At 70.3% G+C, this 115,343-nt stretch carries 95 protein-coding genes, 6 tRNA genes and 5 pseudogenes (2 of these 106 only partly in view); 68 read left to right on the top strand and 38 right to left on the bottom strand.

Annotation, left to right across the window (positions count from 1 at the left end):
- Both CFK39_RS14805 and zapE read left to right on the top strand, forming a co-directional pair.
- Positions 1 to 352, top strand: partial view of an alpha/beta hydrolase family protein gene (locus CFK39_RS14805; protein WP_245822711.1) — the 3' portion only. It extends 830 nt beyond the left edge of the window; 352 of the gene's 1,182 nt are visible here — the last part of the coding sequence; its start codon lies off the left edge, out of view; it ends in the stop codon at positions 350 to 352.
- A gap of 123 nt (positions 353 to 475) precedes the next feature.
- Positions 476 to 1,534 (top strand): cell division protein ZapE, encoded by a 1,059-nt coding sequence (gene zapE, locus CFK39_RS14810; RefSeq protein ID WP_089066103.1) that lies wholly within the window; start codon positions 476 to 478, stop codon positions 1,532 to 1,534.
- A 72-nt stretch (positions 1,535 to 1,606) separates the two neighbouring features.
- Here zapE and treZ read toward each other — a convergent pair whose 3' ends face one another.
- The 11 genes from treZ to CFK39_RS14865 form a co-directional block, all read right to left on the bottom strand.
- Positions 1,607 to 3,397: a malto-oligosyltrehalose trehalohydrolase gene (gene treZ, locus CFK39_RS14815; protein ID WP_089066104.1), complete on the bottom strand. Its 1,791-nt coding sequence runs from the start codon at positions 3,395 to 3,397 to the stop codon at positions 1,607 to 1,609.
- A complete protein-coding gene (treY, locus tag CFK39_RS14820; protein WP_089066105.1) occupies positions 3,394 to 5,973 on the bottom strand; it encodes a malto-oligosyltrehalose synthase in 2,580 nt (859 codons plus the stop codon). Before treY ends, treZ begins: the two co-directional genes overlap by 4 nt.
- 77 nt (positions 5,974 to 6,050) lie before the next feature.
- Positions 6,051 to 8,216, bottom strand: a complete 2,166-nt coding sequence (gene glgX, locus CFK39_RS14825; RefSeq protein WP_089066106.1) for a glycogen debranching protein GlgX — start codon at positions 8,214 to 8,216, stop codon at positions 6,051 to 6,053.
- A gap of 71 nt (positions 8,217 to 8,287) precedes the next feature.
- On the bottom strand, positions 8,288 to 10,855 hold the full coding sequence (locus CFK39_RS14830; RefSeq protein WP_157697187.1) for a CHAT domain-containing protein: 2,568 nt from the start codon (positions 10,853 to 10,855) through the stop codon (positions 8,288 to 8,290).
- Positions 10,856 to 10,958: 103 nt separating this feature from the next.
- A complete protein-coding gene (locus CFK39_RS14835) occupies positions 10,959 to 11,483 on the bottom strand; it encodes a hypothetical protein (protein WP_089066108.1) in 525 nt (174 codons plus the stop codon).
- A complete protein-coding gene (locus CFK39_RS14840) occupies positions 11,480 to 12,136 on the bottom strand; it encodes an RNA polymerase sigma factor (protein ID WP_089066109.1) in 657 nt (218 codons plus the stop codon). The genes CFK39_RS14835 and CFK39_RS14840 overlap by 4 nt, the downstream gene beginning before the upstream one ends.
- Entirely contained in the window at positions 12,133 to 13,857 is a 1,725-nt protein-coding gene (locus CFK39_RS14845) for a S8/S53 family peptidase (RefSeq protein ID WP_089066110.1), read from the bottom strand. The genes CFK39_RS14840 and CFK39_RS14845 overlap by 4 nt, the downstream gene beginning before the upstream one ends.
- A gap of 99 nt (positions 13,858 to 13,956) precedes the next feature.
- Positions 13,957 to 15,225, bottom strand: coding sequence for a DUF6895 family protein (locus CFK39_RS14850; RefSeq protein ID WP_089066111.1), 1,269 nt, complete (start codon positions 15,223 to 15,225; stop codon positions 13,957 to 13,959).
- A 4-nt stretch (positions 15,226 to 15,229) separates the two neighbouring features.
- Entirely contained in the window at positions 15,230 to 15,505 is a 276-nt protein-coding gene (locus CFK39_RS14855; RefSeq protein ID WP_089066112.1) for a hypothetical protein, read from the bottom strand.
- Positions 15,506 to 15,767: 262 nt separating this feature from the next.
- A tRNA-Val gene (locus CFK39_RS14860) sits at positions 15,768 to 15,839 on the bottom strand.
- A 27-nt stretch (positions 15,840 to 15,866) separates the two neighbouring features.
- Positions 15,867 to 15,942: transfer RNA gene (locus tag CFK39_RS14865), tRNA-Gly, on the bottom strand.
- Between the two features lie 344 nt (positions 15,943 to 16,286).
- Here CFK39_RS14865 and CFK39_RS14870 point away from each other — a divergent pair.
- From CFK39_RS14870 to CFK39_RS14945, 17 genes and pseudogenes are all read left to right on the top strand, one after another.
- Positions 16,287 to 16,358: transfer RNA gene (locus tag CFK39_RS14870), tRNA-Val, on the top strand.
- Positions 16,359 to 16,384: 26 nt separating this feature from the next.
- Positions 16,385 to 16,457: transfer RNA gene (locus tag CFK39_RS14875), tRNA-Gly, on the top strand.
- A gap of 65 nt (positions 16,458 to 16,522) precedes the next feature.
- Positions 16,523 to 16,593, top strand: a tRNA-Cys gene (locus CFK39_RS14880).
- A 27-nt stretch (positions 16,594 to 16,620) separates the two neighbouring features.
- Positions 16,621 to 16,695, top strand: a tRNA-Val gene (locus CFK39_RS14885).
- Between the two features lie 153 nt (positions 16,696 to 16,848).
- On the top strand, positions 16,849 to 18,849 hold the full coding sequence (gene thrS, locus CFK39_RS14890) for a threonine--tRNA ligase (protein ID WP_089066113.1): 2,001 nt from the start codon (positions 16,849 to 16,851) through the stop codon (positions 18,847 to 18,849).
- The gene (locus CFK39_RS14895; protein ID WP_089066114.1) at positions 18,846 to 19,436 is read left to right on the top strand and encodes an HIT family protein; all 591 of its coding nucleotides are present in this window, start codon (positions 18,846 to 18,848) and stop codon (positions 19,434 to 19,436) included. The genes thrS and CFK39_RS14895 overlap by 4 nt, the downstream gene beginning before the upstream one ends.
- 82 nt (positions 19,437 to 19,518) lie before the next feature.
- On the top strand, positions 19,519 to 20,844 hold the full coding sequence (locus CFK39_RS14900; RefSeq protein WP_245822713.1) for a PrsW family intramembrane metalloprotease: 1,326 nt from the start codon (positions 19,519 to 19,521) through the stop codon (positions 20,842 to 20,844).
- A gap of 122 nt (positions 20,845 to 20,966) precedes the next feature.
- A complete protein-coding gene (locus CFK39_RS14905) occupies positions 20,967 to 21,725 on the top strand; it encodes a YebC/PmpR family DNA-binding transcriptional regulator (protein WP_089066116.1) in 759 nt (252 codons plus the stop codon).
- Between the two features lie 70 nt (positions 21,726 to 21,795).
- Positions 21,796 to 22,389, top strand: coding sequence for a crossover junction endodeoxyribonuclease RuvC (gene ruvC / locus CFK39_RS14910; protein WP_089066117.1), 594 nt, complete (start codon positions 21,796 to 21,798; stop codon positions 22,387 to 22,389).
- A gap of 26 nt (positions 22,390 to 22,415) precedes the next feature.
- Positions 22,416 to 23,023: pseudogene (ruvA, locus tag CFK39_RS14915) on the top strand (Holliday junction branch migration protein RuvA).
- The gene (ruvB, locus tag CFK39_RS14920; protein WP_089066118.1) at positions 23,020 to 24,066 is read left to right on the top strand and encodes a Holliday junction branch migration DNA helicase RuvB; all 1,047 of its coding nucleotides are present in this window, start codon (positions 23,020 to 23,022) and stop codon (positions 24,064 to 24,066) included. Before ruvA ends, ruvB begins: the two are co-directional and overlap by 4 nt.
- A gap of 224 nt (positions 24,067 to 24,290) precedes the next feature.
- Positions 24,291 to 24,668 (top strand): preprotein translocase subunit YajC, encoded by a 378-nt coding sequence (gene yajC, locus CFK39_RS14925; RefSeq protein ID WP_245822715.1) that lies wholly within the window; start codon positions 24,291 to 24,293, stop codon positions 24,666 to 24,668.
- Positions 24,669 to 24,755: 87 nt separating this feature from the next.
- A complete protein-coding gene (locus CFK39_RS17080; protein WP_245822717.1) occupies positions 24,756 to 25,382 on the top strand; it encodes a preprotein translocase subunit SecD family protein in 627 nt (208 codons plus the stop codon).
- Positions 25,292 to 26,689, top strand: a complete 1,398-nt coding sequence (gene secD, locus CFK39_RS14930) for a protein translocase subunit SecD (protein WP_245822718.1) — start codon at positions 25,292 to 25,294, stop codon at positions 26,687 to 26,689. Before CFK39_RS17080 ends, secD begins: the two co-directional genes overlap by 91 nt.
- Complete coding sequence (gene secF / locus CFK39_RS14935) at positions 26,686 to 27,870, top strand: protein translocase subunit SecF (RefSeq protein WP_089066119.1); 1,185 nt, start codon at positions 26,686 to 26,688, stop codon at positions 27,868 to 27,870. The genes secD and secF overlap by 4 nt, the downstream gene beginning before the upstream one ends.
- Positions 27,867 to 28,433, top strand: coding sequence for an adenine phosphoribosyltransferase (locus tag CFK39_RS14940; RefSeq protein WP_089066120.1), 567 nt, complete (start codon positions 27,867 to 27,869; stop codon positions 28,431 to 28,433). Before secF ends, CFK39_RS14940 begins: the two co-directional genes overlap by 4 nt.
- Positions 28,434 to 28,538: 105 nt before the next feature.
- Positions 28,539 to 30,949 (top strand): annotated as a pseudogene (locus tag CFK39_RS14945) (RelA/SpoT family protein).
- Here CFK39_RS14945 and CFK39_RS14950 read toward each other — a convergent pair.
- Together CFK39_RS14950 and CFK39_RS14955 are read right to left on the bottom strand one after the other, a co-directional pair.
- Entirely contained in the window at positions 30,889 to 31,626 is a 738-nt protein-coding gene (locus CFK39_RS14950) for a hypothetical protein (protein WP_177349010.1), read from the bottom strand. The pseudogene CFK39_RS14945 and the gene CFK39_RS14950 sit on opposite strands and share 61 nt — an antisense overlap.
- 109 nt (positions 31,627 to 31,735) lie before the next feature.
- Complete coding sequence (locus CFK39_RS14955) at positions 31,736 to 33,511, bottom strand: DUF349 domain-containing protein (protein ID WP_089066121.1); 1,776 nt, start codon at positions 33,509 to 33,511, stop codon at positions 31,736 to 31,738.
- Positions 33,512 to 33,734: 223 nt separating this feature from the next.
- On the opposite strand from CFK39_RS14955, the gene hisS reads away from it, so the two are divergent.
- Both hisS and trxA read left to right on the top strand, forming a co-directional pair.
- Complete coding sequence (gene hisS, locus CFK39_RS14960; RefSeq protein ID WP_089066122.1) at positions 33,735 to 35,111, top strand: histidine--tRNA ligase; 1,377 nt, start codon at positions 33,735 to 33,737, stop codon at positions 35,109 to 35,111.
- Positions 35,112 to 35,226: 115 nt separating this feature from the next.
- Positions 35,227 to 35,598 carry a thioredoxin gene (gene trxA / locus CFK39_RS14965; protein WP_089066123.1) on the top strand — a complete coding sequence of 124 codons (372 nt, stop codon included), beginning with the start codon at positions 35,227 to 35,229 and terminating at the stop codon, positions 35,596 to 35,598.
- Positions 35,599 to 35,682: 84 nt separating this feature from the next.
- Here the strand turns inward: trxA and CFK39_RS14970 are convergent, their stop codons facing one another.
- Positions 35,683 to 37,602: a DEAD/DEAH box helicase gene (locus CFK39_RS14970; RefSeq protein WP_089066124.1), complete on the bottom strand. Its 1,920-nt coding sequence runs from the start codon at positions 37,600 to 37,602 to the stop codon at positions 35,683 to 35,685.
- Positions 37,603 to 37,939: 337 nt separating this feature from the next.
- Between CFK39_RS14970 and aspS the strand changes: the two genes are divergently transcribed.
- The gene (gene aspS, locus CFK39_RS14975; protein ID WP_089066125.1) at positions 37,940 to 39,745 is read left to right on the top strand and encodes an aspartate--tRNA ligase; all 1,806 of its coding nucleotides are present in this window, start codon (positions 37,940 to 37,942) and stop codon (positions 39,743 to 39,745) included.
- Between the two features lie 109 nt (positions 39,746 to 39,854).
- Here aspS and CFK39_RS14980 read toward each other — a convergent pair whose 3' ends face one another.
- Complete coding sequence (locus CFK39_RS14980) at positions 39,855 to 40,448, bottom strand: DUF3043 domain-containing protein (protein WP_089066126.1); 594 nt, start codon at positions 40,446 to 40,448, stop codon at positions 39,855 to 39,857.
- 102 nt (positions 40,449 to 40,550) lie between these two features.
- Between CFK39_RS14980 and CFK39_RS14985 the strand changes: the two genes are divergently transcribed.
- The 7 genes from CFK39_RS14985 (at position 40,551) to CFK39_RS15015 (ending at position 46,807) form a co-directional block, all read left to right on the top strand.
- Positions 40,551 to 41,963 carry a dipeptidase gene (locus tag CFK39_RS14985; protein ID WP_089066127.1) on the top strand — a complete coding sequence of 471 codons (1,413 nt, stop codon included), beginning with the start codon at positions 40,551 to 40,553 and terminating at the stop codon, positions 41,961 to 41,963.
- Positions 41,960 to 42,250 carry a hypothetical protein gene (locus CFK39_RS14990; RefSeq protein WP_089066128.1) on the top strand — a complete coding sequence of 97 codons (291 nt, stop codon included), beginning with the start codon at positions 41,960 to 41,962 and terminating at the stop codon, positions 42,248 to 42,250. Before CFK39_RS14985 ends, CFK39_RS14990 begins: the two co-directional genes overlap by 4 nt.
- A gap of 112 nt (positions 42,251 to 42,362) precedes the next feature.
- Positions 42,363 to 42,722: a HesB/IscA family protein gene (locus CFK39_RS14995; protein ID WP_089066129.1), complete on the top strand. Its 360-nt coding sequence runs from the start codon at positions 42,363 to 42,365 to the stop codon at positions 42,720 to 42,722.
- A 385-nt stretch (positions 42,723 to 43,107) separates the two neighbouring features.
- Entirely contained in the window at positions 43,108 to 44,046 is a 939-nt protein-coding gene (ctaC, locus tag CFK39_RS15000; RefSeq protein WP_089066130.1) for an aa3-type cytochrome oxidase subunit II, read from the top strand.
- Complete coding sequence (ctaD, locus tag CFK39_RS15005) at positions 44,043 to 45,755, top strand: aa3-type cytochrome oxidase subunit I (protein ID WP_089066131.1); 1,713 nt, start codon at positions 44,043 to 44,045, stop codon at positions 45,753 to 45,755. The genes ctaC and ctaD overlap by 4 nt, the downstream gene beginning before the upstream one ends.
- Before the next feature lies 1 nt (position 45,756).
- Positions 45,757 to 46,173 carry a cytochrome c oxidase subunit 4 gene (locus tag CFK39_RS15010; protein ID WP_089066132.1) on the top strand — a complete coding sequence of 139 codons (417 nt, stop codon included), beginning with the start codon at positions 45,757 to 45,759 and terminating at the stop codon, positions 46,171 to 46,173.
- 358 nt (positions 46,174 to 46,531) lie between these two features.
- Positions 46,532 to 46,807 carry a hypothetical protein gene (locus CFK39_RS15015; RefSeq protein WP_089066133.1) on the top strand — a complete coding sequence of 92 codons (276 nt, stop codon included), beginning with the start codon at positions 46,532 to 46,534 and terminating at the stop codon, positions 46,805 to 46,807.
- Positions 46,808 to 47,087: 280 nt separating this feature from the next.
- Here CFK39_RS15015 and qcrB read toward each other — a convergent pair whose 3' ends face one another.
- From qcrB to ctaE, 4 genes and pseudogenes are all read right to left on the bottom strand, one after another.
- Entirely contained in the window at positions 47,088 to 48,767 is a 1,680-nt protein-coding gene (gene qcrB / locus CFK39_RS15020; RefSeq protein WP_089066134.1) for a cytochrome bc1 complex cytochrome b subunit, read from the bottom strand.
- Between the two features lie 4 nt (positions 48,768 to 48,771).
- A pseudogene (qcrA, locus tag CFK39_RS15025) lies at positions 48,772 to 49,835 on the bottom strand (cytochrome bc1 complex Rieske iron-sulfur subunit).
- A gap of 8 nt (positions 49,836 to 49,843) precedes the next feature.
- Entirely contained in the window at positions 49,844 to 50,644 is an 801-nt protein-coding gene (gene qcrC / locus CFK39_RS15030; protein WP_089066135.1) for a cytochrome bc1 complex diheme cytochrome c subunit, read from the bottom strand.
- An 88-nt stretch (positions 50,645 to 50,732) separates the two neighbouring features.
- Complete coding sequence (ctaE, locus tag CFK39_RS15035; RefSeq protein WP_089066136.1) at positions 50,733 to 51,467, bottom strand: aa3-type cytochrome oxidase subunit III; 735 nt, start codon at positions 51,465 to 51,467, stop codon at positions 50,733 to 50,735.
- A gap of 235 nt (positions 51,468 to 51,702) precedes the next feature.
- Here ctaE and trpD point away from each other — a divergent pair, with 235 nt between their 5' ends.
- The gene (gene trpD, locus CFK39_RS15040; RefSeq protein WP_089066137.1) at positions 51,703 to 52,785 is read left to right on the top strand and encodes an anthranilate phosphoribosyltransferase; all 1,083 of its coding nucleotides are present in this window, start codon (positions 51,703 to 51,705) and stop codon (positions 52,783 to 52,785) included.
- 77 nt (positions 52,786 to 52,862) lie between these two features.
- Here trpD and CFK39_RS15045 read toward each other — a convergent pair whose 3' ends face one another.
- From CFK39_RS15045 to CFK39_RS15055, 3 genes and pseudogenes are all read right to left on the bottom strand, one after another.
- Entirely contained in the window at positions 52,863 to 53,144 is a 282-nt protein-coding gene (locus CFK39_RS15045; protein ID WP_089066138.1) for an Lrp/AsnC family transcriptional regulator, read from the bottom strand.
- A gap of 49 nt (positions 53,145 to 53,193) precedes the next feature.
- Complete coding sequence (locus CFK39_RS15050; RefSeq protein ID WP_089066139.1) at positions 53,194 to 54,852, bottom strand: DEDD exonuclease domain-containing protein; 1,659 nt, start codon at positions 54,850 to 54,852, stop codon at positions 53,194 to 53,196.
- An 85-nt stretch (positions 54,853 to 54,937) separates the two neighbouring features.
- Positions 54,938 to 56,745 (bottom strand): annotated as a pseudogene (locus CFK39_RS15055) (AMP-dependent synthetase/ligase).
- Positions 56,746 to 56,929: 184 nt separating this feature from the next.
- On the opposite strand from CFK39_RS15055, the gene CFK39_RS15060 reads away from it, so the two are divergent.
- Complete coding sequence (locus CFK39_RS15060) at positions 56,930 to 57,865, top strand: ROK family glucokinase (RefSeq protein ID WP_089066140.1); 936 nt, start codon at positions 56,930 to 56,932, stop codon at positions 57,863 to 57,865.
- Between the two features lie 4 nt (positions 57,866 to 57,869).
- Here CFK39_RS15060 and CFK39_RS15065 read toward each other — a convergent pair whose 3' ends face one another.
- Together CFK39_RS15065 and CFK39_RS15070 are read right to left on the bottom strand one after the other, a co-directional pair.
- Positions 57,870 to 58,448: a hypothetical protein gene (locus CFK39_RS15065; protein WP_089066141.1), complete on the bottom strand. Its 579-nt coding sequence runs from the start codon at positions 58,446 to 58,448 to the stop codon at positions 57,870 to 57,872.
- On the bottom strand, positions 58,448 to 59,155 hold the full coding sequence (locus CFK39_RS15070) for an alpha/beta hydrolase (protein WP_245822720.1): 708 nt from the start codon (positions 59,153 to 59,155) through the stop codon (positions 58,448 to 58,450). Before CFK39_RS15070 ends, CFK39_RS15065 begins: the two co-directional genes overlap by 1 nt.
- A 143-nt stretch (positions 59,156 to 59,298) precedes the next feature.
- On the opposite strand from CFK39_RS15070, the gene CFK39_RS15075 reads away from it, so the two are divergent.
- Together CFK39_RS15075 and CFK39_RS15080 are read left to right on the top strand one after the other, a co-directional pair.
- Positions 59,299 to 60,033 (top strand): lysophospholipid acyltransferase family protein, encoded by a 735-nt coding sequence (locus CFK39_RS15075; protein WP_089066143.1) that lies wholly within the window; start codon positions 59,299 to 59,301, stop codon positions 60,031 to 60,033.
- Positions 60,034 to 60,091: 58 nt separating this feature from the next.
- Positions 60,092 to 61,486 carry a class II 3-deoxy-7-phosphoheptulonate synthase gene (locus tag CFK39_RS15080; RefSeq protein WP_172805677.1) on the top strand — a complete coding sequence of 465 codons (1,395 nt, stop codon included), beginning with the start codon at positions 60,092 to 60,094 and terminating at the stop codon, positions 61,484 to 61,486.
- 115 nt (positions 61,487 to 61,601) lie between these two features.
- On the opposite strand, the gene pknB is transcribed toward CFK39_RS15080, so the two are convergent.
- The gene (gene pknB / locus CFK39_RS15085; protein WP_089066145.1) at positions 61,602 to 63,740 is read right to left on the bottom strand and encodes a Stk1 family PASTA domain-containing Ser/Thr kinase; all 2,139 of its coding nucleotides are present in this window, start codon (positions 63,738 to 63,740) and stop codon (positions 61,602 to 61,604) included.
- A gap of 133 nt (positions 63,741 to 63,873) precedes the next feature.
- Here pknB and CFK39_RS15090 point away from each other — a divergent pair, with 133 nt between their 5' ends.
- A complete protein-coding gene (locus CFK39_RS15090; protein ID WP_089066146.1) occupies positions 63,874 to 64,227 on the top strand; it encodes an Rv2175c family DNA-binding protein in 354 nt (117 codons plus the stop codon).
- A 44-nt stretch (positions 64,228 to 64,271) separates the two neighbouring features.
- On the opposite strand, the gene CFK39_RS15095 is transcribed toward CFK39_RS15090, so the two are convergent.
- Positions 64,272 to 65,408 (bottom strand): polyprenyl synthetase family protein, encoded by a 1,137-nt coding sequence (locus CFK39_RS15095; protein WP_089066147.1) that lies wholly within the window; start codon positions 65,406 to 65,408, stop codon positions 64,272 to 64,274.
- A 151-nt stretch (positions 65,409 to 65,559) separates the two neighbouring features.
- Between CFK39_RS15095 and CFK39_RS15100 the strand changes: the two genes are divergently transcribed.
- The 5 genes from CFK39_RS15100 (at position 65,560) to CFK39_RS15120 (ending at position 70,702) form a co-directional block, all read left to right on the top strand.
- Complete coding sequence (locus tag CFK39_RS15100; protein ID WP_089066148.1) at positions 65,560 to 66,720, top strand: hypothetical protein; 1,161 nt, start codon at positions 65,560 to 65,562, stop codon at positions 66,718 to 66,720.
- Between the two features lie 50 nt (positions 66,721 to 66,770).
- The gene (metX, locus tag CFK39_RS15105; RefSeq protein ID WP_089066149.1) at positions 66,771 to 67,970 is read left to right on the top strand and encodes a homoserine O-acetyltransferase MetX; all 1,200 of its coding nucleotides are present in this window, start codon (positions 66,771 to 66,773) and stop codon (positions 67,968 to 67,970) included.
- Positions 67,971 to 68,049: 79 nt separating this feature from the next.
- Positions 68,050 to 68,466 (top strand): universal stress protein, encoded by a 417-nt coding sequence (locus tag CFK39_RS15110; RefSeq protein ID WP_089066150.1) that lies wholly within the window; start codon positions 68,050 to 68,052, stop codon positions 68,464 to 68,466.
- A 156-nt stretch (positions 68,467 to 68,622) separates the two neighbouring features.
- Positions 68,623 to 70,008, top strand: coding sequence for an RNA polymerase sigma factor (locus tag CFK39_RS15115; RefSeq protein ID WP_089066151.1), 1,386 nt, complete (start codon positions 68,623 to 68,625; stop codon positions 70,006 to 70,008).
- 118 nt (positions 70,009 to 70,126) lie between these two features.
- Positions 70,127 to 70,702, top strand: a complete 576-nt coding sequence (locus CFK39_RS15120; protein ID WP_089066152.1) for a GNAT family N-acetyltransferase — start codon at positions 70,127 to 70,129, stop codon at positions 70,700 to 70,702.
- A 191-nt stretch (positions 70,703 to 70,893) separates the two neighbouring features.
- Here the strand turns inward: CFK39_RS15120 and CFK39_RS15125 are convergent, their stop codons facing one another.
- The gene (locus CFK39_RS15125) at positions 70,894 to 71,112 is read right to left on the bottom strand and encodes a DUF7455 domain-containing protein (protein WP_089066153.1); all 219 of its coding nucleotides are present in this window, start codon (positions 71,110 to 71,112) and stop codon (positions 70,894 to 70,896) included.
- Between the two features lie 173 nt (positions 71,113 to 71,285).
- On the opposite strand from CFK39_RS15125, the gene CFK39_RS15130 reads away from it, so the two are divergent.
- From CFK39_RS15130 to CFK39_RS15155, 6 genes are all read left to right on the top strand, one after another.
- Positions 71,286 to 73,403: a DNA gyrase/topoisomerase IV subunit B gene (locus CFK39_RS15130; protein ID WP_089066154.1), complete on the top strand. Its 2,118-nt coding sequence runs from the start codon at positions 71,286 to 71,288 to the stop codon at positions 73,401 to 73,403.
- Positions 73,400 to 74,185, top strand: coding sequence for an imidazole glycerol phosphate synthase subunit HisF (hisF, locus tag CFK39_RS15135; protein WP_089066155.1), 786 nt, complete (start codon positions 73,400 to 73,402; stop codon positions 74,183 to 74,185). The genes CFK39_RS15130 and hisF overlap by 4 nt, the downstream gene beginning before the upstream one ends.
- Positions 74,186 to 74,300: 115 nt before the next feature.
- The gene (locus CFK39_RS15140; RefSeq protein ID WP_089066156.1) at positions 74,301 to 74,864 is read left to right on the top strand and encodes a PadR family transcriptional regulator; all 564 of its coding nucleotides are present in this window, start codon (positions 74,301 to 74,303) and stop codon (positions 74,862 to 74,864) included.
- A complete protein-coding gene (locus CFK39_RS15145; protein WP_089066157.1) occupies positions 74,861 to 75,571 on the top strand; it encodes an ABC transporter ATP-binding protein in 711 nt (236 codons plus the stop codon). Before CFK39_RS15140 ends, CFK39_RS15145 begins: the two co-directional genes overlap by 4 nt.
- A 1-nt stretch (position 75,572) precedes the next feature.
- Positions 75,573 to 75,764, top strand: coding sequence for a hypothetical protein (locus CFK39_RS15150; protein ID WP_089066158.1), 192 nt, complete (start codon positions 75,573 to 75,575; stop codon positions 75,762 to 75,764).
- On the top strand, positions 75,761 to 77,500 hold the full coding sequence (locus tag CFK39_RS15155; protein ID WP_089066159.1) for a hypothetical protein: 1,740 nt from the start codon (positions 75,761 to 75,763) through the stop codon (positions 77,498 to 77,500). The genes CFK39_RS15150 and CFK39_RS15155 overlap by 4 nt, the downstream gene beginning before the upstream one ends.
- Positions 77,501 to 77,585: 85 nt before the next feature.
- On the opposite strand, the gene CFK39_RS15160 is transcribed toward CFK39_RS15155, so the two are convergent.
- The 4 genes from CFK39_RS15160 to CFK39_RS15175 all read right to left on the bottom strand — a co-directional run bounded on the left by CFK39_RS15160 (position 77,586) and on the right by CFK39_RS15175 (position 82,914).
- Positions 77,586 to 77,858, bottom strand: coding sequence for a hypothetical protein (locus CFK39_RS15160; RefSeq protein WP_089066160.1), 273 nt, complete (start codon positions 77,856 to 77,858; stop codon positions 77,586 to 77,588).
- Positions 77,859 to 78,379: 521 nt separating this feature from the next.
- Positions 78,380 to 79,261 (bottom strand): D-hexose-6-phosphate mutarotase, encoded by an 882-nt coding sequence (locus CFK39_RS15165; RefSeq protein WP_089066161.1) that lies wholly within the window; start codon positions 79,259 to 79,261, stop codon positions 78,380 to 78,382.
- Between the two features lie 41 nt (positions 79,262 to 79,302).
- The gene (locus CFK39_RS15170; RefSeq protein WP_245822722.1) at positions 79,303 to 80,337 is read right to left on the bottom strand and encodes a hypothetical protein; all 1,035 of its coding nucleotides are present in this window, start codon (positions 80,335 to 80,337) and stop codon (positions 79,303 to 79,305) included.
- A 120-nt stretch (positions 80,338 to 80,457) separates the two neighbouring features.
- Positions 80,458 to 82,914, bottom strand: coding sequence for a DNA gyrase/topoisomerase IV subunit A (locus CFK39_RS15175; RefSeq protein WP_157697188.1), 2,457 nt, complete (start codon positions 82,912 to 82,914; stop codon positions 80,458 to 80,460).
- 102 nt (positions 82,915 to 83,016) lie between these two features.
- Between CFK39_RS15175 and CFK39_RS15180 the strand changes: the two genes are divergently transcribed.
- Genes CFK39_RS15180 through CFK39_RS15190 form a run of 3 tightly spaced genes read left to right on the top strand, consistent with a single transcriptional unit; the run spans position 83,017 to position 87,548 of the window.
- Complete coding sequence (locus CFK39_RS15180) at positions 83,017 to 85,731, top strand: bifunctional acetate--CoA ligase family protein/GNAT family N-acetyltransferase (protein WP_089066163.1); 2,715 nt, start codon at positions 83,017 to 83,019, stop codon at positions 85,729 to 85,731.
- A 60-nt stretch (positions 85,732 to 85,791) separates the two neighbouring features.
- Positions 85,792 to 86,376: a DUF5998 family protein gene (locus tag CFK39_RS15185; RefSeq protein ID WP_089066164.1), complete on the top strand. Its 585-nt coding sequence runs from the start codon at positions 85,792 to 85,794 to the stop codon at positions 86,374 to 86,376.
- Between the two features lie 35 nt (positions 86,377 to 86,411).
- Positions 86,412 to 87,548, top strand: a complete 1,137-nt coding sequence (locus CFK39_RS15190; RefSeq protein WP_089066165.1) for an alkaline phosphatase family protein — start codon at positions 86,412 to 86,414, stop codon at positions 87,546 to 87,548.
- A gap of 41 nt (positions 87,549 to 87,589) precedes the next feature.
- Here the strand turns inward: CFK39_RS15190 and sepH are convergent, their stop codons facing one another.
- The gene (sepH, locus tag CFK39_RS15195; RefSeq protein ID WP_089066166.1) at positions 87,590 to 88,927 is read right to left on the bottom strand and encodes a septation protein SepH; all 1,338 of its coding nucleotides are present in this window, start codon (positions 88,925 to 88,927) and stop codon (positions 87,590 to 87,592) included.
- Positions 88,928 to 89,231: 304 nt separating this feature from the next.
- Between sepH and CFK39_RS15200 the strand changes: the two genes are divergently transcribed.
- The gene (locus CFK39_RS15200) at positions 89,232 to 89,534 is read left to right on the top strand and encodes a DUF4193 domain-containing protein (protein WP_089066167.1); all 303 of its coding nucleotides are present in this window, start codon (positions 89,232 to 89,234) and stop codon (positions 89,532 to 89,534) included.
- 95 nt (positions 89,535 to 89,629) lie between these two features.
- Here the strand turns inward: CFK39_RS15200 and CFK39_RS15205 are convergent, their stop codons facing one another.
- Positions 89,630 to 90,160, bottom strand: a complete 531-nt coding sequence (locus tag CFK39_RS15205) for a DUF3093 domain-containing protein (protein ID WP_089066168.1) — start codon at positions 90,158 to 90,160, stop codon at positions 89,630 to 89,632.
- 107 nt (positions 90,161 to 90,267) lie between these two features.
- On the opposite strand from CFK39_RS15205, the gene dut reads away from it, so the two are divergent.
- The 6 genes from dut (at position 90,268) to CFK39_RS15235 (ending at position 99,084) form a co-directional block, all read left to right on the top strand.
- Positions 90,268 to 90,807, top strand: coding sequence for a dUTP diphosphatase (gene dut, locus CFK39_RS15210; RefSeq protein WP_089066169.1), 540 nt, complete (start codon positions 90,268 to 90,270; stop codon positions 90,805 to 90,807).
- Complete coding sequence (locus CFK39_RS15215) at positions 90,804 to 91,604, top strand: DUF3710 domain-containing protein (protein WP_245822724.1); 801 nt, start codon at positions 90,804 to 90,806, stop codon at positions 91,602 to 91,604. The genes dut and CFK39_RS15215 overlap by 4 nt, the downstream gene beginning before the upstream one ends.
- A gap of 277 nt (positions 91,605 to 91,881) precedes the next feature.
- Positions 91,882 to 92,403 (top strand): DUF3159 domain-containing protein, encoded by a 522-nt coding sequence (locus CFK39_RS15220; RefSeq protein ID WP_245822726.1) that lies wholly within the window; start codon positions 91,882 to 91,884, stop codon positions 92,401 to 92,403.
- A gap of 165 nt (positions 92,404 to 92,568) precedes the next feature.
- The gene (locus tag CFK39_RS15225) at positions 92,569 to 93,891 is read left to right on the top strand and encodes a class I SAM-dependent RNA methyltransferase (RefSeq protein WP_089066172.1); all 1,323 of its coding nucleotides are present in this window, start codon (positions 92,569 to 92,571) and stop codon (positions 93,889 to 93,891) included.
- A gap of 238 nt (positions 93,892 to 94,129) precedes the next feature.
- Entirely contained in the window at positions 94,130 to 96,934 is a 2,805-nt protein-coding gene (acnA, locus tag CFK39_RS15230) for an aconitate hydratase AcnA (protein WP_089066173.1), read from the top strand.
- Between the two features lie 278 nt (positions 96,935 to 97,212).
- Entirely contained in the window at positions 97,213 to 99,084 is a 1,872-nt protein-coding gene (locus tag CFK39_RS15235; protein ID WP_245822727.1) for a 1-deoxy-D-xylulose-5-phosphate synthase, read from the top strand.
- Positions 99,085 to 99,135: 51 nt separating this feature from the next.
- Here the strand turns inward: CFK39_RS15235 and map are convergent, their stop codons facing one another.
- The 5 genes from map to CFK39_RS15260 all read right to left on the bottom strand — a co-directional run bounded on the left by map (position 99,136) and on the right by CFK39_RS15260 (position 103,985).
- The gene (gene map / locus CFK39_RS15240; RefSeq protein ID WP_089066174.1) at positions 99,136 to 99,957 is read right to left on the bottom strand and encodes a type I methionyl aminopeptidase; all 822 of its coding nucleotides are present in this window, start codon (positions 99,955 to 99,957) and stop codon (positions 99,136 to 99,138) included.
- The gene (locus tag CFK39_RS15245; protein ID WP_245822729.1) at positions 99,954 to 100,838 is read right to left on the bottom strand and encodes a COX15/CtaA family protein; all 885 of its coding nucleotides are present in this window, start codon (positions 100,836 to 100,838) and stop codon (positions 99,954 to 99,956) included. Before CFK39_RS15245 ends, map begins: the two co-directional genes overlap by 4 nt.
- 259 nt (positions 100,839 to 101,097) lie before the next feature.
- Complete coding sequence (locus tag CFK39_RS15250; protein ID WP_089066175.1) at positions 101,098 to 101,904, bottom strand: ABC transporter permease; 807 nt, start codon at positions 101,902 to 101,904, stop codon at positions 101,098 to 101,100.
- Positions 101,901 to 102,830, bottom strand: coding sequence for an ABC transporter ATP-binding protein (locus CFK39_RS15255; RefSeq protein ID WP_245822730.1), 930 nt, complete (start codon positions 102,828 to 102,830; stop codon positions 101,901 to 101,903). Before CFK39_RS15255 ends, CFK39_RS15250 begins: the two co-directional genes overlap by 4 nt.
- A gap of 105 nt (positions 102,831 to 102,935) precedes the next feature.
- Positions 102,936 to 103,985, bottom strand: a complete 1,050-nt coding sequence (locus CFK39_RS15260) for a glutathione S-transferase family protein (protein ID WP_089066176.1) — start codon at positions 103,983 to 103,985, stop codon at positions 102,936 to 102,938.
- 223 nt (positions 103,986 to 104,208) lie between these two features.
- Here CFK39_RS15260 and CFK39_RS15265 point away from each other — a divergent pair, with 223 nt between their 5' ends.
- The 13 genes and pseudogenes from CFK39_RS15265 to CFK39_RS15325 all read left to right on the top strand — a co-directional run.
- The gene (locus tag CFK39_RS15265; protein ID WP_089066177.1) at positions 104,209 to 104,946 is read left to right on the top strand and encodes a helix-turn-helix transcriptional regulator; all 738 of its coding nucleotides are present in this window, start codon (positions 104,209 to 104,211) and stop codon (positions 104,944 to 104,946) included.
- The gene (gene sufB, locus CFK39_RS15270; RefSeq protein WP_089066178.1) at positions 104,943 to 106,370 is read left to right on the top strand and encodes a Fe-S cluster assembly protein SufB; all 1,428 of its coding nucleotides are present in this window, start codon (positions 104,943 to 104,945) and stop codon (positions 106,368 to 106,370) included. The genes CFK39_RS15265 and sufB overlap by 4 nt, the downstream gene beginning before the upstream one ends.
- The gene (gene sufD / locus CFK39_RS15275) at positions 106,370 to 107,689 is read left to right on the top strand and encodes a Fe-S cluster assembly protein SufD (RefSeq protein ID WP_089066179.1); all 1,320 of its coding nucleotides are present in this window, start codon (positions 106,370 to 106,372) and stop codon (positions 107,687 to 107,689) included. The genes sufB and sufD overlap by 1 nt, the downstream gene beginning before the upstream one ends.
- Complete coding sequence (locus CFK39_RS15280; protein WP_089066180.1) at positions 107,689 to 108,027, top strand: non-heme iron oxygenase ferredoxin subunit; 339 nt, start codon at positions 107,689 to 107,691, stop codon at positions 108,025 to 108,027. Before sufD ends, CFK39_RS15280 begins: the two co-directional genes overlap by 1 nt.
- 75 nt (positions 108,028 to 108,102) lie before the next feature.
- Positions 108,103 to 108,858, top strand: a complete 756-nt coding sequence (gene sufC, locus CFK39_RS15285; protein WP_089066181.1) for a Fe-S cluster assembly ATPase SufC — start codon at positions 108,103 to 108,105, stop codon at positions 108,856 to 108,858.
- Between the two features lie 101 nt (positions 108,859 to 108,959).
- On the top strand, positions 108,960 to 109,292 hold the full coding sequence (locus CFK39_RS15290) for a metal-sulfur cluster assembly factor (RefSeq protein WP_089066182.1): 333 nt from the start codon (positions 108,960 to 108,962) through the stop codon (positions 109,290 to 109,292).
- A gap of 287 nt (positions 109,293 to 109,579) precedes the next feature.
- On the top strand, positions 109,580 to 111,184 hold the full coding sequence (locus CFK39_RS15295; protein ID WP_089066183.1) for an ABC-F family ATP-binding cassette domain-containing protein: 1,605 nt from the start codon (positions 109,580 to 109,582) through the stop codon (positions 111,182 to 111,184).
- Between the two features lie 92 nt (positions 111,185 to 111,276).
- The gene (locus tag CFK39_RS15300; RefSeq protein WP_089066184.1) at positions 111,277 to 111,894 is read left to right on the top strand and encodes a MarR family transcriptional regulator; all 618 of its coding nucleotides are present in this window, start codon (positions 111,277 to 111,279) and stop codon (positions 111,892 to 111,894) included.
- Positions 111,895 to 111,969: 75 nt separating this feature from the next.
- Entirely contained in the window at positions 111,970 to 112,530 is a 561-nt protein-coding gene (gene efp, locus CFK39_RS15305) for an elongation factor P (protein WP_089066185.1), read from the top strand.
- Positions 112,527 to 113,081 carry a transcription antitermination factor NusB gene (gene nusB / locus CFK39_RS15310; RefSeq protein WP_089066186.1) on the top strand — a complete coding sequence of 185 codons (555 nt, stop codon included), beginning with the start codon at positions 112,527 to 112,529 and terminating at the stop codon, positions 113,079 to 113,081. The genes efp and nusB overlap by 4 nt, the downstream gene beginning before the upstream one ends.
- 129 nt (positions 113,082 to 113,210) lie before the next feature.
- Entirely contained in the window at positions 113,211 to 113,837 is a 627-nt protein-coding gene (pyrR, locus tag CFK39_RS15315) for a bifunctional pyr operon transcriptional regulator/uracil phosphoribosyltransferase PyrR (RefSeq protein ID WP_089066187.1), read from the top strand.
- Positions 113,834 to 114,795, top strand: a pseudogene (locus tag CFK39_RS15320) (aspartate carbamoyltransferase catalytic subunit). Before pyrR ends, CFK39_RS15320 begins: the two are co-directional and overlap by 4 nt.
- On the top strand, positions 114,785 to 115,343 hold the 5' portion of the coding sequence (locus tag CFK39_RS15325) for a dihydroorotase (RefSeq protein ID WP_089066188.1). The gene runs 785 nt beyond the window's last position; the window shows 559 of its 1,344 coding nt (coding positions 1-559); the start codon lies at positions 114,785 to 114,787; its stop codon lies off the right edge, out of view. The pseudogene CFK39_RS15320 and the gene CFK39_RS15325 overlap by 11 nt, the downstream one beginning before the upstream one ends.

Here is a 115,343-nt window from a genome sequence, read left to right on the forward strand (position 1 = left end):
GCGGATGGTGCGGCTGCGGGAGCCGCTGGCCCTGGCCGAGATGACCCCGGCGTACTACGCGGAGCACCTGACCCACCCCACCCTGCTGTTCCATGCCCTGGACGACGAGACGGTCCCGCCCGAGCCCAGCCGTCAGCTGGCCGCGCTGCGTCCGGATCTCATCGAGTTCGTCCCGGTCGCCGGGGCCTCGCACACTCGTGAGTGGAACACCGACCCGGTGCGCTACGAGCGCGAGCTCGCGGAGTACCTGGTGGGGGAGCTCGGCCTGGAGATCCCCGGCGGGGAGATCCAGGTGCCGGTACGGGATCCCGCCGTCCCCGCCCTCGAGGGCTCCATCGGGCTGCGGCTCTGAGCAGGAGTCGGTGCACGAGTGCCGGACAGAGCGCTCCCGTTCGCTGACTGCGACGCCAGGAGCATCGAGCAGTGCCGCAGCGCGCGTCCGGGACCGTGGGGCCCGGCCCCTACACTGAATCCCGTGACCGAAGCTCTCTGCGACCGCCGGCCGAACCCGTCCCTGGAGCGTCTGCTCGCGGATCTGGTGCCCCCGCCGAGATTCGCGCAGGCGCGGCTGGACAACTACGTCCCCGACCCGGCCTATCCGTCCCAGGAGGAGGCGAAGCAGCGGGTGACCGCCTTCGCCGCCGACCTCGCCACCCCGCGCGGCGGCTTCCTGACGAGACTGCGGCGGAAGAAGCCGGAACCCGCGCGCGGGATCTACCTCGACGGCGGATTCGGCGTCGGCAAGACGCACCTGCTGACCTCCCTGTTCCATGCCGTGAGCGGAGACCGGGTGTACGGCACCTTCGTGGAGTACACCGACCTGGTCGGCGCGCTCGGTTTCCAGAAGGCCGTCGAGCTGCTCGGCGAATCCGTCCTAGTGTGCATCGATGAGTTCGAGCTCGACGATCCCGGCGACACACTGCTGATGACCCGGCTGATCCGTGAGCTCTCCGACCGGGGAGTCGCGATCGTGGCGACCTCGAACACCCTGCCCGACGCGCTCGGGGAGGGGCGTTTCGCGGCGCAGGACTTCCTGCGCGAGATCCAGGCCATGGCCGAGCGCTTCGACGTGCTGCGGATCGACGGCGAGGACTACCGGCGGCGCGATGGCGTCACCGAGATCGCCACCCTGCCCGCACCGGAGGTGGTCCGGAGCGGACAGTCGATGGACGGTGCCACGCTCGACGAGTTCGATCCGCTGCTGACCCACCTGACGAAGGTCCACCCCTCCCGCTACGGGGCGATGATCGACGAGGTCTCCGCCGCGCACCTCACCGGGATGCACGGGCTGACCCACCACCACGACGCGCTGCGCTTCGTAGTGCTCGTGGATCGGCTCTACGACCGCGAGGTGCCGGTGCTGATCTCCCTGGCCGGCGGCTCCGGCTCCGGCATCCTCGAGGATCTCTTCTCTGCCGAGCTGCTGCGCAGCGGGTATCGCAAGAAGTATCTGCGGGCCCTCTCCCGCATCGCCACGCTGACCAATGACGGGGGAGCGCTGCTGCGCCCCGGCGCGGCCGATACCGCGTCCTGAGCCGCGCTCCCGAGGGCACGGCAACAGCCGCTGCCGTCGGAGCAGGACGGTGGGCCCGGTGCCGGTCCTGCCTCAGCCCTCGGCCGCGGGGACCGGGCGGAGCGCCACGGCCCCCGCCCCGGCCATGATGATCGTCCCATCGGCACGGAGCGATACCTCGCCGAAGGAGGCCAGCACCTCTGCGGCGCGCGGTCCGGCAGTGAGCTCGCCGGGTCCGCGATGGGCGAGCACGGCCAGTCCGCCGCGATGCAGCAGCACCGTCTCCTCCGCGAGCACCTGGACGGCGGTGGCGGCCAGGGAGGGGTCGTGCAGCTCCGCCTGCTCACGGCGCAGTGCGATGAGGGTGCGGTACCAGTCCAGCATCGTGGCGTGCCCCGCCTGCCCACGTTCCTGCCAGCGCAGGATCGAGGCGGCGAAGGTCGAGCGCAGCTGCGGGTCGGGGACCTGCTCGGCCCAGCCCATGGCAGCGAACTCCTCCCTCCGCCCGGCGCTCACCAGGGCTCCCAGCTCCGCCTCGTGGTCGGTGAAGTAGGTGAACGGGGTCGATGCCGCCCACTCCTCGCCCTGGAACAGCATCGGGGTGCCCGGGCCCAGCAGGATCAGGGCGCTCGCCGCCGCCTGCGCGCCGGGCTCGATCCCGTGATGTATCCGGTCCCCGGCAGCACGGTTGCCCACCTGGTCGTGGTCCTGGAGGAAGGTCACGAAGGAATGGGCATCGTAGTCGGGGCTGTGGGGGTCCACCGGCGCGCCCCACACCTCCTGGCGGAAGCTGGACCAGGTGCCGGCGTGGAGGAAGACCCTCTCCAGCACGGCGACCAGCGCGTCGGTGCTGCCGAAATCGCTGTAGTAGCCGGAGCGCTCGCCGGTGATCCAGGCGTGGACGCCGTGGTGGACGTCGTCGGCCCACTGCATGTCCATGCCGAGGCCGCCGTGGGAGGTGGGGGTGACGGTGGCGGGCTGATTGCGATCGGACTCCGCGATCAGCGTCAGCGGCCGACCGGCCTCCTGCTCCCAGGCGGCCACCGCGTCGGCCAGCTCGGCGAGGAAATGGCGGTCGGAGTCGTCGCACAGCTCGTGGACGGCATCGAGCCGCAGCCCGTCCAGGCCGACGTCCACCAGCCAGTGCCGGGCGCTGCCCAGCAGGAAGTCCCGCACCTGCCGGGAGCCGGGCGCATCGAGGTTGATCGCCGAGCCCCACGGAGTCTCGTGCCGGTCGGTGAAGTAGGGGCCGAACCTGCCCAGATAGTTGCCGGAGGGGCCGAGATGGTTGTGCACCACGTCGAGCACCACGGCGAGTCCCCGCCGCTGGGCGGCGGCGACGAAGCGGGCCAGTCCGGCCGGTCCTCCATAGACGGCATGGACCCCGTACAGGCCGACCCCGTCGTAGCCCCAGCCCCGATCCCCGGGAAAGGGCGCCACGGGCATCAGCTCCACCGCATCGATACCGAGATCCACCAGCTCGTCGAGCCGCTCGATCGCGGAGTCGAGGGTGCCGCCGCGCCCGTCGGGGCCCGGGGTGAAGGTGCCCACGTGCAGTTCGTACAGGACCCGCCCGCGCAGGCTGCGGCCCTGCCAGGAGGTCTCCTGGCGCAGCAGCTCGGGGTCGACGACCTCGCTGTCGGCGTGGACTCCCTCCGGCTGGGCCAGCGATCGCGGATCCGGCAGCCACAGCTCAGAGGCATCGAGGCGGAAGGCGTACCGGGCGCCGGGCACGGCAGGCACCCCCGGCAGCGCGAACCAGCCGTCGCCGGCGGGCTGCATCGGCTGCTCGGCCCCGTCGATCCGGACGGTCACCTGCTGTGCATGCGGTGCCCACACCCGGTAGGCACCGTAGTCACGAGGGGCGACGGGGACGGTGCTCATCGGGCGTCCTCCCGTCCACCGACGCGCACCAGGAGCGCGACCGGCCACTCGTCCAGCAGTGCATCGAGAGCAGGCTGCCCGCCCACGACCTCCTTGCCGCTGAGGGTGTCGCGCCATCGCCCCGCGGGCAGCGCGATCCAGGCATCGCCCCAGCCGCCGCGCTGGGAGAGGCCATGGGCGAGTCGGGTCACCACGGTGACCGCCTCGATCGGACCCTCGCCCACGGCTCGGCCGAAGGCGACGGCGTGCCCGGTCGTGGTGGGCAGCGGGCGGTAGGAGGCGTCGCGGCCCTGGAAGAGGTCCGGACGCTCACGGCGCAGCACCAGGGCGCGGTGGGTCAGCCACAGCTTCTCGTCGGCGATCCCGTCAGGGCCGGCACCCTCGATCATCCGCGTCAGCCGTGCCCGGTGCGCTGCATGGTCGACCTCGCGACGGTTGTCCGGATCCACGAGCGAGAAGTCCACTGACTCGTTGCCCTGGTACACATCCGGCACGCCCGGCATCGTCAGCTGCACCAGCTTCTGGCCCAGGATCGCGCTTCGCTGGGCGGTGAAGGTGCGGCGCGTCCAGTCGACGAGGATCTCGTCGACCTCCGCGGACTCCAGGGCGGCCCGGCCCAGGGTCAGCACCTGCTGCTCGTACTCGCCGTCCTGCTCGGTCCAGGTGGTGTGGCTCTTCGCCTCCCGCATGGCCTTTATCAGATACTGGTCCAGCCGCTCGGCGGTCAGCGGCGCGGCGGCCGCCCCCGGCAGCTCCCAGCACGCGGCGAGGATCTGCCACAGCAGCAGCTCGATCGCCCCGTCGACCCGGTCCCCGCGCTGTTCTGCGGTCGCCCGTTCCAGGTCCTGCACCACCACCGCCCACTCCAGCGGCTGCTCGGTCAGCACGGCGAGGCGGGCGCGCACGTCCTCGCTGCGCTTGGTGTCGTGCGTGGACAGGGTGGTCATCGCATCGGGCCGGGTGAGGACCATCGAGGCGGCATGATCGTGCAGCTCGTCCGGGTCCACCCCGATCCGATCCGGATCCGATCCCACCTCGTTGACAGCGACGAAACGGGAGTACCGGTAGAAGGCGGTGTCCTCGAGCCCCTTGGCGTGGACCGGGCCGCAGGTCTGGGCGAAGCGCACCACCACCTCATCGCGCTCGGCGCTGCGGGTGCGTCCCGCGCTGCCCACCTCGTCGCCGCAGACCAGCGCCACCACGGTCTCCAGCGTCGCCACGATGTCCTCGTCCTCGCCGAGGCGCCGGTACGCCCGGGCGGCCGCCTGCTCGATCACCGCGCGCTCGGCGCCCGGGGCCGGTTCCCCCGGCACGATGTAGGCGCGGTAGCGGTCCATCGACGCCAGCAGCGCCACCACGACCTTCTGGATGTTCCGCCGCGTGGTGTCCCGCAACCGGATGTCCTCCTGGCAGATTCGGTGGATCAGGGTCGTCAGGCGCTCGATCTCCGCCCACAGGCTGGTCGAGACGATCAGGTCCGTGGACTCCTCGACGACCTCCTCGAAGGGCCGCAGGTCCCCGGTGCGACGCTGCCACAGATGGGTCAGGCCGATCGCGCCATGCGGATCATGGAACAGGCCACCCACCCGCCACAGGGCGTCGTAGCCGGTGGTGCCCGCGCAGGGGAAGTCCCCGGGCAGCTGCTCCTCACCGTGCAGGATCTTCTCCACCACGGTCCAGGCGCCGCCGGTCGCACGCTCGAGATCACGCAGATAGCCACGAGGATCGGCCAGACCGTCCGGATGGTCGATGCGGTAGCCGTCGATCACCCCCTCGCCCTGCAGGCGCAGCAGCGTCGCATGGGTCGCATCAAACACCGGCGGCAGCTCCACCCGGACGGCGGCGAGGGTGTCCACGTCGAAGAAGCGCCGATAGTTCAGCTCGTCGTCGGCGACCTTCCAGTACGCCAGGCGGTACCACTGCCGATCCAGCAGATCCACCAGGCCCAGATGCTCGGTGCCGGCGGCCACCGGCAGCACATGGTCGTAGTACCGCACCACGTGCTCCGTGCGCAGGGAACCATCGGCCTGCGGGATCTGCTCCTCGCCCACGGAGATCTCCTCATCGGCCAGGACGGCGCCGATGGGACGGCCCAGCACCGGGACCAGCAGCGAGCGCTCCCCGCTGAGCTCGACATCGAACCAGTCGGCGAAGGGGGACGCGGTCCCCTCGCGCAGCACCGACCACAGGGCCCGGTTGTGCCAGATCGGGGTGGGGATCGCCATGTGGTTGGGGACGACGTCGACGATCAGCCCCATCCCGTGCGCATGCGCCGCCTCAGCCAGCCGGCGCAGCGCCTCCTCCCCACCGATCTCCTCGCCGATGCGGGAGTGGTCGACCACGTCATAGCCATGGGTCGAGCCGGGTGCCGCCTGCAGCACGGGGGAGCAGAATACGTGCCCCACCCCGAGCCGTGCGAGGTACGGGACCACCTGGACCGCATCATCCGCAGTGAACCCGGCATGCAGCTGCAGGCGGTAGGTGGAGGTCGGGACGGGCCGGATGGCGGGCAGGGTGCCGGTCGTGGCGCCCTCGCGCCCATGCGGGAGGGGATGGCGGACGGGGTCGATGCTCACGGGGCGATGCTCTCCTTCGTCGCGCCCCGGGCGATGGTCCCGGCCGGGGCGGGCCGCTCGGTGCCGGAGGACCTGCCTCAGGCGCGGGCGGTACGGGTCTCGTCGTGCTCGGGAAGGTCGTCGTCGTGCTCCGTCATGGGCGGCCGCATGAGGATCAGCAGCGAGTGGCCGGGACGGGTGAGGGTGGTCTCGGCCGCGAGCGCGTCCCCGACGTCGATCGTGTCCCCGGTGCCCAGCTCGACGCGCCACTCACGGCCGTGGTCGGCCGGCGGCAGGGTGAAGTCCACGGGATTCCCGGAGGCGTTGAACATCACCAGCGCGGAGTCGTCGATGATCCGCTCGCCGCGCAGATTCGGCTCGGGGATCCCGGAACCGTTGAGGAACATCGTCAGGCACTTGTTCTGCGGGTTGTTCCAGTCCTCATCGGTCATCAGCGTGCCGTCGGTGCCGAGCCATTCGACGTCCGGGAGCGCCGAATCGGCTCCGTCCCGGGGCGTCCCCTGCAGGAAGCGTCGACGCCGGAAGATCGGATGGTCCCGGCGCAGCGCGATGACGCTCTGGGTGAACCAGAGCATGTCCATCTCGTACGAGTCCAGCTCCCAGTCCACCCAGGCCAGCTCGTTGTCCTGGCAGTAGGTGTTGTTGTTCCCGTCCTGGGTGCGTCCCATCTCGTCGCCGTGCAGGATCATCGGCACGCCTTGGCTGAGCAGCAGCGTGGCCATGAGGTTCTTCGCCCGGCGCAGGCGCAGATCGCGCACCCCCGTGTCGTCGGTCGGGCCCTCGACCCCGGAGTTCCAGGACCGGTTGTGGCTCTCGCCGTCCTTGCCGTCCTCACCGTTGGCGGCGTTGTGCCGGTCGTTGTAGGAGACCAGGTCCGAGAGCGTGAAACCGTCATGGGCGGTGACGAAGTTGATCGACGCGATCGGGGTGCGCCCGGTGTGCTGGTACAGATCTGAGCTGCCCGCCAGCCGCGAGGTGAAATCACCGATCTTGCCCGGCTGGGAGCGGTGGAAATCGCGCATCGTGTCGCGGTACTTCCCGTTCCATTCGGACCACAGCGGTGGGAAGCCGCCGACCTGGTAGCCCCCCTCGCCGAGATCCCAGGGCTCCGCGATGAGCTTGACCTGGGAGATCACCGGGTCCTGCTGGATGATGTCGAAGAACGCCGAGAGGCGATCCACCTCATGCAGCTCGCGGGCGAGGGTGGAGGCGAGGTCGAAGCGGAATCCGTCCACATGCATCTCGGTGACCCAGTAGCGCAGCGAGTCCATGATCAGCTGCAGCACGTGGGGGGTGCGCATCAGCAGGGAGTTCCCGGTGCCGGTGGTGTCGTAGTAGTGCGCCTCGTCCCCTTCGACCAGGCGGTAGTACGCGGCGTTGTCGATCCCGCGGAAGCAGAGGGTGGGCCCCAGCTGGTTGCCCTCGGCGGTGTGGTTGTAGACCACGTCGAGGATCACCTCGATGTCCGCCTCGTGGAGGTTCTTCACCATCTGCTTGAACTCCTGGACCTGCTGGCCCAGCTGCCCGGCATGGGAGTACTCGTTGTGGGGGGCGAAGAAGCCGATGGTGTTGTAGCCCCAGTAGTTGCGCATCCCCTTCTCGACCAGATGGCCGTCCTGGACGAACTGGTGGACGGGCATCAGCTCGACCGCGGTGACGCCCAGTTCCTGGAGGTGCTCGATGATCGCGGGATGCCCCATGGCGACATAGCTGCCGCGGATGTCCTCGTCGATGTCCGGATGGAGCATCGTCAGGCCCTTGATGTGGGCCTCGTAGATGACGGTGTCGTGGTACTCGTGGGCCGGTGGGTGGTCATTGCCCCAGTCGAAGAACGGGGAGACCACCACGGAATGCATGGTGTGCGCTGCGGAGTCATCGGTGTTGCGCTCCGCGTGGTTCTCGAAGTCGTAGCTGTACAGCGAGGGATGGTTGCTGGCCATCCCGGCGATCGCCTTCGCATACGGGTCCAGCAGCAGCTTCGAGGCATCGCAGCGGTGGCCGGCGGAGGGATCGTAGGGGCCGTGGACCCGGTAGCCGTAGCGCTGACCGGGCTGCACCGACGGCAGGTACACATGCCACACGTAAGCATCCACCTCCGTGATCTCGATGCGGCGCTCGGCGCCCGTCTCGTCGAGGAGGCACAGCTCGACCCGCTCGGCCACTTCGGAGAAGAGGGCGAAGTTGGTGCCCGAGCCATCGAAGGTGGCACCCAGGGGGTAGGCCTGTCCGGTCCAGATCTGCATGAGCCCACAGTAGACGCACCGTGCCTGAACGAGGCGCAGGGAGACCTGGTGCCGGGGCGATCCGGCCCCGGTCAGGTCATCGCGCGGACGCTGTGCTGATCCTGCGGGAGACGCCAGTCCCGTCCGTAGACGCAGAATCGGCGGGACTCGGGATGATCCTCGGCGATCGCCGCGAGGGCGGCCGCCGCGTCCCGCCCAGCGGCGATCTGTTGGTGATAGGCCGCCATCGCCGGGGCGGCCGTCGCGTCCCTGACCGGTGCGACGGCGGCGACCACTGAGTCGACACCGCTGGCCAGGAGCGCGGCGGTCAGCCCGAGGGGCTCATCGCCAGGCCGGACCACCGCACGACCGACATCACACATCGACAGCACGATGTGTTCTGCCCCGATGCTTCGTTGACCGAATTCATGTGCGACGAGTGGGCCGTCGTCGAGCAGGATCGAGGAGAACAGAGGATTCTGCTCGTGATGTGTGCCGTGCGCTGCGATGTGCACCACGGTGCAGCGCTCGAGGGCATCCTTCATCGTCGTCGCGGTCGCTTTGCGTTCGACGGTGCTCTGCTCCCGCGGCCAGGCTCGTGAGACGGACTCCACCTCTTCGACCGCTCGGTGAAGACCGGGGCCGGCCAGCGCGGCGATGCGCGGGCCGGGCCGCGGCGGGACCGGCCGCGGCGAGTTCGCCCAGAACGTCGCGGAGGGGCTGACGGTCACCACACGGTGGTGCAGATGCGGCAGTGCACGCCAGGGCAGCGAGGCGAGCAGGCGGGAGGGCAGCACGACGGTCCGGGCCGTAGCCGGCAACGCAGGTGCGAGCAGTACATCCAGAGCCGAAATGGCCCGGTCAGCGGCGCGTCGGATCACCTCGGCCAGCCGCGGGTCGGAGGCGCGGCCGAGATCGCGCAGCGCATCGGCGAGGCTCCGGACGAGGCGCGTCGTCTCGGAGACAGGGCCGAGGTCGCGGAGCCGTTCACCAGTGGATTCCACGGTGACCGCGCGGAGGCGGTCGCGATGGACGAAGTAGCTGACGAGACCGGTGCCCCCGTGCGCTGTCAGTCGGCGACGAAGCTCGGTGAGCTCGATCGCGGGCGGCAGGGGCGCTCGAGCGTCCTGGTCGGTCGCGCCGCTCCAGTCGCGACGTTGGATCTGCTGTTCCGCGAGGGCTATCCGCCGCCGGAGGTCCGCGGGCTCTCCGAGCTCCTCCTGCAGCGCCATCCTGGCCTGACGCAGCGCCGTCAGCTGGGTCGTCAGCACCGGGTCCTCGAACGGCGTCAGGGACGGCTGACGGTGGGAGAGGGCGCGCCAGCGTTCGCAGGCGTCGAAGATCTCCTCCGGGGGCCCGGTCCTCATCGCGAGATCGACGTCCAGCTGTTGCAGGCGTCGGCCATGGAGCGCCATCGCCGTGCGCGCATCGAGTCCGGAGCGTCGACCCTGCTCGCTGCCCAGTGCCACGGCTCCGGCCCGGAGGCTCCGCCGGACGGAGGAGGTGTCTCCGGTGCCGGCACTGATCGTGGCCAGCACGAGGTGGCGCTGGAGTCGGTCGGGCAGGCTGAGCTGGTCGTCGGGAATCGTGTCGAGCCGGGCCTGCGCATGGTCCAGGGCACCGAGCTTGGCCCCGACCTCAGCGGCCAGCAGCCGCGAGGTCGACAGGATGTCCCCGGCGGCCGCGGGTCCGTCGGCGAGCGCATCGGCACGTCGTGCGAGTCCCGGGGAGACCGTCCCCTCCGCGATCTCGGCCTCGAGGGCCAGCAGCTCCGCCCGGGTGGTCCAGGCGGGTTCCTGCTGTTCGGTGAAGAGCTCCGCGGCTTCGTGTGCGCGGGCCCGGGCGAGCGGGTACTCCTCCTGCAACAGGGCCAGGCGCGCGAATTCCAGGGTGAACTCGCCCAGATCGTGCATCAGGCGCTCCTGCGCGGCGGCTCTCCGGCCCGTCTCCAGCAGTGCGCCGGCGGCATCGAGCAGACCGGACTCGAGGAGGACTCGGGCCCGGTCGAGATTCGACTGGGAGGGGCGAACACCGGTCATCTCGCTGGCCCTGTCCATCAGGACCAGTGCTCGACCGAGGTGGCCGCGCATGAACTCCAGCCGTCCTCGATCGTGGAGCGACACGGCTGCCAGGTCGTCGATGCCGTGCTGTCGCGCCAGATGCTCGCCGTGCTCGAGGTCTGCGGCGCTGCCGTCCATGTCGCCGAGGAACTGGCGTGCGAGTCCTGAGTTGACCGCGAGAGCGACCGCGGCGCGCGGCCCCGCAGTCTCCGAGACGTCACCCAATGCCTGCATCGTGGTCAGCGCCGCGTCCCAATGGCCGAGGCGTGCCTCCAGTCCGGCTCGTTGGATCGCCGCCAGGACGCGAACGGTGCCCACTGCGGAACCGGAGACGCCGGAGACGAGAGCCTCGGCGTCATCCAGCAGCTGGAAGGCCTCCTGGCGCCGACCGGTCTCGAACCGGGTCAGGGCGAGCGTGACCCGAGCCCTTCCGGCGGCGGTGAGGAGCTCCTGGGGCACGAGCCCCGGGCCGATGCGGGTGAGCACCTGGTCGAGCAGCTCCTCGGCGCGTGTCGGTCGGCCGGCCGCATTCGCCGCCACGGCCTCGTCCACGAGCGCGAGCAGCTCGCAGGGTTCCGCTGCCGGCGAGATCGCGGGCATGATGCCGCGCTCCCCGGGGCGGTCGGGCACGCCCTGGTGCCGGCCGGAAGGGTCGTCCTGGATCGTCGGCTCCTGGTGAGTGGTGAGTGGTGAGCCTGCGGGCTCAGAGATCGAAGTACGGGGTCAGGATGGGTCCCTGAGGGTGGTGGAAGTGGAGCTGCGCCGGTCCCCTCGGGATCTCGTCGAGAGTGAAGCGGCCGTCGGGATCGGCACGGAGCTGCTGCCTCACGGCAGTCCGGGTCCGGTCCGGGGAGAGGACGTGGAGCTCGATCGAGCAGTCGGGCACTGTCACCCAGCCGTCGACCCGGACAGTGTCTGGTGCCGTGCCGTGCGGGGTGATGGTGATCATGCTGCTCAGCCGGTCACAGGAGAACGTCAGGGTGTCCGTGTGCATCGCGTGCTCACGGAAGGCGCCGGCTCCGAGCGGCTCGCTGCCCGCGAGGGATGGTGCGGTGGCCTCGAGACCGTTCTGCAGGTCGGCGACCTCTGCACGCAGCTCGCGCACTCCCAGCTGGAACCTGATCTCCAGGGTCAGATCCTCCGGCACCGGGTCGACCGTGGACCAGAGATCGGCGAGCTCGTCCAGGATCTGCAGATCGGTCTCGTCCAGCGGGTCGTCGGCGCTCATCGGAACTCCCCCCAGCTGGGATCGTCGTGCAGTGACGCGCGGAGCCGGGCGAGGCAGCGGCCGCGGGTCGGGCCGATGCTGCCCACCGGCATCTGCAGGGTCTCTGAGAGCGACGCGTAGTCGGGACGGTCGCTGAAGGCGATCACCCGCAACAGCTCCCGGCAGCGCGCCGAGAGGTGGGTGACATGCCGCCACAGGATGCTCCGCTCCTCGTCGAGCGCGACATGGTCAGCAGGTTCGGGGGCGGGATCCGGCACCGGGTCCTCGGGGTGCAGCTGCTCGGCGGCGGTGCGCTGGCTCTGTCGCCCCAGGCGCCAGGCCTCCCGGCGGGTGGTGGTCACCAGCCAGCCCAGCACCGCCAGGGGATCCTCGATGTGGTCGGCCTTCTCCACCACCCGGAGCCATGCCGTCTGAACCGCGTCGCGGGCAGTCTCTCGTTCGAGCCCCTGAGCTCGGGCGATGTGCCACAGCAGGGGAGTGGCCATCTCGACCAGCTCGTCCATGGCGCCCACTTCCCCGGACCGGTGCGCCGTGAACGCCGCGGCGGTCCGACGGGTCAGGCTCGGCCGGCCGGTCGCCGAGGAGCCCAGGTGATCGGACGCGACGGGGGCGGCACCGGGCGGGCCCGTCAGCTGCGGATCGTCGACAGTCATGGAGTGACCTCCTCGGCCTGCTCAGACCCGGCCTGCTCAGACCCGGCCTGCTCGGGTACCTGCAGCCCAGACTCCATCGGCCGACGCATCGGTCCCTCACTCTCAGACGTGATACGGGTTCCCCGGACGGCGAGCACGGCCTCTGCGGCCGCCCCGACTCCGCCGGGACGCGTCGTCCTCGCCGCAACCTCACCCGCGATCCAGGGTGCCGCGAAAGATGTGCCGCTCCAGAGCGCGAAGCCCGAGGAGTAGTCGTCGGGGTCGATAGTGCCGCGGGGCAGCGGATCATCACGATTCGCTTCCAGACTGCGCTGATGGCTGCCCTGGAGTGTGACCGGCACTGTGCTCACCACCGCTGCACCCGGTGCGAGAGCACCCACCCAGTCGCCGTGATTGGAAAACGCCGCGACAGCGCCGCCATCAGGGGTGAGGGCACCGACGCCGATCAGAGGCGGAGTCTCGGAGAGGTCCCGGCTCAGCGCCGCCGGGTAGAACGGGGTGGTGGTGGCATCATTGCCCGCCGCAGCCACGACCGCGACCCCAGCGGCGGCGAAGGACGTCAGGAGCAGGGCGAGCGGTGCGGCCGCCGTGGGGTCCTCGGGAGTCTCATGGTAATAACCCATCGACAGATTCACGACGTCCAGTCGCCCCGCGGGGGTGCCATCCGCGCTGCGCCCCGGGACCTCGTCCCGCCGGTGCAGACGCAGCAGCTCACCGAGGGCGAGCAGCACGTCGCTCTCGGCCACCGTGCCCTGCGCTCCCATGACCGGTACGTCCAGCAGATGCGCGTGCGCGCAGCGCTGCCGGATGATCCCCGCCACAAAGGTGCCATGACCAGCGAGGGCCTCGAGTCGGCCGTTGAGCGAATCGCCAGGTGCGGCGGCCGCCGACTCCGGGGCATCGAACAGTGCGACGGCCTGCGGGTCGGTGCCCGGACCCCGGAAGCGGGTGAAACCCTCCCCCTCCACGGCGAACCACGGGTGGGCGCCGATGCCCGAATCGAGCACGGCGATCACGGGGGTGTGTTTCGGGACGCGGCCCGCAGCAGAGGCGAGGCGGGGATCGGATGCGCTCCAGACCACCGGCATCCGTACTCCCAGGGCGTGGCCGGGAGCACCGAACCCGGTGCTGACCCCTGCCCACATCCCACCGACTCCAGCCCACATCCCGCCCACACCGGCCCACATCCCGCCTGCTCCGCCCCACGTCGGACCGGACTTCGAGCTGCCGGCCGCCATCAGGTGATCCAACGCGAGGCCGTCGGCGAGATCGCCGTCGCCGCCGAATTCGTGCCGGACCTGTTGGAGCAGGGTCCAGGCATCCGGTGGCGCGGCCGGCGCCTTGTGACTGGGCGTGATGTCGACGGCTGTGTGAAGGACCTCGTCGAGCAGTGCACGGTCGTCGGCGTCGTAGACCTTCGCCGCTGCTCTCCGGTGAGGCGCGATCGACCAGCGCAGCTCGAGCCCTCGAGCATCGCTCCACGCCTGGAGCCGCGTGACCGCGGCGTCGGCCGACCCCCCGGGCACGCCACGGACCAGCAATCGTCGGGAGAAGTAGACGGTGGGGTCGATGCGGGTTCCCGCTGGCCGCACCGCCGACGCCGGGTCGAGGACGCGAGTACCGAGGTGTGCGTGCACCCCGGGCGGGACGATCGGGAACGGCGCTGACGGCGGGGCGTGCCGGGGAGCGCCATCGAGGGGAGCACGGAACCGAACAACCATGGTCAGATCCTTCTGTCGCACGAAGCGGTAGTGGTGAGTGTAGGCGGTGGGAGTCCGCACCCGGCGTCTGCCGTCTCGGCGCCGAGCCGTCCGGCGGTGTCAGGCCGCCCGGACCGTCGACTCCGACAGACGGGTGAGCAGCTCGCCGGCCTGCCGGAGCATGGAGGTGGGTGCAAGGTCGGCCCTCACACAGGTCATCACGATCTGGTGAGCGCGGGCGTAGTCCCTGCCGAGGACCGCACGGCGCACCCCGATGTCGGCCAGGAGCGGTACCAGCGCTCCCTGTGCCTCCGCCCCGGTGGCGCGCAGGACCGCCTCCCAACGGGGTGCGGGATCCCGGGGCGGCAGCAGGCTGAAGAGCTCGTCGGCGAGGGGGGCGAGCCCGGGGACCGCGGGCGGCGTCCGTGGCGGGTCCTGCTCTGCACGCAGGATCGCGGCCTGGAGCATGCCCGAGACGTACACGGTGTGGTAGCTCTCCCAATAGAAGTATCCGGCCTGTGCAGACGGCGCGAGCTGTTCGAAGGCGCTGCTGTGCAACGTGATCGAGGGGAGGATCCCGTACTCGTCGTCGACCGCGTCGAGCACTTGGAGGGCGGCGAGCGCGGTTGACGACCAATCGACCCTCAGCATCGGCCAGGTCATCAGCACCTCGGCAGCGATATCGAAGTCGTCCTCGTCCAGGCAACGTGCCGTGATGCCGTCGATGTCTGCCAGCAGACTGCTCTCATCACGGGCCCACAGCGGAGCGCGGGTACCGAATCCCGTTGCGTAGAAGAGCCCGTGGGTGACCGCGTAGCACGCCTCGCGTGATGCACCGAGGACGTCCTGTCCCTGGTTGTAGGCCGTGCGCCGGGCCGCCGCCTCGAGATCCAGCGGCGGGAGCGGAGCACCGAGATCCCGGTGCCAGCCCGCCTCGAGGTCCTTCCATGCCAGGCGCTCGGCGGGACCCGTACTGGTGGTGGTCAGCGCCCGGCAGTACCGAGCATGGAATTCCGGGTCGGGGCGACCGAGGGCGGTCAGATAGAGGTGAGCTACTCCGAGCTCTGCCGCCTTCGTGGGCATCAGCCCCATCAGCATCGCCGTCTCCTCGCTGCGCGCGCTGGGGGTGATGGCGTCGGCGAGGGCATCGATGCGGGAGGTGAGAGCGGGCGGGGCGGAGGGGACGGCCGAGGCCAGGTGCAGCAGCAGCGCCGACTCGCACGTGATCTTCGCGCGTCGGGGAAAGCCGGGTCTCGAGGCATCGGCGGAATCGGTCCCCGGTCGGTGCAGGAGTTCGTCGGTGGCGCGGAGGGCGAAGTCCAACGTGGCGGCGAGACGAGCGATGCGCTCGTCCCGCCGTCCGTCGGCGCCCACGAGGGGCTGGTTCATGTTCTCAGCGTCCGGGACGATCGAAGCGGGTGGCGATATCGCGCAGCGAGTCGACCTCTTCCACCCTGAGCTGTTCGGCACCGATCTCCGAGACGTGCAGGACCGACTCATAGACTTTGATGACGTGGTCGGCGGCGACGCCTTCTGCCCCGAGGACGGTCTCCGGCAGCTGCTTGACGAGCTCGCCGATCTGGTCGAAGTCGACGGCACGGGTGCGTTGCATCTCCCTGACGAACTTCAACTTCTCCGCCTGGGCCTTGGTGGTCTTCTTCTCCGGCATGACAGCCTCCTTGCTGTGTCTGGATCCACGGGTGCGGATCTACTGACTAGGAGTGCCGCGGAGCTCTGGTGATACAACCGCGGCAGGAGAATCTCAGAATGGCGGGAGCGGGGCCCTTCGGAGTGGGGAGGCCTGTGGGCAGGCGGATGCATCAGCGCGGCATGGTGAGAGAGCGTCGGCACGCCTGCTGAGGCCGCTGCCGATCCCCGGCGTCCCCGACATGACGAAGGCCCCCTCGGTGTTCCGAGAGGGCCTTCCGGGGTGGGCGATACTGGGATCGAACCAGTGACCTCTTCCGTGTCAGGGAAGCGCGCTACCGCTGCGCCAATCGCCCGCTGCGTCCGGGGACGCGGGGGAGGGGTGGAGCGGACGACCGGATTCGAACCGGCGACCCTCACCTTGGCAAGGTGATGCTCTACCAACTGAGCTACGTCCGCACATCGGCTGAGCCGACGAAGGACGACGATATTCCGCTCCGTCGTGCTTCGCAAATGCTGGGGGCGCACAGTGTCCGAGGTCACCGCAGGTGCGGCGGTGGGGGCGATGCAGTGGGGGTGCCGCCCGATGCCCGGGCGGCGACATTCTCGGTCGGCGGTGGATCTGCGGCCGGCCTGCGGCGGTATCCATGACGGCGGCGCGGGTCGGGTCGGCGGGGTCCGGTGGCGTTCGCGATGCGGCCGCTGGGGGCACGGGATGGAGGTCACATCTGATCTGGCGCGGAGCATCGGGGAAACCGTGTAAGCTTCTTCGAGTCCACTCGAGAGGGTGGCCAGCACCTTCAGGGCGATTGGCGCAGGGGTAGCGCGCTTCCTTCACACGGAAGAGGTCACTGGTTCGATCCCAGTATCGCCCACGGCAGGATCTCCGGATCCCTGTCATGCGGACGTAGCTCAGTTGGTAGAGCATCACCTTGCCAAGGTGAGGGTCGCCGGTTCGAATCCGGTCGTCCGCTCCGAGGAGCGGCGCGCTCGACGACTCGTCGGGAGCGCCGTTTCACGTAGATGCGAGAGCATCTGTGGTGGGTTGGCCGAGAGGCGAGGCAACGGCCTGCAAAGCCGTGTACACGGGTTCGAATCCCGTACCCACCTCCGCCGGCACCGACACGGTGCCGTCACGGGCGATTGGCGCAGCGGTAGCGCGCTTCCCTGACACGGAAGAGGTCACTGGTTCGATCCCAGTATCGCCCACCAGCACAGAGGGGCCCCGGTCTGCGGACCGGGGCCCTTCTGCGTCCTCGGCCACTGTTGACCCAGGTCGACTCGTGGTGACCCTGTCAGGCGGATAGCATCGCCCGTGGAGCCGGCATCGTCGGCCGGCTCGACCCGACCTACAAGGAGCACTCCGTGGCCCAGATCGCCATCACCCTCGACGGTTCGTCCCAGCACCTCGAGGAGGGGACCACGGGCTCCGAGCTCTTCGCGGACACCGCCTCGGTCATCGCCCTGCGCATCGACGGGGAGCTGCGGGACCTGCACAGCGTCCTCGCCGCAGGCCAGGACATCGAGGGTGTCGACATCTCGTCCCCGGACGGTCTGTCGATCCTGCGCCACAGCGCCGCCCACGTGCTCGCCCAGGCGGTGCAGAAGACCAACCCCGACGCCAAGCTCGGCATCGGCCCGCCCATCACCGACGGTTTCTATTACGACTTCGACGTCGCCGAGCCGTTCACCCCCGAGTCCCTCAAGGCGCTGGAGAAGGAGATGAACCGGATCATCAAGTCCGGTCAACGCTTCGTGCGGCGCGAGGTCTCCGATGACGCCGCCCGCGCCGAGGAGTCGGCGGAGCCCTACAAGCTCGAGCTGATCGGCCTGAAGTCCAACGCCGATGATGCCGCCGAGGGCGCGAGCGTCGAGGTCGGCGAGGGTGGGCTGACCATGTACGACAACGTCGACAAGAAGGGCCAGACCGTCTGGACGGATCTGTGCCGTGGCCCGCACCTGCCCACCACCAAGCTCATCGGCAACGGCTTCGCGCTCACCCGCTCCGCGGCCGCCTACTGGCGCGGCAGCGAGAAGAACCCGATGCTGCAACGCGTCTACGGCACCGCCTGGCCCACCAAGGAGGAGCTGCGCGCCCACCAGGAGCGCATCGCCGAGGCCGAGCGTCGCGACCATCGCCGCCTCGGCAACGAGCTGGACCTGTTCTCCTTCCCGGACGAGATCGGCTCGGGACTGCCGGTGTTCCACCCCAAGGGCGCCATGATCAAGATGGAGATGGAGGACTACTCCCGCCGCCGCCACGTCGAGGCCGGGTATTCCTTCGTGTCCACCCCGCACATCACGAAGAAGAATCTCTTCGAGACCTCGAAGCATCTCGAGTGGTACGCCGAGGGCATGTATCCGCCGATGCATGTGGATGAGGAGGTGGATGCCGACGGCAACATCACCAAACAGGGCCAGGACTACTACCTCAAGCCCATGAACTGCCCGATGCACAACCTCATCTTCAGTTCCCGCGGCCGCTCCTATCGCGAGCTGCCCCTGCGGCTGTTCGAGTTCGGCAGCGTCTACCGCTACGAGAAGTCCGGTGTCGTGCACGGGCTGACCCGCGCCCGTGGCTTCACCCAGGACGATGCGCACATCTATACCACCCGCGAGCAGATGAAGGACGAGATCGCCGGCACCTTGGACTTCGTCCTGGACCTCCTGCGCGACTACGGCCTGGACGACTTCTACCTCGAGCTGTCCACCCGTGACCCCGAGAAGTCCGTGGGTGACGAATCCACCTGGGAGGAGGCCACCCGCACCCTCGAGGAGGTCGCCACCTCCTCCGGTCTCGAGCTGGTCCCCGATCCGGGCGGCGCCGCCTTCTACGGGCCGAAGATCTCCGTCCAGGCGAAGGACGCGATCGGTCGCACCTGGCAGCTGTCCACCATCCAACTGGATTTCTTCGAGCCCGAGCTGTTCGAGCTCGAGTACACCGCGCCGGACGGATCCCGGCAGCGTCCGGTGATGATCCACCGCGCGCTGTTCGGCTCGATCGAGCGGTTCTTCGGGGTGCTGCTGGAGCACTACGCCGGCGCGTTCCCGGTGTGGCTGGCGCCGGTGCAGGTCGTCGCCGTCCCGGTGGCGGCGGAGTATGTGCCCTACCTCGAGGAGGTCGCCGTGAAGCTCCGCGCCCGCGGGGTGCGGGTCGAGGTCGACTCCTCCGACGACCGGATGCAGAAGAAGATCCGCACCCACACCAAGGAGAAGGTGCCCTACCTGCTCATCGCCGGCGGCGAGGATCAGGACAAGGGCGCCGTGTCCTTCCGCATGCGCGACGGCAGCCAGGACAACGGCATCGCCGTCGACGCGGCGGTCGAGCGCATCGTCACCGCCATCGAGGACAAGGCGCAGGTGTGAGCTCGGAGCCCGAGACGCCCGACGGAACCGCCGGCCGGCCCGCCGTCGAGGACGCCCGCGACTTCGCGGGCGTCCCCGACGACACCCAGCGGCTCTGGACCCCGCACCGCATGGCGTACATCGGCGGAGAGAACAAGCCCGAGGATCCTCACGACGACGCGCAGTGCCCCTTCTGCGCTGCGCCGAAGCGCACCGATGAGGACGCGCTGATCGTCCACCGCGGGAAGAGCGCGTACGTGATCCTGAACCTGTACCCGTACAACGCCGGCCACCTGCTGGTGTGTCCGTACCGCCACGTCTCGGACTACACGGACCTCGACGAGGCAGAGGTGCTCGAGGTCGCCGAGCTCACCCGTACTGCGATGCGCGTGATCCGCGAGGTCTCCGCACCGGCGGGCTTCAACCTCGGCATGAACCAGGGCGAGGTCGCCGGGGCCGGCATCGCCGCGCACCTGCACCAGCACGTGGTGCCGCGCTGGCCGGGGGATGCGAACTTCCTGCCCGTCGTCGGCCGCACCAAGGCGATCCCGATCCTGCTCGCCGACACCCGTCGGCTGTATGCCGACGCGTGGCCTGAGCTAGCATGACCGAGGCCGTCCCGGCAGCGCTCCGCAGGCGGGGCGGACCCCGGGGCGGGTCGCACCGACCGGGGGAGAGGCAGGAGCGTCCGTGACGAGCACGACCGGGAGACCGCCGGCCCCTGCCCCGCAGTCGATGCCCGGGCCTGCCCCGCATCGCGCGACGAGCGGCGGCGAGGTCAGCTCCGACCCCTACGGCTACGACATCGAGCGGGTGGACCCGAACGCCCCCGCCCGGATCGGCGGCGGGCGCGCCCCGCGCCGCCGCCGGCGCCCCTGGGTGAGGTGGGCGCTGTTCGCGCTGTCCTTCCTGATGCTCGCAGCCTCCGCAGTGGCGCTGTACCTCTTCGTGATCCTTCCGCTCGGCTTCGGCACCTCCCTGGTGGCGTTCACGGCCGCGCTGGTGCCGGTCGCGATGATCTTCGCGGCGGTGTGGTGGCTGGACCGGTACACCCCGCAGCCACGGATGTCGCTGATCTACGCCTTCGCCTGGGGGGCGATCGGCTCGGTGCTGCTGGCGCTCTTCGTCGGCACCTTCTTCGACGCCTGGATCTCCCCGGCGGAGGAGACCCAGCTGGTCGACAGCTTCCTCGGCGCTGTCGTGCAGGCCCCGGTCATCGAGGAGACGATGAAGTCCGCGGGGCTGATCGGTCTGCTGGTCTGGGGCCGGCGCTATATCTCCGGACCGCTCGACGGCGTGGTCTACGCAGCGCTGATCGCCGGTGGTTTCGCCTTCACCGAGAACATCCTGTACTTCTCCCAGTCCTTCCATCAGGCCCAGGCCGCGGGTGAGATCGCCGTCTTCTGGCAGACCTTCTTCCTGCGCGGCATCCTCTCCCCCTTCGCGCACGTCTCCTTCACCGCGCTGTGCGGGCTGGGGCTGGGGATCGCCGCCGAGCGGCGCTCGCTGATGCTGTACTTCGGGCTCGGGACCGGCGGTCTCTCGCTGGGGATGGTGCTGCATGCACTGTGGAACGGTTCCACCTTCTTCCTCCCGGTGGATCCCGAAGCGCCCCTGGTCGGTTTCCTGCGCTACTACGCGAGCGTCCAGGTGCCGATCTTCCTGTTGCTGGTCGCCATCGTGCTCTTCCTGAGGCTGCGGGAGAAGCGCATCCTGCGCCGGCAGCTCTCGGAGTACGGCCGGGCCGGCTGGTTCTCCCCGGACGAGGTCGAGCTGCTGGTCTCGATGCGCCGGCGCCGTCGGGCCGAGGCCTGGGCGGCACGCCACGGCGCCGTGGCCCGGATCGGCATGCGCCATCTGATCAGCGCCGCGATCGCCCTGGGGATGGAGCGGCACAGCGTCCTGTTCGGACGGACGACGGCGAAGTCCCGTGCCCGTGAGCGCGAGCTGCTCGAGGAGATCACCGCTGACCGCCGCCTGCTCGGAGCGCTCACGGCGCCCGTCGTGCGCAGCTGAGCGGGACCTCCCGGCGCGCGCCGTGCGCTCCTGCGGCACGAGCATTCAGGGTGGGCTGCGACCTGGCCCTAGAATGGAGCGGCAATCCGCCGCCGGATGGCGGCAGAGTCGGGAGGAGAGAGATGGCAGGGCATTCCAAGTGGGCGACCACGAAGCACAAGAAGGCCGTCATCGATGCCAGGCGAGGCAAGCTGTTCGCCAAGCTGGTCAAGAACATCGAGGTCGCGGCCCGCATGGGTGGTCCTGACCCGGTCGGCAACCCGACCCTCTTCGACGCCATCCAGAAGGCGAAGAAGACCTCCGTCCCCAACGACAACATCGACCGCGCCGTCAAGCGCGGCGGCGGCCTGGACGGCGATGGGGTCGACTACGAGACGCTGATGTACGAGGGCTATGCCCCCGGCGGTGTCGCCGTGCTGGTCGAGTGCCTCACCGACAACAAGAACCGGGCAGTATCCGAGGTGCGTCTGGCCTTCAACCGGGGCGGCGGCAACATGGCCGATTCCGGCTCGGTGTCCTACCTCTTCGAGCGCAAGGGCGTCGTGGCGGTCCCCAAGGGGGAGCACAGCGAGGACGACCTGCTCGAGGTGGTGCTGGATTCCGGTGCCGAGGAGATCAACGACGAGGGTGAGACCTTCGAGATCATCTCCGAGGCCACGGACGTGGTCGCCGTGCGCACTGCGCTGCAGGAGGCGGATATCGACTACGACAGCGCAGAGGCGCAGTTCGTGCCGACCATGCGCACCCCCGTGGACCTCGACGGCGCCCAGAAGGCCCTGCGCCTGATCGAAGCTCTCGAGGACAGCGACGACGTGCAGAACGTCTACTCCAACCTCGACATCTCCGAGGACGTCGCCGCACAGCTCGCGGACGCGGAATGACCCTCGCGGACGGTGCGGCCGCCCCCGGCGGATCCGCACCGTCCGAGCCGTCCAGGTGCAGGAGCGGACGATGACCACGATGCGGGTGCTCGGGGTCGACCCCGGTCTGACCCGGTGCGGCATCGGCGTGGTCGACGCCCTCGGCGGGAGACGCGCCCGGCTGGTCCACGCCGGCGTGATCCGCTCCGAGAGCGAGGCACCGCTGGATCAGCGGCTGCTGACCATCGCGCGGGGCCTGCGGGCCGCGCTCGAGGAGTTCGCCCCGGACGCGGTCGCGGTCGAACGGGTCTTCAGCCAGAACAACATCTCCACGGTCATGGGCACCGCCCAGGTCTCCGGCATCGCCCTGCTCGAAGCGGCCGAGCGCGGGATCCCGACCGCCCTGCACACTCCCTCCGAGGTGAAGGCGGCGGTGACCGGCAGCGGCCGAGCCGACAAGAAGCAGATCCAGTCCATGCTGATCCGGCTGCTGAACCTGGACACCGCCCCGCAACCGGCCGACGCCTCCGACGCGGTGGCGATCGCGCTGACCCAGCTGTGGCGCGGTCCCGGCCCGGTGGCCCTGGACTCCACCGGGGCCGCCCGAACCAGCGCCCAGGCCGTCTGGGCCCGCGCCGAGCGGGAGGCGCGACGCGCCCGGGAGCGCTCCACCTCCCGCCACTGATCGAACAGGTGTTCTAGGCTGGTCCGGTGATCGCAACCCTGACCGGACGGGTCGCCCGCATCGACCTCGACTCCCTCGTGCTCGAGGTGGGAGGCATCGGCTACCTCCTCCGCACCACCCCACAGGCGCTCGGCGCCACCCGCCACGGTGCCGAGCTCACCCTGCACACCGAGCTGGTGGTCCGGGAGGACTCGCTGACCCTCTACGGCTTCCCGCACGCTGAGGAGGCCGAGACCTTCCGCATCGTCCAGTCGGTCTCCGGGATCGGGCCCCGCACCGCCCTCGCCGTGCTCGCAGTCCTGGATCCCGAGGAGCTGCGGCGGGCGGTCGCCGAGGAGGACACCAAGGCCCTCACCCGCACCCCCGGCATCGGCCCCAAGGTCGCCGGACGGATGCTGCTCGAGCTCGGCGGGAAGCTGCCCACGCCATCCACCCCTGTCCCGGGAGCATCGCCGGTCGCCGCCGCGCCCGCCGGGGCCCCGATGCCGACGTGGTCGAGGCGCTGGTGGGTCTGGGCTGGCCCGAGAAGGCCGCGCTGGGCGCGGTCGAATCGGTGCGGGCCGACGGCGGTGAGGACCTCGAAGCCGCCGAGCTGCTCCGCCGATCGCTGCGCGGCCTCGGAGGACATCGATGACCGACGCCGAGGATCCCTCGCTCACCAGCGCTGAGGCGGTGCCGCCGGAGCGCACGGCCGAGGCCGCGCTCCGCCCGCGCCACCTCGACGAGTTCGTCGGCCAGCAGGTGGTGCGCGATCAGCTGTCCCTGGTCCTGGATGCCGCCTCGGCGCGGGGACGCACTCCCGAGCACGTGCTCCTGTCCGGCCCGCCCGGGCTCGGCAAGACCACGCTGGCGATGATCATCGCCGCAGAGCTGACCGCCCCGCTGCGGATCACCTCGGGCCCGGCGATCCAGCATGCCGGCGACCTCGCCGCGATCCTCTCCTCCCTCGACGAGGGGGAGGTCCTGTTCATCGACGAGATCCATCGCCTGGCACGTCCCGCCGAGGAGATGCTCTACATCGCCATGGAGGACTTCCGGGTCGATGTCGTGGTCGGCAAGGGGGTGGGGGCCACTTCTATCCCGCTGGATCTGCCGCCGTTCACCGTGGTCGGCGCGACCACCAGGGCGGGCCTGCTGCCTGCTCCGCTGCGCGACCGCTTCGGCTTCATCGGTCACCTGGACTTCTACTCCCCGCAGGAGCTGAGAGAGGTGGTCCGCCGCTCCGCGGAGCGGCTGGAGGTCGCGCTGGAAGAGACGGCGTCGGTCGAGATCGCCTCCCGCTCGCGCGGCACCCCACGCATCGCCAACCGGCTGCTGCGCCGGGTCAGGGACTGGGCGCAGGTGCGGGGGAGCGGTCGGCTCGACCTGGCCGCCGCGAAGGAGGCGCTGCGCGTCTACGAGGTCGACGAACGTGGCCTGGACCGACTGGACCGGGCGGTGCTGTCTGCGCTGTGCGGGCGCTTCTCCGGAGGACCGGTGGGGCTGTCGACCCTCGCCGTCGCGGTGGGGGAGGAGACCGAGACGGTCGAGACCATGATCGAGCCCTATCTGGTGCGCGAGGGCTTCCTGCTGCGCACCCCCCGGGGCCGGGCGGCGGCGCCGGCGGCCTGGACCCATCTGGGGCTCGCCCCACCGGAGGGGCCAGAGGGGGTCGCGCCGATGCTCGGCCGCTTCTGAGCCGGGCCCGCACCGTCCTCGGCGAGGTCCGCGTTCGAGCTCCGACCGGGTCGCGCTGACGGTCCCGGACCCCTCCCGCCGATGCGCCGCCCGCGTACGGTTCCTCACGCCGACCCTGGGTGGGCGGCGGGGCTTCGGCGGGTACAGTGGGGCGGTCAGTCGCCCGCGGCGGCACCGCATCGTGCAGGAGCACCGTGCGCGCGCCGTCCGCCGAAAGGAACTCCGTGGAATCTCTCCTCCCCCTCCTGCTCATCTTCGCCGTGATGATGCTGCCCCTGATGTGGATGTCGAGCCGTCAGAAGAAGGCTCAGCAGAAGCAGCTCGAGCGTGTGCGCCAGCTCGGCGTGGGCGACGAGGTGCGCACCCACTCCGGCTTCTTCGGCCTGATCGTGGAGGCCTACGACGATGTCGTGGTCCTCGAGAGCGAGGACGGCTCCCAGAGCAAGTGGGCACGTCAGTCGATCGCCCAGCAGGTCAACCAGGAGGAGCTGCTGGAGGCCGAGACAGAGGACGAGGAGAGCTCCTCGCAGGACGCCATCCCCGGGGTCACCGTCTCCGACGACTCCGCCCGTGATGAGGACGTCCGGCGAGACCGCGACTGACCTCCCGGGCCGCACCGCCCCGCTGCGATCGTCCGCGGTCGTCGCATCTGAGCTTCGACCACCCGCCATCCTGAGGAACTTCGCATCATGCCTGCACGTCGAATCGCCCTGGCGGCCCTCGCGGTGCTGATCCTGCTGCTGGGCGGCGGAGTCGGTGCCGGTATCTGGAAGGGCGGCTGGGAGCCGGCCCCCAAGCTCGCGCTGGACCTCGAGGGCGGGACCCAGATCATCCTGCAGGCCCAGTCCCGCGACGGTGCCGAGATCGACGCCGACGCGATGGAGCAGGCGCGTCAGATCATGAGCCAGCGCGTCAACGCCATGGGCGTGGCGGAGACCGAGATCACCGTCCAGGGTGGGACCAACATCGTCATCGATGTTCCCGGGCAGCTCGACCAGGAGACCTCCGAGGCCGTCCGGCAGACGGCCGCCATGTCCTTCCGTCCCGTCCTGGGCGTCGTCGCTCCGGAGGGTGTGGACGAGGCGGCTCCCTCCGACGGCGGGGGGAGCTCCGACGGCGGCGGCGAGGCCTCCGCCGTCGGGGAGAGAGCACGCCGGAGTCCTCCGAGGCGCCGGCGGATCCTTCTCAGCACCTGTTCGACGGACTGCCCGGCACGGATCCCGCGATGGCGCCGCCCCCGGTCCCGGCCGACGGAGAACTGCCCTATCCGGCCTGGTCGATGGAATGGATCACCCCGGAGGTCCAGACCGAGCTGATGACGGCGGACTGCGTGGACCCCGGGGCCCAGCAGGAGAAGGTCACCGAAGCTCCCGCCGATGAGCCGGTGGTCGCCTGCGACCCGGACGCCACCGCGAAGTACCTGCTGGGTCCGGAAGTCGTCGCCGGCTCCGCGATCAAGGACTCCGGCGTCTCCTCCGACGTCACCCCGACCGGCCAGGCCACCGGGTACTACGTCGTGAACATGAGCTTCTCCGAGGAGGGTTCCCAGGGCTTCGCCGATCTGACCACGGCGCTCTACAACGGTGAGGGCGGAACGGACGCCTTCGGCATCGTGCTGGACGGTCTGGTGATCTCCGCCCCGCAGGTGCAGGAGCCCTCCACCGGCGGTGAGGCCCAGATCTCCGGGAACTTCTCGCAGGACGAGGCGAGCCAGCTCTCCGACCAGCTGCGCTTCGGTGCCCTGCCGCTCGAGTTCGAGGTGGCCTCGGAGCAGCAGATCTCGGCGACCCTGGGCGCCGACCAGCTCGAGATGGGGCTGATCGCCGGGCTCATCGGTCTGGCGCTGGTGGTCCTGTACGCCTTCGCGCAGTACCGCCTGCTCGCGATGGTGACCACCTCGAGCCTGCTGATCATGGGGCTGCTGACCTACGGCACGCTCACCACGCTCTCGAACATCCCCGAGATCGGCTACCGCCTCTCGCTGGCCGGTGTGGTGGGTCTGATCGTCGCGATCGCCTTCACCGCCGACTCGTTCATCGTCTACTTCGAGCGGGTCCGGGACGAGATCCGAGAAGGGCGCGGGATCGTCGCGGCAGTCGACCACGGCTGGGATCGGGCCAAGCGCACCATCCTCGCCTCCGACGCCGTCAACCTCCTCGCCGCGGTGGTGCTGTACGCGCTGTCCACGGGAGGGGTGCGCGGCTTCGCCTTCGTGCTCGGTCTCACCACCGTGCTCGATCTGGTGATCGTCTTCCTCTTCACCCACCCGCTGCTGCAGACGCTGGTGCGCAGCCGCTTCTTCGGCAAGGGCCACCCGTTCAGCGGTCTGGATCCGGCCCGTCTGGGGCGCCGGGTCCCCGCCTATGCCGGGCGCGGACGGGTGCGTCCGCTCACCGAGCGCGGCGAGCGCGGCAGCTCCGACGGCGGCGACGAGGTGCGTGAACCGATCGCCGTGCGGCGCGCCCGCCTGGAGCGTGAGGCCACGGAGCGAGCGGCGGCAGCGGAGGCCACCGCGGGCCAGGAACGAGACCGTGACGACCGTCCGTCCGATCCGGGATCCGCGAACGCCGAGGGCGGCGATGACACCGATGACCCGGATGACACCGAGGAGCAGAGCCGATGACCGCGACCTTCGCCCGTTTCGGCAATGATCTGCACGGCGGTCGCCGCACCGTCCCGATCATCACCCGACGTCGCACCTGGTACCTGTTCAGCCTCGTCCTGATCGTGCTCCTCGCGGTGTTCTCCGTGGTGCGGGGCCCGAACTTCGGCATCGAGTTCACCGGCGGCTCCGAGTTCCAGGTCGCGGGGGTCGCGGATACGGAGCAGACCTCAGCCCGCGAGGTCGTCCGCGATCATCTGCCGGAGAACGAACCGCGGATCACGGTGCTGGGCAGGGACACCCTGCGGGTCCAGACCGAGCAGCTGGACTCGGGCGAGACGGCCGCCGTCGCCGAGGACCTCGCCGTGGCCTACGGGGTCTCCTCCGACGCCGTCTCGAGCTCCTTCATCGGGCCGGTGTGGAGCGGAGACGTCACCCAGAAGATGCTGCGCGGCGTGATCGTTTTCCTGGCACTGGTCGCGGCGATGATGGCGCTGTACTTCCGCAACCTCAAGTCCTCCCTGGCCGCGATGGGCGCCCTGTCCCACGACATGCTGATCACGGTGGGCGTGTATCTGGTGGTCGGCTTCGAGATCACCCCGGGCACCGTGATCGGCTTCCTCACCGTGATGGGGTACTCGCTCTACGACACCATCGTCGTCTTCGACAAGGTGCGCGAGAACACCGCCGGCCTGGTCCGGCAGGACCGCACCACCTATGCCGACGAGGTGCAGCGCGCTGCGAACCAGACGCTGGTGCGCTCGATCAACACCTCGGTGGTGGCGCTGCTGCCCGTGGGGTCGATCCTGTTCATCGGTGCCTTCCTGCTCGGCGCCGGCACGCTCAAGGACATCTCCCTGGCCCTGTTCATCGGCATCATCGCCGGCACCTACTCATCGATCTTCCTGGCCCCGGGCTTCCTGGTGGACCTGCGCCGCGGCGAGCCGGAGATCTCCGCGCACACCACGAAGGTGCTGCGGGCACGACGCGGACAGGATCCCGAGCAGGCCGTGCCGGCCACAGGCCTCCAGGACGCGGATCCCTCGAGGATCGCGTCGCTGGAGCGCATCACCGCCGACCGCGGGACCGGCACCGGAGCCGCTTCCGGGCGGCCTGCGCGCTCCGCCGCCCCGGCCGCCCCGCGGCGCCAGCCCCGCCGCACCACCCGCCGCCGGCGCACCCACGAGGGAGGGGCCCGATGAGCGGAGCCGGCGGCCCCGGCGCGGATCACGGCGCTGCAGAGGTCGATGCGCTGCTGGCCTCCCACATCTCGGAGCATCCTGACTTCCCGATCCCCGGGGTGCTGTTCCGTGACATCACCCCGCTGCTGCGGGACCCCGTGGCACTGCGCACCGTGATCCAGCACTGGAGCACCCTGCTCCCCGAAGGCGTCGAGTACATCGTCGGCACCGAGGCGCGGGGCTTCGTGCTCGGTGCTCCGCTGGCGTACGAGATCGGGGCCGGTTTCATCCCGGTGCGCAAGGCCGGGAAGCTCCCGGGCGATCCCGCCGGGCTCACCTATGACCTCGAATACGGCAGCGCGAGGATCGAGATCCCGCAGGACTCCTTCTCGGCCGGCGCCCGAGTCCTGCTGGTAGACGACCTGCTGGCCACTGGCGGCACCGCGGCGGCGACGCTCGAACTGACTCGACGGTTCGATGTGGAGGTGCTCGGCGCCACGTTCCTCATCGAGCTCATGGGACTCGGGGGGCGCGACCGGCTGCCGGACACCGAGCTCTCGACCGTCTGGCAGATCGAGGACTGATCTCGTTCCCGGACCGGCGCACAGCCCGGGGCGGGACCTCCGGGGGCGAGGTTCGAAGCAGTGGTGACCCACGCGTAGACTGGGCCTCCCAGCCAGGAGGTGTGCATGCCGCAGGAGCCAGCATCCCCGCCCTCGAGGGCCTCCGTCCCGACGGGTGGTGACAGCGCCGCGCCCGCATCACCGGCCGCCTCGCCGCCCCGACCGCCGGGCGCGGCATCCCGCCGCAGCCGTTCACGGCTGTCCTTCTTCTCCTCCCGCGCCGGGTCGTCGGTCGATCCCCTCCTGGCCCCGCTGCTGGAGACCATGACGGCGGTCAGCCCGAAGGAGAACCCCGACCTCGTCCGCCGCGCCTACACCGTCGCAGAACAGGCACATCGCGGTCAGACCCGCAAGAGCGGCGACCCGTACATCACCCATCCGGTGTCGGTGGCGATGATCCTCGCGGAACTCGGCTCCCCGGCCGAGGTGATCGCCGCCGCGCTGCTGCACGATACGGTCGAGGACACCGACTATTCGCTGGAGCGGCTGCGCAGCGAGTTCGGCGAGGTGATCGCCGTGCTGGTCGATGGCGTCACGAAGCTCGACAAGGTCACCTACGGTGAGGCCGCGCAGGCGGAGACCGTCCGCAAGATGATCGTGGCGATGAGCCGGGATGTCCGGGTGCTGCTGATCAAGCTCGCGGACCGGCTGCACAACGCTCGCACCTGGAAGTACGTCCCGGCGGCCTCCGCGGAGCGGAAGCCGAAGGAGACGCTCGAGATCTACGCCCCGCTGGCGCACCGGCTGGGCCTGAACACGATGAAGTGGGAGCTCGAGGACCTCTCCTTCCAAGTGCTGTACCCGAAGGTGTATGAGGAGATCGTCTCCCTGGTCGCGCAGCACGCCCCGGCCCGGGAGCAGTACCTGACGACCGTCTCCACCCAGATCAACGAGGACCTGCGCAAGGCGAAGATCAAGGCAGAGGTCACGGGCAGGCCCAAGCACTACTACTCCATCTACCAGAAGATGATCGTGCGCGGCCGGGACTTCTCCGACATCTACGACCTGGTCGGGGTGCGCGTGCTGGTGGACACCGTCCGCGACTGCTATGGCGTGCTGGGCACCCTGCACGCCCGGTGGTCGCCGGTGCAGGGCAGGTTCAAGGACTACATCGCGCTGCCGAAGTTCAATCTCTACCAGTCGCTGCACACGACGGTGATCGGACCCACCGGCAAGCCCGTGGAGATCCAGATCCGGACCCGTGAGATGCACCGGCGGGCGGAGTACGGCGTCGCCGCGCACTGGAAGTACAAGGCGATGGCCGGTACCCAGGGCGCCGCAGACGCCTCCCCGGGGGCAGCGACGCGGCCTGGCTGCGGCAGCTCATGGATTGGCAGAAGGAGACCACGGACTCCGGTGAGTTCCTGGACTCGCTGCGCTTCGAGATCAACACGCAGGAGGTGTACGTCTTCACCCCGAAGGGGGATGTGCTGGCGCTCCCGCAGGGTGCCACGCCCGTCGATTTCGCCTATTCCGTGCATACCGAGGTGGGGCACCGCACCATCGGGGCGCGGGTCAACGGTCGCCTGGTCTCGCTCGAGTCGAGCCTGTCCACCGGCGACGTGGTCGAGGTCTTCACGTCGAAATCCCCCGACGCGGGCCCCAGCCGGGACTGGCTGGGCTTCGTGAAGTCGCCGCGCGCCCGGAGCAAGATCCGCCACTGGTTCTCCAAGGAGCGGCGCGAGGAGGCACTGGAGAAGGGCAAGGAGGAGCTCGCCAAGGCACTGCGTCGACAGGACCTGCCCATGCGGCGCCTGCTGACGCATGACACGCTCGCCACCGCCGCCGATGACCTGAACCTGCCCTCGGTCGATGCCCTTTACACCTCGATCGGGGAGGGGCACACCGGGGCCCAGCACGTGGTCGAGAAGCTGCGGGCATCGTTCGGTGGCACGGTCGGCGCGGAGGAGGACCTGGCCGAGATCACGCTCCCCTCCCGGGTGCGCTCACGGGCCGGGCGCGAGGAGCGGCACGCCGCGGAGACCGATCAGGGCGTCATCGTCGATGGCCACGCGGACCTCTGGGTCAAGCTCGCCAAATGCTGCGGCCCGGTGCCGGGAGACCCGATCGTCGGCTTCATCACCCGCGGCTCGGGAATCTCCGTCCACCACGAGACCTGCACCAACGCGATCCAGCTGCGAGAGCAGCAGCCCGATCGGATGGTCGAGGTCTCCTGGTCGGGCCGTCACAGCGCCGCCTATCTCGTGCACATCAAGATCGAGGCGCTGGACCGCCCGCGCCTGCTGACCGATATCGCTCTGGTCATCTCCGAGCAGCAGGTGAACCTGCACTCCGCCTCTGCGCAGTCCAACAGCGATCGGCTCGCCACCAGCTTCTTCTCCTTCGAACTGGCCGATCCCTCGCACCTGCAGTCCGTCCTCGCACATGTGCGGAGGATCGAGGGCGTCTACGACGTCTACCGGGTCACGGCCGATGGCAAGCCCGTGGGTGCGCCGTCCCAGCTCACCTCCCGCTGACCGCCCAGCACCTCCTCCAGCCGCTGCCGGGCGGACTGCACCCCCGGATGGCGGTGCATCTGCTGCAGCTGATGACGGACCTCGTGGGTCCGGAGGTGGCCGTGGGCGGCCAGCCCCTGCAGCAGGGGTGTGGCGACCGAGGCCGGGGTGAACCTGAGCAGATCCATCGCCGTGCGCACCGGGATCGTGATCGGGGTGCCGCCGATCGTCTCGACCTCCTCCGGCCGCAGCCGCGCAGTGCGCAGCACGACCCCTGCCAGCTCGCCCCGATGGGCCGAGGACAGCAGCTCCGCCGGGGCCGGGGGCTCCCCGCCCAGCAGCACCCAGGCCGCGGAGGGGCCGGCGATCACATGATGCGATTGCAGCTGGGAGCCGAGGGCACAGCCGAGGGCGAGAGCCCGCTGCACGGCGGTGCCCAGCAGATCCGGGGGGACGTACCGCCCGGGCAGCAGGCGCTTGAGGTAGCCCTCGGCGACCAGCACCCGGGTCGGCGGCGTCTCCTCCCAGCGCTGCAGGGCCGTGCCCATCGGGACAGCGAGCTCTGCCGCATGGCGGGACCAGGCCGCGCACAGGCCGATGGAGGAGAGACGATCCAGCTCGGCTCCGCCCGCGTCGGGGCTCAGCGGCTCAGCAGCTGTGGTCGACCCGGGACCGGCGGAGGAGAGGAACGGTTCCATGCACCGACTGTGGCCCAGTGATGCGCAGAGAGCAACGCCCCCGCCTGTCACTGTGGACGGGCGGGGGCGGTGGAGGAGCGGTCGCCGGTCGGGGCGAGCCGGCGAAGGCTCAGCCGAGATCGCGCGCCGAGCGCTCGATCACCGCGAGCCATTCCTTGCGTGCCTCGAGCGCGGCCTCGGCCTCGGCGATCTTCTTCGGGTCCCCGCCGGCCACGGCCCTGTCCAGGGTCTCCTGGTAGGACGCGATCGCAGAATGCAGCTGCGAGGAGGCGCCCTCCACCCGAGCCTTGGTGCGCGGATCGGTGCGCCGCCACTCATCCTGCTCGGCGTTCTGCACCGAGCGCTCGACCTTCCGCAGGCGGTCATCGATCCGCCTCATATCGCCACGGGGGACCTTGCCGGCCTCCTCCCAACGATCCTGCACCGAGCGCAGCTTCTTCTTCGCGGCCTCCAGATCCTTCGCAGGGTCGATGGCCTCTGCCTCGGACAGCAGCGACTCCTTGACGGTGAGGTTCTCGCGCTGCTCGGCCTCGGTCTCGTGGAGGTCGGCGTTGCGGGCCTGGAAGAAGGTGTCCTGCGCGGCCTTGAACCGCTTCCACTGCGCGTCGTCCTTCTTGCGGCTGCCGCGCGGGGCACGACGCCACTCGTCCATCAGGTCCTTGTAGGCCCGCACGGTGGGCCCCCAGTCCGTGGACTCCTGCATCGCCTCGGCACGGACGATCAGCTGCTCCTTGACCTGCGCGGCCTCAGCATGCTTCGCGTCCAGCTGGGAGAAGAACTGCTTGCGCATCCGGTCGAAGGTCGCACGGGCTGCGGAGAGCCGCTTCCAGAGCGCTTCCTCGGTGGGGCGGTCCAGGGAGACGTCATCCGTCTGCATCTGCTTCCAGGTGGAGACCATCTGGCGCATGGTCTCTCCGGCGTTCTTCCAGGAGATCTGCTCCGGATCCGTGGCCACCAGCGTCTCGATGGACTCGACGAACTCGGTGCGGCGCCGTACAGCCTCCGCACGGCCCTCAGCGCGCTTGGCCTCGAGCGCCCGGATCTTCTCCTTCGCCAGCTCCCGCAGCTCGTTCGCCCGCGTCCGCAGAGCCGGGATATCCCCGACGACCTGCGGCTCCTTCATGTTCTTGCGCAGGTTCTCGAGCAGCCTGTTCAACTCGTTCTGAGTGTGCTCGGGAGCATTGAGCGTGGTCTGGGTGAGGTCGAGGAAGGCGACCAGGTCGAGATATCCCCGGGCGAAGGGCTCCAAGGCCACCTGAGGGTCCGTCTCGGTGGTGGTCCCGACGGTCCGCACCTGGGTGCCGTCCTGGACCGTGATGGTCCCGTCCTCGGTGACCGTGCCGAACGCTGCGGCGGCAGTGATCTGCTCCGGGTCGTACTCGGTGACCGGCGGCGCGACCGGCAGCAGAGCGGCGCTGGGCTTCTTCGCGGCCAGTGCGGCCGGCGTGGGGGCGCTGGGGCGCGGGCCGCGCGCCATGGGCTTGGGTGCCGTCGGCGCGGGTGCCGACGAGCGCTCATCGGCCGCGGGCTGCGCCGCTTCCTCCGTCTGATCCGACGGCTCCGCCGGGGTCGCAGACGGCGTGTCCCGCACGGGCCCAGCGATCGGGTCCGCGGTCTCGGACTGCGTGGACGGTGCAGCCTGCTGGTCCTGCTCAGTCTGTTCAGACTGTTCAGCCTGCTGGGCCTGTTCAGTCTGTTCGGACTGTTCAGCCTGCTCGGCCGCTGCGGTCGCAGGACCGTCGGCGCCGGGTGCGGTGCCAGTGGCGGCCGGGGAGCCCGGCTCCGCCGGGGAGGGCGCGGGCTGACCAGAACCCTGATCGGCGCCGGAATCGGGGGTCTGCGCGGCGGGGGAGGACGCGGGGACGGGGGTCTCGGACTCGCTCACGATTGAGCTCCTTCGAAAGGATCCGCTGCAGGGCGGGACACTGCCGCCGGGATCGGCGGTCGGGCTGGCAGGCGGCCATCCCCGTCAGGGGGCGGACCGCCTCAGGGAACTCTACAGCGACGCGCACCTGAGGGAGGACTCGTCCGGCTGTCCGCCCCACCCCGCGCTATCGGGGATAATGGCGTTCGGCACTCAGCCCATGACCGAGAAGGAAGTGCACCGCATGGCGAAGATCGCCGCCCTGTCAGGATTCCCGGAATGGCTCCCCGCGGAGCGGCTCGTCGAGCAGCACGTGATCGACGTGTTCCGTGAGGTGGCCGAGCTGCATGGCTTCTCGGGCATCGAGACGCGCTCCGTCGAGCCGCTCGACCAGCTGCTGCGCAAGGGCGAGATCGACAAAGAGGTGTACGTCCTGCGCCGGCTGCACGCCGAGGAGGAGAGCGCCGAGCCGGACCGTGAGGACCGTTCGCGCACACTGGGCCTGCACTTCGACCTCACGGTCCCGCTGGCCCGCTACGTGCTCGAGCACCAGAACGACCTCGCCTTCCCGCTGCGACGGTTCCAGATCCAGAAGGTCTGGCGCGGCGAACGCCCCCAGGACGGTCGCTTCCGCGAGTTCTACCAGGCGGACCTCGACGTGATAGGGCAGGACACCCTCCCCGGGCACATCGAGGCCGAGGTCGCTGTGGTGATGGCCGAGATCCTCGATCGGCTCCCGACGCCCTCGTTCACGATCCATGCCAACACCCGGCGACTGTCCGAGGGCTTCTTCCGGTCGATCGGGCTCGAGGACCACACCGCTGTGCTGCGCGTCCTCGACAAGCTGCCGAAGGTCGGACAGGACGCGGTCCGGGACCTGCTGCTGGCCGAGACCGGTGCGAGCACGGAGCAGGCTCAGGCCTGCCTCGATTTCGCCTCCATCCGCACCCGGGACGGCTCCTTCGCCCAGCAGGTGCGGGACCTCGGCGGCAGTGGCGAGATGGTCGAGCAGGGGATCGCAGAGCTCACCGCGGTCCTCGAACGCGTCGAGGCGGCGGTGCCCGGGGTGATCCTGGCAGACCTCTCGATCGCACGCGGCCTGGACTATTACACGGGCACGGTCTTCGAGACCTTCGTGAGCGGGCACGAGTCCCTGGGCTCGATCTGCTCGGGTGGTCGCTATGACTCCCTGGCCTCCGACAACCGCCACACCTACCCCGGTGTCGGACTCTCGATCGGCCTGTCACGCCTGGTCTCCCGTCTTCTCTCGGCCGGTCTGGCCACCGCCTCCCGCTCGGTGCCCACCTGCGCGCTGGTCTCCGTCGCGGATGAGCAGCACCGCCACCTCAGCGATGCCGCCGCACGGGCGCTGCGCAGCCGTGGCATTCCCTGCGAGGTCGCTCCGAGCGCCGCGAAGTTCGGCAAGCAGATCCGGTACGCGGATCGTCGGGGGATCCCCTTCATCTGGTTCCCGGGGATCGACGGGGCCGCCGATCAGGTCAAGGACATCCGCAGCGGTGAGCAGACGGAGGCCGACGCCGCAGTCTGGGAGCCGCCGGTCGAGGACCGGACCGTGCGGGTCCTGCGTGCTGATGAGGGGCACCCCGCAGCACAGGCCTGAGGCCATGCGTCGGCCCTGAGCTCATCGGCGCGGCAGGAAGCCCTCCGTGCCGATGAGCTGAATCACATCTTCGCGGCACGGGAATGATCCCGGCCGCCGCAGCGTTCCACCGGTCATGGCTACGCTCACCCTGACCACCGAGAACCACGACAAGACCGTCGAGGACGGCATCGTCCTGATCGACTTCTGGGCGGGCTGGTGCGTGCCGTGCCAGCGCTTCGCACCGATCTTCGAGGAGGCCTCCGAGACCCACGAGGACGTCACCTTCGCGAAGGTCGACACGGAGGACCAGCAGGAGCTGGCGATGCGCTACGGCGTCACCTCGATCCCCACCCTGGTCGCCTACCGCGAGGGCATCCCGGTGTTCTCGCAGGCCGGTGCTCTCCCGCAGTCCGCTCTCGAGGATCTCGTCGGCCAGGTGAAGAACCTGGACATGGACGAGGTCCGCAAGGCCTATGCCGAGGCGCAGGAGCAGCAGGAGGGCTGAGACCCCGCCGCACCACGCGAGACGCCCCCGCCGCCGGAATCATCCGGTGACGGGGGCGTCGCTCATCCAGCAGGCGCTGGCCGTTCAGCCTTCGCTACGACGGAAGGGGCGACGCTTCGAATCGAAGCGGCCACCGCGGTCGTCGTGACGGGGACGGTCGTCGCGACGGAACGGACGCTCACCGTCCCGACGCGGGCCCTTGCCACCGCGCGGTCCGTGGTCGGGGCCGATCCGCAGCTCGCGGCCGCCGACCTTGGCGCGGGAGATCCGCTCCATCTGCTCCGCGGACAGGGAGCCGCGGATCTGGACCAGGGCGAAGGTCGGGAAGATCTGGATCTTGCCGATGTCCTTGCCGTGCAGGCCGCCCTCGCCGGTGATCGCGCCGACGATGCCGGGCGGCCGGGCGCCGTGGGTGTGGCCCACGCCGACCTTGTACGAGGTGTATCCGCGCTCGGTGCTCGGGGCATCGCCGCGCTGGCCGCGCTCCGCATGGCGGTCGTCACCGGAGAGCTTCGCCGTGAACTCCTGCTCCTCGGAGGCGGATCCGGGGCCGTCGTCACCCACGGACATCGCGCCGAGGGCGGCTGCGAGCTCCAGGGGATCGAGATCGTGCTCGGTGACGAACTCGCCGATCAGCTCGCGGTAGAGGTCCAGACGTCCGCGCTCGATCCGCTCGGGCAGCTTGGTCAGCTGCGCGGCCAGGCGATGCTTGGACACATCGCGCGGGGAGGGGATGTCCGCCTCGGCGAGCGTCTGCTTGGTCGCGCGCTCGATGTTCTTCAGGGCACGCCGCTCGTGGGGTCCGATGAAGGTCAGCGCTTCGCCGGAGCGGCCTGCACGGCCGGTGCGCCCGATGCGGTGCACATAGGACTCCGCCTCCTTGGGCACATCGAAGTTCACGACCAGACCGATCCGCTCGACGTCCAGGCCGCGGGCCGCGACATCGGTCGCGACCAGCACCTGCAGCGAGCCGTCGCGCAGTCGCTCGACGATCTTCTCGCGCTCCTTCTGCGGCACGTCGCCGCTGATCGACGCGGCGATCAGGCCGCGGGACAGCAGAGCGGTGCCGACCTCCTCGGCGGCGGCGCGGGTGCGCACGAACACGATCGCCGCCTCCGCCGGGGAGGTCTGCAGCACGCGGGCCAGCGCACCGGTGCGGTGCCGGAAGGGCACCACGGCGTAGGTCTGGGTCACGCTCTTGACCGTCGAGGACGCGGGAGAGACCCGCACGCGCACCGGGTCCTTCATATGGGTCTGGGCGACCCGCTGGATGGCGGAAGGCATGGTCGCGGAGAACAGGGCGACCTGACGGCTGGCGGGGGAGTGGGAGAGGATCTCCTCGACGTCCTCCGCGAAGCCCATCCGGAGCATCTCGTCGGCCTCGTCCAGGACGGCGAAGCGGATCGTGTCCAGGCGCAGATTCGTACGGCGCATGTGGTCCATCACACGGCCGGGGGTGCCGACGACCACCTGTGCGCCGCGGGCGAGGGCGCGCTCCTGTGGGCCGTAGGGAGAGCCACCGTAGAGCGCGACCACGTCGAGCCCGCCGATCGAGGTGGCGAAGGAGGAGATGGCGTCCGCCACCTGCATCGCCAGCTCGCGGGTCGGGGCGAGGACCAGGGCCTGCACCTCACGGCGCGAGGGGTCGATCGCGGCCAGCAGCGGCAGGCCGAAGGCGGCGGTCTTGCCGGTGCCGGTCTGGGCGACACCGATCACGTCGCGGCCCTCCAGCAGCGGCGGGATCGCCTGGGCCTGGATCGCCGAGGGGACGGTGAAGCCCAGCTCGTCGACCGCACGGCGCAGCGGCGCCGGCAGCGCGATGTCATCGAAGCTGGGGCCCGCAGGCGCCTCCGGCTCGACCGGTGCGGAGTCGGTGTCCGCCTGCACCGCCTCGGACGGTGCGGTCTCCGACGGTGCGGTCTGGGACGGTGCGGTCTCGGACGGTGCGGTCGAGTCGGGCTGCTCGGAGGCGGCAGGGGCGTGGGCAGGGGAAACGTCGGTCATGGTGTCCTTCGACAGTCAGGGGATGAACAAGCCCTAACGTGTCGCAGGGCGTGAGTGCCCGTTCAACGGGCGTGGGCGCCCATACATCTCGCGCAACGAGGATCATGCGGTGGCACGATGCGGCTCGGGCGATCTCGGGCGAAAACAGACCTGCTGTCTCGCAGGTCGGACCATGGTCGAGTCTACGGGCGGGATGGCCCGCGCAACAGTGCCGCGGTGGCGAGATCGCTCACGCTGAGCGGTAAGGTGGGCAGTCCACGCCATCGTGCGTGACGGCCGCCGGGCGCTGTGTTGCCGGGTGGGCCATGACCTGTCGAACCCATCAGAAGGACACCTCGTGCTGCGCACCCATACCGCCGGTGAGCTCCGCCAGGAGCACATCGGACAGACCGTCACCCTCACCGGCTGGATCGGCCGTCGCCGTGACCACGGCGGCGTGACGTTCCTCGATCTGCGCGACGCGAGCGGCGTCTCCCAGGTGGTGGTGCGCGAGGACGAGGCGATGCACCTGCGCAATGAGTACGTGCTGAAGGTCGTCGGCACCGTCGGGCGCCGCCCCGAGGGCAACGAGAACCCGCAGCTGCCCACCGGTGATGTCGAGGTCACCGCGAGCGAGGTCGAGGTGCTCAGCGCCTCGGCGCCGCTGCCCTTCCAGCTCGACGAGCACAGCGAGGTGGGGGAGGAGGCGCGCCTGCGCTACCGCTACCTGGACCTGCGCCGGCAGGGCCCGGCCGCCGCGATGCGCCTGCGCTCCGAGGTCAACCGCGCCGCCCGCGACACCCTGCTGGACCAGGACTTCATCGAGGTCGAGACCCCGACGCTGACCCGCTCCACCCCGGAGGGCGCCCGTGACTTCCTGGTCCCGGCACGCCTGGCCCCCGGCTCCTGGTATGCGCTGCCCCAGTCGCCGCAGCTGTTCAAGCAGTTGCTCATGGTGGGCGGCATCGAGAAGTACTTCCAGCTCGCCCGCTGCTACCGCGACGAGGACTTCCGCGCCGACCGCCAGCCCGAGTTCACCCAGCTCGACGTCGAGATGAGCTTCGTGGACCAGGAGGACGTGCTCGCCCTGGCCGAGCAGATCCTCACCGCTGTGTGGGCCAAGGGCGGCCACCAGATCACCACGCCGTTCCCGCGCCTCACCTACGCCGAGTCCATGCGTCGCTTCGGCTCCGACAAGCCCGATCTGCGCTTCGACCTCGAACTGGTCGAGATGACGGAGTACTTCCAGGACACCCCGTTCCGAGTGTTCCAGGCGCCCTACGTGGGAGCGGTGGTCATGGCCGGCGGCGCTTCGCAGCCGCGTCGCCAGCTCGATGCCTGGCAGGAATGGGCCAAGCAGCGCGGTGCGAAGGGCCTGGCCTACGTGCTGGTGCAGGAGGACGGCACCCTCACCGGGCCGGTCTCCAAGAACATCTCCGAGGCGGAGAAGGCGGGCCTGCTCGAAGCGAGCGGCGCCTCCACCGGTGACTGCATCTTCTTCGCGGCCGGCGAGGCGAAGGCCTCCCGCGCACTGCTCGGTGCGGCCCGGGGGGAGATCGCCGAGCGTCTCGGACTGATCGACCACGAGGCCTTCTCCTTCGTATGGGTCGTCGACGCACCGATGTTCGAGCCCGCGGCCGATGCGCGTGCCGCCGGTGACGTCGCCGTGGGCGGGGGTGCCTGGACCGCGGTGCATCATGCCTTCACCTCGCCGAAGCCCGAGTTCATGGACACCTTCGACACCGACCCCGGCGCGGCGCTGTCCTACGCCTACGACATCGTCTGCAACGGCAACGAGATCGGCGGCGGCTCGATCCGTATCCACGACCAGTCCGTGCAGCAGCGCGTCTTCCGCCTGATGGGCATCGGTGAGGAGGAGGCGCAGGAGAAGTTCGGCTTCCTGCTGGACGCCTTCCAGTACGGTGCGCCGCCCCACGGCGGCATCGCCTTCGGCTGGGACCGGATCGTGGCGCTGCTCGCCGGGCAGGACTCGATCCGCGAGGTCATCGCCTTCCCCAAGACGGGCAACGGCTTCGACCCGCTGACCGCCGCTCCGGCACCGATCACGCCGCAGCAGCGCAAGGAGGCGGGGGTCGATACCAAGCCCGCGCCGCGCGGCGAGCAGGAGAAGCCGGCCACCGGTGACGGGGCCCCGGCCGCCTGAGGGGCATTCGCCCAGACGAGAACGGCCGACGCGGAAGATCGCGTCGGCCGTTCTCGATATCGGTGCAGGCGCCGGCCCCGGGCGAGGGGGACATGCGCGCCGCGAGGGGTCAGCGCGGCGCCTGGCCGTGCTTGATCTGCACCCGGGGCAGGCGGAAGCGCCGGATCTGGATCGCCCGCATGATCCCGTAGCTGACCAGGCCGCGCTGGACCTCGCCGAAGCGCTCGGTGACCAGGTGTCGCAGGCGCTTGCGCAGCACCAGGCCGTCGATCACGCAGATCGCGATGCCGCCCCACAGCAGGATGATCATCCCGGTGGTCAGCACCGTGGTGAGCTGGGGACGGATCAGGGGGAGGAACAGCGAAAGGACCATGAACACCAGCGCGATCGGGAAGAAGAACTCCGCGATGTTCCAGCGGGAGTCGACCACGTCCCGCACGAAACTCCGTTCGGGGCCGCGGTGCTGCGCCGGCATCTTCTTCTCGTCGCCGGTCATCAGGGCCTGCTGGGACTCCTGACGCTCCCGACTGGCTCTCTCCCGGTCCCTGCGCCGAGCCTCCTTGCGGTCATCGACCACCAGGGGCCGACGGCGAGCGGCCTCGGCTTCCTTGCGGGTACGGGTAGGACGGCCCTTGGAGCCGGGGCGCGCGGGCTGCGGCTCGGGCTCGGAGCTCTGCGGGGTTCTGGACTTGCGGAAGATCACTGCAGCAGTCTAGGCGACGCCGGCGGCACCCTCCCCGTGCCCGGCACGTGATCTCGCCCGGGCCGGGCTCGGTGCTCGCACGGCGGCGGTAACGTGAGGGCCATGAGCACCCCTGATCCCGCACCCCGCACAGCTGTCACCGGTGATGCCGCGGAGGTCGAGGCGCTGCGGACGCGACTCGAGCCGCTGCTCCCGACCGCCATCGAGGACCTAAAGGACCTCGTGCGCATCCCGTCGATCGCCTTCTCCGGCTACGACCCCGAGCCGGTGCGCCGCAGCGCCGATGCGGTTGCGGAGCTGCTGCGGGGCGCCGGGATGGCCGAGGTGAGCATCGAGTCGGTCCAGGGCGGCAGTCCCGCAGTCATCGGGCGGAACCCGGCCGCCGCGGGCAGGCCCACGGTGCTGCTGTACGCCCATCACGACGTCCAGCCCACCGGTGCCGTCGAGGACTGGACGAGCGACCCCTTCGAGCCTGTCGAGCGGGACGGTCGGCTCTACGGCAGAGGTGCTGCGGACGACAAGGCCGGAGTGATGGCCCATGTCACCGCGCTGCGACTGGTCGGCGAGGAGCTCGCCGCCGATGGCATCGGCGTGACCGTATTCGTCGAGGGTGAGGAGGAGGCCGGATCGCCGACCTTCCGCCCCTTCATCGAGACCCATCGGGAACGTCTGGAGGCCGACCTCATCATCGTCGCGGACTCCGCGAACTGGGCGGTGGGCACTCCCGCCCTGACCACCAGCCTGCGCGGCGTGGTGGACCTCGTCGTCGAGGTGCGTGCGCTGGACCATGCCGTCCACTCCGGTCTCTTCGGCGGGCCGGTCCTGGACGCGCTGACGCAGCTGTCCCGGCTGCTGGCCACCCTGCACGACGAGAACGGCGAGGTGGCCGTCGACGGCCTGCTCCGTGCCGAGGACCCGACGGTCGAGATGGACGAGCTGGACTACCGCCGTGATGCCGGCGTGATCGACGGTGCCGAGCTCTCGGGCAGCGGCTCGTTGACCGCACGTCTGTGGACGCGGCCGGCGCTGTCCGTGATCGGCATCGATGCCCCCAGCGTGCGTGAGGCCTCCAACACCCTGGTGCCCGTCTCCCGGGCCAAGGTGTCCCTGCGGATCCCGCCCGGTGAGGACCCGGCCACCGCGATGGACGCGCTGGTCGCCCACCTGGAGCGGCACGCGCCGTCCACTGCACAGGTCACGATCCATCGCGGCGAGCAGGGCAAGCCCTACCGGGCGCAGCAGGAGGCACCGGCGATGGATCTCGCCCGGAAGTCCTTCGCACGGGCCTGGGGCGTGCCCGCGGTGGACACCGGCCTGGGCGGCTCCATCCCGTTCATCGCGGACCTGCTCGAGGTGTTCCCGCAGGCAGAGGTGCTCGTCACCGGCGTCGAGGACCCGGAATCCAGAGCTCATGGCATCGACGAATCGCTCCATCTGGGGGAGTTCGCGAAGGTGTGCCTGGCTGAGGCGCTGCTTCTGCGCGGTGCCGGGGCGCTCGAGGGAGCACGGGCGTGAATCATCCGCATCAGCGCACTGGTTCTTCGCAGAGTTCCGGAGGCGGCGGGAGCACGCCGGTCTCCCCCCTGCTGGTCCCGATGCTGCTCGTCGGCCTGGTGATCGGCTTCGTCGCCGGATACTTCTTGCTGTGGTGGGGCTTGATCGCGGTGGTGGCCGTGCTGGTGCTCGCCGCGTCCACGGTGCTGTCGGGCAGGAGCCGCGACGGCGCCACCGGGGCCGTGGTCGGCGTTCTGCTGGGATACGCCGGAATACTTCTGGTGGCGTTCTTCCGCGGAGTGGTGTGAGGGTCGGGCGCCCGGCTTCGCGGCAGGTCGATCCGGCTCGCCGGGACCTCCGCTGCCCGTTTTCGGCCGCTGAGGCGTATCCTGGCCGGACACGAGTTTCGAGGAGGACCTCATGACCACGCCCACCACTGAGCGCCCCGCCGCAGCGCATGGCGTCAACCTCACATCCGGCGCCGCCCAGAAGGTGACCACGCTGCTGGAGCAGGAGGGCCGCGACGATCTGCGCCTGCGCATCGCGGTGCAGCCCGGCGGCTGCTCCGGCCTGATCTACCAGCTGTACTTCGACGAGCGGATCATGGATAACGACCTGGTCGCAGATTTTGACGGTGTCGAGGTCGTCGTCGACAAGATGAGCAGCCCCTACCTCTCCGGTGCGGTGATCGATTTCGCCGACACCATCGAGAAGCAGGGCTTCACCATCGATAACCCGAACGCCGGAAGCTCCTGCGCCTGCGGCGACTCGTTCGGCTGAGCCGTCTCGACCGAGGTCCCCGCGCTGGTCGCGACGGTGGTCGGTCAAGCACTCAGGGCCCGGCCCGGTGACGATCACGTCACCTGGCCGGGCCCGTCTGCGTGTGATGCCGGCGACCTCGAGGTCACGGACCGGTCACGGACCCGGTGGGGCACGGATCGCGGCGAGTCGAGGTGGCCTCACCGCCTCCGAGAACCCGTATGATGACGATGTGCCGTCAAACGGCGGGCCGTCGGCCTGCCGAAGCCCTTCCTCTCCGGGAGGGCGCGGCGCTGTGGGCATGTCCCGCCCACATCAGTACCAGCTCCACATCGCGGAGCCGGCCGAGCCAGAGTGCTGGGCCCGGCGACGAGGTCTGGAGACGACGAGCGGAAGGTCATCCCCTGTGATCCCCCAGGTCCCCCAGCGCGCGCGACGCGGACGCCGCGCAGCGGCAGCAGGCCTCGCCCTGGCCACTTTGGTCCTCGCCGGCTGCACCCAGGCCCAGCAGCGCGGGTTCATGCCCGGTCCGGCTGATGGTCAGGAGGTCACCAACCAGACCGAGCGGATCACCGATCTCTGGGTCCATTCCTGGGCCGTGCTGGTCATCGTCGGTCTGATCATCTGGGGCCTGACGTTCTGGTGCGCGATCGCCTACCGTCGCCGCAAGCACGACACCGGCTTCCCGGTGCAGCTGCGCTACCACGTGCCGCTCGAGCTGATGTTCACGCTCGTGCCCGTGGTGATGGTGCTGACCTTCTTCTACTTCACCCAGCGCGACACGGCCGAGGTCGAGATGCACGTGGCGGAGCCGGACTACACCGTCAACGTGGTGGCCAAGCAGTGGAGCTGGGACATCAACTACGTCGACGACGACGTCCACGAGCCCGCCGGGGTGCAGTCCTTCGCCACCGGTGAGCCCGGTGCCGCGGAATCACTGCCGACCCTGTACCTGCCCGTCGACAAGAGTGTCGAGTTCCGCCTCGACTCCCGCGACGTCATCCATTCTTTCTGGGTCGTGGACTTCCTGTACAAGAAGGACATCTTCCCGGGGCACACCAACACCTTCCAGGTCACCCCGACCCGTGAGGGCACCTATATCGGCAAGTGCGCGGAGCTGTGCGGCGAGTACCACTCCGACATGCTGTTCAACGTGGTCGTCGTCTCCCAGGAGGAGTTCGATGAACACATGGAGGAGCTCCGCTCCCAGGGCAACGACGGCCAGCTCGGCGTCGACCTGAACCGTAACGACAAGGAGTGGAGCATGCGCGAGAAGCAGGACGACGCCGGTCCTCGCTACTCCGAGGAGAAGGCCACCGCCGGGACCGAGGGAGAGAACGAGTGAGCACCGAGACCACCGCCGCACCGAACACCTCGGTGCCGACGCGGTTCCAGGACGAGCGGCCGACGAATCTCGGCCGACAGTTCTTCAATCTTCTGACGACCACCGATCACAAGCTGATCGGCATGATGTACATGGGCATGGCGTTCATGTTCTTCGCGTTCGGCGGCCTGCTCGCGCTCGGCATCCGTGCCGAGCTCTGGGAAGCGGGACTGCAGGTCGTGGTCTCCAAGGACCAGTACAACCAGCTGTTCACGATGCACGGCACGATCATGCTGCTGATGTTCGGCACCCCGCTGTTCAACGGCTTCGCGAACTACCTGATCCCGCTCCAGATCGGCGCCGTGGACATGGCCTTCCCGCGCCTGAACATGTTCGCGTTCTGGATCACCGGCTTCGGCTCGCTGATCGTGGTCTCCGGCTTCCTCACTCCGCAGGGTGCGGCCTCCTTCGGCTGGTTCGCCTACGCGCCGCTGTCGGACGCCACGTTCTCACCAGGCCTGGGTGGTGATCTATGGGTCTTCGGCTTGGCCTTGCAGGGCTTCGGCACGATCCTGGGCTCGGTCAACTTCATCACGACCATCCTGTGTATGCGCATGCCGGGTATGACCATGTTCCGGATGCCGATCTTCACCTGGAACGCGCTGATCACCGCAGTGCTGGTGCTGATGGCATTCCCGCCGCTGGCCTCCGCGCTGCTGGCCCTGGGAGCTGATCGTCGCTTCGACGCGAACATCTTCGATGCGGCCAACGGCGGGCCGGTGCTGTGGCAGCACCTGTTCTGGTTCTTCGGCCACCCCGAGGTCTACATCCTCGCCCTGCCGTTCTTCGGCATCGCCACCGAGATCATCCCCGTGTTCTCGCGCAAGCCGATCTTCGGCTACAAGACGCTGGTCGGCGCGACGATCGCGATCGCGGCTCTCTCCGTCACCGTGTGGGCGCACCACATGTACTCCACCGGTGCGGTGATGCTGGACTTCTTCGCGTTCATGTCGATGACGATCGCGGTGCCCACGGGCGTGAAGTTCTTCAACTGGATCGGCACGATGTGGCGAGGCTCGGTGACCTTCGATACGCCGATGCTCTTCACCCTCGGCTTCCTCACCACCTTCATCTTCGGTGGCCTGACCGGCGTCATCCTCTCCTCGCCGATCCTCGACTTCATCGTCACGGACACGTACTTCGTGGTGGCCCACTTCCACTACGTCATGGCGGCGACCGTGATGTTCGAGATGTTCGCCGGATTCTACTTCTGGTGGCCGAAGATGTTCGGGTACAAGCTCAACGAGGGCCTCGGCAAGCTCCACTTCTGGCTCCTCGCCATCGGCTTCCACATGACCTTCCTGATCCAGCACTGGCTCGGTGTCGCCGGCGCCCCCCGCCGCTACGTGAACTACCTCGCGGAGGACGGCTACGACTGGATGAACCAGATCTCCACGATCGGCGCAGTCATCACCGGCATCTCTACTCTGCCGTTCCTGCTCAACGTGGTCCTGACCCACCTCAAGGGCAAGAAGATCGAGGTCGACGACCCGTGGGGCTATGGCGCATCCCTCGAGTGGGCGACCACCTGCCCGCCGCCCCGTCACAACTTCCATTCGCTGCCTCGCGTGCGATCCGAGCGTCCCGCCTTCGATCTCCACCACCCGGAGGTTGCGCTGCAGGACCACATGCTCGCGGAAGAGCCCGCCCTGAACCCTAGGACGAACTGACATGAGAACAAGCGCAAAGATCTTCTGGATCCTGGGAGTCTTCTTCCTGGTCGTGGCGATCGTCTACGGATTCCTCACCTATCGGTATGAGCCGCTCGGCATCGAGACCGTCGGCTTCCCCGCGGTCATCGCGCTGTCGGGCCTCGGCTTCATGATCGCGATGGCGCTGACCCTCGCGCTGCGCAAACACGATCAGGACGCCTCGGACGACCTGGAGGGCGAGGTCTCCGAATCCGCCGGTGTGCAGGGAAGCTTCGCCCCCTACAGCTGGGCACCGCTCTGGCTGGCTACCGGAGCCGCGCTGTGCTTCCTCGGCGTGGCCGCCGGGTGGTGGATCTTCGCCTTCGGCATCCTCTTCGCCATCTACGGTCTTCTCAGCTGGGTGCTGGAGTTCTCCACCGGTCAGCACGCGCACTGAGCTGACAGCACACGGGCGGCCTCCTCGGCCCTCCGTCGTACAGGCCCCGCATCGTTCATCGATGCGGGGCCTGTTGCTCTCTGCCCGTCGATGCTCCTCGAGCAGCTGCATGCCGTGACCAGATCCAGACTCGACGATGCACGTATGAAATGCGCTGTAAGGGCCGCTACAGCCGTCAGCTGTAGTTATGTCGACGAAGACTTGTGCGTTCACGCGTGCGGCGGAGGCGTCATCCCCGCTGGGCGGCCACGATCTTCGGCTGCTCGTCGGCGCAGTGCTAGCGTGAAGCTCCGCAACCGCAGCCCTGGTCATGCCCCGTCCAGCCATCCTGCGGCGATCGACTCGAGGGGAGACGTCCATGATCGGCAGCGCCAAGAGCCCGGTGGAGCGCGCCGAGAAGCAGCTGCTCCGCCTCTTCCCCGACGATCCGGATCTCCTCGTGGCTACGGCCTGGGCGACCGAGACGCTGCGCAGTCAGGAGCTGGACCCCTCCGCATCGCCGCTCCGCTCCCTGCGTGCGCTGCGACGCGCCGACCGCCGCCTCGGCGCGGCGGCAGCACGCTATCTGGTCGAGGCGGCCGCAGGGCGGCCCCCGGTGAGCCGGCGTCGTCCGGCACCGCCCACTGCGCAGTGATGCCGGGAAGGGTGCCGGCTGCGGATGCGCTCTCGCACCATGGGCGCTCCTGCACGGAGACTCCGAGGAAGGGAGCTCCCGGGACCCTTCTGGACCGGTGAGGGGGCTCCTGGGCGGCCGCGGCACCGCTATGGGCGGTGGGGAGTGGGGGAGTGGGCGTCGGCTCGCTGCACTGCGCGTCCGGAGCCGATGCGGCGGCAGACAGAAGAGGGACGGGCCCCGGGAGAGGAATCCTCTCCCGGGGCCCGTCCCCTGCGCGGTGGGTTCCGCGGCGGTCGACTCAGTGCATGGCCATCTCGTACGGCGTGCGGTGGTCCCCGCCGGTCGCCTCGTCGATGACATGCTTCTCGTGGCCGGAGTGCTCGAGAGCCGCGCGCAGCTCGGCCGGGGTGACCGGCTCGATACGGTCCTTGAAGAAGAAGCTGGTCGCCTTCGCCCGCAGCGTGGAGACGCCCTTGCCGGCAGCCAGCGGACGGTAGTCGTCGTGCTGCACCAGGACCCAACGGTCGTGGTCGCTGAGCGGAGCATGGATCTCCAGCATCTCGCCGGTCCCCGTCCGGACCACGCGCGAGGTCTCCTCACCGTGGAGCGCCTTCTCCCGCCGCTGCCGCTGGAGCGACAGGCACAGGCGTTTGGTGATGAAGAAGGCCAGTACCGGGACCACGAATATGCCGATGCGGAACGCCCATGTCAGGTCATTGATCGAGAGCTGCAGAGCGATGGCGATGAGGTCGTTCGTGGCCGCCAGCGCGAGGATCAGATAGACCATGAGCCAGGAGACGCCGAGGGCCGTGCGCACCGGGGCGTTGTACGGCAGATCGTTGAGGTGGTGCTCACGATCGTCGCCGGTGACCCAGGCCTCGATGAAGGGATACAGCGCCAGCGAGGCCAGCAGCAGTCCGTACACCGCGAACGGGATCAGCATGTTCAGCGAGATCACGTAGCCGAAGATCGTGAACTCCCAACCCGGGATGAGGCGGAGTCCGCCGTCGGTCCAGAGCATGTACCAGTCCGGCTGGGAGCCGGCCGAGACGGGGGAGGGATCGTAGGGGCCGTAGACCCACACGGCGTTGATCGAGGTCGTCGCGGAGATCAGCGTGATGATGCCGAAGACCAGGAAGAAGAAGCCGCCGGCCTTGGCTGCGTACACCGGGAACACCGGGAAGCCGACCACGTTGCGCTCGGTGCGACCGGGCCCGGGGTACTGGGTGTGCTTGTGCAGCACCAGCAGCACGAGGTGGATGCCGATCAGCCCGAGGATCATCGCGGGCACGAGCAGGATGTGGATCGTGAACAGGCGCGGGATGATGTCGGTGCCGGGGAACTCGCCGCCGAACAGGAGCATCGAGAGGTAGGTGCCGACGATAGGCATCGCCTTCATCAGTCCGTCGATGATCCGGACACCGTTGCCGGAGAGCACGTCGTCCGGGAGGGAGTAGCCGGAGAAGCCGGCGACCATGCCCAGGACCATGAGGGTGAAGCCGACGAGCCAGTTCAGCTCGCGCGGTTTGCGGAAGGCGCCGGTGAAGAACACTCGGAACATGTGCACGAAGATCGCGACCATGAACACCAGGCACGCCCAGTGGTGCATCTGGCGGAAGAGCAGCCCGCCGCGCAGCTCGAAGGAGATCTGGAGGACCGACTCGTAGGCCCTCGACATCGTCTCGCCCTGCAGCGCCTCGTACGGACCGCTGTACACGACCTCCTCCATGGAGGGGTCGAAGAACATGGTGAGGAAGGTGCCCGAGATCAGCAGGATCACGAAGCTGTAGAGCGCGACCTCGCCGAACATGAACGACCAGTGGTCGGGGAAGATCTTGCGGGCCATGAACTTGACAAGGCCGCCGCCGGAGACGCGCTGGTCGAGCCAGTCGCCGCCTACTGCGCCGAGCTTGTAGACGCGGGAGCTGTCCCCGTCGGCGGAAGCCTGCTTCCGGGTGCTGGGAGTCGTGGTCGTCATGGGATCACTTGTCCTTGTGGATATTCCAGAAGCTGGGCCCGATCGGTTCGGTGAAATCACCGGGGGCGATGAGGTAACCCTCGTCGTCCACCTCGATCGGCAGCTGGGGAGCGGGCGGTGTGCCGGGCCGAAGATCACCTTGGCGCCGTCGGTGACGTCGAAGGTGGACTGGTGGCACGGGCAGAGCATGTGGTGGGTCTGCTGTTCGTAGAGGGCCACCGGGCAGCCCACATGGGTGCAGATCTTCGAGAAGGCGAGCACGCCTTCGACGCCCATCGAGGCGCTGTCCTCGTTCTTGGAGAGCTTCGGATCGATGCGGACGATCACCGCTGCGGCCTTGGCGCGCTCCTCGAGGAGGTAGGGCGTCTCCTCGGTGAGGCCCTCGGGCATCACGTGGAAGATCGAGTTCATGGCGACATCGGAGAGCTTGATCGGCGTGCCGTCGTGGTCGCGGGCGAGGCGCTGGCCGGGGTTGTGGCCCCAGAACGTGTGGTGGAGCTTGTTGCCCGGCAGCGGGCCCAGCGTGGACAGCGGCGCGAGCACCGCGATCGGCAGGGCGGTGAGCGAAGCGACCATCGCGGTGACGATCAGGGGGCGGCGGCCGATGCCGGACTCCTCCAGACCGTCGGTGATGATGCCTGCGGCGACATCGCGGGTCTCGTCGGAGCTGCGGATGTCATGGCGCTCCTCGACCATCTCCTCATCGGGCATGAGGGTCTTGGCCCAGTGGACCGCCGCCGCTCCGATGAAGAAGACCGCGATCGCCAGTCCGAGACCGGTGATCAGGTTGGACCACCACAGAGCGCTGGAGGAGCCCTGCTCGGCGAAGATGTTCGCTCCGGTCGGGGTGACCAGGAAGTAGGCCGCGATGAAGATCACGGAGCCCACGACACTGAGGAGGAACATGGCGGCGACGACGCGCTCGGCGCGCTTCTCCGCCGGCTTGGAGAGATCCGCCTGGCGGTGGACGTGGGGAGGCAGGCCCGGGTTCGGGAAGCCGCCGCCCTCCTTCGGAGCGACCGTGCTGAGGCCGCGGGACGAGGAGCTGCTGTCGGGAGTCGTGTTCATGCTCGTATTCACTTGGCCTTCGCCCCCAGCCAGACTGCACAGCCCAGGAGCAGGGACAGGATGATGGTCCACGCGTACACGCCCTCGGTCACCGGGCCGAGCGACCCGAGCGAGATGCCGCCGGGGGAGCCGGTCTCCTCGAGGGTCTCGAGGTAGGTGATGACGTCACGCTTGTCGGAGGGAGAGAGGTTGTTGTCGTTGAAGACGGGCATGTTCTGCGGGCCGGTCTCCATCGCCTCGAAGACATGCCGGGGCTCGATCCCGATCACCGCAGGGGCGTACTTGCCGCGGGTCAGCGCACCGCCGGCACCGGCGGCGTTGTGGCACATGGCGCAGTTGATGCGGAAGATCTCGCCGCCCTTGGTGGCGTCTCCCTGGCTGGTGTCCAGCCACTCCTCGTCGGGAAGCGCGGGGCCGGGGCCCAGCGAGGCGACGTAGGCGGCCAGCTGCCGGGTCTGCTCGTCGGTCATCTGCGGGGGCTTGCGGGCCGCCTGCGCACCGGAGTGCTGCATCGGCATCCGGCCGGTGCCCACCTGGAAGTCGACGGCGGCGGCGCCGACACCGACCAGCGAGGGGCCGATCGTGCTGCCGTCGGCATCGGTGAGGCCTTCTGCATTGCGACCGTGGCAGGTCGCGCAGTTGGCGAGGAACAGAGCCTCACCGGAGTCGACATCGTCCTGCGTGTAGGCCTCGGCCTGTGCCGTCTGCGGCTGCAGGGCCGCGAACAGCCCGCCGGTCGCGACGAGCGCGAGCAACAGGATCACGAGTAGCGCCATCGGGTGATGGCGACGTGCGGCGAGAGCCTTCACGGTTCGGACCTCGATTCGTGGAGGGGGCGGGCGGGGGAGGGGGATGCTGGGGAGAGACCGGGTGCGCTGACCGGGCCGTCGGCGGGGATCAGAAGATGCTCCAGTCGAAGGTCACCTGGACCGCGTGGCCCGGGTCGCCGAGCGACATGATCGGGTCGAGCATGTACACGATGAAGAACAGCACGATCCAGACCACGTCGACGAAGTGCCAGTAGTAGGAGATGCAGATCGCGGAGACCTGTTCGTGCGAGGTGAAGTTCTCTGCCGCGTAGGCACGCAGCAGCACCATCAAGAAGGCGATCAACCCGCCGATCACGTGGATGCCGTGGAAGCCGGTGGAGAGGTAGAAGACCGAGCTGAACGGCGTGGACGACATCGTCACCCCGTGGTGGACGAGCTCGGTGTACTCGTAGGCCTGGCCCGAGACGAAGATCGCGCCGAGGATGAAGGTGAGGGTGTACCACTCGATCATCCCCCAGCCGCCGATGTTGAAGATCGAGCCCTCGCGCCGCTTCCGGGGCTGGAACGCGGGCCCCCAGGGGAACCGGCCCTCTGCCATGAAGACACCGATCTGGCAGGTGACCGAGCTGAACACCAGGATCGAGGTGTTCACCAGGGCATAGCCGTGCGTGAACTTGGCTTCACCATCTGCGAAGGTGTCCGGCGCCATGGAGCGCAGGGTGAAGAACATCGCGAACAGGCCACCGAAGAACATCAGCTCGCTCGCGAGCCAGACCAGTGTGCCGATCTGCGTCGGGTTCGGGCGGCCGACCGCTGGGGCGGCAGCGGCGGGGGGGCGCTCAGTCAGGGTCGCTGTAGTCACGTCACCATTATGTCGTGTCGTCAGATTCGGTGTGCCGGTACACGACGACCGAGCACATCGCGGGGCCTGCGCCCCGGGCGGACCGGATCAGCATATCCCTCCTGACGACGTGTCACGAACCAGGACACGCAACGGATCGTGCCAGGTGACCCGCACATGCGTGGCCGTGACCGTTCCGTGATCCGTTCCGTGAGCAGGTCGACGACTGAGGAGGCGGGGATGCGATGATTCGGTCATGAGCGAGAACACCCCGACCTGGTCACAGATCACGTCGCGCCTCGTGCGCGGCGAGGAGCTGGAAGCGCCCGCGGCGTCCTGGGCGATGGATGAGGTCATGGCCGGGGCGGCTACTCCTGTGCAGCTCGCCGGCTTCCTGGTCGCGCTGCAGGCCAAGGGGGTCACCAGCGGCGAGCTCGAGGCGCTGGCCGATTCGATGATCGTCCACGCCCTCGCCGTGGACGCGCCGCGACAGGCGGTCGATATCGTCGGCACCGGCGGTGATCTCGCCCAGACCGTCAACATCTCGACCATGGCGTCGATGGTCATCGCCTCCACCGGCCGGACGGTGGTCAAGCACGGGAACCGGGCCTCGACCTCGAAGTCCGGGTCTGCTGACGTGCTGGAAGCCCTGGGGGTGCGGCTGGACCTGCCGGTGAGCGACGTCGAGGAGCTGGTGGCCCGCATCGGCATGACCTTCCTCTTCGCGCAGGTGTTCCACCCCTCGATGAAGTTCGCGGCGGAGGCCCGCCGCGGCCTGGGCATCCCCACCGTGATGAACATCCTCGGCCCGATCACCAATCCCGCCCGGCCGTTGGCCAGTGCGGTCGGCGTCGCCGATCCCGTGATCGCGCCCACGGTCGCCGGGGTCTTCGCCTCCCGGGGCACCAGTGCCCTGGTATTCCGCGGTCAGGATGGTCTGGACGAGCTCACGGTCACCACGGTCTCGGATGTCTGGGAGGTCCGCGGCGGGCAGGTGCGCGTGCACGAACTGGACCCGGCGACGCTGCTGGGCGTGCCGCGCAGCGGCCACGACTGCCTGCAGGGCGGCAGTGCGGAGGAGAACGCTCAGGTGGCCCGCGACCTCTACGCCGGTATCCGCACCGGACGGATGGGAGCGATCCGGGATGCGGTCCTGCTGAACGCCGCCGCCGGTGTGGTCGCCTTCGACGGGATCGGCGAGGACGCCGCCGACGGCTTCGAGGGGCGCTTCGCGACCGCCTACGAAGAGGTCGGCGCCGCGCTGGACTCCGGCCGCCCGGCCGCGCTCGTGGAGGATTGGGCGGCGGCTTCGCAGGAGGCTCTCGCCCGCCGCGGATGAGCGGAGGCGAGATGCGGTGGCTCAGGCTCTGCTCTCCGCGCTGAGCCGCTGCTGCTGGCAGGCTCGCAGTACGCCGCTCAGCCGTCGATGCCGAGGTCGAAGGCGGCGTCGAGGTCCCGCTTCGAGTACGTCTTGAAGGCGATGTTCGTGGTGGTGTCCAGCACCCCGTCGACCCGGCTGAGCGCTCCGGCGATCACGGCGGCGAGGTCCTCGTGCGCCCGCACTCGGGCGACCGCGATCAGATCGACATCGCCGGTGACGGAGTACACCTGCTCGATACCCTCGATGTCCACGATCTCCTGGGCGACCTCGGGGATACGGCTGGGCTCGACGACGATCGAGACGATGGCGGTGATCATGGAATCTCCTTCGACGGGGCGCCGGGCACGGCGGGTGTTCCCTGCGAGCCTATGCCTGAACGCCCGCTGCGGTCCGTGCGAAGCGCCGGGCGAGATGCTCCTGATCGAATCTGGCCCGCGCCGGGATCTGCCAGGTGCCTTCGACCAGCACCGTGCGCACCCCGTCGCCCTCGAGCCAGGACAGCAGGATCTCCGCCTCCTGGTGGTAGCCCTGGCACAGGGGTGCGGCCAGCTCGGCCTCGCCGACCCCCGTCATCTCCAGGGACCGGGCGAAGGGCAGCGGATCCTTGCCGAACGGCACCAGGGTGGTGCCGGAGAAGCGGCCGTGGCGCACCGCGATCAGCTCCCAGCCGCGGCCGCCGATCACCGGCTCGGTGCTGGGTCGCGCCGCGATGAGCAGCGGCACCTCCGCCAGGGCGCGGAGCCGGGAGGCGCGCCGCGCCGCGGTGAGATAGCTGTGGGCGAGCCTGCGCAGCTTCTCGGCGTCCTCGTAGCGCCCCGCCTCCACGTGGGAGCGCAGCCGGGCGGCGACGTGGTCGAGCACCTCGGAGGGGTCCTCGAGGATCGCCCGTCGCAGCCGTGCGCGGTGTCCGCCCGAGCTGACCTCCCGGTGAGAGGAGCCGTCGAAGGCCGCGCCCCGCCCGAGGATCGCGTCAGTCAGCAGCCCGCGCAGCGGCTCGGCCTCGTGCCGGGAGGCCAGCGGCCCGAGCTGTGCCGAACCATCCGTCTCGGTCTTCGCCAGGCGGGCGGCGCGCAGGCCCTGGCCGGCGGGGCCCAGGCGCAGCCAGTGCGCCGTCTGGGGGTTCAGGCCATGCCGGTTCGAGGGCGGCTTCTCGCGGCCGATGATCCGCAGCTCCCGGATCCCGGCCTCGGTCGGGGTGGCACATTCGATGACCCGGATCGACTCCAGACGCGGGAGGATGTCCAGCACCTTGCGTCGGGTCTCCGCGGCGGTGAAGTAGGTGCGCACCCGGGAGCGCAGGTTGCGAGAGGTCCCGACATAGAGCACCCCGCCCTGGGCATCGAGGAACTGATAGACCCCTGGAACCGGGGGGACGTCGGCGGCGAGATGCTTCTTGCGCAGCTGAGCCGGCGTCGCCCTGCGGTGCGCGGTGCCCAGGTCCTCGAGGGTGGAGGCACCTGCCGCCCCGAGCCGCTCGATGATCGCATGCAGCACGTCCACGGTGGCCCGGGCATCGGAGAGGGCCCGGTGATCCGGCGTGATGCTCGCTCCGACGTGCCGCGCGAGGGTGGAGAGCTTGTGGTCGCGGACCTCGTCCCGGCGGAAGACGGTGCGGGCCAGCGCGAGGGTATCCAGCACACGGGGCCGGGGCCAGCTGACCCCGCACACAGCCGCCTGGGCGCTGAGGAAACCGATGTCGAAGCGGGCGTTGTGCGCTACCAGCGCCGCATCTCCGGCGAAGTCCAGGAACATCGGCAGCACGGTGCGGATGGAGGGTGCCTCGGCGACCGAGGCGTCGGTGATGCCGGTGAGCGCCGCGATGTAGGCGGGGATTGGCCGCTCGGGGTCCACGAAGGTGCGGAACTCCCCGAGCACCTCGCCGCCGCGGACCTTCACCGCCCCGATCTCGGTGATCGCGTCGGCCGCAGGATCGGTGCCGGTGGTCTCCAGGTCGACGACCACGAGCGTCGCCTCCGCCAGGGGGGTGCCGAGATCATCGAAGCTCAGCTGGCGGCGCGCGGACATGGTCGAAGCGTACGACGCGACCCCGACGGCGGAGCGGCACCGGTCGCGGTGCCGTCCCGCCCCCGGGGTCGCGGGGATGCCGGAGTCAGCTCGTCGGCTTCTTGCGCGAGTAGATGGACTCGATGATCGGTGCGAGATCCTTGACCACGACGTTGCGCTTCAGCTTCAGCGACGGGGTGAGGTAGCCGTTCTCCTCGGTGAAGTCGGAGTCGACGATCTCGAAGGCGCGGATGGACTCCGCGCGGGAGACGGTCTGGTTCGCGCGGTCGACCACCGTCTGCAGCTCTGCGCGAACCCTCTCGTCCTTCGCGGCCTCGGCGACGGTCATATCGGGCAGACCGTTGTTCTTCAGCCAGGTGCCCAGCATCTCCTCGTCCAGCGTGAGGATCGCCGCGACGAAGGGCTTCTGATCACCGATCACGACGCATTGGCTGACCAGCGGGTGGAAGCGCAGCTGGTCCTCCAGCTGGGCCGGGGAGATGTTCTTCCCCGCGGCGGTGACGATGACCTCCTTGGACCGGCCAGTGATGCTGAGGTTGCCGTCCTCGTCGAGCGATCCCAGGTCTCCGGTGTGGAACCAGCCGTCCCGGAGGGACTCCGCCGTGGCCTCGGGGTTGTTGTGGTAGCCGGCGAAGACCATCACACCCTTGACCAGGATCTCGCCGGTGTCGTCGATCGCGATGGTGCTGCCCGGCAGCGGCGGGCCGACGGTGCCGGGGCGCACGTCCCAGGGGAGGTTCACGCAGATCGGTGCGGTGGTCTCGGTGAGCCCGTATCCCTCGAGGATCGTCACGCCGATACCGCGGAAGAAGTGGGCCAGCCGCGCGCCGAGCGGCGCGCCGCCGGAGACCGCCCACTGGACATGGCCGCCCATCGCGTCGCGGAGCTTCCCGTACACCAGCTTCTCGAACAGCGCGTGCTTCGCCTTGAGCGTGAACGGGATCTTGCCCGCGGAGAGCGCGATCGAGTAGGCGGTCGCGGTCTCGGAGGCGGCGGCGAAGATCTTGCCCTTGCCCCCGGCGATCGCCTTGGCCTCGGCGCCGTTGTACACCTTTTCGAAGACTCGCGGCACGGCGAGCAGGAAGGTGGGCTGGAAGGCGGCGAGATCCTCCATCAGGTTCTTCGTGTCGGAGGTGAACGCGGTGGTGATCGGCCAAGAGACGGCGAGCACCGAGATCAGGCGGGCGAACACGTGTGCCAGCGGCAGGAACATCAGCAGCCGGCTGCCCGGGGGCAGCACCTGCTCGCCCAGCAGGTTCAGCGCGCTGCGGGTGGTGTCCACGAAGTTCGCATGGGTGAGCTCGGCGCCCTTGGGCCGACCGGTGGTCCCCGAGGTGAAGATGATGGTGGCGATGTCGCTCAGCCGCCGGGAGGTGCGCCGTGCCTCGAGGTCCTCGTCGCTCACCTCGGTGGCGCGCGCCTTCAGGGCCTCGAGGACCCCGTCGTCCAGCACCCCGATGTGCGCGAGCTCGGGGAGCTCGCCACGGACGGACTCGACGTCCTCCCGATGCCGGGTCGACTCCACCAGCACGTACTTCGCTGCGGAATCCGAGGCGATCCACTGGATCTGGCTGGGGGAGGAGGTCTCGTAGATCGGGACGCTGATGCCCCCGCCCACCAGATCGCCCAGTCCACGAGCGCCCACTCATAGCGGGTGCGGGAGAGGATCGCGACCACATCACCGGATTCGATGCCTGTGGCGATCAGCCCCTTCGCGACCTGCTTGACCTCCTCGATGAAGTCAGCGGTGCTCTGCGGCGTGTAGGTCCCATCGCCCTCGGCGAGCTCGAAGATGGGGACCGATGGATTCGCACGGAGCCTCCCGAGCAGGAGGTCGGTCGTGTTCTCGTCTGGGCGGCTCTCATGCTGCGGCGGCGAGGTGAACTGCTTCATCGAATCTCCTTCGATCCGGCCAGGTGTGCGCGGCAGGCACATCCGCGCCTGCCCGGAAGCGCTGGTGGGGTCACCACCAGCTTACGGCAGGTGACGCATACGATGGCGCATGACAGTCGGGCGTGCACAAGCCCTCACGACAGCTGTCCTCGCCGGCGCGAGGACCGGAACAGACAGGGGCGGCATGCTCTCCATCGGAGTGGACATCGGCGGGACCAAGATCGCGGCCGGGGTGGTGGACGAGGCGGGGGAGATCATCGCCGCGACCACCCGCAGCACTCCCGCGACCGACGCCGCGCTGATCGAGGCGGCCGTGGCGGACGCGGTCGCCGAGCTGCGGGCCGATCATGCCGTGGTCGGAGTCGGGGTGGGTGCCGCCGGGTTCGTGGGATCGGACCGGCGCACCGTGAACTTTGCTGCGAACCTCGCCTGGCGGCAGCACCCGCTGGCCGAGGAGCTCGAGCGCCTCACCGGCCTGCCCGTCGTGATCGAGAACGACGCCAACGCGGCCGGGTGGGCCGAGTACCGCTACGGGGCCGCGACCGAGGCCGCCCATATGCTCATGGTCACCGTGGGCACGGGTCTGGGTGGGGCGATCGTCCTGGACGGTCAGCTGGTGCGCGGCAACGCCGGGTTCGCGGGGGAGATCGCACATGTGAACGCCGTGCCGGACGGCCAGTGGTGCGGCTGCGGCCGACGCGGCTGCCTCGAGCAGTACACCGCCGGCACCGCCCTGGTGCGCACTGCGAAGCGACGGGCTGCCGCGGGGGATGCGCTGATGAGCCCGCTGCTGCAGGCCGCCGGGGGGAGCAAGCGCGGGATCGATGGCCCGCTGATCACCCGCCTCGCCCAGCAGGGTGATCCCGGGTCCCAGGAGCTGATCGCGGAGATCGGCACCTGGCTGGGGACCGGGCTGGCGTCGATCGCCTCGCTGCTGGACCCGGAGGTGTTCGTCATCGGCGGCGGTGTCGCAGCCGCAGGGGAGCTGTTGCTGGAACCGGCCCGGGCGGCCTATGCCAAGCACCTCACCGCGCGTGCGCACCGACCGCTGGCCCCGTTCGTCGTGGCGAGCATGGGCAACCGCGCGGGGATCGTCGGCGCCGCGGATCTGGCCCGCTGAGACGCTACAGCTCGGCCCCGTTCCCGTTGTCGCCCCGATCCTCGGGGTGCTCCCGGGGGGCGCGCAGCAGCAGGGAGATCACCCCGCCGAGCGTCGCGAGGCCGCCGAACCAGCCGAGCACGCTCGGCAGCGCCGGGGACACGGCGACGATGAGCATCAGCGTGAACCCGCCGAGCAGCGCGGTCCATGACCACAGCGCCGCGCTCGAGGGCGTGGGCAGGTCGGGATCGGGCTCCTCGAAGTCTCCGTAGATGATCTCGTCGTCGTCGAACTCGCGCGGCACGTCTGCGTCGCGGGGTCCCGCTGTGCGACCGGGCCCGGGAGCCGAGGGGTGGGCGGCCCGGGACCGGGCGACGGACTCCGGGCTGGGCGGCTCCGGCGGGGAGTCGGCGCTGAACGACCACAGCGGGTCGTCGGCGGACCCGGCGGTGTCCCCGCCGTCCCGCGTCTGCGGGGGGTCCGGTGCCGCCGGCTCCCGCGGGGCCTGCCCGGGGCGCAGCTGCAGCCCCTCGCCCTCGAGCATGCGGGCGAACTCCGCATCGACGTCCCGGGGCTCGGGGGACTGCCCGCGATCCGTGTTCATCAGCGGCCTCCCGGTGACGGCACGTGCTGGTCCAGGAATCGTGCCGAGGCCTCGAACAGCAGTTCGGCATCGTGGTCCATGGTCGCGAGATGGAAGCTGCGGGTCAGGGAGAGACGCTCGACGGGGCCGCGCACTCCAGCTGCGACGATGTCACTGTCGGTGGGAGGGACGGTGTGGTCCACACGTGAGGTGGCCAGCAGCAGGGGCACCTCCACCGCGCCGAGCCCGCGGCGCGTCCTGCGGAAGAGTCGGCGCAGCTGGGCGACGGCCCGCACGGGAAGGCGAGGGTAGGCCTCCTCCCGGGCGCCGCCGCGGGCGATGTCGGAACCGATCCCCGGCAGCGTGCGCACCACCGGTGCGATCAGCTCCGCCATGTTCGCGGCCGCCGGGAGGGTCATCCCCGGGTTCACGGCGACCACGGCGGCGATCCGGCCACGCAGCTCGGGGTCCTCGGCGAGGGCGAGGGCGAGGGCCCCGCCCATCGACAGCCCGCCCACGGCGATCGGGCCGTTCTCCCGCGCCAGGGCGAGCGCGGCATCGCGCACGCACTCGTACCAGTCCTGCCAGTGCGTCGCGGCGAGTTCGCGCTCGGAGGTGGCGTGACCGGGCAGGAGCGGCAGGTCGACCTCCCAGCCGCGAGCTGCGTGGTCTTCGGCCCAGGGCCGCATCGACTGCGGTGATCCGGTGAATCCGTGGCACAGGAGCAACCCACCGCGCGGGTTAGAGTGTCCCCGCGCGTGCCAGGGACGGGAGAGTTCGCTGAACGCCATGTGCCCATCGTCGCACTCGCAACGGCGGGGCACTACATCCCGCCTCGCGTTCGAGAGAGCTTCGACCCAGGAGTGCCCAGGTGCTGTACGAGATCGCCAAGCCCGTCGTGATGGCGGTGGTCAGGGTCCTGTGGAACCCCACGATCAGCGGGACCGAGCACATCCCTGACCGTGGAGCGGTGATCCTGGCCTCGAATCACCAGGCGTACTCGGACACTGTCTTCCTGCCGGGACAGGTGCGTCGCAGCGTGCACTTCCTCGGCAAGTCCGACATCTTCGAGGGGCGTTCGCCGCTGCACCGTCTCGGAGCCGCGATCATGCGTGGGATCCGGGTGATGCCGGTGGACCGCAGCGGGGGCAGCGCTTCCCGCTCCGCGATCCAGGCCGGACTCGCCGTGCTCGAGAGCGGTGGGGTGCTGGGGATCTATCCCGAGGGAACCCGCAGCCCCGACGGCCGGCTGCACCGCGGGAAGACCGGGGTGGCCCGCTTCGCCCTCGCCTCGGGTGCTCCGATCGTGCCGGTGGCGATGCTCGGCGCGCATGAGGCGCAGCGTGGTCGGCGTTGGTTCCCGCGACGTCGTCCTCGCATCCATGCCCTCGTCGGACCGCCTGTGGACGTGCAGACGGTGCTGGAGGAGTGCGCCGGCCTCGAAGAGGCGAAGGTGCTGCGGGCGGTCACCGACGCCGTGATGGACAGCATCCATGCCCTGTCCGGTCAGGAGCGGGTGGACGAGTACGCGAGCGTCGTGAAGCGGCGGCAGCGGCCCGCGACGGAGCGGCCGCCCGGTCCGGCGGAGCCGGGCCCTGCCCGGTGAGCGACCGACTCCTGGGACCGGGTCTCCGCGCCGGGCTGTGACTGGCTACCCTGGGCAGGTGACTCAATTCAGCCCCGACGCCCCCGCACGCGCCCACGCCTTCGCCCTGTCCTCGGCCGATGACGGCCTGGCAGCCCTCGGCGCCTGGCGCGAGTACCCCCGGGTGCAGCAACCGGTATGGCCCGACGAGGCCGCACGCGAGAAGGTCTTCGACGACCTGCGCGCCGCGCCGCCGCTGGTGTTCGCCGGTGAGGTCGACGTGCTGCGGGACCGGGTCGCCGCCGCCGCCCGCGGAGAGGCCTTCCTGCTCGCCGGCGGCGACTGCGCGGAGACCTTCGCGGACTCCACCGCCGATCGGATCCGCAACAAGATCCGCACGATCCTGCAGATGTCGGCCGTCCTCACCTATGGCGCCTCCCTGCCGGTGGTGAAGATGGGGCGCATGGCGGGACAGTTCGCCAAGCCCCGCTCGGCCGACGAGGAGACCCGTGACGGTCAGACCCTGCCCACCTACCGCGGAGATGCGGTCAACGAGTTCGACTTCACGCCCGAGTCGCGGATCCCGGACCCTGCGCGCCTGTGGAAGACCTACACCACCAGCGCCTCGACGCTGAATCTGCTGCGCGCGTTCACCGGCGGAGGCTTCGCAGACCTGCGAGAGGTCCACTCCTGGAACCGGGGCTTCACCTCCGGCGCCGGCTACGACCGCTACGAGGAGCTGGCCGGTCAGATCGACAAGGCCGTGCGCTTCATGGACGCCATCGGCGCGGACTTCGACGCCCTGAAGGTGGTGGAGTTCTATGCCTCCCACGAGGCGCTGCTGCTGGACTACGAGGAGGCGCTCTCCCGCATCGACTCCCGCACGGGAGAGATCTACGGCTGCTCCGGCCACTTCCTGTGGGTCGGGGAGCGCACCCGGCAGCTCGACGGCGCGCATGTCGACTTCATGGCCCGGCTGCAGAACCCGATCGGGGTCAAGCTCGGACCGACGGCCACGGTCGACGATGCCCTGCGCCTGATCGACCGGCTGGACCCGGAGCGGGAGCCCGGACGGCTGACCTTTATCACCCGCATGGGGGCCGGGAAGATTCGCGATCGTCTCCCGGCGCTGGTCGAGGGCGTACGGGACTCCGGTGCACAGGTGGCCTGGGTGACCGATCCGATGCACGGCAACACCATCACCTCCTCCAACGGGTACAAGACCCGTCGCTTCGAGGACATCCTCGACGAGGTGGTCGGATTCTTCGAGGTGCACCAGGGGCTGGGGACGGTCCCGGCCGGTCTGCACATGGAGCTCACCGGTGACGACGTCACCGAGGTCCTCGGCGGCAGCGGCGAGATCGATGAGGAGGGGCTCACCCGTCGCTACGAGACCCTCGTGGATCCCCGGCTGAACCATCAGCAGTCGCTCGAGCTGGCCTTCCTGGTCGCGGAGATGCTCTCGCGTCGCTGAGAGGGTGCGCAGCGGACGCCGTCGTCGCCCCGACCGGGAGGCGACGGCGTCCTTGTGCAGGACGGGCCGGTCCCGACTGAGCGAAGGTCCCTGTGTGCGCGCGCACTGGCGGGTATCAGAAGACCTTCAGGGTGATGGTCGAGCCCTTCTCGAGCTCCGATCCGGCGGCGGCCGACTGCTCGTAGACCAGCCCGAAGGCCGGTTCTCCCTTGTCGTGCACGACCTCGACCGTGAAGCCGGCACCTTCGAGCGTGGCCTTCGCGTCCGCCTCGGGTGCGCGGAACACGTCCGGCACCGTCACCATCTCCGGGCCGAGGGAGGTGACCAGGTGGACGGTGTCGCCGCGGAACAGCGTTCCGGAGGCGGGGGACTGGGAGATGACCGCGCCGCGGGGCACGCTGCCGGAATGCGCCTGCGCGCTGGTGACCGAGAAGCCGGCGTCCTCGAGGGCGGCACGGGCGCTCTCCCCGCTGCGGCCGGTCTGATCGGGGACCGTGAGGGGCTGGCGCCCCTGGGAGAGGACGATGTGCACCTCGCCGCCTGCGGGGAGCGCATCGGCGGAGGCGGACTGGGAGACGACCTCGCCCTCGGGGACGGTCTCCGAGTGCACCGGATCGTCCTCCACCAGCTCCAGCCCGAGCGCCTCGACCTCGGTGCGGGCGTCCTCGAGGCCGTGGCCGACCACCTGGGGGACCGGGAAGGTCTGCTCCCCCTTGGAGACGACCACGTGGATGTCGGCACCCTTCTTGACGGTGCTCCCGGTAGAGGGGGAGGCGGAGATGACGTGCCCGGCGGGCACGGAGTCGTCGAACTGCTCAGCGGTGCTGACGGACAGGCCGGCCGCCGTGAGTGCGCCCTCGGCGTCGGCCAGCGGGGTCCCGACCACCAGCGGGACGGTCCGATCTGCGCCCGGTCCGGTGTTCAGGTACCAGTCGCCGCCTGCCCAGGCGCCGAACGCGAGCGCGGCGATCAGGCTCAGCGCGGCGAGGATGGCCATCGGCCGTGAGCGCCGACGGGCCCCGTGGGGCAGATGGCGCCCGCGGGGCGTGCGCGGCGCGCGCAGCACCACGACCCGCCGAGCATCGTCGTCCTCAGCGTCCTCAGCGTCCTCAGCGTCCTCAGCGTCGCCAGTGTCCTCAGCGTCGCCGATCCCCGGCGCGGCGGCCGGCTGTGCGGAATCGTCCTCGGCCCGCGCTCGGTCGAGGGAGGTGGGGGAGGTGGAGGAGTCACCGTCGTCGCCCGCTTCCGGGTCGTCATCCCCGTTCGGGGCGAGCAGATCGGCGGGGAAGGTGCGCGGACCGTGATCGAGCGCGGAGGCGACCTCCTCGAGGGAGGTGGTCATCTGCGGGACATCGGAGGTGTCGGTCATCTCCCGCACCTGCGGCCGGGACGCGAGCACGCTGGTCGGCAGGGTCGCAGCGAGCTCCCGCACCGCACGCAGCAGGTCCGCTGCGGTGGCGGGGCGCTGCTCGACCTGCCGTGCGGCGGCCCAGGTGACCAGCGAGTCGAGCTCGCGGGGGATGCCGGTGACGAGGGACGAGGGTGCGGGGATGTCCTCGTGGACGTGCTGGAACGCGATATGGACCGGCTGCTCGCCCAGGAAGGGCTGACGGCCCGTGAGCATCTCGAACAGCACGATCCCGAGGGAGTACAGATCGCTGCGCTCGTCGGCGTGCCCGCGGGTGACCACCTCCGGGCTGATGTAGGCGACCGTCCCCAGCAGTGCCGCGCTGGCCGAGGAGTTGTTCGAACCGGTGGCGCGGGCCAGCCCGAAGTCGGCGACCTTCACCAGATCGTCGTGGTCGATGAGGATGTTCTCGGGCTTGATATCGCGATGGACGATGCCGGCCTCGTGCGCGGCCACCAGCGCCTGCAGCACCTGGATCGTGATCTCGAGGCTCTCGCGGAGGGCGAGCCGCTCCTGGGCGACGAGGCGGGCCCGGAGGGTCTCGCCCTCGACCAGCTCCATCGCGAGATAGATGCGATCCTCGTCCTCGCCCTGGTCGAACACGCCGACCACGTTGCGGTGGGCCAGGCGAGCGGCCGCTCGCGCCTCCCGTCCGAACCGTCGGCGGAAGTCCTCGTCCATCGCCAGATGGGGGTGCATGATCTTCAGCGCGACCACGCGGTCGAGCCGTTCATCGTGACCGCGATGAACGGTCGCCATTCCGCCGCGCGCGATGAGCTCCTCGACCCGGTAACGGTCGTCGAGGAGCTGGCTGATGCCGGGGGAAGTCGACGTCGCCGAACTCACGTGGCCAATCTAGGTCGCCGACCGCCCGGGAACCGGCACCGACACACTGAGCGCCGCAGTGCGAATGCGCTCACGTTCGGCTCGGAGGCGGCCGGAGGTGCGGGCGGGAGCGTCGACGTGGCACCCTGGTGTCGTGAACGACCTCGATGAACTCATCCCGGAATGGCTCCCCCTGCCCGATATCGCTGTGCGGCTGGACGTGGAGGTCTCTCGCGTCAGGCGCCTGATCGAGGAGGGGCACCTGATCGCACTGCGCCGCGGGAGCCCCGTGGTGCGCATGGTCCCCGCCCTGATGGTCACCGAGGACGGCCTCATCCCGCATCTGGCAGGCACCATCACCATCCTCCGCGACGGGGGGTTCACGGACGAGGAGCTGCTGACGTGGCTGTTCACTGATGACGAGTCGCTGCCGGGCCGGCCGATCGATCATCTCCGCCGCGGCCAGCGCGGCGAGGTGCGGCGGCGCGCGCTCGCTCTCGCCCTCTGAACCCGGGATCGGTGATTGAGGTCCGCTGGTGAGCCGGCGCCCGCTCAGGCGGTGAGCGCCTCCACCTCGGTGGCCAGCGCGGCGAGCGCAGCGAGGCCGGCGCGCCCCGTCGGCCCCAGCATCGCGGCGTCGGCGAGCAGCGAACGTCCGTGCTGCGCCCGTTGCCGGACGTCCTGGACCACGGACTCCACGGCGCCGGTGGAGACCATGAGCTCATGCACCGCGGCGATCTCCTGGACGGAGCTCCCGGAGCGGCCGACGACCGCCTCGAGCAGGGCGCGGCCCTCCGCCGAGGCCGCCGCCTCGGTGCGCGCCAGCAGCACGGTGCGCTTGCCCTCGAGGATGTCCCCGCCGATCGGTTTGCCGGTCTCGTGCTGATCGCCGATCACGCTGAGCAGGTCATCGCGCAGCTGGAAGGCGGTGCCGACCTCGATCGACCACTCCGAGAGCGTCTCCAGCGCCTGCTCCGAGCCGCCCATCAGCGCGGCACCGATCCGCACCGGCCGCAGCACCGTGTAGGGGACCGTCTTCCAGCGGATCACGGAGAACGCGGCCTGCTCGGCATCGGCGGCGGAGGTGTATCCGCCCGCCTGGTGCAGGATGTCCAGGAACTGTCCCGCCATCACCTCGGTGCGCAGGGCATCGAACTCGCAGCGGGCAGCGGCGACGGCGCGGGGCTCGCCCTCGACGGTGGCGGCGATCTGCTCCGCCCAGCTCAGCGCCAGGTCCCCGAGGACGATCGCGACCGCGGTCCCGAAGCCGTCTGCGGAGCCGGTGAGCCCGCCGTCGCGGTGACAACGGCTCGCCTGGACGTGGAGCGCCGGTCGACCACGGCGCATGGGGGAGTGGTCGATCACGTCGTCGTGCATCAGTGCCGCCGCCTGGACCAGCTCGATCGCGACGCCGTAGCGGGCCAGGGCACGGAGCTGAGACTCGGTGGGCTCGGTCGGGCCGAGGGCCGCGACACCGCCCCAGAAGCAGAACCGGGGACGCAGCAGCTTGCCGCCCTCGAGGTAGTCGAGCAGCCCGTCCGCCAGCTCGGCGGTCTCGGGGGAGATCACGGCCAGCTGCCGGCGGCGCTCCGCGAGCTCGTCCCGGGTGATCTCCGCGAGCCGGGTGGCCAGTCGTTCATCGAGGTCATGCAGACGCGCGTCGACAGGCGAGGTATCAGCGGAGGGCATCGGGAAGCGTCCTTTCTCACGGGCCCGACGATCCTCCCACGTCCAGCTGGGCGCCGGGACACCGGGGTGATGGTTCCTCCCCAGACCGGGTCCGTCCCCATCAGGGACCCCGCCCACCCGTCGCGCCCCGGACTCGGACAGGGTCTCCTGCATGACGACCGACACCACACCCGCCGACCACGGCCGACACCTCCTCAGAGCGCAGGATCCCGGCGAGCTGCTCGCGGAGACCCGTCTCTGCCTGGGAGAACCGCCCACCGACTGCCTGATCCTCGCCGGCAGCTCCGACAGGGACGCAGCTGCGATGATCACCCGCTCTCCACTCCATGAGCTGCTGGGCCCGCGCGGGGCCGGCAACCTGGAGCGCCACCTGGGGCTGATGCGCGACCGCGGATCCCGGGCCGTCCAGGCACTGATCGTGCTCGGGGACGGCCACCAGGAACTGCTCGCCCCGGTCGTCGCAGACATCCTGCGACGGGCGGGCGAGCTCGTGCACACCGCCGCACAGGCGCTCGACGCGGAGGCCTGCGGCCTGCTGAGCGTCCACGGGGCGGCCTCCTCGACCTGTTGGGTGCTGCAGCGTGAGCCGGGCCGGCCCGGTGGGGCCGGGGTGCGGGTATTGGAATCTGGACCGTTGCGCGAGTTCGCCGACACCCGGGCCGCGGCGACCGCGGTGCTCGGCGGTCGCCGGATCCCGCGAACCGACCTGCGCGAGGGAGAGCTTCGGAACATCGGAGGGGACCTGGAGCTGCCGGCGCCCGATATCGCCTCCGCAGCCGATCCCGGCACCCTGTTCGCCAGTGCGCGCACCGCGCTCTCCCCGCTCCTGGCGGGGCCCGAGGGGCTCTCGGAACAGGATCGGATGACGAAGTGTGAACAGGTGGCCGCACTGCTGTCCGCAGTCGCCGTGGACCGGCTGCACTGGGAACTGCTGGCGCAGTGCGTCGAGCACGGCAGCTCGCGCGAGATCGACCGGGAAACCCTCCTGCAGCGGCTCGTCTCTGATCGGGAATGGGTGCCCCATCCAGATGTCTGTGCAGGTGGCGACTGGTATGTGGGGTTGGAGCAGCTGCGCTTGATCGCCGCCGGGGCGCGGTCCGACGGGGACTCGGTCCAGCGCCGCACGGCACGCTCCGCATGGCGGGCGCTGACAGCGCTGCTGGTGCTGCTGGCGTGGTGGAACCACCGTTTCGCCACCGCCGGGAAGTTCGTCGACGAGCTCCGGGAAGAGGAACCGGACTCGACTCTGGCACCCTTGCTCTCACGGATGACAGATACCCCGATCTTCCCCGCCTGGTGGCCCAGCACCTGATCCGAGGACTCGTTCCGCGAGGCCGGGAGGGCTCTGAAGGAGCAGCACCGATGACCATTCTCGGAGAGCACCGCGACATCGCCGCGGCCGCCTCCGTCCATGACGCAGCGCCGGGAGCGGACGTGGGGACGGGAACGACCGGGGGCACGGGCGGCGCCTGGCAACGGCGATTCGGCATCGGTGATCGCCGCTTCGCTCGGCTCGGGGCGCTCGAGCTCGAGAGCGGCGGCGTGCTCCAGGACGTCACCCTCGCCTACGAGAGCTGGGGGAGTCTGGACGAGGACCGTGCGAACGCCGTGCTGGTGCTGCACGCCCTGACCGGGGACTCGCATGTGCGCGGACCGGCCGGCAGATCCCACCCCAGTGCTGGATGGTGGGAGGAGATGGTCGGTCCCGGCCGTCCCATCGACACCGACCGCTTCTACGTGATCGCCCCGAACGTGCTCGGCGGCTGTCAGGGCAGCACCGGGCCGAGCTCGCCGGCCCCCGACGGCCGTGCCTATGGCTCACGATTCCCGCTCCTGACCACCCGGGATCAGGTCGCCGCCGAGCGCCGGCTGCGCGAGCAGCTCGGGATCGGACACTGGGCCCTGGTCATCGGTGGCTCCATGGGCGGGATGCGGGCCCTGGAGTGGGGAGTCTCCCACCCGGATGAGGTGGATCGGCTCGCAGTGATCGCCGCCTCCGCCCGGGCGACAGCGGACCAGATCGCCTGGAACAACGCGCAGATCGCCTCCATCCGGCTGGATCCGGAGTTCCAGGACGGTGACTACTACGACGCCGGTGACGGTCCCCGGACCGGACTCGGCATCGCCCGCCGGATCGCACACACCACCTACCGCACCGCGGAGGAGCTCGAGGACCGCTTCGGCAACCGACCCCAGGGGCAGGAGAACCCCTTCGATGGCCATGGCCGCCACCAGGTGACCAGCTATCTCGATCATCATGCGGAGAAGCTCGCCCGACGCTTCGACGCGAACTCCTATCTCACGCTGGCAGAGACGATGAGCACCCACGACGTGGGACGCGGCCGGGGCGGGGTGGCCGCGGCGCTGCAGCGGGTCACCGCACGCGCCCTCGTGATCGCCATCGACTCCGACCGACTGTTCCCTCCCGCGCTGGTCCAGGAGATGGCGGTCCATATTCCCCGGGCCCGCTGGCAGGTCGCGTCCTCGCCCATCGGCCACGACGCCTTCCTGCTGGCCCATCCGGGACTTGCGGAGTGGATCAGCGACCTCCTGGGCGTCTAAGCTGAGCAGGCGGGTCACCGTGCGCCGTTGCGGCGGCACGGGGAGACCGGGAACAGCTCGCACAGTGAGGAGACGTCGCATGACCATCGTCGTGGGGTACTCCCCGTCGGGCCAGGGGCGGGCCGCGCTGCGGGCGGCCCTGCGCTATGCGGCACGCCACTCCGAGGGGATGGCCATCGCCTCGCATCAGTACCACGACTCGGAGCGCGGGGTCACCGCCGCCACCGAGGACGAGGTGCGCGCCGAGCTGGAGCAGATCGGCATCGAGTGCGGAGACGTCACCGTGCACAGCAGCCCGGAGCGGGACATCGGGGAGTTCCTGCTCTCGGTCGTCGACGAGGTCGACGCGAGCCTGGTGGTGATCGGGCTGCGGCGCAAGCCGCCCATCGGCAAGCTGAACCTCGGCGCTTCCGCGCGCCGGGTGGTGCTCGGTGCGCCGTGTCCCGTGCTCGCCGTCAAGGATGATCCCCTGAGCACGAAGAACCCTCGCTTCTGAGCCCCGCGGCTGCGTGGGAATAAACCCGCGCGGCGGGCGTTATACTCGACAGGCTTGACGGCACCGTGCGTTCGTGCGCCGTGATACCGGTGAACACCGGATCCGCACTGCGCAGCGCAGACCGCGAGCCGCGCCGAGAAGACCGATCGCCCGAGTGTGGCGGACCGCCCGCACCGGGCCGCCGCCGGAAGAAGGAACTCTGTGACCTCCTCCAGTACTGCTGAGACCTCGCCCACGGCGAAGAGCTCGACCCGCGCCTCGGCCCCGAAGGCAGCGAAGAACACCGAGGCCGAGGGCGTCGAGACCGACGCCGTCGACGCCGCCCAGGACGCGACGACCTCTGCCAAGAAGGCCCCGGCCAGAAAGGCTCCCGCGAAGAAGGCCGCCTCGAAGAAGGCTCCGGCCACGAAGGCGGCGCCTCGCAAGACGGCAGCGAAGAAGGTCGCGGCGAAGGCCGTCGAGCCCGCCGCCGACGCGGATGTCGAGGACGACGCCGAGGACAGCGAGTCCAAGAAGCGGCAGTCGTCGACCGATGCCAAGGTCGAGGCCTCCGGCGGCTTCGTCTACAACGCCGCCGTGGACGACGCCCCGGCGCAGCAGGTCGTCACGGCCGGCGCCACGGCCGACCCGGTCAAGGACTACCTCAAGCAGATCGGCAAGGTCGCTCTGCTGAACGCCGCGCAGGAGGTCGAGCTCGCCGAGCGCATCGAGGCCGGGCTGTTCGCGGAGCAGAAGCTCAAGGGCGACGAGTCGCTCAAGGACAAGAACGGCCGCCTGACCAAGCACGGTCGCGAGCTCACGATGATCGTCGACGACGGTCGCGCGGCCAAGGACCACCTGCTCGAGGCCAACCTGCGCCTCGTGGTGTCCCTGGCCAAGCGGTACACCGGGCGGGGGATGCTGTTCCTGGACCTCATCCAGGAGGGCAACCTGGGCCTGATCCGCGCCGTCGAGAAGTTCGACTACGCCAAGGGCTACAAGTTCTCCACCTACGCCACCTGGTGGATCCGCCAGGCCATCACCCGTGCGATGGCGGACCAGGCCCGCACCATCCGCATCCCCGTGCACATGGTCGAGGTCATCAACAAGCTCGCCCGCGTGCAGCGGCAGATGCTCCAGGACCTCGGTCGCGAGCCGACCCCGGAGGAGCTCGCCAAGGAGCTGGACATGACGCCCGAGAAGGTCGTCGAGGTCCAGAAGTACGGCCGCGAGCCGATCTCCCTGCACACCCCGCTCGGCGAGGACGGCGACAGCGAGTTCGGTGACCTCATCGAGGACTCCGAGGCCGTGGTCCCGGCCGACGCGGTGAGCTTCACGCTCCTGCAGGAGCAGCTGCACTCGGTGCTGGACACCCTCTCCGAGCGCGAGGCCGGCGTGGTCTCGATGCGCTTCGGGCTCGAGGACGGCCAGCCCAAGACCCTCGACGAGATCGGCAAGGTCTACGGCGTGACCCGCGAGCGGATCCGTCAGATCGAGTCCAAGACGATGTCGAAGCTGCGCCATCCCTCGCGCTCACAGGTGCTGCGGGACTACCTGGACTGAGCGGATACCCCGGCACGGCGACGGTCCACGGGCCCGGATCCACGAGGATCCGGGCCCGCGGACCGTCCGTGCCCGTACACGCGGGGCCGGAGATGGCCCTGCCGGACCCGGGAGAGGGATGAGGAGCACGAGAACGGACGCCTTCGTGCGGTCGGAGGCGACCACGGGCGCCGAGGCGGAGCTGCGGATCCATCGTGTGGGCGCCGAGGACTGGGCCTCCCACCGAGATCTGCGGCTGGACATGCTGGCTGCGGATCCGGACGCGTTCTGGGCCGATCCGGAGGAGGCACGGGCCCGCACCCCACAGCAATGGCGCGAGGAGATCGCCGGCGACCGGCTGCACCTGCAGGCGCGACGCGGTCATGAGGTGCTGGGCGGCATCGCCCTGCTGCCGGCCGGATACACCCCCGAGCACACCATCCCGTCGAACCGTGCGCACCTCGTCTCGCTCTGGGTGCGGCCCGAGGCGCGCGGCCGCGGCGTCTCCCGTCCACTGTTCTCGGCGCTCGCCCGTCTGTCCCTGGACCTGGGGCGTCCGGACCTGCGGCTGGACGTGGACGAGTCCAACCTCGCCGCGCAGCGCCTGTACGAGCGCCTGGGCTTCGTGCTGACCGGAGCGCGGGACCCGCGCCCGGGACGCGGCACGGCATGGATCGAGTACGCGATCCGGGCCGGGCGGCTGCTTCAGGGCTGAGGCGGGGGCCCTGCCGCGGCTGCTCAGGGGCAGGGACTCGGCTGGGGACGACGAAGGGCGCCCACCCTCGGGTGAGCGCCCTTCGTGCCGGTCAGCGGTAGGGCCGCGGCGGCCTCATGCTCTGCTGGTGCTCTGCTGGATCGACCGGCAGTGCCCGCCGGCGAGCAGGCCGCTCGTCGGACGGCCGCAGGTCAGTCCTCGACCGGCTCGGGCTTGAGATGCAGGCGCTCGGTCTCGTCGATGACCTCGGAGGCGACGGAGGTGAACGCGTCCTGGTGGGCCCGCGCGTGGTGGGCGCAGAACATCAGTTCGCCACCGGCCTCGAGGAGGACCTTGACGTAGGCCTGGGCGCCGCAGCGGTCGCAACGGTCATGTGCCGTGAGCCGGGGAGCTTCAAGAGTCAGGTTCATAGCCCCATTTGTAGCATCGCGGAGCGTCGCCGGGGAGTGTCCACAGCCCTGGTTCGCTGGGGGCGCAACGGCGTGTGAGCGGAACCGCGCATGGGGCGCCGTCACCGACCTGTGAGCGGTACGGCACGCCTCAATGCCGGGTTCGACGTGCTCGGACCCGTAGCATCTGGGGGGTGTCCACCACCAGTGCTGCGAAGAAGTCCGCCTACGATGCCCGCAACCTCCAGGTCCTCGAGGGCCTCGAGGCCGTCCGCAAGCGCCCCGGCATGTACATCGGCTCCACCGACTCGCGGGGGCTCATGCACTGCCTCTGGGAGATCCTGGACAACGCGGTGGACGAGGCGCTCGGAGGCTACGGGGACTCGATCGAGGTCATCCTCCACTCCGATCACTCGGTCGAGGTGCGGGACACCGGCCGCGGCGTCCCGGTGGACGTCGAACCCCGCACCGGCCTGACCGGCGTCGAGGTCGTCTACACCAAGCTCCATGCCGGCGGGAAGTTCGGAGGCGGCTCCTACGCCGCCTCGGGCGGCCTGCACGGGGTCGGCGCGAGCGTCGTCAACGCCCTGTCCGGCCGGCTCGACGTCGAGGTGGACCGCGGTGGCAAGGTCTACGCCATGAGCTTCCGGCGCGGCCAGCCCGGCGAGTTCGCCGACACCGACGGCCCGGACCCCGAGTCCCCGTTCACTCCGTCCTCCGGGGCCGAGGCACTGCGTGTGGTGGGCAAGGCCAAGCGCGGTGTGACCGGGACCCGGGTGCGCTACTGGGCGGACCCGCAGATCTTCGTCAAGGGATCCCATTTCTCGCTCGATGACCTGAACCGCCGCTCCCGCCAGACGGCCTTCCTGGTTCCCGGGCTCAAGCTCGCGGTCACCGATCTCCGCCCCGAGGCCTCCCCGGACCAGCCCGCCACCCGCGTGTACAAGTACGACGGCGGCATCAGCGAGTTCGTCGAGTACCTCGCCCAGGACCAGAAGATCACCGACGTGATCCGGCTGCACGGCACGGGCGAGTACACCGAGACGATCCCGGTGCTGGATGCGAAGGGCCACATGGTCTCCACCGATGTGGAGCGCTCCTGCGAGGTCGATATCGCCCTGCGCTGGGGAGCGGACTTCGACTCGACCGTGCGCTCCTTCGTGAACATCGTCGCCACCCCCAAGGGCGGCACCCATGTCACCGGCTTCGAGCAGGCGATGGTCAAGACCGTTCGCAAGCAGGTCGAGAACCACGCGCGCCGGGTGAAGTTCAACGCGAAGAACGAGAAGATCGAGAAGGACGACACGCTCGCGGGCCTCACCGCCGTGGTCAGCGTGCGCATCGACGAGCCGCAGTTCGAGGGACAGACCAAGGAGGTCCTCGGCACGCCTGCGATCCGGGCGATCGTCGCCAAGGTCGTCGAGGAGCGACTGACGGATTTCCTCACCTCGACGAGCAAGGGCGAGAAGGAGCAGGCGAACCTGGTCATCGACAAGGTGGTCTCGGAGATGCGGGCACGCATCGCCGCCCGCATGCACAAGGAGGTCTCCCGCCGCAAGAACGCGCTGGAGTCCTCCACCATGCCCACCAAGCTCGCCGACTGCCGCACCCACGACGTGGAGCGCTCGGAGCTGTTCATCGTCGAGGGCGACAGCGCGCTGGGCACCGCCAAGAATGCTCGCTCCTCCGAGCACCAGGCGCTGCTGCCGATCCGCGGGAAGATCCTCAACACCCAGAAGGCGTCCGTCACGGACATGCTGAAGAACACCGAGTGCGCGGCGATCATCCAGGTGATCGGGGCCGGCTCCGGCCGCACCTTCGATCTGGACGCCGCCCGCTACGGCAAGATCATCATGATGACTGACGCCGACGTCGACGGCGCCCACATCCGCACCCTGCTGCTGACCCTGTTCCACCGTTATATGCGACCGCTGGTCGAGGCCGGGCGGGTCTACGCCGCAGTGCCCCCGCTGCACCGGGTGGAGATCATCCACGGCGGCCGGAAGAAGAACGAGCTGGTGTACACCTACTCCGAGGCGGAGCTGAACAAGCTGCTGAAGAACCTCGAGCGCCGCGGCAAGAAGTACAAGGAGCCGATCCAGCGCTACAAGGGCCTGGGCGAGATGGACGCCGATCAGCTGGCGGACACCACCATGGATCCGGGTCATCGCACGCTGCGGCGGGTGCGGATCGAGGACGCAGAGGCCGCCAGCGCCGTCTTCGAGCTGCTGATGGGCTCCGAGGTCGCTCCGCGCAAGCAGTTCATCATCGAGGGAGCCGAAGAGCTCGATATGGAGAGGATCGACGCATGAGTGTCGCCGTCCGAGTGATCCCGTGCCTGGACGTCGACGCGGGCCGCGTCGTCAAGGGTGTGAACTTCAAGGATCTGCGCGATGCCGGGGACCCGGTGGAGCTGGCCGCCCGCTACGGCGCAGAGGGCGCAGACGAGCTGACGTTCCTCGACGTCACCGCCTCCTCCGGCGGACGGGACACCATGATCGAGGTGGTGCGACGCACCGCCGAGCAGATCTTCATCCCGCTGACCGTAGGCGGGGGCGTGCGCTCGGTGGACGATGTCGACCAGCTGCTGCGGGCCGGCGCCGACAAGTGCGGGGTGAACACCGCGGCGATCGCCCGGCCCGAGGTGATCTCCGAGATCTCCCGCCGCTTCGGCAATCAGGTGCTGGTGCTGTCCATCGATGCCCGGCGCGTCACCGAGGACACCCCCGAGGGCACGGCCCGCACCGGCTCCGGCTTCGAGGTCACCACGCATGGCGGCCGGCGCGGCACCGGCATCGATGCGATCGCTTGGATCCGTGAGGTCACCGAACGGGGCGCCGGCGAGATCCTGCTGAACTCGATGGACGCCGACGGCACGAAGCAGGGCTTCGACCTCGAGCTGATCCGCCTGGCGCGGGAGGTGACGACCCTGCCGCTGATCGCCTCCGGCGGCGCGGGCACGCCCGAGGACTTCGCCCCCGCGGTCCACGCCGGCGCCGATGCGGTGCTGGCCGCGAGCGTCTTCCACTTCCAGCAGATGACGATCGCGCAGGCGAAGGCGGCGATGGCCGCCGAGGGGATCTCTGTGCGGTGACCGCACCGCTCTCGGCCACTCACCCATAGGTCGGGCTGCTGCTGGCGGCCTTGCGAGGGCGGTGGTGTCCGACGAGCTATACGCAGAACGTATACGCACTGTGTATAGTGCCGGAATGAGCACCGCGCACGCCCTGCTGGGACTGCTGGATCGGTCACCGGCCTACGGCTATTCCCTCAAACAGGACTTTGACCAGCTCCTCGCCCCGGAGAGGCCGCTGGCCTTCGGGCAGGTCTATTCCTCCCTGGCGAGGTTCGAACGGCAGGGATGGGCCGAGATCCTCACCGTCGAGAGCGGCTCCGGTCCGGAACGGAAGCTCTACGGCATCACCCCGGACGGCGTCGCCGAGCTCGAGAACTGGATCTCCACTCCCCAGGCCACCGGGGCCTTCTCCGCCTCGACCCTGTTCGTCAGGATCTCCATCGCGCTGCTCTCCGGGCGGGACGCCCAGGAGGTCCTCACCGCGCAGAGGGAGAGCCACATGGTGCGGATGAGGGAGCTGACCATTCGCCGCCGGGGCGCCGAGCCCGCACTGCTGCTGCAGCTGGACTACGAGCTCACCCACCTCGATGCCGATCTGCGCTGGATCCAGGAGGCGGGCCAGCGTCTCGACGCCCTGCGGACGCAGTGGCAGGATGCGGCCGGTGCACGGTCCGAGGAGACCGGGGACCGGCGATGACCGCCGCCTCCACGCGCCGGGAGCAGGCGAATACCACCTCCGGCTCGACGCCCGTCATCGACCTGCACGGAGTCCGGGTCTCCTACGGGCATGACCCCGCGCTGCGAGGCATCGACCTGCAGATCACCGCCGGGGAGCAGGTCGCCGTGATGGGACCGTCCGGATGCGGGAAGTCCACGCTGCTGCACGTGCTCGCCGGCGTGCTGGATGCCGATGAGGGCACGCTGCGGGTGCTCGGCGAGGACCTCGTCGCACTCCGCGAGAAGGACCGCGCACAGCTCCGCCTGGCCCGGATGGGCATGATCTTCCAGTTCGGCGACCTGATCGGCGAGCTCACCCTGGCCGAGAACCTCTCCCTCCCGCTGCAGCTGTTGGGCGGCAGGCCGGCGCGGATCCGCGCCGAGGTCGCGACGATGCTCGAACGCCTCGGACTCGGTGAGGTCGCGGACCGCCGTGCCGCTCAGGTCTCCGGAGGGCAGGCGCAGCGCGCCGCCGTCGGCCGTGCGCTGATCCACCAGCCCGCCCTGCTGCTGGCCGACGAGCCCACCGGCGCTCTGGACACGGTCGCCGCCGACACGGTGATGGACGCGCTGATGGAGACCGTCACGGAGCAGGGCACGACCCTGGTGGTCGTCACTCACGACAATCGCGTCGCCGCGCACCTGGACCGCCTGGTGAGCATGCGCGACGGGGAGCTGGTGGGCTGAGATGCTGCCGTCCCTGCGCCTCGGCCTCACCCTCGCGCTGCGCGCCACCGACCATGGCCGCTTCCGCGCGCTGAGCGCCCTGCTGGTGTCCCTGATCGGCTGTGCGCTGCTGGTGGTGGTGCTGTCCCTGCTGGATGCGGCCCGGCCCCGCAGCCTCGCCCCGGGGTCGGCGCCACGGAGGTGTTCGGGATGATCCTGCCGGGGATCGTGGCCCTGGCGATCGGTCTTCCCGTGCTCGCCGCCGCCGCAGCGACCGGCCGCATGTCCGAGCAGGACCGCTCTCGGCGCACGGCCCGTCTGCACCTGCTCGGGATGCGCCGAGGGCAGCAGGTGCTGGTGGGCATCGGAGAGAGCCTGCCGCCTGCGCTCCTCGGCGCGGCCGGAGGCCTCGCGGCCGGGACGCTGCTGGTGCCCTGGGCCGGACGGGTGCTGCTGGGGATGAGCCCGGCGCCGAACGTCGCCGTGGTCTCCCTCATCGTGGCCCTCGCGGTGCCGCTGTGCCTGATCGCCGGGACCGCGATGCCGACTCGGCGCTCTGGTATGGGGACGCTCGAGCGGGCACGCGGTGAGGTCGCTCGCAGTCCCGGTCTCTGGCGGGCGGTGATCCTGGTGGTCGGCCTGTCGATGCTGATCCTCAGCTGGAGCCTGCCGGGGCTCTCGAACCCCGTGCTCGTCGTGCTGTTCCTCGGCGGGGCGGGGCTCGCCGCGCTGGGCAGCATCCTGCTGCCCGCTCTGCTGGTGCGGCGCAGCGCCGACCTGCTCGTCCGGGCCGGCACCCCGGTGACCGTCGTGGCGGGACGGCGACTGCAGTCACAGCCCGCCGTGCTCGGCCGGGTGCTCGGAGCCCTGGTGATCGGCGTCGTGGTGACGACCGCAGGGCAGGGACTGATCAGCGTCCTCGCCGCCACCCCGGTCTACCAGGCCGGGCGTCACTACCGGGATGTCGAGGCCGTCGCGTCGGCGTTCCTCCCGGACCGGGCGGCCGTCGCAGACCTGGAACGGGCACTGGAGCAGGTCGGCGGAGCCCGGGAGGTGGCGGTCAGCACCGACGGCTTCGTCGTCGCCCCGGGCAGCACCCCACAGGAGCACGCGCTGCGGGCGACGGTGACCACCTGTGAGGAGCTTCGCGTCCTCCGACCGGAGGTGGAGGGCTGCCGGAATGATCGTGCGGCCTGGATTCCGGCTGCGGCGGGGTTCGTTGTGGAGACACCGCTCCAGGGCACCGTGGACCTGTTCGGCACCGAGTACGACGAGAGCACCGGCGGGTTCGGGGACCCCGTGCTGCGGATCGAGGTCTCTGCGGACGAGCTCACCCGGGTTCCGGTCCCGGCATGGCAGGACACGGATTCAGAACCCACCCTGTTCGTCCCTCGGGCACTGCTCACCGAGGAGCAGTTCTCGCAGTTCGGCGGGGTGGACGCGATGATCACCGCATCACCGCGCCCCGACCTGCCCGCGGAGCTCAGAGCTCTGGGTATCGATGCTCATAACGGCTGGACAGCGGAGGACTTCGCCCCGTACCAGGCCACCATCGACACCATCCGCCTGCTGAACCTCGTTGTCCTGGCCGTCGGCCTGGGTGCCTTCCTGCTCGGCACGGCCGATCTGGCGATGGGTCGCCGGGCGGAGCACGCCCGCCTCCGGCTGCTCGGCACCCCTGTGGGCGTGCTGCGCCGTGCGTACTGGCTCGAGGTGGCGCTGCCGCTGGTGGTCGGTGGGGGAGCGGCGCTCGCGATCGGGCAGCTGGTCGCTGTCGCCTTCGTCGAGACCGGGAACCGAGGCATGGATCCGGGCATGGTGACGCATCTCGGCGCGGAGAGCCTCACAGGACCAGTGCTGGCCGTCGCGGGCGGCGCATTGGCGATCGCAGCGCTCACCTCGCTCGGCATCGGTGCACCACTGCGACCGGACCACATTCGTCGGGCCTGACCGCACCCGCTGACCGCCTGGCGCTGCACAGGCCGACGCAGCACGGGCCCGCCCGGATTGGGTCCGGGCGGGCCGTGCTCGGGACTCACCGCAGGTGGGAGAGGCCGGTGCCGAGCAGAGCTCGCTGGGTGAGCAGCTCGTGCTCATGGCGCGCCTGCCGAGCGGCCAGCTCTCGGCGGGCCTGCCGCACCGCTCGACGGCGGGCGAGGAATCTCCGCAGCAGGGCGTCGACGGCATGGTCGTCGCCGGCGTGCTCCAGCCGTCGGAGGCTGCGGTCGGCGATGGTCGGTTCGAAGGCGGTGGCGGTGGTGCGGGTGACGGTCGGGCTGCGAGTCTCGAGCGCGGTGCGAGGGGACATGGTGGGCTCCTGGGGGAGTGAGGTAAGAACGAGGATCCGGCACGGTACGGACAGCGGCAGTCCGTGAAGCGTGCAGGAGGGTGCGCTCGCCTCAGACGGCAACCTCGGGGAAGAGGGCGTCGTGCGGCGAGAGCTGGTCCAAGGGGTGCCGGCGGTGTGGCCGCACGGCGGGGCGCGGAGCGGTCTGCTCCGTCAGCCGGCCATCGGCGCGGCGGGCCCGGCGGTGCCGCGGCCCCCAGCGGCCGCGCGCAGAGCCACGGGACGTCCGTGAGGCCGGATGGGGGATGCGGCGAGGCCGAGCGACGACGCGGCCGGGCCGGCCGAGGTCGCGAGCGGGGTCGAGTGCATCTCCATACGGACAGTCGACCATTCCGCCCCGGGCCGGCACAACCGATTAATCGGAGGCCCGTCGGCGGGGGTCCAGGGCCGGCGGGGCAGAGCCGGGCACGATGACAAGGACCCAGCCACCCGTCAGGGGCGGCTGGGTCCGGGTCGCGGTCCCCGCCGGGCGGGGGCGGAGGTCAGCGCTCGATGCGGTAGGTGACGCCGATGCTGTGCGATTCCCCGGACGCGAGCGCCACGAAGCCGTCCTTGGCGATGGCCGGCTCGATGCACACGAACTCGGGCCAGGCCGCATCGGGGATGTCGGCCATCTCCGTCACCAGAGCGTCCCAGGGGTTCCAGACCACGGTCTTGGATGTGCCGCGCGGGGTCGAGACGATGCGGCGGGAGTTCTTCGCATCGTGCACCGTCACCTCGGCGGTGGAGTCCACCACCCGGTCGGTGGAGGCGGTCGGGCTCAGCGGCTCCCCCTCCGGCATGACGTCGGGGAGCAGGCCACGGGTGTTGTCGAGGAAGGCGGCGCCCTCCAGGCCGTGGATCTCGATCCGGCGCACATCGCCGACGGCGAGATAGGTGTGCAGCGCCGCTTCCAGCTCGAGGGGGCGAGGACCGGCGGTGATCGTGAGATCCACCGACAGCTCGGCGCCGAGGCGGAACTGTGCGGTCGCGGTCAGCGCCTTGACGTCCGCAGGGGTGGCCAGGGTGATCACCACCTCGTCGCCCGTGCGCTCGGCGGCGGCCAGGTCCCAGCGGATGTTCCGCAGCCAGCCGTGCTTGACCTCCATCGCCAGATCGCGGCCGGGGCCGAACCACGGGCCGATCAGCGGGATCCCGCCGCGCACCGCCTCGCGCTCGCCGAAGGCGGAGTCCGGGCTGAGCCACAGCAGGTCCTGCTGCCCGGCGGGGATCCAGCTGATCAGCTGCGCACCGTCCAGCAGCAGCTCGGCCGTGGCGGCCGGGGTCTCGACCAGCAGGGCCGGGACCCCGTGGGTCTCGCCGAGGCGGACCCCTGCGGGCAGCGGGACGGACGGGGTGGGGGCATCGGTGCCGGTGGAGTTCATGCCCTCATCGTCGCACGTCACCGCGCGCAGGACCCGGGCCGTCAGTCTGTTGCCGCGCGGCCGTGATCGGGCTCCGGACCCGCCGATGCCTCTGGAGCACGGCGGATCTGCTCCGCCGTGCCCTCCGCGGCTGCCGAGACCGTGCGGATCAGCAGCAGCAGCCAGCCGTACACGATCCCTGCGGCCCCCATCTCGAAGGCGGTCATGTTCAGATAGCCCACCCCCGCGTACAGCACGATGGCCGTCACCAGCAGGGCGAAGGCGACGGTGGTGACGGCGATCAGTGCGCCGGGCAGGCGCCGCAGCAGCACCGGCACGGCGAGCAGAGTGAGGCCGAAGACGACCACGAGCGACTGGGCGACCACGTCGTGCCAGACGATGCTCACGGAGCGGGAGATCACCGCCACCAGGGCGACCAGCACCCCGACCGCGGTCAGCAGGGAGCGCACGGCGGTGATCCGCCACACCGGTTCGCCGGCGCTGCGCGCCCAGCGGCCCAGATCGTGGGCGAGGAACTCCGCCACGGTCACCAGCGCCACCCCGGTCAGCAGCAGGGTGAGGTTGAAGGTGACGCTCGCGAGGTCCTCGCCCTCGCCGAGCTCGGAGAAGTACCGCTCCCACCAGTACGGGTCCTCAGCACTCATGGCGCTCGCGAGCACCCCGACGGTGAGGAACGCGGCGAGCAGGGTGGCCAGTGAGCGGGTGGTCAGCGACGCGGCTGCCGCCGAGGTGACATAGGCGGCGATCCCGCCCGCGACGGCGACCCAGAAGGTGCCGGCCAGGCGATCGAGCGCGACTCCCTGGAACGCCTGCTGGAACACGCCGAAGAGGGCGCCGGCGAGGAACAGGCCGAGGATCCCGTGGACCAGGGAGAGGCCGATCACGTCGATCGCGCGGTGCCACCAGCGACGTCCCCCGAGCCACGGCAGGGTCTGCCGGGTGAGGGTCGAGAGGGTGAGAGCGGAGGTCGCCGCCGCGCAGCCGAACACCGTCAGCGCGGCGACCTGGCCGATCGAACCCGTCCCCGCGAGCGGGGAGGTCCCGCGCAGGGCGAGCAGCCCGACGAGGAGACCCACCAGTGCACCGGCCACCCCGAGGAGGACATGCCGGGACTCTGCCCGAGAGGCGCGGGAGGACCGATGGCCGCCGGCCCCGATCGGTGCAGGCGTCCCCGGGCTCGTGGCGGCGTGCACGGCTCAGCCGACGGCGGCGATGGGGACGGCCACCGGGGTGCCCGAACCGTCCCGGCGTCCCGTCGGCTCCGGCAGATCGATCGGCTGCCCGGCCTCGGACGAGGCTCGTGCCGGGTGCGGCACCACCCAGGCACCGATCAGCGCGTCCTCACCGCGCAGGAAGCGATGGCAGCGCATTCCGGCCGTGGCACGGCCCTTGGCGGGGAACTCGGTGAGCGCGGAGACCTTCAGCGAGCCGGTCTGCAGCAGCGGCAGGGTGCCTGAGCTGCCGGCGACGGTGACCACGTCGGCCGGAGCCGTCACGTCGATCGCTCCGAAGGACACCACCCGGTCGCCGCTCGCGAGCTTGACCCCGGCCACCCCGCCGGCGGTGCGGCCCTGCGGCCGGATGCCGGAGGCGGGGAAGTGGAGCAGCTGCGCCTCGGCGGTGACGAACACCAGGTCGAGGTCCTCGTCCTGCTCGAGATCCACGACCCCGACCACCGCGTCCCCGTCTTTGAGCGAGATGATCTCGAAGCCGTCCCCGCGGGGGAAGTCGAGCTGGACCCGTTTGACCACACCCTGGCGGGTGCCCACGGCGATCGCCCCGCCCCGCGCGATATCGGGCTCGGCCACCCGGATCAGGCCCAGGGCCCGCTCCTCGCGCTCCAGATCGATCAGGTCGGAGAGCCGCGTGCCTCCGGCCAGCGACGGCGCACCGGCCGTCGGGGCGAGCGAGGGCAGGTCCACGACGGACAGCCGCAGCACCCGCCCACGATCGGTGACCACGCCGACGCTCGAGCGGGTGGTGGTGCGGGCATCGGAGACGATCACGTCGTGCGCACCGCGCGGTCCCTCGCGCAGCAGCGGGTCCCCCCCGGTGATCCGGGCGATCAGCCCGGTCCCGGTCAGCAGCACCCGGCACGGCTCATCGGCCACCTCGAGGGACGCCCCGGAGACCACGGCGGGCTTCTCCGCGGCCTCCAGCAGCACGGTGCGGCGAGAATCGCCGTGCTCGGCGGCCACGGCGGCGAGCTCCTCGGAGACCAGCGCGCGCAGCACGACCTCGGACCCCAGGATCTCCTCGAGACGCTCGATCTCCCGGCGCAGATCATCCCGCTCGGCCTCCAGATCGATCTGCGAGAACTTCGTCAGCCGCCGCAGCCTCAGCTCGAGGATGTACTCGGCCTGGAGCTCGGAGAGGTCGAAGACGGTCATCAGGCGCGTGCGCGCGGTCTCGGCATCGTCGCTCTGACGCACGATCTGGATCACCTCGTCGATGTCCAGGATCGCCAGCAGCAGCCCCTCCACCAGGTGGAGGCGCGCCCTGCGCCTGCTCAGCCGGTGCTCGGTGCGGCGGCGGACCACCGTCACCCGATGCTCGACGAACACCTCCAGCATCTGCTTGAGCCCCAGGGTGCGCGGCTGCCCCTCGACCAGGGCCACGTTGTTGATGCCGAACGATTCCTCCAGCGGCGTGTACTTGTACAGCTGCGCCAGCACCGCGTCGGGGTCGAAGCCCGACTTGACCGTGAGCACCAGGCGCAGGCCGTGGTGGCGGTCGGTGAAGTCCTGGTAGTCGGTGATGCCCTGGACCCGCTTGGCCTGCACGGCGTCGCGCAGCTTCTCGGCCAGTCGCTCCGGGCCCACCTGGTACGGCAGCTCGGTGACCACGATGCCCTTGCGACGCGAGGTGACGTTCTCGATCCGGGTGGTGGCCCGCATCTTGAACGAGCCGCGCCCGGTGCGGTACGCGTCCCGGATGCCGTCCAGACCCACGATCCGTCCGCCGGTGGGCAGGTCCGGTCCCGGGACGAAGCGCATCAGCTCCTCGAGCTCCGCGTCGGGATGGTCGATCAGGTGCCGCGCCGCGGCGATGGTCTCCACGAGGTTGTGCGGCGCCATGTTCGTGGCCATGCCGACCGCGATTCCGGAGGCCCCGTTGACCAGCAGATTCGGATACTGAGCGGGAAGCACCTCGGGCTGCAGCAGCTGGTTGTCGTAGTTGGGGATCATGTCCACGACGTCCTCGTCCAGCGAGTCCGTCATCAGCAGCGCGGCCTTCGCCAGCCGCGCCTCGGTGTAGCGCGGCGCGGCGGGGCCGTTGTCCAGCGAGCCGAAGTTGCCGTGGCCGTCCACCAGTGGCATGCGCATGTTGAAGCTCTGCGCCATGCGCACCAGCGCGTCGTAGATCGCCGTATCGCCGTGGGGATGGAGCTTGCCCATCACCTCGCCGACCACGCGCTGGCTCTTCACATGGCCCTTCTCGGGACGCAGCCCCATCTCGGCCATCATGAAGAGGATGCGCCGCTGGACGGGCTTGAGCCCGTCGCGGGCATCCGGGAGCGCCCGGGAGTAGATCACGGAATACGCGTACTCCAGGAACGACGTCTCCATCTCACTGGTGACGTCGATGTCGACGATGGTCTCCTCGACGGCTTCCTCTCCGGAGGGCGGGGTGGTGCTGCGTGATCGGGCCATGCACGCCATCATGGCGCATGACCGGCCATGATCCCGGGAACCCGGGGCCGGGGAAGGACGTGAATCCCGTCAACTCCACGGCCCCGACGCTAGGATCGGACCATGGCGGACAGACGAGACGGCCTGCGCTCACTGCGCCGTCGCACCCGGGGCGAGGAGGAGACCGAGCCCGCCTACCCGGCGCACTGGGAAGCGGACATCGCGCTGCGCGACGGCTCCGCCGCCCACCTGCGCCCGATCCGCCCCTCGGATGCCGACGCCCTCCAGGACTTCCATCAGCGACAGTCCGAGCACTCGCGGTACCTGCGGTTCTTCGCCCCGATGCCCCGGCTCTCGCCCCGGGACCTCGCCCGATTCACCCACGTCGACCATTTGGACCGGGTCGCGTTCATCGTGCTGGTGGGACAGGACATCATCGCTGTGGGCCGTTACGACCGGGTCTCCCCGCACTCCGCCGAGGTGGCGTTCAACGTCTCCGACTCCCGCCAGGGCACGGGCCTGGCCTCGGTGCTCCTGGAGCATCTCGCGGCCGCCGCCCGGGAGCGCGACATCAACGAGTTCACCGCAGAGGTGCTGCCGCAGAACGCGAAGATGATCAAGGTCTTCACCGAGACCGGCTTCGACGTCGACCGCACCCTGGACGACGGCGTCGTGATGGTCTCCTTCCGCATCGACCCCACCGCGCGCTCGATCGCCGTGATGGCCGAGCGCGAGCACCGTGCCGAGTCCCGGGCGATGGAGAGGCTCCTGGACCCCCGCTCCGTGCTGCTGGTCGGGGTCTCCTCGCGCATGGACTCCACCGGGGGTCGCTTCCTCACCGCCCTGGAGGACTCCGGATACAGCGGCACCGTGCATCTCGTGGCCCGCGACGCCCTCGAGCTGCGCGGGCACCGGGCCTGGGCACGGGTGGCGGATGTCCCCGGCACGGTCGACCTCGCCGTCATCGCACTGCGCCCCGAGGCCTGCCTGGATGCCATCGAGGAATGCGCCGCCATCGGAGTGCGCAGCGTGGTGATCCCCACCGAGGGGTTCTCGGACAGTGACGAGGGCCGCCGCCTGCAGCGCGAGCTGGTGGCCCGGGCCCGTGGCCACGGCATGCGCCTGCTGGGACCCGGCTCCCTCGGCTTCCTGCGCACCGGGGAGGATCCGATCAGCCTCTCCCTCGCCCCGCGGATGCCGCGCCCCGGCCCGGCCGCGCTCGCCGGGCAGTCCAGCGCGCTCTCGGCGATGCTGCTGGCCGGCACCGACGCCCGCGGCATCGGCCTGCACGAATTCGTGGGGGTCGGCAACCGGGCCGACGTCTCCCTCAACGACACCCTCCAGCACTGGGCGGACGATCCCCAGATCGGTGTCATCGGCCTCGCGCTGGAATCCATGGGCAACCCGCGCAAGTTCACCCGGATCGCCCGCCGGCTCACCCGCACCACGCCCCTGATCGTGCTGCGCCCGCCGGGCAGCGAGTCCCATCGGCCGCCCGGGCATGACGTGCGCGCCTCGACCCTGCCGCGTCGCGCCCTGGACCAGGTGCTGGATTCCGCCGGCGTGGTGCAGACCCGGGGAGTGGACCATCTCCTGGACGTGGTCGACGCCCTCGGCCGGCAGGGCACGCCGCTCGGCCGACGGGTGGGACTGCTGTCGAACACCGCTGCGCTCGGCGCCTCGCTGCGCGGGGCCGCGCACCAGGCGGGACTGGAGGTGGTCGCCGACAACCACAGCGTCCCGCTGTCACCCGATGTGCGGCTGATCCAGCGGGCCTTCACCTCGATGGCCGCGCCCGGCCACGTCGACCTGGTGATCGCCGGGATCCTGGACCCGCTGACCTCAGATGCCGCCGAGGTGCTCCGGCAGATGGCCACCGTGGCCCGTCACTCCGAGGTGGTGCTGCTGGTGTGCCTGGTCTCCTCGACGGAGCGCTTCGGCGCGGTCCAGGAGGCGGTGCGCGCGGATGGTTCGCTGCCACCGGTGTACGCGACCCCCTACACGGTCGCGCGGGCGGCGGCCGGCATGCTGGCGGCCGCCCTGCGCCCACAGGCCGACGACGACGCCCCCGCACAGCGGGAGGGCATCGATCGTGCCGCGGCCCGGGCACTGGTGGAGCGCTGGAGAGCCGGCGTGGGGACCGTGGACGGGGACCTGAGCACCGAGGACACCCGCGAGCTGCTCGCCGCCTACGGGATCGACCTGCTCCCGACCCGTCCGATCACCGATGTCGAGGACGCCCTGACCCAGGCCGCCGCGATCGGCTACCCGGTCGTGCTCAAGAGCACGGATCCCGTGCTGCGCCATCGCACAGACCTGGGAGGCGTGCGCCTGGGGATCCCGGACGCCGTCCAGCTGCGCCACGCGGTGAAGAGCATGCGAGAGGACCTGTCCTACTCCAGCGCCCCGCTGGAGGTGCAGGCCATGGCTCCGGCCGGCGTGCCGATGGTGGTGCGCAGCGTCGAGGACCCCTCGCTCGGGCCGGTGGTCTCCCTCTCGGTCGCCGGGGACGCCACCGACCTGCTCGACGACATCGCCTATGCGATCCCGCCGTTCAGCGAGAGCGGGGCGGCGCGGCTGGTGGACGCCCCGGCCTCGGCGATCAAGCTGCGCGGCACCCGCGGGCTGCCGCCCGCCGACCGGGAGTCGCTGACCGACCTGGTGGTCCGCATCGGGCTGCTCGCGGAGGATCTCCCCGAGCTCGCCTCCCTCGAGCTGTACCCGGTGCTGGTCGCGCAGCACGGGCTCACGGTGGTCGCAGCTCGGGTCCGCCTGGCCCCCGCGCCCAACCGCACCGACGGCGCGAGACGCACCCTGTCCGGTCCGCCCGGTGCGTGAGCGGCGCCACCGGGCGGCGGCAGGATCTCCCGGCAGCGCCCGTCATGGGACACTGCAGGGATGACCACCGCTCTTCCCGCTGACCTCCTGACGGACCTCGAGACCGCCGGCTACTTCCCGCAGACGGCGGCCGAGAGCCTGGCGCGTCTGCTGCGCAGTGCGCGTCCCGTCGCTCATCTGGTGCGGCCCGAGACCACCTTCGACGGCCCCGAGGTGCGCCGCCATCTCACCGTCGTGGTGCTGACCGCTACGCACCTGCTGGTCACCCACCTCGATGATGACCCGGCTGATGCGCTCAACCCCAGCCAGGTGGTCTCCACCACCGAGCGGATCCGGCTGCGGAGCATCACCTCCACCGGTCTCTCGCAGGTCTTCGACACCGACGGCAAGGGGAGCCCCGGCACCGAGGCGGAGATCACGCTTGGGGTCAGCTGGGACGGGAGCCGACGGGTGGATCTCGAGCGCGCGGTCTGCGAGGACCCCAACTGCCAGATCGACCACGGCTATACCGGGACCATCGCTCCCTCCGACCTCGCGCTTCGGGTCTCGGCTCTGGCCGACGGGGCCGAGGCGGTGGATGCGGCGCTGGCCTTCCACGACCGACTGGTCGATGCGGTCGACGCGATCGACGCGGCAGGCGCCTGACCGGTGCGCCCCCACCGCCCGGCCCGATGCCGCCGATGACCTCGCCCGGCCTGCCCGTCGACTGGCCCGCGGAGCTGCTGCCCCCGCCCTTCGCCGGCGATGACCACCCCGGGCTGCTGGACGTGATCCCGCCGTTGCTCGAGCACCCCGAGCCCGGACGTGACCTCGTGGTGCTGCTGGACGGCGTGGGCGCGGACCTGCTCGCGGAGCATCGTTCCCTGACCCCCACGCTGCGACGGGCGGAGTCCCAGATCACGCGGGTGCGCACCGTCACCCCGGCGACCACCTCGAGCGCGATGGTCTCCCTGCACACCGGGCAGCCCCCGCTGCTGCACGGCGTGCTGGGCTATCTCACCCGGGACCCCCGCACCGGGCGCAGCCTGAACCAGCTCACCGGCGCCCCCGGCACCGACCCCCGGCAGTGGATGCCGCTGCCCACCCCGGTGGAGACCAGGGGTCGGCGGGCCGTGCAGGTGGCGCCCGCCAAGCACTCCGGCTCCCACCTCAGCGGGGTCGCGTTCCGGGGCTGGGAGTTCCTCGGCCACGGTCGCGGCGACCGGGTCGAGGCGGTGCGCACCGCGCTCCATCGAGCGGGACCGGACGGGCTGGTGCATCTCCACGTCGACGACGTCGACCACGCCGGGCACCGCCACGGGGTCGACTCCGAGCAGTGGAGGACGGCGCTGGCCGAGGTCGACTCGCTGGTGGGCACGCTGCTGCGCCGGCTGCCGCGCGGCACCCGGATCCATCTGACGGCCGATCACGGGATGATCGACACCTCTGCGGAGCACACTGTCGACCTGGCCGCTCATCCCCGGCTGCTGCGTCTGGTCGACGAGGTCGCCGGGGAGGCGCGGGCGCTCGCCCTGCACACCGTGCCGGGCGAGGGCGTCGACCAGGAGCTCGCGGAGGGACTGACCGCGCTGCTCGGTGAACGGGCGCTGGTGCTCCGCCGCGAGCAGATCCTCGCTGCAGGGCTGCTGGGGCCGGCCGGGACCGCCGTCCCCGAACGGGTCGCACGACGGATCCCCGAGGTGCTGGTGCTCGCCCGGGGTCGTTGGAGCGTGGATGACTTCTCCCGCCGGCCCGAGACCGCACGGCAGATGATCGGGGTCCACGGCTCTCTGACCTCGGCCGAGGCTTGGGTGCCGCTGCTGCACACCGAGAGCTGAACGGGACCGGCCGCGTGGTGCGGTCGGTCCCGTTCCGCGGCTCAGTCGTGCTTGGAGCCGAAGACGATCTCGTCCCAGCTGGGCATCGAGGCCCGCTTGCTGCGGGGCCGGGACTTCTTCGCCGGCTTCTGCTCCGCGGGCTCCTCGTGCTCATCGGTCTCCGGCGCGGAGCCTGCGGGGGAGGGGGTGTCGAAGCCGGGCAGCGGAGTGAGATCCACCGTGTCCTGATAACTGATCCCCGTGGCGGAGTCGGAGACGTCGTCCTCCTCCTCGCCGGTCCCGTCCGTCGCGAGCTCGGAGCTCTCGGACCGGTCGGTCGCGGAGCCTGCCCCTTCGGCCTCGAGCGCAGCGGAGTCGAGGTCCTCGAACGCATCGTGCTCGCCCTGGCCGGTGCCGATCGAGTGCTCGAGCGCGGCCTCGTGGTCCGGATCGGGCGCCTCCGGGTCCTCGGCCGGGGAGGGCTGTGCGGAAAGGCCCTCCGGGTGTCGCTGGTCGTCCTCCGCACCGGTCGAGGAGATGTGCTCGCCCTCTGTCGCCGACTGCTCGCCGGTGGTGGTGGGCTCGACGTCCTCGAGGCCGGACCAGACAGTGGCGGAGTCCTCGGGGCGCGGCACCGAGCGCAGGCCCCGCCGGGCGTTGAGCGCATCGAGGTCCTCGTCGTCGATCACCGAGGGATGCTCCTCGGCGACCGGCCGCCGGGGCGGCCAGCCGCGGCCGCGCGGAGCCGCCCCGGGGGAGCCCTCCAGTGAGCCGTCGGCCTCGAGATCGTAGACGGAGCTCTTGACGGCCTGGAGCCGGCCCCGACTGCGGGCAGGCTCCGGCGGGGCGTCCTCGTCGCTGATCCACCGGGCCTCGTCATCGACCGGGGAGACCGAGCGGTTGTCGAGATCCGCGACCCAGTGGGCCTGACGGGTGCGACCCCCCGCGGAGAAGGTCAGCTCGAGGGTCCAGGTGCCGTCCTGTCGACGCCAGGCGTCCCAGGCGGTCTCCCCGGTCGCCTCCCGAGCGGCGAGCCGCTCGGAGACGACGTCGAGCAGGCTCGGGCCACCGCGGCCGACGGGGAAGAGGCGAGCCCGCTGCGCGGCCCACTCGCGCTCGGCGAGGACCGGGCCCTCGTAACGGCGCACGTGCTCCAGCGGGATCTCGGAGGCCTCCGCGATGTCCTCCGCGCTGCGGCCGGAGCGGAGCATCGTCTGGATCTCCCGCGGGCGCAGGGGGGCGGCATCAGCGGCCTGGATCATGTTCAGGGCCGGGCGGTCAGAGCGCACCGCGGCGCGCAGAGCCCTGTCGATGCGCAGCGTGTACCGTTCTCCCTCGGAGTCGACCAGGAGCACATGTTCCCCGTCGTCATGGATCCCGTCGAGTTCGAGCTCGCGCATCGTCGTCCTCTCCGTCGGAGCCTGGTCGCTGGCGTGCAGACGTGTTGCTTGTGTGCAGAAGTCTAGGCCGCGACCATATCGTGCGCGGCACCCCTTCGCCCGTTCCTGGAGCGGACGCCGACCGCGTGTTGCCGCCCCTCGTGGACCCGGTGTTGTAGGTCGCAGTCCTCTCTGCAATAATGCCGCCGCATTCAGCGTTGACAGCTGGGCCGCCGCGATGCGGCCCGCGAGGACACCCCCGGCGCGGATTTGCCCCAGGACCCCCCGGTCGGATCTTCCGACGACTACCAGGAACGGACCGTAGATGGCCACTGATTACGACGCCCCGCGCAAGAACGACGACGACTCGAGCGACGACTCCATCGAGGAGCTGAAGGGACGGCGGAGCGAGGCCGCCGCCCCCACCGTCGACGAGGACGAGGCCGAGGCCGCCGACTCCTATGAGCTCCCGGGCGCAGACCTCTCCGGTGAGGAGCTGTCGGTGCGGGTGCTGCCCCGCCAGGCGGACGAGTTCACCTGCGCCAGCTGCTTCCTCGTCAAGCACCGCAGCCAGATCGACCACGTCGAGGGCACGCTCATCATCTGCAAGGAGTGCGCGGCGGCCTGAGACCTGTCTCCGCGATGCTGCGCAGCGGCACCGCACCCGGCCGGGTGCGGTGCCGCTGCGCATCTCAGCAGGTGTGGGCGATGTGCGCCATCGGTTCAGCCCTCGCCCTGCTCGTGCAGCGCCTGCGCGGTGCGCAGGGCCAGCGCGAGATCATCCGGACGACGGGTCGAGAGCACCCACGCCGTGGCGGGGTCCTGCGCATCGAGCACCTCGACCCGCAGGCCCGTGCGCGTCCAGCCCCGCACGCAGTGGTGCGCCAGCGGCTCGAAATCCTGCCCGATGGTCCGTGCCCACTCCTCGCCGCGCAGCACCTCCGGGGCGCCGAGCAGCTCCACCTCGATCTGCGCTCGGCTGAGGCGGAACCGGCCGTCTGCGACCTCGATCACGGGGGAGTACTGCACGACGAGGACGAGCAGCCCGGAGATCGCGACCACGGCGACCGCGATCGCCGCCGTGAGGCTCAGCGGCACCAGGATCAGCCCCAGCGCTGCGCCCACCGTGACCGCGACGATCCACAGCCCTGGGCCGGGGGCCACGCGCTCGTGGAACAGAGGATCGTTCCCAGCGGCGGGGCTGGACGAGCTCGAGGGTGTGGGCTCTGCGGTGTGATCTGCTGCTGCGGGCATGCCGCCATCGTCTCACGCACCGCATGGGAACCGGCTCGACGGATCCGCTGCCCGGCAACCTCCGAGGCGGCTGGATGCGAGTGCCGGGGACGACATAGTCTGGGGCCATGCCTGTCGATCACGTTGACACCCTCTCCGGGGGTGCGGACCCCGGATCCGCCCCTGATGCACCCGCTCTGCGGATCCGCCGCAGCGAGGCGGTGCCCATGCCCCATCGCGCACACCCCGAGGACGCCGGCCTGGACCTGGCCAGCGCCGAGGAGGTCGTGATCCCCGCCGGCGGGCGCGCCCTGGTGGACACGGGCCTCGCCCTCGCGCTGCCCCCCGGGACCGTCGGGATGGTGTGCCCCCGCTCGGGCCTCGCCGCCCGGCACGGCATCACCGTGCTCAACGGCCCCGGTATCGTGGACGCGGGTTATCGGGGACCGATCAAGGTCGCCCTGCACAACACCGATCTGTCGGAGCCCTTCGATGTGCACGTCGGGGACCGCATCGCACAGCTGGTGGTGGTGCCCTTCCTCGCTCCGCGCCTGGACGAGGTCGAGGACCTGGAGGCGACCGCCCGGGCCGGTGCCGGCTTCGGCTCCAGCGGCGGCTTCGGCGGGGGCGGCGCCACGGCCGGAGACCACGAGACCACGGAGGGATGACCATGGGACTGTTCTCCCGCAAGAAGCGGAATCGGGCGGAGACGGGCGACGAGCTCGACCCCCGTGACGAGCGCACGCCCGAGCAGGGCGAGGAGGAGCTGCCCGGCCAGGGCGAGGACCTCGCGCCGCAGGAGCCCGAGGAGGACCGTGACGAGGAGCGGGCCGGGGGTGAGCCGAGTCCCCGCGGTGAGCATCTCGAGGACGGCCCCTTCGATGAGGCCGAGGCCCCGGACGAGGAGCGCATCGACCTCGGCGGGCTGCAGGTCCCGACCATCGACGGGATGGAGCTGCGGATGGAGGTGGACCAGCGCAGCAGTGCGGTCACCGGAGCGAACCTGGTCCTCGGAGGGTCCTCGCTGCAGGTCCAGGCGTTCGCGGCCCCCAAGTCCCGGGGACTGTGGGAGGACGTGCGCCGCTCGCTGCGGGACTCCGTCGTCACCCAGGGCGGTACCGCCGAGACCCGTTCCGGAGCCTTCGGCACCGAGCTGATCACCCGACTGCCGGTCAAACGGGCCGACGGACGCACCGGCTACCGGCCGGCGCGGTTCATCGGCATCGACGGGAGGCGCTGGTTCCTCCGCGCGATCCTCACCGGCAAGGCACTCGGCGACTCCGAGCAGTCCCGTCGCTTCGAGACCCTCCTGTCCCGACTGGTCGTCGTGCGCGGCACGGGTGCGATGGCGCCGCAGGAGCTGATCCCGCTGCACCTGCCCGGCGAGCACCCCGGATTGGACCAGATCCGGTCCGGACCGCTGGACCCGCTGGCTCGCGGCCCCGAGATCACCGAGGTCGGATGAGCCCCGCCGCGCAGGATCCGGTCCGTCCCCGCCAGGCGCCGTCGCAGAAGGAGCCGCACGCCTCACAGGAGCCGCACGCCTCGCAGGAACCGCGCTCCCCACAGGAACCGCGCCCCGCACAGGAGCCGCCCTCCTCCCGAGCCCGGCACCGGCCGGCGCCGGTGAGCGGCGCAGCGGACTGGGCGCCGTCCTCCAGGAGGAGGAGTTCTCGGTCGCCGACGCCATCGGAGGCCCACGCGGCATCATCGAATCGGCGCTGCCGACGCTGCTGTTCGTCGTGCTCTTCGTCGCCACCCGCTCGGTGATGATCGCCGCCGTGGCTGCGACCGCCGTGGTGGTGGTGCTGCTGATCGCCCGCATCGTGCAGCGCCAGAGCCTCAGCACCGTTCTCGGCGGACTGGTCGGCGCCGCTCTCGGTGCCGTGCTGGCGATCCGCTCCGGCGAGGGCTCGGACTTCTACTGGCCCGGGATCGTCACCAATGCCGTCGCGCTGCTGGTGCTCCTGGCCTCCATGGCTCTCCGCCGCCCCCTGGTGGGACTGCTGGTGGGACTGCTCGACCCGCGCGTGAAGGACTGGGCGCAGGACCCCGACGCCCGTCGCGTCTACACCCGCGCGACCCTCCTGTTCGTCCTCCTGTATACCGCGAAGCTCGGCGTCCAGCTGCCCCTGCTGCTGACCGGGCAGGTGGCCGCCCTCGGTGCGGCGAAGATCGCGATGGGGCTGCCGGCCTTCGCCGTGATCGCCTACCTGGTCTGGCTCATGCACCGCGGGCTCCTGGCCCGCCGGGATCACGACTGATCCGCCGAGCGGTCGCCTCGCCGCGCTGCGTGCTCGAGGACGGTCCACGGAATGAGACAATGGGGGCCACGGTCCCGTGAGCATCCACCTGCAGCCGGGTCCCACCATCTGTACGAGCAGCCACGGTCCTTGTCATCCCCGACTCGGACGGGAGGAGAGTGTCCGATGAGCCCGGATGCCGAACGGATCCAGAGCGAGCCCGCCCTTGGCGATCGCCTCCTCACCCTGACCGTCGGCCCTCCTGCTGCCGGCGGCACCTTCGTGGCCCGCCACGAGGGCCGGGTCGTGTTCGTGCGAGGCACCGCGCCGGGGGAGACCGTCACCGCGCGCCTGCTCGAGGACCCGCGCGACAAGCCCGATGCGCGCTTCTGGCGCGCCGAGGCGCTGGACGTGCTCGAGGCCGGGGTGGACCGCGTCCCCTCCGTCTGGGGGCATGCCGGGGTCGACGGCGTCGGCGGTGCGGAATGGGCCCACATCGCACTGCCCGCGCAGCGCCGGATCGCCAGCGAGGTGATGCAGGAGCTGCTGCGCCGCGCCGGGGTGAGCTCCTTCCCGATCGAGCAGGTGCAGGTCGAGCCCGCGCCGCATGACGCCGACGGCCTGGCCTGGCGCACGCGCGTCCGCTACGCCGTGGACACCGACGGGCGCGTCGGCATGCGCGGCTGGCGCTCCCACGCTGTGCGCCCGGTGGGGATGGACCCGCTGTCCGCCCAGGCCATCCGCGACCTGCGTCTGGGGGAATGGACTGCGCCCCTGGGCACCGAGGCGATCGATGCCGTGGCGCCGTCGGCCGGACCGGCCTCAGTGGTCCTGATCGGGCGTGAGCTGGACCCCGCTGCGGTGCAGATCCCGGAATCCTGGGGCGAGGCGGACGTCGCGGTGCGCACCGCCCGGGAGATGGTCCCGCTGCGCGGCGACGGCACCGTCCACGAGCGGGTCGGGGAGCGGATGTTCACTGTCGGCGCGACCGGGTTCTGGCAGTCGCATCGGCGTGCCGCCGAACTGCTGGCCGACGTGGTCGAGGTGTCGCTGCAGGCGCCGCACGGAGGCAGCGCCTGGGATCTCTACGGGGGAGTCGGACTCTTCGGCGCGGTCGCCGCGGACCAGGTGGGCCCCGAGGGCTCGGTGGTCTCCGTGGAGGGGAACCGTCGCGCCTCCCAGCTCGCGGCGGAGAACCTCGAGGACCTGCCGCAGGCCACCACGGCCACCGCCGACGTCACCGATTGGGTCCGGGCCCGGCGCGGGGGTGTCGACGCCGTGGTGCTGGATCCGCCGCGCAGCGGTGCCGGGGTCGAGCTGATGGGCCTGCTCGCCCGGACGGTGCGGCAGCGGATCGTGTACGTCTCCTGCGAGCCCTCGACCCTCGCCCGCGATCTGGCCGCGATCGAGAAGCAGGGATGGCGGATCGCGGACCTGCGCGCCTTCGACCTCTTCCCCCACACCCACCACATCGAATCGGTCGCAGTGCTCGAGCGCGCAGCAGGCTGACCCCCGCCGCCGGCAGGGATGCGCACGCCGCGTCGGCGGCAGCTGACAGCCTGTCAGGACACAGGGGCACGTCATGGTATTATTTATCTTGACTTCAAGATAACTATCGGGTTCGCCCGATGGACCCTCCGATGACCTGCGCGGGCATCGGTCTGCAGCGAGGTGGGCGTTTGCCCGCCTCCGGCGGCCGACGCGCCTACGATGGAGGGGTCACCTCAACACCAAAGGAGTTCGCCTGATGAGCACTGTCGACTCATTCGCCGCGAAACAGGATCTCACCGTCGGCGGGACCGACTACGAGATCTACGCGCTCGATGCCGTGGAGGGCGCCGAGAAGCTTCCCTACAGCCTCAAGATCCTGCTGGAGAACCTGCTGCGCACGGAGGACGGCGCGAACATCACCGCCGATCACGTGCGCGCCCTGGCGAGCTGGGACCCCGAGGCCGATCCGTCGGTCGAGATCCAGTTCACCCCGGGCCGCGTGATCATGCAGGACTTCACCGGCGTGCCCTGCGTCGTCGACCTCGCCACCATGCGCGAGGCGATGCAGGATCTCGGCGGCGACCCGGAGAAGATCAACCCGCTGGCCCCCGCCGAGATGGTCATCGACCACTCGGTGATGATCGACGTGGCCGGTCGCCTGGACGCGCTCGAGAAGAACATGGAGCTCGAGTACGAGCGCAACCGCGAGCGCTACCAGTTCCTGCGCTGGGGTCAGACCGCCTTCGACGACTTCAAGGTCGTGCCCCCGGGCACCGGCATCGTCCACCAGGTCAACATCGAGTACCTGGCCCGCACGGTCATGACCCGCGAGGTCCCGAACGAGGCAGGGAACGGGTCCGTGCTCCGCGCGTACCCCGACTCCTGCGTCGGCACCGACTCCCACACCACCATGGTCAACGGGCTGGGCGTGCTGGGCTGGGGAGTCGGCGGCATCGAGGCCGAGGCCGCGATGCTCGGCCAGCCGGTCTCCATGCTGATCCCGCGCGTGGTCGGCTTCAAGCTCACCGGCGAGATCCCTGCGGCCGCGACCGCCACCGACGTGGTGCTCACGATCACCGAGATGCTCCGCGACCACGGCGCGGTGGGCAAGTTCGTCGAGTTCTACGGCGAGGGCGTCGCCCAGGTGCCGCTGGCCAACCGTGCCACCATCGGCAACATGAGCCCCGAGTTCGGCTCCACCTGCGCGATCTTCCCGATCGATGAGGTGACGGTCGACTACATGCGGCTCACCGGTCGCTCCGAGGAGCAGCTCGCGCTGGTCGAGACCTACGCCAAGCGCCAGGGTCTGTGGCACGATCCGTCGAAGGAGCCCGTGTACTCGGAGTACCTCGAGCTGGACCTGTCCACCGTGGTGCCCTCGATCGCCGGCCCGAAGCGCCCGCAGGACCGCATCGTGCTGACCAAGGCCAAGGAGTCCTTCCGCGAGGTGCTGCCGTCCTACGCCGGCCACCACGACGTCTCCGCCAACGGTGGGGACGAGGCCGGCACCTTCCCGGCGTCGGACCCGGCGAGCCAGGGCTCGGACAACGACTCCGGCGGCTCCGCCCCCGAGCACCAGCATGTCGCCGGCCGCGCCTCGAACCCGATCCAGGTCGCGGGCGAGGACTTCTCGATCGACCACGGCATCGTCTCGATCGCCTCGATCACCTCGTGCACCAACACCTCGAACCCGTCGGTGATGATGGCCGCCGGCCTGCTCGCGCAGAACGCGGTGGACCGTGGACTGGTCGCCAAGCCGTGGGTGAAGACCTCCATGGCGCCCGGCTCCCAGGTGGTCACGAACTACTACACCAAGGCGGGCCTCTGGCCAGCTCTGGAGTCGCTCGGCTTCCACCTGGTCGGCTATGGCTGCACCACCTGCATCGGCAACTCCGGTCCGCTGGCACCTGAGATCTCCGACGCGATCGCCGAGAAGGACCTCGCCGTCACTGCGGTGCTCTCGGGCAACCGCAACTTCGAGGGCCGCATCAACCCCGACGTGAAGATGAACTACCTGGCCTCCCCGCCGCTGGTCATCGCCTACGCGCTCGCAGGCACGATGGACTTCGACTTCGAGAACGACCCGCTGGGCACCGACAAGGACGGCGGGGACGTCTTCCTGCGCGACATCTGGCCCAACCCCACCGAGGTGGAGAAGGTCATCGCGGAATCGATCTCCCAGGAGATGTTCACCGAGGACTACAAGGACGTCTTCACCGGCGATGACCGCTGGCGGAGCCTGGAGACCCCCGAGGGTGCGACCTTCGAGTGGGACACCGAATCCACCTACGTGCGCAAGCCCCCGTACTTCGAGGGCATGGGGGAGAAGCCGGAGCCCCTCACCGACATCTCCGATGCCCGTGTGCTGGTCAAGGTCGGGGACTCCACCACCACCGACCACATCTCGCCCGCCGGGTCGATCAAGCTGGACTCCCCGGCCGGTCGCTACCTGCAGGATCACGGGGTGGCTCGCAAGGACTTCAACTCCTACGGCTCGCGCCGCGGCAACCACGAGATCATGATCCGTGGCACCTTCGCGAACATCCGTATCCGGAACCAGCTGCTGGACGGTGTCGAGGGCGGGTACACGAAGAACTTCCTGACCGGTGAGCAGGAGTTCATCTACGACGCGGCCCAGGCCTACGCCGAGCAGGACATCCCGCTGGTGGTCCTCGCCGGCAAGGAGTACGGCACCGGTTCCTCCCGCGACTGGGCGGCCAAGGGCACCAAGCTCCTGGGCGTCGAGGTCGTCATCGCCGAGAGCTTCGAGCGCATCCACCGCTCGAACCTCATCGGCATGGGCGTGCTGCCCCTGCAGTTCCCCGACGGCGAGAGCGCCGAGTCGCTGGGACTGGACGGCACGGAGACCTTCTCGGTCACCGGTGTGACCGCGATGAACGAGGGCTCGGTCCCCAAGACCGTCGAGGTCGTCGCCACCAAGGACGACGGTGCCTCGGTCCGGTTCGACGCGGTCGTCCGCATCGACACCCCCGGCGAGGCGGAGTACTTCCGCAACGGCGGCATCCTGCAGTACGTGCTGCGGTCCCTGGTCGCCTCCTGATCACCTGACACCAGCGGCGCGAGGGGTCCCTGACCCGTCGCCTCCGGCGCCCCGGCCCTCTGGGTCGGGGCGCCGTGGCGTCCCGGGCCGGGGCAAGGGCCTCACGCCCCTAGTCCCGCACCGATGCGCGGACGCTCTGCACGCTGATGCACACCGCCGCCGACTCCCGTGAATCCCCGGTGAAGGTATGCACAGATGTGACCATGCCTCGCGTCGACACAGGTCATGAGGACGTAGCCTGAGCGTGTTCCGGCCCCGTCCCGGAGGGAGGCCCACGCGTGTCCACCACCGAACAGCGCCCTGTCGCGCCGACCCGCAGGGTCGGCGCGGTGATGCCGTCGGCCCCGACGGCGACAGCGGCGGAGGTCCCGATCAGCACGGATCCGGATGCACTGCGGGCACTGCCGGCCGAGCAGCTGAGCGGGCTCGCCCGCACGCTGCGGCGGCGCCTGGTGGAGATCTGCTCGCGCAGCGGCGGTCATCTGGGCCCCAATCTGGGAGTCGTCGAGCTGACGATCGCGCTGCACCGTGAGTTCCGCTCCCCGGCCGAGCCGATCGTCTTCGACACCGGCCACCAGGCCTACGTGCACAAGATGCTCACCGGCCGCGCCGAGCTGGACGGGCTGCGGACCGCGGGCGGTGTCTCCGGCTACCCGGATCGTGGTGAGTCCGTCCACGACCTGGTGGAGAACTCCCATGCGTCGGGGTCGATCGCCTGGGCCCACGGCCTGGACCGCGCCCACCGGTTCGCCGGATCCGAGGGGGCCGCCATCGCCGTCATCGGGGACGGCGCGCTCACCGGGGGAGTGGGGTTGGAGGCCCTGAACCTGCTGGCGGCGGATCGCGGCTCCCGCACCGTCGTGGTGCTCAACGACAACACCCGCTCCTACGCCCCGACCGTCGGCGGCATCGCCGAGCACCTCGCGGCGCTGCGCGGTGGGCGGATCCGGGCCGGGCAGGACATGTTCACCGCTCTCGGGCTCACCTACCTCGGACCGGTCGACGGACACGACCTCGATGCCCTCGCCGAGGCCATGGCGGCAGCGCGCCGGGCGGCCGAGGATCCTCAGCGCGCAGGGGTGCTCCTCCACGTCATCACCCGCAAGGGTGCCGGTTTCGCCCGCGCGGAGGCCGACGCCGTGGACCAATGGCACGCCACCGGCCCCTTCTCCCTCGAGGTGGAGCAGGCCTCGCAGCCCGCCGCACCGACCTGGACCTCGCGGCTGGGGGCCGCCGTGCTCGCCGCCGCCCGCGCCGACGAGCGTGTGGTCGCGCTCAGCGCCGCGATGGTCGACCCCGTCGGCCTCACTCCGATGCAGCAGGAGATGCCGGAGCGGGTGCTCGACGTGGGCATCGCCGAGCAGCTCGCCCTCGATACCGCCGCCGGGCTCTCCGCCGGCGGGCGCCGGCCCGTCGTCTCCCTCTATGCCACCTTCCTGAACCGGGCGCTGGATCAGCTCCTGCTCGACGTCGCCCTGCACCGGGAGGACGTCACGATCACCCTGGACCGAGCCGGGGTCACCGGCGACGACGGCCCCAGCCATCACGGAATCTGGGATCTCGCCCTCGCCACGACGGTGCCCGGGCTCTCCCTATGGGCGCCGCGGGACGCCGCTCAGCTCGAGGCCGCGGTTCCCGCCGCCCTGGCGACCTCCGGGCCCTCGCTCGTGCGCTTCCCCAAGGGTGCCTGCCCCCCGGAGCTTCCCGCCCTCGCGCAGCTGCCCGCCGGCGACGTGCTGGCAGGGGACGCAGACGCGCCCATCGACATCCTGTTGATCTCGATCGGGGCCCTCGCCGCGCACGCCGTCGACGCGGCCGGCGAGCTCTCCCGCAGCCATGGTGATCTGAACGTCCTGGTTCTCGACCCGGTCCGCGCCCTACCGCTGGGGGAGGACGTCCTGGATCTGGCCGCGTCGTCCCGGGCGGTCGTCACCCTCGAGGACGGTCTCGCCGAAAACGGGATCGGAGCAGTGATCGGCACCCGGCTCGCCCGCCGGGCCACGCTCGCGGCCCCGGGCCCGGTGCTGCGGACGCTCGGCATCGAGGCGGAGTTCATCCCGCAGGGCAAGCGCGCCGGGATCCTCGCGGCCCAGGGTCTGGACGCGCCCGGCATCGTCGCGAGCCTGCGCGGCCTGCTCCCGGGCTCCTGAGCGGCGGGCCACGGGGCGGGAGCGCCCGGGGACCCGGCTGACCCCTGCCGCTCAGCTCAGGGAGCTGCGCGGGGAGGGGTCGTCCGGCCGGGCGGTGAGGATGATCGGTGCACCATCGGTGATCTGCATCGTGTGCTCCGCATGGGCGCCGCGGGAGCCGTCGACCGAGAGCTGGGTCCAGCCGTCGCGCTCATCGACCCGCAGCTCGGAGGTGGTCGGCACCAGGAAGGGCTCGACCGTGATCAGCTGGCCGGCGAACAGCTCGATGCCGCCCCCGGGGGTGCCGTGATTGGGCACGAAGGGAGCCTCGTGCATGGTGCGTCCGACGCCGTGGCCGCCGAAGCGGTCGTTGATCGAATAGCCGAGTGCATGCGCCTCGTTCATGACCGCGTGCCCGATGTCCCCGACGGTGTTCCCGGCCCGCACCTGATCGATGCCGGCCCACATCACCTGCTCGGTGTCGCGGATCAGCTGCTGATCCTCCTCGCGGGGCGTTCCCACGGTGATCGACAGGCAGGAGTCCGCGACCCACCCCTCGACCTCGACCGCGAAGTCCAGGGAGAGCAGGTCGCCGTCGGCCAGCACCCGGTCATAGGGGCGACCGTGGAGCACGCCGTCGTTGAGGGAGGTGCAGATGACGTGGCCGAAGGGCGAGGCCCCGAAGACGGGGTGGTAGTCGAGGTAGCAGCTGGTCGCCCCGGCGTCGCGGATCAACCGGTGCGCCTCCGCGTCGACCTCGAGCAGATTCCAACCCACCTCCACCTCCTCGCGCAGATGGGAGAGCACGGACGCGACGAACTCGCCCGCCGGGCGTGCCTGCTCGAGGGTGGGCAGCTCCTGCGTCGAGCTGCGGCGGCGTCGGCCGAGGATCATCGTGCCTCCGTGGAGTCGTGGGTCAGGTGCGTGGCCGTGGCGGGGGAGCCGGCGTCCTGCCAGGTGACCAGCCGGGCACCCACCCAGGCGATGGTCGCGGCGAACAGGGCTGCACCGATCATGTGGAAGAACACCACCAGCTCGGGCAGGCCGAGGAAGTACTGGATGTAGCCGACGATGCCCTGCGCGAGCGTGAGCGCCACCAGCCACCAGGCGGCGACGATCGCCTCCCGGCGGGCATGGGAACGGTGCAGGACCACCAGCAGCGCGGCGAGCAGCGCGCAGAAGACGTAGACCGCGACCGCGTGCATCCGGGCGGCGATCATCGGGTTCAGGGCGATCCGGGTGACGTCCCCGGCATCCCCGGAATGGGGCCCCGTCCCGGTGACGATCGTGCCCAGCACCAGGACCACGAAGCCCACCGCCGCCAGCGGGACGAACACCCTCATCGCCCGGGCGGGCACTGCGAGGTGCATGCGTCCATCACCGTCGTACAGCCGCACCAGCAGCACCATCGAGACGGCACCCAGCAGCGGAGAGATCAGGAAATGCGGGCTGACCAGCCCGGGATGCAGATCGAGCCAGACCACGAAGGCGCCGATCATCGCCTGCAGCGCGGTGCCGATCAGCGGTATCCAGGCCAGGCGGCGGAAACCGGCGCCCTTGTGCCCCAACCAGCGCCAGGTCACCAGCAGCACCGCGATCGCGAAGATGCTCAGCACCCCGGTCAGGGTCCGGTTCCCGAACTCCACGAACGGGTGGATGCCGGAGGCCATGGTCAGCTCCGGGGTGAACTGGCCGGGCTTGCAGTTGGGCCAGGTGGAGCAGCCCAGACCGCTGCTCGTCAGCCGCACCGCGGCGCCGGAGAGGATGATGCCCACCTGGCTGAGGAGGTTCCCCAGAACACGATGGCGGCCAGCCGAGCCCGGCGCTGCGGGCCCCAGGACGACAGACGGCGGTCGGGCAGCGTGGTGATGCGGCCCTGTCGCTCGGGCAGGCGTGTCGCGGAATCGAGGGGGCGGGACATGGGTCGAGTCTAGATTCTCCGACCGGGAGTTCGCTGGGCTCCGGGGCCGGATGCGACGGACGCCGCACCCGCTCCTGGCCGAGGGTGAGCGACCCGCCCGGGCGGGGCGTGTCTCAGCTGTCCGTCCACCGGAACCAGCGCACGACGGCGAGCACCCCGGCCACGGCCCAGACGACCAGCACCAGGGCGGAGCCGAGGGAGAAGGGCCCGGAGGCCAGGCAGGCCCGCAGCAGCTCGCCCAGGGCGCCCGAGGGCAGCAGGTCCACCAGGCCCCCCAGGATCCGGGGATAGGCCGAGGTCGGGAAGGCGATGCCGCCCACGGCGATCAGCAGCACGAACACCAGGTTGGAGACCGCGAGCACCGCCTCGGTGCGCAGGGTGCCCGCCACCAGCAGGCCGAGCGCGCCGAAGGCGATGGTGCCCGCCAGCCAGACCGGGAGCGCGCCGAGCAGGCCCAGCAGATCCGGCCGCCAGCCGATGATCAGGGCGATGATGCCCAGGATCACCACCTGCAGCACATGGGTGGCGAGGGTGGCCAGGATCTTCCCGGCGAGGTAGCCGCCCCGGCCCAGCGGCGTCGTCGCCACCCAGCGCAGCACCCCGTTGCGACGATCGAATCCGGTGATGATCGCCTGGGAGGTGAAGGAGGTGGAGATCAGCGCCGTGGCGAAGGTCGCCGCGACCGCGGTGTCGACCGCGGGGACGCCGTCCAGACGCCCCAGCGGGAGCAGCCACAGACCGATCAGCACCAGCGCCGGCAGCGCGATCGCCACGGTGAGCTGCTCCCCGTTGGACAGCAGGATCCGGGTCTCCAGCGATGCATGGGCGAGGATCCGGCGCAGCGGCGTCGCAGGACGCGGGGTGCGATCGGTGCGGCCGGGAGTGGAATCCGGGATGGACGGGTCCCGCAGGGCAGTCATCGACGATCCTCCTCGAGCGCAGCTTTGTCCCCGGGACCCGGGATCCCGGATCCGCCCGGGACCGGGGCCGGGCGGTCCGCATCCATCAGGTCCAGTAGCACGCTCTCGAGGTCGGCCGCGCCGCCGGAGGTGATCTCCAGCCGGGCACCGTGCCGCGCGGCGGCGGCGCGCAGATCGGCCTCGAGCGCGGGGACCGTCTCCGGGTCGATGCCCGTGGCGGTGGCCTGGACCACCACAGCGCCGTCGGCGGAGCGGTGCTCGCTGATCACGTCCTGGACGGTGCCCGAGGCGAGCACGCGGCCGTGGGAGATCACGCGGACGGCATCGGCCAGTCCCACCACGTCGTCCATCAGATGGGTGGTGAGGATCACCGCGGTCCCGGTCCGGGCGAGGCCGCGGATCAGCTCGCGCACCCGCCGACGGATCGAGGGGTCCATCCCGGCGGTGGGCTCGTCCAGGAACACCAGATCCGGGCGTCCGATGATCGCCAGGGCGAGGGCCAGGCGCTGGCGCTGACCTCCCGAGAGGCGCCGCACCAGGGTGCGGGCGAAGCCGTCGATCCCCAGGTGCTCGGCGACCTCGTCGACATCCAGCGGCGCCGCATGCAGGCTCGCGCCGTAGCGCAGCAGCTGGATCGCGGAGGCACCGGAAGTCAGCCCGCCGTCCTGGATCATCACTCCGACCCGTGCCCGGTGCTGCGGGCTCGAGCGCCACGGATCGGCGCCGAGCACCCGCACTGCCCCGGCATCGGGACGCAGCAGCCCGGTGGCGCAGGAGATGGCGGTCGTCTTGCCGGCGCCGTTGGGGCCCAGCAGGGCGGTGACCGCGCCGCGCTCGGCGGACAGACTCAGCCCGTCCAGCGCACGGACGGAGCCGAAGCTGAGGGTGAGGTCGTCGGCGAAGAGGGCGGGGGAGGTGTCTTCCATGGCGGCCCCATCGTAGGCCGCAACGGCTGCAGGGCACACCGCAGGTGAGCGGCTGGTCACCTGCCCAGGGGAGCTCGGCGGTGCCCTGCCGGCGCCCCCGACGGCTCAGCGGCCGCTCACGTGCAGCGGTGTGTGCGCGGGATCCACCACCTCGGCGGCGAGCGGCGGCTGCGGTGCGGTGCCCTCAGGGCCCCAGGTCGCGGTCTCGAAGCGGTCACGGTCATGGCCCTCGAGCAGCGGGCTCAGGTCCGGGCCCAGCGGCACCACCTGGGTGGGGTTGATGTCCTCGTGCACGACGTAGTAGTGGCGCTTGATCTGCTCGAAGTCGACGGTGTCGCCGAACCCCGGGGTGGTGAACAGGTCCTTGGTGTAGTTCCACAGGTTCGGCATGCTCGCCAACGGCTGCCGGTTCGCCTTGAAGTGCCCGTGGTAGACGGGATCGAAGCGGATCAGCGTGGGGAACAGCCGCACATCGGCCTCGGTGATCGCGGGCCCCAGCAGGTAACGGCTGCGCCCCAGGCGCTCCTCGAGCTCGTCGAGGGCGGCCCATAGGGCGCGGAACTCGTCCTCGTAGACCTGCTGCGAGCCGGCGAAGCCGACCTTGTACACGCCGTTGTTCACACGATGGAGCATCCACCTGCTCAGCGCGTCGATCTCCGCGCGCTGCGCGACGGGGTAGAGGTCCGGGGCGCCGTCGCGGTGATGCTCGGTCCACTCGGCGGTGAAGTCGAGGGTGATCTGCTGGAAGTCATTGGTCACCACGGCCCTGCTGGGCACGTCCACGACGGCGGGCACCGTGATGCCGCGCGGGTAGTCGGGGAACCGGGCGAAGTACGCCTGCTGGAGCCGTTCGTAGCCGAGCACCGGGTCGACCCCGCCCTCGTCGAGGTCGAAGGTCCAGGAGCGCTTGTCATGGGTGGGCCCGGGCATGCCCACGGAGAGCGCGTCCTCCAGCCCCAGCAGCCGGCGCGAGATCAGGGTGCGATTGGCCCACGGGCAGGCACGCGCGGCGATCAGGCGGTAGCGACCGGCCTCGACGGGCCAGCCGTCGCGGCCATCGCGCGTGATCCGATCATCGATGTAGGACATGTCGCGGTCGAAGGATTCCCCCTTCGTGACATAGGAGCCGTGGGTGGAGTTCTCCTGGGTGGTCATCAGCGGTCCTCCGGGTCGGTGGCGCTCCGGGAGCGATACGGAACGGACGCCATATTAGTTGAATGTGAATATATATGGAAGTGCAGGAGGTCCGCTCCTGCGCTGCAGAGCATGAATTGGCTGGTAAGGGCACCCTTGGTGCTGTGCCACACAGCGGACGGCAGGGATTTGGCAAGCCTTCTGTTGTAAAATGAATTCTGTGCATCGACGGGAGGAGGCAACAGTGACCGCATCTGAGTCCGCACCGGGCATCGCGCAGACCACGCGCGAGCGTCTCGTCCAGGACATCTCCGCCCACGGCCCGATCACGGCGCGGCAGCTGGCCGAGCGCTTCGACCTCACCAGCGCCGCGGTGCGACGTCATCTCGCGGCACTCGAGGCCGATGGGATCATCGCCGAGCACGTGATGCCGGCCAGCCCTCGCGGCCGCGGCCGCCCCAGCAAGTCCTTCGTGCTCTCTCAGTCCGCGCATGAGGACCTGCCCGGGGGGTACGACGAGATGGCCGTGATGGCGGTGGACGAGCTCGCTCGGATCGGTGGAGAGGATGCGGTGACCGCCCTGGCGGAGCGCCGCATCGCCGACTGGGAGAGCACCGTCGCCGAGAGGGTCGCGCAGCGCGAGGCGGCGGGGGAGACCGTCACCTCCGTGCGCAAGCTCGAGCTGCTCGCCGAGCTGCTCACCGATCGGGGGTACGCCACCACGGCGCGCCCCCTGCATGTGCCGCTGCCGGCCAGGGGTGCGCACTCCGGCGCCGCTGCGCGTACGCTCGTGACGGCCCAGCTGTGCCACGGGCACTGCCCCGTTCTCGATGTCGCCGCAGATCATCCAGAGCTGTGCGAGGCCGAGACCCGGGCCATCTCCCGCATCATCGGAGCGCCCGTCCAACGCCTCGCCACCCTGGCGCAGGGCGCCCACGCCTGCACGACACACATTCCACTCACAGAGGGAAGGACACCATGACGAGCGCACCAGAAAAGCTCTCGCAGGACGAGATCATCGACTCCATGGGCCAGTACGCCTTTGGCTGGCACGACGAGGACTCCGCCGGGGCCAATGCGCGCCGCGGGCTGTCCGAGGACGTCGTGCGCGACATCTCGGCCCGCAAGGATGAGCCCGAATGGATGCTCGAGCGCCGCCTGAAGGCGCTCAAGCTCTTCGACAAGAAGCCGATGCCCACCTGGGGACCGGACCTGTCGGGCATCGCCTTCGACCACATCAAGTACTTCGTCCGCTCCACCGAGAAGCAGGTCACCTCCTGGGAGGACCTGCCGGCGGACATCAAGGAGACCTACGACCGCCTGGGCATCCCCGAGGCGGAGAAGCAGCGCCTCGTCGCCGGCGTCGCCGCTCAGTACGAGTCCGAGGTCGTCTACCACCAGATCCGTGAGGACCTGGAGGAGCAGGGCGTCATCTTCCTGGACACGGACACCGCGCTCAAGGAGCACCCGGAGCTGTTCAAGGAGTACTTCGGCACCGTCATCCCCTCGGGTGACAACAAGTTCTCCGCGCTGAACACGGCCGTCTGGTCCGGCGGCTCCTTCGTGTACGTCCCCAAGGGCGTCCACGTCGAGATCCCGCTGCAGGCCTACTTCCGGATCAACACCGAGAACATGGGCCAGTTCGAGCGGACGCTGATCATCGCCGACGAGGGCTCCTACGTGCACTACGTGGAGGGCTGCACCGCCCCGATCTACAACTCCGACTCGCTGCACAGCGCGGTCGTCGAGATCATCGTGAAGAAGGACGCGCGCGTCCGGTACACGACGATCCAGAACTGGTCGAACAACGTCTACAACCTGGTCACCAAGCGCACCACGGTCGAGCAGGGCGGTGTCATGGAGTGGGTCGATGGCAACATCGGCTCCAAGGTCACCATGAAGTACCCGGCCGTCTGGCTGATGGGCGAGCACGCCCGCGGAGAGACGCTCTCGGTCGCCTTCGCCGGCGAGGGCCAGAACCAGGACACCGGTTCGAAGATGGTGCACCTGGCACCGCATACCTCGAGCTCGATCGTCTCGAAGTCGGTCTCGCGCAGCGGCGGGCGCAGCACCTACCGCGGGCTGGTCCAGGTGATGCCGGGCGCCGAGCACTCGGCCTCGACCGTGCTGTGCGATGCGCTGCTGGTGGACACCATCTCGCGCACCGACACCTACCCCTACGTTGACGTCCGCGTCGACGACGTCCAGATGGGCCATGAGGCCACGGTCTCCAAGGTCTCCGAGGAGCAGCTCTTCTACCTGATGAGCCGCGGCATGGAGGAGACCGAGGCGATGGCCATGATCGTGCGCGGGTTCATCGAGCCCATCGCGCGCGAGCTCCCGATGGAGTACGCCCTCGAACTGAACCGCTTGATCGAGCTGCAGATGGAAGGAGCAGTCGGTTGATGACGACCACCGATGTGAAGGGCGCGGAGAGCGCCGGGGACCCTACGGCGAACGAGGCTGTCGGCCACGCGGCCGGCGCGGCCCCGGTCGCCGCCAGCTCCGCGATCGACGGCTCCGACGTCGCCTCGCCCGAGCTGGAGGAGGAGAACCTGACCCTGCCGGGGCAGGAAGTCTCCGCTGCCCACGCCGCACTGAACCGTGGCGCCCGCAAGCGCTCCTTCGAGGTCTCCGACCACGAGGTCCCCAAGAGCGATATCGAGGAGTGGCGCTTCACCCCGCTGCGTCGCTTCGCGGCCCTGTTCCAGGATGTCGCCACCGATGATCGCGAGGGCGATCCCGCGGTCGACTACCAGATCAGCACCCCTGAGGGAGCTCCCGAGGCCTCGACGCTCGCGATCGGCGAGGCTCCCCGCGGCACCGTCCTGGTGCCCGAGGACCTCCCCACCGCCGTCGCCTCGGCACGCACCGAGCAGGCGCTGCACCTGGTCGCCGAGAAGAACACCGCTTACGATGCGCCGTTCCGGGTGGACATGATCGGCCGCGGCGCCGACCGTCGTGCCAATGCGCACCTCGTGCTGGAGGCGCAGGAATCCTCCTCGGCGACGTTCATCCTCAACCACAGCGGCGCTGCGCAGTACGCGCAGAACGTCGAGATGATCGTCGGCGACAACGCGCAGATGACCGTCATCACCCTGCTCGACTGGGACGACGACGCCGTGCACATCTCCACCCATCACTCCCGGGTGGGACGGGACTCCCGCCTCAAGCACATCGCGGTCACCCTCGGAGGCAGCGCCGTGCGCCTGAACTCCATCGGTGAGTACGCGGCGCCCGGCGGCGAGATCGAGAAGCTGGGTCTGTACTTCTCCGACGAGAACCAGTTCTTCGAGAACCGTCTCTTCGTGGACCACAGCGCACCGAACTGCGTCTCCAACGTCGCTTACAAGGGTGCGCTGCAGGGCAAGAACGCCCGCTCGGTGTGGGTCGGCGACGTGCTGATCCGCAAGGAGGCCGAGGGCACCAACACCTACGAGCTCAACCGCAACCTGGTGCTCACCGAGGGCGCGCGCGCCGACTCGGTGCCGAACCTCGAGATCGAGACCGGTGAGATCGAGGGTGCGGGCCATGCCGCTGCGACGGGTCGTTTCGACGACGAGCAGCTGTTCTACCTGCGTGCCCGCGGCATCCCCGAGATCGAGGCCCGTCGTCTGGTGGTGCGCGGCTTCTTCGCCGAGATCATCCAGCAGATCGACGTGCCCGAGATCCGCGAGCGCCTCTCGGCCTCCATCGAGGACGAGCTCGCACGGAGCATGAACTGATGTCGGACGCCTTCGTCCCCGTCGCCGCCCTGGCGGACCTCGCCCCCGGCGAGGCCATCGACGTCGCCATCGGCGACCTCGAGATCGCCCTGGTGCGCGACGAGGACGGCGGCGTCCACGCCCTCGAGGACGTCTGCTCGCACGACGAGATCGCGCTGAGCGACGGCGACGTCGAGGGATGCACCATCGAATGCTGGAAGCACGGCAGCCAGTTCGATCTGGTCACAGGTCGACCCCTGCAGCTGCCGGCCGTCCTTCCCGTGCGGGTGTTCCCCGTGCGCATCGACGAGAGCAGCGGCACGATCCTGGTGGATCCGACCGCGGCTCCCGCCACCTGAACACTTCGGGCACCGCCTGCGGCGCCCATCCGTCGTCACGAATCCACCAGCACCACTGGTCAAGGAGAACCACTTATGTCGATTCTGGAGATCAAGAACCTCCACGCCACCGTCGAGACCCCCGAGGGCACCAAGGAGATCCTCAAGGGTGTGGACCTCACCATCAAGTCCGGTGAGACCCACGCGATCATGGGCCCCAACGGCTCCGGCAAGTCCACCCTCGCCTACGCGGTCGCCGGTCACCCCAAGTACCAGATCACCGATGGCGAGGTCACCCTCGACGGTGAGGACGTGCTCGAGATGAGCGTGGATGAGCGAGCTCGCGCCGGCCTCTTCCTCGCCATGCAGTACCCCGTCGAGGTCCCCGGCGTCACCGTCTCGAACTTCCTGCGCACCGCCAAGACCGCAGTCGACGGCGAAGCCCCCTCGCTGCGCACCTGGGTCAAGGACGTCAAGGGCGCGATGACGGACCTGAAGATGGATACCGTCTTCGCCGAGCGCAACGTCAACGAGGGTTTCTCCGGCGGTGAGAAGAAGCGCCACGAGATCCTGCAGATGCAGCTGCTGAAGCCCGGCATCGCGATCCTCGACGAGACCGACTCCGGCCTCGACGTGGACGCGCTGCGCGTGGTCTCCGAGGGCATCAACCGCGCCAAGGAGAACACCGAGGTGGGCATCATGCTGATCACCCACTACACGCGGATCCTGCAGTACGTGACGCCGGACCACGTCCACGTCTTCGTCAACGGAAGGGTCGCCGAGCAGGGCGGCCCGGAGCTGGCCGAGCGCCTCGAGGCCGAGGGCTACGACCGGTACCTCGTCGGCGCCTGAGCCCACCGGACCGGCCCGGTCCGGGAGAGATCCCGGGCCGGGCCGGCACCCACTCCAGCGGGGTGTCGCCGTGCGACCCCCCTTCCCATCGGGAGGACCCCATGACCGACCAGAAGACTCCGGACGAGACGGTGAGCTCGGAGGACGTCATCGAGGCGATGAAGGACGTGATCGATCCCGAGCTCGGGATCAACGTCGTCGACCTCGGGCTCGTGTACGGCGTCACGATCGAGAACGGTGACGCCGTCGTCGACATGACGCTGACCTCCGCCGCGTGCCCGCTCACGGACGTGCTCGAGGAGCAGACGTTCGCCGTGCTCGACCCCATCACCGAATCGCATCGCATCAACTGGGTGTGGATGCCGCCGTGGGGCATGGACAAGATCACCGAGGACGGACGCGAGCAGCTGCGCGCGATCGGCTTCAACCTCTGAATCCCTGAGCTGACGGTGAGCCCCGGCCGCCGTCCGTGCGGCCGGGCCGAGATGCCCCTGCAGGATGCATGCGATGACTCGCGTGGGTCCGGCAGGGGCATCTCTTCGCTCCCGCACCCCGCCGGGCGCCGGGCGGACCAGCTGTGGTGCGCGGCACCGTCAGCCGGTATTCGCAGGCTCTGCGGGCCGCACGGCCCTAGACTCGATCCGGCCCCGCGCGGGGCTGGCCCGCAGGGCCGGGCTCCCGCGCACGGTCCCGCCATCTTCGTCCGAACAGGAGCCAGCCCGTGATCACCGTGCACGACCTCGCCATCCGAGTCGGCGCCCGGCTCCTGATGGACGACGTCTCCTTCCAGATCACCGCCGGCGACCGGGTCGGACTGGTGGGGCGCAACGGCGCCGGGAAGACCACGCTGACCAAGGTGCTCTCAGGCACCCTGGAGCCGTCCGCGGGCAGCGTCGAGGTCGCCGGGGAGCTCGGCTACCTGCCGCAGGACACCCATAGCGGGGAGGACACCGAACCCGTCCTGTCCCGCATCCTCTCCGCCCGCGGCCTCGACGGGATCTTCAAGAAGCTGCGCCGCGCCGAGCAGGAGATGGGGGACATGAGCCTCACCGAGGCGCGCCGCGAGAAGGCCATGAACCGCTACCCGCGGATCGAGGCCGAGCTCGATGCGGCCGGCGGCTACGCGGCCGAGGCCGAGGCCAAGCGGATGTCCGCGAACCTCGGCCTGCCCAACCGCCTGCTCGAGCAGGAGCTGGGCACCCTCTCCGGCGGCCAGCGGCGCCGCGTCGAGCTCGCGCGGATCCTGTTCTCCCAGGCCGCCACCATGATCCTGGACGAGCCGACGAACCACCTCGATCACGACTCGATCGTCTGGCTGCGCGAATACCTGATGGGATATCGCGGCGGCCTGATCATCATCAGCCACGATGTGGAACTGGTCGAGCATGTCGTGAACAAGGTCTTCTACCTCGATGCGAACCGCGCGGCGATCGACATGTACAACATGGGCTGGAAGCTGTACCTGCGCCAGCGCGAGGACGACGAGAAGCGCCGCAAGCGCGAGCGCAGCAACGCCGAGAAGAAGGCCACCCAGCTCACCGCCCAAGCGGAGAAGATGCGCGCCAAGGCCACCAAGGCCGTCGCCGCTCAGAACATGCTCAAGCGCGCCGAGCGGATGCTCGACGGCGTCGAGGGAGAGCGGCAGAAGGATCGGGTCGCCTCCCTGCGGTTCCCGAAACCCGCCGCCTGCGGCAAGACTCCGCTGATGGCCGAGGACCTCTCGAAGTCCTACGGCAGCCTGGAGATCTTCACCGGGGTGGACCTGGCCATCGACCGCGGGTCCCGGGTCGTCATCATCGGGCTGAACGGCGCCGGCAAGACGACGCTGCTGCGCATCCTCGCCGGCGTCGACGCCCCGGACACCGGCGGCCTGCTGCCCGGCCACGGCCTGCGCGTGGGCTACTACGCCCAGGAGCACGAGACGTTGGACCTGGAGCGCACCGTGCTGGAGAACATGATGACCGCCGCCTATGAGCTGCCAGAGGTCGAGGCCCGCAAGATCCTGGGCTCCTTCCTGTTCACCGGCGATGACGTCCACAAGCCCACCCGCGTCCTCTCCGGCGGGGAGAAGACCCGCCTGGCGCTGGCATCGCTGGTGGTCTCCAGCGCTAACGTGCTGCTGCTGGACGAGCCGACGAACAACCTCGATCCCGCCAGCCGCGAGGAGATCCTCGGCGCCCTCGCGGCGTTCGAAGGCGCGGTGGTGCTGGTCTCCCACGACCCCGGTGCCGTCGCCGCGCTGAACCCCGAGCGGGTGCTGATGATGCCGGACGCGGTCGAGGACCTCTGGAACGCGGAGTACCAGGAGCTCATCGAGCTCGCCTGAACGGGTCCGCCGGCGGGGAGCACCATCGTCGATATCAGGGTTTATACGCTGTACCGTGGCTAACAACTGATTCTCGTTGTCAAAGGTGTTCCATGTTCGTCCTGTCGCTCTCCGGCCGCCCCGGCCACGGCCGCTCCGCCGCTGATCCCGTCCCCGCGCTGCTCGAGGCGCTGTCGGATCTCGAGCTGCCCCGGGCCGCCGAGCGCACCGCCGGGCCCGAGGCGCTGGTGCTGACGGGCCGCGCCGAGGAGGCGCTGGAGGTCCTGCTCCGCGCCGCAGAGATCGGCTCCCTGGCCGTCGGCCTCGGTGTCGGAGCTGTGCAGAGACCCTTGCCCGCCTCGGTCCGGGAGATCGCCGGGCCGGCGGTCGGGGCCGCCGAGGAGGCCCTCCGGGTCGCTCGCACCACCTCCCAGGTGCCGCTGGCGGTGCGCGCTGTCGACGCCCGGCACCAGGACACCGCCGCCGATGTGGAGGCGGTGCTGCGACTGGTGGGCTGGATGATCCGTGCCCGCAGCCGCGGTCAATGGGAGGCCGTCCGGGCACTTCGGCAGGACCCGGGGGCGACCCAGGCCCAGCTCGCGGAGCGCCTCGGCGTCACCCAGCAGACGGTCTCCCGGGCGGTGAAGAGCAGTGGCTGGCGGGAGGAGAGCGCCGCCCACCCGCTCGCGGTGCGCCTGCTGAGCATGATCGACCTCACGTCCGCCCGCTGAGCTCCCTGCAGACCCGGGGGTGCGGAGCTCCTGCGCGCTATCCTTGGTCCGCCACGACGACTACTGAGGAGACCCATGGCGACGACGAACGATCTGAAGAACGGGATGGTCCTGGTGCTGGACCAGCAGCTCTGGAGCGTGGTCGAGTTCCAGCACGTCAAGCCCGGCAAGGGACCGGCCTTCGTGCGCACCAAGCTGAAGAACGTCATGTCCGGCAAGGGCGTGGACAAGACCTTCAACGCCGGCGTCAAGGTCGAGACCGCCACGGTCGACCGCCGCGACATGCAGTTCTCGTACCTGGACACGGATATGTACGTGTTCATGGACACCTCGAACTGGGAGCAGACCAGCCTCACGGCGGAGATCGTCGGCGGCGCCAAGGACTTCATGGTCGAGGGCCAGGACGTGGTGGTCGCCTTCCACGAGGGGCAGGCGCTCTTCGTCGAGCTGCCGACCTCGGTGGTGCTGACCATCGAGTTCACCGAGCCGGGCCTGCAGGGGGATCGCTCCAGCGGCGGCACCAAGCCCGCCCGGGTCGAGACCGGGCTCGAGATCCAGGTCCCGCTGTTCCTCAACGAGGGCGATCAGGTCAAGGTCGATACCCGCAGCGGCGACTACCTCGAGCGCGTCAAGTGAGCCGAGGCTCCTCCAGCGAGGGTGCCGACGGCGCCGGGGGCCATCCGGCTCCCCGGGCCACCGGCCTGCCCCACCCCACCCGTGAGGGTGCGGAGGTCGAGTTCGAGCGCACCGTCCCGGCCCCCGCAGACCGTCTCCACGGTCGGTCCCGGGACCGGATCCGGGCGATCGACGTGCTCTTCGAGGCCGACGCCAAGCAGGCCGCGGTCCTCGACGTGCTCCAGGAGCGGCTGCGGCGCACGGCGGCCCAGACCCCGCTGCCGCAGCGGGCGCGCGAGCTGGTGGAGCTCTACGCCCCGCACGCCGCCGACATCGACGAGGACCTCGCCACGCACTCCCGTGACTGGCCGCTGCACCGCATGCCGGCGGTCGACCGCGCGATCCTGCGCCTGGGCAGCGCCGAGGTGCTGTACGGCGAGCTCGAATCCGGTCGCGGCGCGATCATCGGCGAGTACACCAAGATCGCCGAGGTGCTCTCCACCGACGATTCCCCGCGCTTCGTCAACGGACTGCTGCAGCGGCTCGTCGACGTCCGCGGACTGCTCTCCTGAGCAGATACGCGTCCGAAGGGCGGGCGGTCGCGGCCGCCGGGACCCCGGCCGAGTAGGATCGGCCACGCTCATCCGAGCAACCCACCCTTTAACGACACGTCCTGTGAGGCGTGGAAGGGAGAAGACAGCATGACCGAACGACCCCTGACCTCCGACTCCGGAGCACCCGAGGGTGCTGACAGCTCCCGCGTGCTGGGGCCCGAGGAGATCCGGCGGGCACTGACCCGCATCGCGCACGAGATCCTCGAGAGCGGCCATGGCGCCGAGGATCTGGTGCTGCTGGGCATCCCGCACCGGGGCGTGCCGCTGGCCCGCCGCCTCGCAGCGCTGATCGCACGTGCCGAGGGCCTGCCTGAGGAGGCAGAGCTCAGCGAGCTGTACGGCGCACTGGACATCACCATGTACCGCGACGACCTGCGCTCGAACCCCACGCGAGCCCCCAGCCCCACCCGTATCCCGCGCTCCGGGATCGACGGCCGCACCGTCGTGCTGGTGGACGACGTGCTGTTCTCCGGCCGCACCGTCCGCGCGGCGCTGGACGCCCTCGGCGCGATCGGCCGGCCCGCAGCGGTGCGCCTGGCCGTGCTCGTGGACCGCGGCCACCGGGAGCTGCCGATCCGCGCCGATCATGTCGGCAAGAACCTGCCCACCTCTCGCACCGAGCGCGTGCATGTCCAGCTCGCCGAGACCGACGGCCAGGACGCGGTCGACATCATGCGCCCGGCCGCGCCGACGACCGAGGAGGGCCGGGCATGAGGCACTTCATCTCCATCGCTGACCTCGCCCGGGAGGAGGCGCTGTCCGTGCTCGCCACCGCCGAGCACATGGCCGAGACCCAGTCGCGCGCGATCCGCAAGCTGCCCACCCTGGTCGGAGCTACCGTGGTGAACCTCTTCTTCGAGGATTCCACCCGCACCAGGATCAGCTTCGAGGCCGCGGCGAAGCGGCTCTCCGCCGATGTCATCAACTTCTCCGCCAAGGGGTCGAGCCTGTCCAAGGGGAATCCCTCAAGGACACCGCGCTGACCCTGCAGGCCATGGGCGCGGACGCGGTCGTGGTCCGCTCGGGCTCCTCCGGCGCTGCGCACCTGTTGGCCCACGCGGGATGGATCGACCAGCCGATCGTCAACGCCGGTGACGGTGCGCACGAGCACCCCACCCAGGCGATGCTCGATGCCTTCACCCTGCGCCGCCACCTGCGGCCCGGGGACCCCCGGGGAGATCTCGCGGGACTCCACGTGGTGATCGTCGGCGATGTGCTGCATTCGCGAGTGGCACGCTCGAACGTGCTGCTGCTGACCCTGCTCGGCGCGCGCGTCACGCTGGTGGCACCGCCGGCGCTGGTGCCCGTCGGCGCCTCTGCCTGGCCCTGCACCATCAACTACGACCTCGATGCGGCCCTGGCCGACTCGCCGGACGCCGTGATGATGCTGCGGGTGCAGCGGGAGCGGATGGTCGGCGGCGGATTCTTCCCCACAGAGGGGGAGTACTCGCGCCGCTACGGCCTGACGATCGCCCGCGCCGCGGCACTGCCCGAGCACGCGATCGTCCTGCACCCCGGACCGATGAACCGGGGCTTCGAGATCGCCGGGGCGGTCGCGGACTCCCCGCGCAGCGTCATCGTCGAACAGGTCGCCTCCGGCGTCTTCGTCCGGATGGCCGTCCTCTACCACCTGCTCGCCACCGACGCCCGGGAGGCGCATCGTGAGAACTGAGACCACCGACAGCACCGTGCCCACCGCTGACGCCGCCGCGACGCCGCTGCTGATCCGGGGTGGGCGTCCCTATGGCGAGGACGTCCAGGATCTCCTCCTGGTCGGCGGCCGCATCCAGGCCGTCGGCACGGACCTGGAACTCCCTGCGGGGACCGAGACCATCGACGCCGAGGGCTGCATCGTGCTGCCCGGGCTGGTGGACCTCCACACCCACCTGCGCGAGCCCGGCGGGGAGGAGGCCGAGACGGTCGAGACCGGCACCCGCGCCGCCGCTCGCGGCGGCTTCACCGCAGTGCACGCGATGGCCAACACCACCCCGGTCGCCGACACCGCCGGCGTCGTCGAGCAGATCGCCCGCCGCGGCGACAGCGCCGGCTGGTGCGCGGTGCGTCCCGTCGGCGCGGTCACCGTGGGCCTGGCGGGGGAGCGGCTCGCGGAGCTCGACGCGATGGCGAACTCCGGCGCCCAGGTCCGCGTGTTCAGCGATGACGGCAAGTGCGTCCACGACCCGGTGCTGATGCGCCGGGCCCTGGAGTACGTGAAGTCCT

Origin of the sequence: Brachybacterium avium (genome assembly GCF_002216795.1) — a bacterium.
GTDB classification, from domain to species: domain Bacteria; phylum Actinomycetota; class Actinomycetes; order Actinomycetales; family Dermabacteraceae; genus Brachybacterium; species Brachybacterium avium.

Bases quoted from the DNA above. Each gene is read 5' to 3' on its own strand.
- CFK39_RS15045 (WP_089066138.1), bottom strand. From the start codon at position 53,144: ATGATCACCGCCATCGTCTCGATCGTCGTCGAGCCCAGCCGTATCCCC.
- CFK39_RS15255 (WP_245822730.1), bottom strand. From the start codon at position 102,830: ATGGAAGACACCTCCCCCGCCCTCTTCGCCGACGACCTCACCCTCAGC.
- CFK39_RS15190 (WP_089066165.1), top strand. From the start codon at position 86,412: ATGACCTCGCCCGGCCTGCCCGTCGACTGGCCCGCGGAGCTGCTGCCC.
- CFK39_RS14840 (WP_089066109.1), bottom strand. From the start codon at position 12,136: ATGACTGTCGACGATCCGCAGCTGACGGGCCCGCCCGGTGCCGCCCCC.
- CFK39_RS14940 (WP_089066120.1), top strand. From the start codon at position 27,867: ATGAGCGGAGCCGGCGGCCCCGGCGCGGATCACGGCGCTGCAGAGGTC.
- CFK39_RS14845 (WP_089066110.1), bottom strand. From the start codon at position 13,857: ATGGTTGTTCGGTTCCGTGCTCCCCTCGATGGCGCTCCCCGGCACGCC.
- ruvB (WP_089066118.1), top strand. From the start codon at position 23,020: ATGACCGACGCCGAGGATCCCTCGCTCACCAGCGCTGAGGCGGTGCCG.
- CFK39_RS14830 (WP_157697187.1), bottom strand. From the start codon at position 10,855: ATGCCCGCGATCTCGCCGGCAGCGGAACCCTGCGAGCTGCTCGCGCTC.
- CFK39_RS15160 (WP_089066160.1), bottom strand. From the start codon at position 77,858: ATGTCCCCTCGCACCGCGCTCGAGACTCGCAGCCCGACCGTCACCCGC.
- CFK39_RS15095 (WP_089066147.1), bottom strand. From the start codon at position 65,408: ATGCCCTCCGCTGATACCTCGCCTGTCGACGCGCGTCTGCATGACCTC.
- CFK39_RS14950 (WP_177349010.1), bottom strand. From the start codon at position 31,626: ATGGAACCGTTCCTCTCCTCCGCCGGTCCCGGGTCGACCACAGCTGCT.
- secD (WP_245822718.1), top strand. From the start codon at position 25,292: ATGGCGCCGCCCCCGGTCCCGGCCGACGGAGAACTGCCCTATCCGGCC.
- CFK39_RS14970 (WP_089066124.1), bottom strand. From the start codon at position 37,602: ATGACCGACGTTTCCCCTGCCCACGCCCCTGCCGCCTCCGAGCAGCCC.
- CFK39_RS14985 (WP_089066127.1), top strand. From the start codon at position 40,551: ATGAGCACCCCTGATCCCGCACCCCGCACAGCTGTCACCGGTGATGCC.
- CFK39_RS15100 (WP_089066148.1), top strand. From the start codon at position 65,560: ATGACGACCGACACCACACCCGCCGACCACGGCCGACACCTCCTCAGA.
- CFK39_RS15060 (WP_089066140.1), top strand. From the start codon at position 56,930: ATGCTCTCCATCGGAGTGGACATCGGCGGGACCAAGATCGCGGCCGGG.
- glgX (WP_089066106.1), bottom strand. From the start codon at position 8,216: ATGCAGATCTGGACCGGACAGGCCTACCCCCTGGGTGCCACCTTCGAT.
- CFK39_RS15065 (WP_089066141.1), bottom strand. From the start codon at position 58,448: ATGAACACGGATCGCGGGCAGTCCCCCGAGCCCCGGGACGTCGATGCG.
- CFK39_RS15110 (WP_089066150.1), top strand. From the start codon at position 68,050: ATGACCATCGTCGTGGGGTACTCCCCGTCGGGCCAGGGGCGGGCCGCG.
- qcrB (WP_089066134.1), bottom strand. From the start codon at position 48,767: ATGACGACCACGACTCCCAGCACCCGGAAGCAGGCTTCCGCCGACGGG.
- CFK39_RS17080 (WP_245822717.1), top strand. From the start codon at position 24,756: ATGCCTGCACGTCGAATCGCCCTGGCGGCCCTCGCGGTGCTGATCCTG.
- CFK39_RS15185 (WP_089066164.1), top strand. From the start codon at position 85,792: ATGACCACCGCTCTTCCCGCTGACCTCCTGACGGACCTCGAGACCGCC.
- trxA (WP_089066123.1), top strand. From the start codon at position 35,227: ATGGCTACGCTCACCCTGACCACCGAGAACCACGACAAGACCGTCGAG.
- map (WP_089066174.1), bottom strand. From the start codon at position 99,957: ATGATCCTCGGCCGACGCCGCCGCAGCTCGACGCAGGAGCTGCCCACC.
- CFK39_RS15050 (WP_089066139.1), bottom strand. From the start codon at position 54,852: ATGTCCGCGCGCCGCCAGCTGAGCTTCGATGATCTCGGCACCCCCCTG.
- sufC (WP_089066181.1), top strand. From the start codon at position 108,103: ATGTCGATTCTGGAGATCAAGAACCTCCACGCCACCGTCGAGACCCCC.
- CFK39_RS15250 (WP_089066175.1), bottom strand. From the start codon at position 101,904: ATGACTGCCCTGCGGGACCCGTCCATCCCGGATTCCACTCCCGGCCGC.
- hisS (WP_089066122.1), top strand. From the start codon at position 33,735: ATGGCGAAGATCGCCGCCCTGTCAGGATTCCCGGAATGGCTCCCCGCG.
- metX (WP_089066149.1), top strand. From the start codon at position 66,771: ATGACCATTCTCGGAGAGCACCGCGACATCGCCGCGGCCGCCTCCGTC.
- CFK39_RS15200 (WP_089066167.1), top strand. From the start codon at position 89,232: ATGGCCACTGATTACGACGCCCCGCGCAAGAACGACGACGACTCGAGC.
- CFK39_RS15155 (WP_089066159.1), top strand. From the start codon at position 75,761: ATGATCCTGCCGGGGATCGTGGCCCTGGCGATCGGTCTTCCCGTGCTC.
- CFK39_RS14850 (WP_089066111.1), bottom strand. From the start codon at position 15,225: ATGAACCAGCCCCTCGTGGGCGCCGACGGACGGCGGGACGAGCGCATC.
- CFK39_RS14835 (WP_089066108.1), bottom strand. From the start codon at position 11,483: ATGAGCGCCGACGACCCGCTGGACGAGACCGATCTGCAGATCCTGGAC.
- trpD (WP_089066137.1), top strand. From the start codon at position 51,703: ATGAGCGAGAACACCCCGACCTGGTCACAGATCACGTCGCGCCTCGTG.
- CFK39_RS15010 (WP_089066132.1), top strand. From the start codon at position 45,757: ATGAGAACAAGCGCAAAGATCTTCTGGATCCTGGGAGTCTTCTTCCTG.
- ruvC (WP_089066117.1), top strand. From the start codon at position 21,796: ATGACCACGATGCGGGTGCTCGGGGTCGACCCCGGTCTGACCCGGTGC.
- CFK39_RS15180 (WP_089066163.1), top strand. From the start codon at position 83,017: ATGGCGGACAGACGAGACGGCCTGCGCTCACTGCGCCGTCGCACCCGG.
- CFK39_RS15140 (WP_089066156.1), top strand. From the start codon at position 74,301: ATGAGCACCGCGCACGCCCTGCTGGGACTGCTGGATCGGTCACCGGCC.
- CFK39_RS15260 (WP_089066176.1), bottom strand. From the start codon at position 103,985: ATGACCACCCAGGAGAACTCCACCCACGGCTCCTATGTCACGAAGGGG.
- secF (WP_089066119.1), top strand. From the start codon at position 26,686: ATGACCGCGACCTTCGCCCGTTTCGGCAATGATCTGCACGGCGGTCGC.
- CFK39_RS15280 (WP_089066180.1), top strand. From the start codon at position 107,689: ATGTCGGACGCCTTCGTCCCCGTCGCCGCCCTGGCGGACCTCGCCCCC.
- CFK39_RS15145 (WP_089066157.1), top strand. From the start codon at position 74,861: ATGACCGCCGCCTCCACGCGCCGGGAGCAGGCGAATACCACCTCCGGC.
- CFK39_RS15165 (WP_089066161.1), bottom strand. From the start codon at position 79,261: ATGAACTCCACCGGCACCGATGCCCCCACCCCGTCCGTCCCGCTGCCC.
- CFK39_RS15125 (WP_089066153.1), bottom strand. From the start codon at position 71,112: ATGAACCTGACTCTTGAAGCTCCCCGGCTCACGGCACATGACCGTTGC.
- CFK39_RS15175 (WP_157697188.1), bottom strand. From the start codon at position 82,914: ATGGCCCGATCACGCAGCACCACCCCGCCCTCCGGAGAGGAAGCCGTC.
- sufB (WP_089066178.1), top strand. From the start codon at position 104,943: ATGACGAGCGCACCAGAAAAGCTCTCGCAGGACGAGATCATCGACTCC.
- sufD (WP_089066179.1), top strand. From the start codon at position 106,370: ATGACGACCACCGATGTGAAGGGCGCGGAGAGCGCCGGGGACCCTACG.
- CFK39_RS15300 (WP_089066184.1), top strand. From the start codon at position 111,277: ATGTTCGTCCTGTCGCTCTCCGGCCGCCCCGGCCACGGCCGCTCCGCC.
- CFK39_RS14855 (WP_089066112.1), bottom strand. From the start codon at position 15,505: ATGCCGGAGAAGAAGACCACCAAGGCCCAGGCGGAGAAGTTGAAGTTC.
- dut (WP_089066169.1), top strand. From the start codon at position 90,268: ATGCCTGTCGATCACGTTGACACCCTCTCCGGGGGTGCGGACCCCGGA.
- CFK39_RS15205 (WP_089066168.1), bottom strand. From the start codon at position 90,160: ATGCCCGCAGCAGCAGATCACACCGCAGAGCCCACACCCTCGAGCTCG.
- efp (WP_089066185.1), top strand. From the start codon at position 111,970: ATGGCGACGACGAACGATCTGAAGAACGGGATGGTCCTGGTGCTGGAC.
- acnA (WP_089066173.1), top strand. From the start codon at position 94,130: ATGAGCACTGTCGACTCATTCGCCGCGAAACAGGATCTCACCGTCGGC.
- CFK39_RS15225 (WP_089066172.1), top strand. From the start codon at position 92,569: ATGAGCCCGGATGCCGAACGGATCCAGAGCGAGCCCGCCCTTGGCGAT.
- CFK39_RS15015 (WP_089066133.1), top strand. From the start codon at position 46,532: ATGATCGGCAGCGCCAAGAGCCCGGTGGAGCGCGCCGAGAAGCAGCTG.
- CFK39_RS14905 (WP_089066116.1), top strand. From the start codon at position 20,967: ATGGCAGGGCATTCCAAGTGGGCGACCACGAAGCACAAGAAGGCCGTC.
- CFK39_RS14995 (WP_089066129.1), top strand. From the start codon at position 42,363: ATGACCACGCCCACCACTGAGCGCCCCGCCGCAGCGCATGGCGTCAAC.
- CFK39_RS15150 (WP_089066158.1), top strand. From the start codon at position 75,573: ATGCTGCCGTCCCTGCGCCTCGGCCTCACCCTCGCGCTGCGCGCCACC.
- CFK39_RS15215 (WP_245822724.1), top strand. From the start codon at position 90,804: ATGACCATGGGACTGTTCTCCCGCAAGAAGCGGAATCGGGCGGAGACG.
- CFK39_RS15120 (WP_089066152.1), top strand. From the start codon at position 70,127: ATGAGGAGCACGAGAACGGACGCCTTCGTGCGGTCGGAGGCGACCACG.
- CFK39_RS15290 (WP_089066182.1), top strand. From the start codon at position 108,960: ATGACCGACCAGAAGACTCCGGACGAGACGGTGAGCTCGGAGGACGTC.
- sepH (WP_089066166.1), bottom strand. From the start codon at position 88,927: ATGCGCGAGCTCGAACTCGACGGGATCCATGACGACGGGGAACATGTG.
- hisF (WP_089066155.1), top strand. From the start codon at position 73,400: ATGAGTGTCGCCGTCCGAGTGATCCCGTGCCTGGACGTCGACGCGGGC.
- treZ (WP_089066104.1), bottom strand. From the start codon at position 3,397: ATGAGCACCGTCCCCGTCGCCCCTCGTGACTACGGTGCCTACCGGGTG.
- pyrR (WP_089066187.1), top strand. From the start codon at position 113,211: ATGACCGAACGACCCCTGACCTCCGACTCCGGAGCACCCGAGGGTGCT.